This is a genomic window from Streptomyces violens (assembly GCF_000717745.1).
GTDB classification, from domain to species: domain Bacteria; phylum Actinomycetota; class Actinomycetes; order Streptomycetales; family Streptomycetaceae; genus Streptomyces; species Streptomyces violens.
The window spans coordinates 57,205-169,902 of the sequence record NZ_JOBH01000017.1 but is presented as its reverse complement, the minus strand read 5'-3'; the positions used below and the strand labels follow the sequence as shown (position 1 = coordinate 169,902).

Here is a 112,698-nt window from a genome sequence, read left to right as displayed (position 1 = left end):
GGTGACCATGGGCCAGCCGAGGAACACTGCGGTGACGGCGAGCGCGGGCAGCAGCAGGAGGTACGGCCCGTATGCGCGGCGCCGCACCTCCTTGGCGGGCCGCGGCGCCTCCTTCACGGGCCGTACCGCCTTGCGGGGCCGTACGTCGGTGGTGCTCGCGCTCACTGCTGCTGACCGAGGCGCTTGTTGAATTCGCCCTCGACCTGCCGGGCGGCGTCCATCGGCGTCTTACCGCTCAGGACGGCGGTCATGTACGTCTTGATGGGGTTGGGCGGGTTCTCCACCGCGCCCCATTCGGGAATCAGCGGGGTGGTGCCGCCGCCGGCGACGGCGGGCGCTGCCGCCTCGGCCGCCGGGTTGCCCTTCAGGGCGTTCTGCAGCGACTCCTTGTTGGGGATGACGCCGCCTTCTTCGGCGAGCTGTGCCTCGTACTTGTCGGAGAGCGCGATCTTCAGGAACTTCTTGGCCAGGTCCTGCTTCTGGCTGCCGGCGGCGACGGCGAGGTTGGAGCCGCCGAGGAAGACGCCCTCCGGTGTCCCGGCGGTCTCACCGGGGATGGTGAAGTAACCGATGTCCTTCTCGATCTTCGGGTTGGCCTTGATGGCGATCCCGGACTCCCAGCCCATGCCGATGAACGCGCCGGTCTTCCCCTTGGCGAAGACCTCGCCCTGCTGCGGGGTGGCCTCGTCCTTGTCCTTCGGTGCCTTGCTGAAGGACTGGTACTGCTTGTAGATGTCCATGGCCTTGGCGACCTTGGGGTCGGCGAGGTTGGAGACCCACTTGCCGCCCTGCTTCTTGACCAGGTTCGCCTTGGTACCGATGGTCAGGCCGTCGAAGAAGTACCAGTTCTGGCCGGGCAGATAGAGCGGCTCGGCGTCCGTCTTCTTCTCGATCAGGTCGAGGTCCTTGAAGAACTCGGTGCGGGTCTTCGGCGTGCCCTTGACGCCGGCCTCGGCCCAGATCTTCTTGTTGTAGACGACGACGCGGTTGGCGGCGTACCAGGGGGCGGCGTACTGCTTGCCCTCGTAGACGGCCGACTTGTTCAGGGACGGCGTCCAGTCGGCGCCGATCTCCTTCTTCAGGTCGTCCAGTTCGGCGAGGCCGGAGGTCTTGGCGTAGGCGGGGGTCTGGGTGTTGCCGACCTCGATGACGTCCGGCGGGTTCTCCTCGGAGAGCGCGGTGGTGATCTTCTGCTGAATGCCGTTCCACTTCTGGATCTCGATGTTCAGCTTCGCGCCGGTCTTCTTCTCGAAGGCGGCCGTGACGTCCTTCGTCCAGCCCGGTGGGGTGGAGCCGTCCATGACCCATACGGTGAGGCTCGCCTCGTCCGCCCCCGCCGACTCGCCGGACCCGCAGGCCGCGACACTTACCAGCATTCCCGCGACTGCCGTCGCCGCGATCAGCCCACGCTTCACAGCACACTCCCCTAATGGCTGGGTGGTGGTCTTTAATGGTTTAGACCAGTGCCCGCAGCTTGGCCTAGACCTTTAGGGGTGTCAAGAGGTGTATAAGAGTCGCAGTCGGCTCCGTTACCGGACCGACATCCGGCAGGCGCGGACCTGCGAGGGAGCATCGGCGCCCCACCCGTGCCACGATGTGAGCCGCTACGTACGGAGGAGCCGGTGACGACAGCACGAGTGGAGTCGGAAGGGCGGGTCATGGAGACCGACGAGGCCGGCGCGGAGTCCGGCAGCGGAGCCGCGCGCACCGCGCGGGTGCCCAAGTACTACCGGCTCAAGCGGCACTTGCTGGAGATCACCGAGACGCTGCCGCCGGGCACCCCCGTACCACCCGAGCGCACCCTGGCCTCGGAGTTCGACACCTCACGGACGACCGTGCGGCAGGCCCTGCAGGAACTGGTCGTCGAGGGACGGCTGGAACGCATCCAGGGCAAGGGCACCTTCGTCGCCAAGCCCAAGGTCTCCCAGGCGCTGCAACTGACCTCCTACACCGAGGACATGCGCGCCCAGGGCCTGGAGCCCACCTCGCAGCTGCTGGACATCGGGTACGTCACCGCCGACGACCGGCTGGCGGGGCTGCTGGACATCGCGGCGGGCGGTCGGGTGCTGCGCATCGAACGGCTGCGGCTGGCCAGCGGCGAGCCGATGGCCATCGAGACCACGCACCTGTCGGCCAAGCGCTTCCCGGCCCTGCGCCGCAATCTGGTCAAGTACACCTCCCTGTACACCGCGCTGGCCGAGGTCTACGACGTCCGCCCGGCGGAGGCCGAGGAGACCATCGAGACGTCCCTCGCCACCCCGCGCGAGGCCACGCTGCTGGGTACGGACGTGGGCCTGCCGATGCTGATGCTCTCCCGGCACTCCCTGGACCCCCAGGGCGAACCGGTCGAGTGGGTGCGCTCGGTGTACCGCGGCGACCGGTACAAGTTCGTGGCCCGGCTGCAGCGGCCGAACGACTAGCGGCGGCCGGACGACTGGCAGTACGGGGCCGGGCCCGGCCGCATGGGCCGGGAGGTGTGGAAGTGCACATCCTCGTCACCCTGGTTGTCCACAGGGTGTAGCGCACGTCACATTCCCTGCTTTACGGTCCTTCCGTCACCGTCAGGACGGGAGGACGGCCAGTGCGTACGACATCGCCCCGAACGATCGCCATCTGGACAGCCGTTGCGCTCATCGGCGCCGCCGGCTGGACCCTGCTCGCACTGGGCCGCGGCGAGGAGGTGTCGGCGGCCTGGATGGTGGCCGCCGCCCTCGGCACGTACGCCATCGCGTACCGCTTCTACTCGCGGTTCATCGCCACGCGCGTGCTGCGGGTGGACAAGAACCGCGCCACCCCGGCCGAGCGGCTGAACAACGGCATCGACTTCCACCCCACCGACCGCCGCGTCCTGCTCGGCCACCACTTCGCGGCCATCGCGGGCGCGGGACCGCTGGTCGGGCCGGTGCTCGCGGCGCAGATGGGGTATCTCCCCGGCACGATCTGGATCATCGCCGGAGTGGTGTTCGCGGGCGCCGTGCAGGACATGGTGGTGCTCTTCTTCTCGACCCGGCGGGACGGGAAGTCGCTGGGCCAGATGGCGCGCGAGGAGATCGGCCCGTTCGGCGGGGCCGCCGCGCTGCTCGCCGCCTTCGCCATCATGATCATCCTGCTGGGCGTGCTGGCCCTGGTGATCGTCAACGCGCTGGCCGCGTCCCCCTGGGGCACGTTCTCCATCGGCATGACGATCCCCATCGCCCTCATCATGGGCGTCTACCTGCGCTTCCTCCGCCCCGGCCGGATCACCGAGGTCTCCCTCCTCGGCATCGCGCTGCTGCTCCTCGCCCTCGTCGGCGGCCGCTGGGTCGCGGAGTCCTCCTGGGCCGACACCTTCACCCTCCAGCCGAAGACCCTGGTCATCTGGCTGGTGGCATACGGCTTCATCGCCTCTGTGCTCCCCGTCTGGACCCTGCTCGCGCCCCGCGACTACCTCTCCACGTTCATGAAGATCGGCACGATCGCCCTGCTGGCGCTGGGCGTGGTGATCGCCCTGCCGACGCTGAAGATGGACGCGGTGACGGACTTCGCGAGCCGCGGCGACGGCCCGGTCTTCGCCGGCTCCCTCTTCCCCTTCGCCTTCATCACCATCGCCTGTGGCGCGCTGTCGGGCTTCCACGCGCTGATCTCCTCGGGCACCACGCCGAAGATGGTGCAGAAGGAGACCCAGATCCGGATGATCGGGTACGGCTCGATGCTGATGGAGTCGTTCGTCGCGGTGATGGCGCTGGTGGCCGCGTCCATCATCGACCCCGGCCTGTACTTCGCGATGAACGCCCCGGCGGGCGTCATCGGCGACTCCGTCCAGTCCGCCTCCCAGGCGGTCGCCCAGTTCGGTTACTCGATCTCCCCCGACCAACTGGCGGCCGCGGCCAGGTCCGTGGAGGAACAGACACTGCTGTCCCGGACGGGCGGCGCGCCCACCCTGGCCGTCGGCGTCTCGGAGATCTTCTCGCAAGTGGTGGGCGGCGGCGGGATGAAGGCGTTCTGGTACCACTTCGCGATCATGTTCGAGGCGCTGTTCATCCTGACGGCGCTGGACGCGGGCACGCGGGTGGGCCGCTTCATGCTCCAGGACATGCTGGGCAACGCCTACAAGCCGTTCCGGGACATCAGTTGGAAGCCGGGGCTGATCCTGTGCAGCGCGGCCGTGGTGGGCCTGTGGGGGTACTTCCTGTGGGTGGGCGTCCATGAGCCGCTGGGCGGCATCAACCAGCTCTTCCCGATCTTCGGAATCTCCAACCAGCTCCTGGCGGCGGTCGCGCTGGCGGTGTGCACGACGCTGCTGGTGAAGTCCGGCCGGCTGAAGTGGGCCTGGATCACGGGCATACCGCTGGCCTGGGACGCGGTGGTCACCCTGACCGCGAGCTGGCAGAAGGTCTTCTCCGGCGACCCGAAGGTGGGCTTCTTCACGCAACGGGCCGTCTACCAGGACGCCATCGACGCGGGGAAGGTACTCCCACCCGCGAAGTCGATGGACGACATGCACACGGTGGTCACCAACTCCACGGTGGACGGCGTGCTGTCGGCAGTACTGGCCCTGCTGATCGTCGTAGTGATCGCCGACGCGACCCGCGTATGCATCCGCCACCTCCGCACCCCGGACGCGACTCCGCTGAAGGAGGCCCCGTACGTCACCTCCCGCATCGTGGCCCCGGCCGGCCTGATAGCCACGCGTGAGGAGAAGGGGGAACTGGCGGCGGCTGGGGAGGAAGGGGCTCGCAGGTGAACGACTCGGCAAGCCCGGGGCGTCGGGCGGACGGCCGCCGCGCGGACGGTACGCGGGGCGTCCCGGTGAAGGCGGTCGTGGCGCGGTGGGCGCGGGGCGTGCGGTGGTATGTGCGGGAGTTGACCGGGGAGTCGGCGTACGACCGGTATGTCGAGCATCTCCGTCGGCACGACCCTGACGCCCCGGTCCCCACCCGCGGGGAGTTCGAGCGCCGCAGGACGGATGCGAGGGAGGGTGACCCCCGCTCGGGGTTCCGCTGCTGCTGAGAGGCGCGGGGTGGCGGAGGAGGCAGGAGGAGGAGGGGGTGGGGGCGGGGGGGAGGCCCCCGGAGTGCGGCTTTGGCCCAAACCCTGGCCGTACCCCGCGCCCTCCCCCAAACCGTGTCCGTACCGATATGCGGACAGCTGGTGACGTCAGCCGCTTCAGGCGCTTAGATTTCCTGGCCTTACCTAGATGATCGCCAGGGATGGAGCAGCGGATATGTCAGAGCCAGCCGAAACACCCCGTTCCGGGCCGATCGTCACGCCCACACGTGTGGTGGCCGGCCTGTGCCTGTTCGCTCCGTTCGTGGCGATGCTCTGGGTGAGTTCGTACGCGAAGGTCGAGCCGACGCTGATCGGCATCCCGTTCTTCTACTGGTACCAGATGCTGTGGGTGCTGATCTCGACGGCGCTGACGATGATCGCGTACAAGCTCGTGCAGCGTGAGCAGCGTCAGCTTCGCGCCCGTAAGGACGGTGCGTCGAAGTGATGACGATGACCATGGCAACGAATCTCCCGGCCACCGCGGTCACCCCGGCCGTCCCGGGCGGAAATGCGATCGCGGCGGACGCGACCGGCGGCGTGAACGGCATCGCGCTGGCCGTCTTCATCTTCTTCTTCATAGCCGTCACGGTCATGGGCTTCCTGGCCGCGCGCTGGCGCAAGGCCGAGCAGTCCGACAACCTCGACGAGTGGGGCCTGGGCGGCCGCAGCTTCGGTACGTGGGTGACGTGGTTCCTGCTGGGCGGCGACCTGTACACCGCGTACACGTTCGTCGCCGTGCCCGCGGCGATCTACGCGGCGGGCGCGGCCGGTTTCTTCGCCGTGCCGTACACGATCCTCGTCTACCCCCTGATCTTCACCTTCCTGCCGCGTCTGTGGTCGGTGTCGCACAAGCACGGGTACGTCACCACCTCGGACTTCGTGCGCGGCCGCTTCGGCTCCAAGGCCCTGTCGCTGGCCGTCGCGCTCACCGGCATCCTCGCCACGATGCCGTACATCGCGCTGCAACTCGTGGGCATCCAGGCCGTGCTGGACGTGATGGGCGTCGGCGGCGGGGAGAGCACGCACTGGTTCATCAAGGACCTGCCGCTGCTGATTGCCTTCGGCGTGCTGGCCGCGTACACCTACTCCTCCGGGCTGCGCGCGCCCGCGCTGATCGCGTTCGTCAAGGACGGCCTGATCTACCTCGTCATCGCGGTGGCGATCATCTACATCCCGATCAAGCTGGGCGGCTTCGAGCACATCTTCCACGCAGCGGGTGACGCCTTCGCGGAGACCAACCCGGCCACGGGCAAGCCGCGCGGGGAGCTCGCGAGCGGTCCGAACGCGCAGTGGGCGTACGCGACGCTGGCGCTCGGTTCGGCGCTGGCGCTGTTCATGTATCCGCACTCGATCACGGCCACGCTCTCCTCGCGGAGCCGTAACGTGATCCGCCGCAACACCACCATCCTGCCGCTGTACTCGCTGATGCTCGGCTTCCTGGCGCTGCTCGGCTTCATGGCGATCGCGTCCGGGATCAAGGTGCAGAACGGTCAGTTGGCGATCCCGCAGCTGTTCGAGAACATGTTCCCGGACTGGTTCACGGGCGTGGCGTTCGCCGCGATCGGCATCGGCGCGCTGGTGCCCGCCGCGATCATGTCGATCGCCGCGGCGAACCTCTTCACCCGCAACATCTACAAGGACTTCCTCAAGCCGGGTGCCACGCCCGCGCAGGAGCACAAGGTCGCCAAGCTGGTGTCGCTGCTGGTGAAGGTCGGTGCGCTGGCGTTCGTCCTGACGATGGACAAGACGGTGGCGATCAACTTCCAGCTGCTGGGCGGCATCTGGATCCTGCAGACCATGCCGGCGCTGGTGGGCGGCCTGTTCACCCGCTGGTTCCACCGCTGGGCGCTGCTCGCCGGCTGGGCGGTCGGCATGCTGTACGGCACGGTCGCGGCGTACGGCGTGGCGAGCCCCACCCAGAAGCACTTCGGCGGCTCGAACGCGGAGATCCCCGGCATCGGGGAGATCGGCTACATCGGTCTGACCGCGTTCGTGCTGAACGTCCTGGTGACGGTGGTCCTGACGGTCGTCCTGCGAGCCACGAAGACGCCTGACGGCATCGACGAGACCTCGCCCGAGGACTACACGGCGGACGTCGGCGACAAGGGCGTCCAGGCCGAGCTGCCTCCGGCGACGGCGGGGGCGGCGCACTGACGCCACTCCCCTCCGCACGACAACGGGCCGCCGGGAAATCCGGCGGCCCGTTGTCGTATCCGGCCGTTGTCGCATCCGGATCGGCTCACCGATTCCGAACGTAGCGGACGGCACTGACAACAGCACTGACAGTCGCACCGCGACACAAGATATGGGGACGCTCGCGCAACCCGACACAAGATGTATGCTCGTCCTCGCTGTCGCCGCAGGGGAATCCGGTGCGAATCCGGAACTGTCCCGCAACGGTGTGCTGAGTGGGCATTTGCGCGCTCGCCAAGTCCGAGGACCTGCCGACGGTACGCCCGTTCCGTTCCGGTGCGGGCGTCGAGACGTCCGGGCTCCGTGGGTTGGGCCGGTGGACGCTGCGTGGTGTGCCCGCGTGCCCGGCAGGGCTCCGGCGCGGCTGCCCGTACGCCTCCGTCGTGCCCTCCCCCGGCCCCAGCCGAGTGAGGAGAGCACAAGGTGACCATCGCGCCAGCGGAGTCAGCACGAGAGGCGCAGACGGTGCAGCCGGCACAGGAGGCGCGGCCGGCGACCGGGCAGGCCCAGGACGGCCCCGGTACGGCCCTGCTGCGCACCCTGACCGACCTCACCGCCGACCTGCCGGCCACCGACCCGGGCAAGGTCGCCGCGGCCGCGCTGCGCGGCCGGCACGCCGGCTCGGACGAGGCTGAGCTGCGCGAGCTGGCGATGGAGGCCGCCGCCGGGCTGATCGGCGACGAGCCGCAGTACTCCAAGCTGGCCGCGCGGCTGCTGACCGCCGCGATCGCCGAGGAGGCCGCCGGCCAGGGCGCGACGGGCTTCGCCGCCTCGGTCGCCACCGGTCACCACGAGGGCCTGATCGCCGACGGCACCGCGGAGTTCGTCCGCACCCACGCCGACCGGCTGGACGCCCTGGTCGAGGAGGCCCTCGCGGACGGCGCCGACGACCGCTTCGGCTACTTCGGCCTGCGTACGGTCTACTCGCGCTACCTCCTCCGCCACCCGCTCACCCGCAAGGTCATCGAGACGCCGCAGCACTTCCTGCTGCGGGTGGCGTGCGGGCTGGCCGAGGACCACTCGGACCGCGCCGTCCAGGACGTCGCCGCGCTCTACGCGCTGACCAGCACGCTCTCCTACCTGCCCTCCTCCCCCACGCTCTTCAACTCCGGCACCCGCCACCCGCAGATGTCCTCCTGCTACCTGCTGGACTCGCCGCTGGACGAGCTGGACTCGATCTACGACCGCTACCACCAGGTCGCACGCCTCTCGAAGCACGCCGGCGGCATCGGCCTCTCGTACTCCCGCGTGCGCGCCCGCGGTTCGCTGATCCGCGGCACCAACGGGCACTCCAACGGCATCGTCCCGTTCCTGCGCACCCTCGACGCGAGTGTCGCCGCGGTGAACCAGGGCGGCCGCCGCAAGGGCGCGGCCTGCGTGTACCTGGAGACCTGGCACGCGGACATCGAAGAGTTCCTGGAGCTGCGCGACAACACCGGTGAGGAGGCGCGGCGTACGCACAACCTGAACATCGCGCACTGGATCCCGGACGAGTTCATGCGCCGGGTCGAGTCGGACGGGGACTGGTCGCTGTTCTCGCCGGTGGACGCGCCGGAGCTGGTGGACCTGTGGGGCGCGGAGTTCGACGCCGCGTACCGCAAGGCCGAGGCCGAGGGGAAGGCCGTCAAGGCGGTCCCGGCCCGAACGCTGTACGCGCGGATGATGCGTACCCTCGCGCAGACCGGCAACGGCTGGATGACCTTCAAGGACGCCGCCAACCGCACCGCGAACCAGACCGCCGAGCCCGGCCGCGTCGTCCACTCCTCCAACCTCTGCACGGAGATCCTGGAGGTCACCGACGACAGCGAGACGGCCGTCTGCAACCTCGGCTCGGTCAACCTCGCCGCGCACCTGGGTACCAACGGCGAGATGGACTGGGAGCGGCTGGACGCCACCGTCCGTACGGCCGTCACCTTCCTCGACCGCGTCGTCGACATCAACTTCTACCCGACCGAGCAGGCCGGCGCCTCCAACTCCCGCTGGCGCCCGGTCGGTCTGGGCCTGATGGGCCTCCAGGACGTCTTCTTCCGGCTCCGCCTGCCGTTCGACTCCCCCGAGGCGCGCGAGCTGTCCACCCGTATCTCCGAGCGGATCATGCTCGCCGCGTACGAGGCCTCCGCCGACCTCGCCGAGCGGCACGGCCCGCACCCGAACTGGACGGCGACCCGCACCGCCCGCGGCGTCCTGCACCCCGACCACTACCCCAATGCCGAGCCCCGCTGGGCCGACCGCTGGGCCGCGCTGCGCACCCGTATCGCGGCGACCGGCATGCGAAACTCACTCCTTCTGGCGATCGCCCCCACCGCGACCATCGCCTCCATCGCGGGCGTGTACGAGTGCATCGAGCCGCAGGTCTCCAACCTCTTCAAGCGCGAGACGCTGAGCGGGGAGTTCCTCCAGGTCAACGCGTACCTCATCGAGGAACTCAAGGCTCTCGGCCTGTGGGACGCGCGCACCCGTGACGCGCTGCGCGAGGCCAACGGCTCGGTCCAGGACGTCCCCTGGATCCCCGAGGAGATCCGCGCGCTGTACCGCACCGCCTGGGAGATCCCGCAGCGTGCGCTGATCGACATGGCCGCCGACCGCACGCCGTACCTGGACCAGAGCCAGTCCCTGAACCTCTTCATGGCGGCGCCGACCATCGGCAAGCTCAGCTCGATGTACGCGTACGCCTGGAAGCGCGGCATCAAGACCACGTACTACCTGCGGTCGCGCCCCGCGACCCGGATCGCGCAGTCCGCACGCGGTACGAGCGCCGCCGCCACCGCCCCCGTACCCCAGCAGGCCACCGACCCCGAAGCGATCGCCTGCTCCCTGGAAAACCCCGAGTCCTGCGAGGCCTGCCAGTAATGTCCACCGACAGCAACAAGACGAAGAACCTGCTCGACCCGGGCTTCGAACTGACCCTGCGCCCCATGCGCTACCCGGACTTCTACGACCGGTACCGCGACGCGATCAAGAACACCTGGACCGTGGAGGAGGTCGACCTCCACTCCGACGTGGCCGACCTCGCCAAGCTCTCACCGGGCGAGCAGCACCTGATCGGCCGCCTGGTCGCCTTCTTCGCGACCGGCGACTCGATCGTCGCGAACAACCTGGTCCTCACGCTGTACAAGCACATCAACTCCCCCGAGGCGCGCCTCTACCTCTCGCGGCAGCTCTTCGAGGAAGCCGTGCACGTCCAGTTCTACTTGACACTGCTGGACACGTACCTGCCCGACCCGGACGACCGCGCCGACGCGTTCGCCGCCGTCGAGAACATCCCGTCCATCCGCGAGAAGGCGCAGTTCTGCTTCCGCTGGATGGACTCCGTCGAGAAGATCGACCGCCTGGAGACCAAGGCCGACCGCCGCCGTTTCCTGCTGAACCTGATCTGCTTCGCGGCCTGCATCGAGGGGCTGTTCTTCTACGGCGCGTTCGCATACGTGTACTGGTTCCGCTCGCGGGGCCTGCTGCACGGCCTGGCTACGGGGACGAACTGGGTCTTTCGCGACGAAACGATGCACATGGAGTTCGCGTTCTCGGTCGTGGACACGGTCCGTGAGGAGGAGCCCGACCTCTTCGACGCGGAGCTGGAACAGCAGGTCATCGACATGTTGAAGGAGGCCGTCGAGGCGGAGCTGCAGTTCGCGCGCGACCTGTGCGGCGAGGGCCTGCCGGGCATGAACACCGCGTCCATGCGCGAGTACCTGCAGTGCGTGGCCGACCAGCGGCTGCAGCGGCTCGGCTTTGCACCCGTGTACGGCTCGGAGAACCCCTTCTCCTTCATGGAGCTGCAGAACGTCCAGGAGCTGACCAACTTCTTCGAGCGCCGCGCCTCCGCGTACCAGGTCGCGGTCGAGGGCTCGGTCTCCTTCGACGACGACTTCTAGAGAGCCGCGCACAGGCGGCGTCGTCATCAGCGGCCCCGCGCCCCGTCAGGGGCGCGGGGCCTGCGCGACCTCAGTCGTTCGCCACCACCGGATACCGCGGCGTCCCCTCCGCCATCTGCTTCAGTACGTCCTTGCGGTCGCGCTTCGAGAGGCGGTCGATGTAGAGGTAGCCGTACAGGTGGTCCGTTTCGTGCTGGAGGCAGCGGGCGAAGTAGCCGGTGCCTTCGACGGCGATGTCGTTGCCCTTGAGGTCCTGGCCGCGCACGACCGCGTAGTCGGGGCGCGCGAGCTCGGCGTATGCGCCGGGGACCGACAGGCAGCCCTCGTTGGAGTCGTCCAGGACGCGGCGGGCGGCCGGGAGCTCGTCCAGGACCGGGTTGCAGACCGCGCCGACGTGGCGTACGCCCTGGTCGTCCATGCAGTCGTAGACGAAGACCTTCAGGTCGACGCCGATCTGGTTGGCGGCCAGGCCCACGCCCTCGGCGGTGCGCTGGGAGGCGAACATGTCGTCGACGAGCTTCGCGAGCTCGTCGTCGAACTCGGTGACGTTCTTGCACTCCTTGTGGAGCACCGGATTGCCGACCACGGTGATCGGGCGGGAGGTGCCGCGCTCGCGGTACGCCTTCTCCCGCGCGTCCGCGTCGGTCACGTCATCGATGAACTCGGTGTCCACCTGCTGGTCGCCATCCTGATCAATCTGCTGCGCCATGTCCGCCGCACGCCTTCCGCGATGTTCCGCAAAGATTCTTCTTAGCTGCCAGTACAGCAACCCGTACAGGGTACGGGGGCCCGCCGTGCACCCGCCGACGCAGGGAACTCAGCAGACCTCTTCGAGGTCCCGCCACTCGCGGGTGTCCGGGCTGTCGGCCACCCAGCCGTCCAGCAGGCCGCGTACCAGCCCGGCGGGCGCGGCGATGCCGCACTCGCGCTCGGGCACCCACAGGGAGCCGGAGCCGGCCGTGCGGTGTCCGAGCGGGCCCGGATGGCCGGGCTCGCTGTGGTCGTGCGGGTCCAGCTGCGCGCCCTCGCCCTCGTCGCTGGGCATCCGGCTCTCGGAGCAGGTGCGGCACAGCAGGCGGACGGAGGAGGACCAGTCCTCGGCGGCGTACCCGGCGTCCGCGGCCAGCCGCTCCAGGGCGTCCCGGTCGGCCTCGCCGGCCGCCTCCAGGAGGACGACCCAGGTGGGCACCGGCGAGGGCGCCCACAGCTCGATCTCGTCGAAGACGGGGTAGGAGGGCCCGGCCGTGGTCGTGCGCTCGCCGTGCGGGACGCCGTCGTGCAGGACGACCTCGCCCCAGCGGCGCCCGGAGGACGGCAGCGGGATGGAGAGCACCTCGATGCGGGCGGGGTCCAGCCGGCGGCCCCAGACGACCTCGGCCTCGCCCTCGGGCGAGAGGCGGACCGCGGCGCTGCCGAGCTGCATGCCGCGCGGCTCCCCGGAGGGCGCGCCCTCGCCGGGCACGTGCAGGCCGTACGCCTGCCAGGCGCGGCGGGCCAGCGGCCAGTCCTGCAGGGCGGTGGCCGCGATGCCCACGTTCCACCAGTCGGGGGCCCCGGCCTCGCGCTCCAGCAGGGCGACGGCGCGCAGTCCGGCGGTGCGGGCCTGCTCCCAGTCGTGCCGGAATTTGTGCAGCAGGGCGAGGTTGAACCAGGACTCCGACAGCCACGGCTCCATGTCGGCGGCGCGGGTGAGCAGCGCGCCCGCGTCCTCGTAACGGCCGTCGCCGATCAGCGTGAAAGCGCGGTCGGTCGCCTGCCGCCACGAGGCGGAGGGCCGGTGCCGTACCTTGCCGAAGATCTTCACGATTCCCGCCTGCCGATTGCTTCCTTGGTGCCGTCCGGCGGACGGCCGAGGGCTCACTCGACAACCTGCCACAGTTTGCCGCCGGGCTCAGCCCGATGACCGGCGCCCCCTGCTGCTCCTTGCCTCGCGCAGCCCCCTCGGCCCCGCTCCCCGGGGCCTCCTTCGCATCCAACCATGCCCATATCCGAGGCCGCTCATTACCCATCGGTTTCCGTGACCTTGAACCGGTACCCCGATACGTGACGGCTACCCCTGTGGGCACCGTGTGCACCGCGGAAGGGCCGGTCAGGCCGCGGCGAGCGGCCGGGAGAGCACTCGGGCGAGGGCCTCCACCACACGGGGTTCGAAGTCCTGTGCGGTCGAGAGGCGGAGCCGTTCCAGGGCGCGCAGCGTGCCCCCGGGGCCGCCGTCGCCGCCCGCGAGGTCGTCGTAGGCGTTCACGGTGCGCACGATGCGGGCGGGCAGCGGCTGCTCCCGGAAGGGATCGGCCTGCCGCTCGACGATCACGGCGACCTCCGCGGGCGCCCCGGTCTGGCGGACGACGGCCCCGCCGAGCAGGGCGATCCTGCGCTGTTCGGCGGCGGGCAGCCCGGCGGTGGCGCCGCCGGTCACGGGGTCCACCAGGGAGAGCTGTCCGATGTCGTGCATCAGGGCCGCGTATTCCAGGACGTTCAAGTCGGCCTCGCCGAGGCCCAGTTCCCGGCCGACGGCGCGGCTGAGGACGGCGACCCGGCGGGCGTGGCCCGGCGGGGTGTAGCCGGCGATCTCGGTGGCGCGGGCGAGGGAGGCGATGGTCTGCCGGTAGGTGGCGCGGACGGCGGCGTAGCGGCGGAAGGAGAACTGGGTGAGGAGGAGCGGCAGACAGAAGACGGGCAGTGCCCAGAGCCCGGCGACGGCCGTGGCCAGCGCGATGACCAGGCCCGTCGCGCAGATCGCCGAGCCGATGCCGAGCAGGGAGCGCAGTTCGTCGCGGAGGAGGGGGCCGTACGGCCAGCCGGTACGGGCCCTGGCCAGGGCCGCGGCGAGCACGGCGTCGCACAGGGCGGTGAGCACGAGGATGCCGAGGAGGTAGCAGGTGTAGTACGTGCCGTCGCCGATCCAGGCGGCCAGCCGGCCGGTGTTGTACAGGGGCTGGAAGCAGGTCGCGGCGAAGCCGACGGTCAAGACGCGGCGGGCGATGTGGTCCAGGGCCGGGCCCCGGCCGAGCGCCACGTGCGGGACGAGGCCGATGAGCCCTGCGGCGACCACGACGGCGACGGTCTGCAGGACGCCGTGGGCGGTGGGACGCCCGGCGACCTCGCCGAGCAGGGCGTAGGCCAGGGCTCCGGCGACGCCGAGCGGGGCGCTCTCGCGGTCGCCGGGCAGCGCGGCGGCGCCGCCGCGCGCGGGCGGCCCCGCGCCCCAGCGGGCCAGCTCGCCGACCGCTATCAGGGCGCCGAACGCGAGGGCGATGCCGGGGTCGGTGAGGCCGTGCCAGAGGGTGTGGCCGAGCGCGAGGCAGGCGAGGGCGCCGGCCGCGGCGTGGACGAGGGCGACGGCACGGGGGGTGCCGGTGCGGTGCGGGACGGCGGGCGGGTCGGCGTGGCCCGCGGCGGCGGTCCGCGGCGCGGCGCCGCTCACCGCTCCCCCTTGGCGGCGCCGGGGTGCGGCCTCGCGGCGGCGCCGGGCAGCGCTGGAGTACCCGGTACCGCCGCCGGGGCCGGGCGCCTGCGGAGGGGGACGCCCGCACGCCGGGGCGGCGGCAGGGCGGGCCCGTCGGCGCCCGCGGTGACGACCTCGGGCTGCCAGCCGTGCCGGGCGAGCGCGGCGACCAGGGCGCGGACCATGCGCGGGTCGAGCTGGGCGCCCGCGCTGCGGCGCAGCTCGGCGACGGCGGCGGCGACCGGGCGGGCGCGGCGGTAGGAGCGGGTGGAGGTCATCGCGTCGAAGGCGTCGGCGACGGCGACCACCCGGGCGAATTCGGGGATCTCGCGCCCCCGGAGGCCGTAGGGGTAGCCCTTGCCGTCCATGCGTTCGTGGTGGTGCAGGATCGCGGCCCTGGCCTCGCCGAGGAAGCCGATGCCGCGGACGATCTCATGGCCGTACTCCGGGTGCAGCTCGATGACCCGCCGCTCTTCGGCGGTGAGCGGGCCGTCCTTCTGGAGGAGCCGGGTGGGCACGCCGAGCTTGCCGACGTCGTGCAGGATGCCGGCGAAGCGCAGTACTTCGAGGCGGTCCTCGGCCATGCCCAGCTCGCGGGCGATCATCACCGAGGCGCGGCCGACGCGTTCGCTGTGGCCGCGGGTGTAGCGGTCCTTGAGGTCGACGGCCTGGACGAGGGCGCGGATGGTGGCCTGGTGCGCGGCGCGCTCACGGTGGTACTGCGCGAAGACCCAGCAGGAGATGTACATGGGCAGCAGGACGAGCAGGGCCGCGGCGGGCCCGTAGGAGCTGCGCCAGAGGACGGCCATCATCAGTCCGGCCAGGCCGTGCACCAGGTGCGGGGCGAGCGAGCGGAGCAGCAGGCCGCGCCAGGCGGTGCGCGGCGGGTGCCGCTCGGCGGCGATGAGGATGCCGCCGTCCAGGACGGCCAGGACGGCGCAGAAGGCGGTGGTGGCGGCCGCGGCGGGCAGCAGCGCGTAGGGGAATTCGGGGGTGAGGACGGCGTGGCTGCCGCCCGCGCCGAAGACCTGGGCGGCGGCCCAGGCGGCCAGGGCCAGTTCCGCCGCGTGCCAGAGGCGGCGTGCCACGGGCGAACGTTCCGCGGTACCTGAGAGGAGCGCGCCGGGCAGGGCGGCCAGGGCGGCTGCGGCGGGCGGCAGCAGGAAGACCCCGGCGAGCAGCACGGGGCAGCCCCATCGGGACGGCACGGCGTCGCCGTGCCCCGGTGCGCCGCCTGCGTGTGCGCGGGTCCGGGCCCGGATCAGCGGGCAGTCGCGCATCCGCTCGCAGGCGGCGTAGAGCACGGCGAGCAGGGCCACGGTGGGCCAGGGGGTGCCCGCGGCGGGCAGGGCGGCGGGGGCGGCACAGCCGGCCGCCGCCAGGACGGCACATCCGATGTACGCGTACGCGCCCATGGGCAGCTGCCGCATGGCGCCCTCCTCCCCGTACCGAGCGATGACGCTTCAGGTCCGGTGAGCTTAGAAGGCGCGGGCGGCGCGTGCGGGCGCATCCGGGGATTGGGTGGGGCACATCAGCCACCCCTCACCCGATGGAGTGACCCGGCGCGTTATTCGGCGCGCGCCGCCTCGGTGCGTGCATCGGTTTCGGTCGGTCCGGCCTGGTGTCCGGGGCCCTCGGCAGCGGCCGATTCCTGCGCCTGTTCGAGCACGCTCTTCTCGGGCACGGCCTCGCCGGACCGGATCAGCTCGATCCGTCCCATGACCTTCGAGCGCAGGTCGGTGGGGACGTCGTCGTGGCCGCAGCAGCGCTTGACGAGCTTCTTGACGGCCTGTTCGAGGCCGTACTTCTCCAGGCAGGGCGAGCACTCGTCGAAGTGCTCCTCGAACTTCGTGCACTCCCCGTCCGGCATCTCGCGGTCGAGATACTCGTACAGGTGGTCAAGGACCTCGGAGCAGTCCGTCTCGTGCGGGTCTCCGCAGCTCATGATGTGGAGCCTTTCCGATCGTGCGACTGCTTCCCCGAAGTAGCCGCAGCGCCCGCTCCGGCCGGGACCAGCCCGCGGTCACGGGCGTAGTCCTCGAGCATGCCGCGCAGCTGTCGGCGGCCACGGTGCAGGCGGGACATCACCGTGCCGATGGGGGTTCCCATGATGTCGGCGATCTCCTTGTACGCAAACCCCTCCACGTCCGCGAGGTACACCGCTATGCGGAATTCCTCGGGAATGGCCTGGAGGGCTTCCTTCACGTCCGAATCGGGCAGGTGGTCCAGCGCCTGCGACTCGGCCGAGCGCAGGCCCGTGGACATGTGCGACTCGGCACGCGCGAGCTGCCAGTCCTCGATCTCCTCGGCCGCGCTGCGCTGCGGCTCCCGCTGCTTCTTGCGGTAGGAGTTGATGAAGGTGTTGGTCAGGATGCGGTACAGCCATGCCTTGAGGTTCGTGCCCTCGCGGAACTGGTGGAAGGACGCGTATGCCTTGGCATACGTCTCCTGTACCAGGTCCTCCGCGTCCGCCGGATTGCGCGTCATACGCAGCGCGGCGGAGTACATCTGGTCCAGGAAAGTGAGCGCGTCACGCTCGAAACGCGCATTGCGCTCGGCCTCCGACTCGCCCTTCGTCTCCGAGCGGGCAGCCTCCGCCTGGCCCTCGTTATGTGCTTGTGCCGCGCCGTCGGTCCCTGCGTCGGTACCGCTGACCGGACCCACCTCCTCCAACACCGTGCCGGATCCGGATGCGGATCCGCTCGAATCGGAGAATAGACGACGATCCGGTACCACCGCCGCTCCAGCCGTGACGTGGCGTCCCGCCTGGAGCTGTGCCGGCTGCGGCACCGTCCAGCCGGTTCCCTGCGGTCGGGCCGGGCATGCGATCCCCATGCGGTGGACTCCCATTCCTCGTGCGTACCAGTACGTACCTGCCTACGACCCGGACAACAGAGCGGGGGCGCCGTGCATTCCCGCACTTCTCCGGAAGCGCCGCGACCGGCCGCTCCGAGGCGCCGCGGAGGTCAGTCGGGCAGCCCGACGAGCCACTCGGCGGCCGCCTCCACGATCAGCATGAGCGCCTCGTCCTGGCCGATGGGTGCCTTCTTCGGTACGGCGAAGCCGTGATCGGCGTGCGGTACCTCGACGATCTCGGTGCCCTCGGGGAACTCCTCGGGGCGCCCGAAGGGGTCGCGGCCGCCCTGGATCACCAGGGTGGGCACGCCGGCGCCGGTGAGCTCGTCGGCGCGGGACTTCTCCGGCTTGCCCGGCGGGTGCAGCGGGAAGCTGAGGGCGAGCACGGCGTGCGCGCCGAGCTCACGCGCTGTACGGCAGGCCACCCGCGCCCCCGCACTCCGCCCGCCCGCGACGACCGGCAGCCCGGGCTTCCGCAGCGCGGGCCACAGCGCCGTCCAGGCCGCGTCCAGGGTCTTCGGCGCGGGCGCCAGCTTCTTGCCCGCCACCCGCCAGGGCTGCTCGACGAGCGCGACCGTGACGCCGCGCTCCGGGAGCGCCGCGGCCAGTGCCGCCAGGTCCCGCGCCTCGATGCCGCCGCCCGCGCCGTGGCTCACGGCGAGCACCGTGCGCGCCGTGCCCTCGGCGTGGTGCCAGGTGATCCGGGCCTCGCCCGCCGGTGTGCCGACCGTCTCGCTCTCACTCATGGAGCCATCCTGCCCCGGGCGGCCGCGCCCACCGGGACGGGGCACGGTCAGAAGAGCGTTTCCTCCTCCGGCGCCGCCAGCTCCTTCACCAGCTCGGGGCTGTTGTTGCGGACGTTGCTGACCTCCGTGGAGACGGGGTAGGCACGCATCATCCCGGCGGGCGGCGGGGCGAGCAGCGCGCGCAGCTCCTCGATGTCGGTGGTGGCCGGGTTCAGCCAGGCGTCCCAGCGGTCGGGCGGCAGGACCAGCGGCATCCGGGGGTGGATGTCGGCGAGGGACTGCGGGCCCGCGTCACCGGAGGCGCCGGCCAGCGGCGTGGTCTCGGCGGCCGTGGTGACCACCGAGCAGGTCGTCCACCACGCCTGTGGGTGGTCCGGCGGCAGCGTCGGGTCGCGCCAGAACTCGTACAGCCCGGCCATCGCCATCACCGCGCCGTCGGCCGGCGTGACGAAGTACGGCTGCTTGCGGGGGCGCTTCTTCCGGCCCTGCTCCTCCAGCTGCCGCTCCCCCACGCCGGTCACCCACTCGAAATAGCCGTCGCCGGGGAGCAGGCAGCGGCGGGCCGCGAAGGGCTTCTTGAAGGACGGCTTCTCGTGGACCGTCTCCGCCCTGGCGTTGATCATCTTCACGCCGACGTCGGGTGATTTGGCCCACGACGGGACCAGGCCCCACTTCAAAGGCCGCAGCTGGCGAACCGGCCGCCGGTCCTGGGCGTCTTTGACGGGGCGTTCGAGCACCGCGTAGACGTTCTTGGTGGGGGCGACATTCCAGTCGGGTGCCAGGGTCTCCTCGGGCTCCCACTTCTCGACCTCGAAGATCCCCACCAGATCCTCGGGCCGCCTGCTCGCCGCATACCGTCCGCACATGTATGCCACAGTGCCATGGCACAGCAAGGGGAGAGATGGACACCGAGCACATCACCGACGTATGGGATCGAGTTTTCGCCACACAGCCCGATCCGTCGTTCTGGCTGGTCGTGGCTACGGCCGTGGTCGCACTGGCGGTGGTGCTCCCCTACAGCGCCTGGCGGATATCCCGTAATGCCATCACCATCGCGCACGAGGGCGGGCACGGCCTCGTGGCCCTGCTGACCGGCCGGAAGCTGGACGGCATCCGTCTGCACTCGGACACCTCCGGGCTGACCGTCAGCCGCGGCAAGCCGACCGGCCTCGGCATGATCCTGACCGCCGCGGCCGGCTACACCGCGCCCTCACTGCTCGGTCTGGCCGGTGCCGCGCTGCTCGCCGCCGGCCACATCACGGCCCTGCTGTGGGGCGCGACGGCCCTGCTGCTGGCGATGCTGATCATGACGCGGAACGCATACGGCATTCTCACGGTGGTACTCGCCGGTGCGGCGTTCTTCCTGGTCTCCTGGCTGACCACCGCGGAGGTACAGGCGGCGTTCGCGTACGCGGTGGTGTGGTTCCTGCTGCTGGGCGGGGTGCGGCCGCCGTTCGAGATCCAGGGGAAGCGCAGACGCTCCGGAGGCACCGTGGACTCCGACCCGGACCAGCTCGCCCGCCTGACGAACGTGCCGGCCGCGGTCTGGCTCGGTTTCTTCCACCTGGTGGCGCTCTGCTCGCTGTTCGGCGGCGGCCGGTGGCTGCTGCGGCTGTGAGACATACGCGGCGCCGCCTTAGCAGTGCCATGTTTCGTACAGGTTGCACCCCATTTGATCAAGATCCGCACCCCTGGTGAGCCATTAAAGTGAGCTACATGACCGAGAGCCCCGCACACTCCGCCCTCTGGCCGGCCCCCACCGCTTCCGGAGCGGTCGACGCGACCGTCACCGTGCCCGGCTCCAAGTCGGTCACCAACCGTGGCCTGGTCCTGGCCGCCCTCTCCTCCGAGCCCGGCTGGCTGCGCCGCCCGCTGCGCTCCCGCGACACCCTCCTGATGGCCCAGGCACTGCGCACGATGGGCGTGGGCATCGAGGAGACCATCTCCTCCAACTCCTCCCCCGCCGGCGAGCCCGACGGCACCGGCGAGGCGTGGCGCGTGATCCCCGCCGGGCTGCACGGCCCCACCACCGTCGACGTCGGCAACGCCGGTACGGTCATGCGCTTCCTGCCGCCGGTCGCGGCGCTGGCCGACGGCCCGGTCCGGTTCGACGGCGACCCGCGGTCGTACGAGCGTCCGCTGGGCGGCGTCATCGAAGGGCTGCGCGCCCTCGGCGCCCGTATCGACGACGACAACCGCGGCGCCCTCCCGATGACGGTGCACGGCAAGGGCGGCCTGGACGGCGGCCGGGTCGAGATCGACGCGTCCTCCTCCTCGCAGTTCGTCAGCGCCCTGCTGCTGTCCGCGCCGCGCTTCAACCAGGGCGTGGAGGTACGGCACGTGGGCAGCACGCTGCCGTCCATGCCGCACATCCGGATGACCGTGGACATGCTGCGAGCGGTCGGCGCCCAGGTGGACACTCCCGAGTCCGGCGGCGAGCCGAACGTCTGGCGGGTCACCCCGGGCGCGCTGCTCGGCCGCGACCTGGTCGTCGAGCCGGACCTGTCCAACGCCCAGCCGTTCCTGGCCGCCGCGCTGGTCACCGGCGGCCGGGTCACCATCCCGGACTGGCCCGAGCACACCACTCAGCCGGGCGACGCGCTGCGCGAGATCTTCACCGAAATGGGCGGTTCCTGCGAGCTGACCGAGCAGGGCCTGACCTTCAAGGGCAGCGGCCGCATCCACGGCATCGACATCGACCTGAGCGAGGTCGGCGAGCTGACCCCGGGCATCGCGGCGGTCGCGGCCCTCGCGGACTCCGAGTCCGTGCTGCGCGGCGTCGCCCACCTGCGGCTCCACGAGACCGACCGGCTCGCGGCGCTCACCAAGGAGATCAACGGCCTCGGCGGCGACGTCACCGAGACCGCCGACGGGCTGCACATCCGGCCGCGCCCGCTGCACGGCGGCGTCTTCCACACGTACGACGACCACCGCATGGCCACCGCCGGCGCGCTGCTCGGCCTGGTCGTCAAGGGCGTCGAGGTGGAGAACGTGGCGACCACGGCCAAGACCCTGCCCGACTTCCCCGAGATGTGGACGGACATGCTCAGCCCGGCGACGGCCCCCGCCCGGAGAGCTTGAGAGTCCGCCCCGATGCGCCGCTACGGCAAGAACCCCGACGAGGACGACGTCCGGATCCGCCCGAACCGCAAGGGCAACCGTCCGCGGACGAACATCCGCCCGAAGCACGAGGACGCCAGCGAGGGCCTGGTCCTCACGGTCGACCGGGGCCGCATCACGTGCCTGATCGAGGACCGCACGGTCACCGCGATGAAGGCGCGTGAGCTGGGCCGCAAGAGCGTGGTGGTCGGCGACCGGGTCATGGTCGTCGGCGACCTCACCGGTGCCAAGGACACGCTCGCGCGCATCGTGCGGGTCCAGCCGCGCACGTCCGTGCTGCGCCGCACGGCCGACGACGACGATCCGTTCGAGCGGGTGGTGGTCGCCAACGCCGACCAGCTGGCGATCGTCACCGCGCTCGCCGACCCGGAGCCGCGGCCCCGGCTGATCGACCGCTGCCTGGTCGCGGCGTACGACGCGGGCCTGGAACCGCTGCTCGTCCTCACCAAGTCCGACCTGGCGTCGCCGGACACGCTGCTGGAGTCCTACGGCGCGCTGGGCGTCCCGTACATCGTCACCAACCGCGACGAGCTGACCGACGGCGCCGCTGCCGACCGGGTGCGCGAGCGGCTGGCCGGCCGGATCACGGCCTTCGTCGGCCACTCCGGCGTGGGCAAGACCACGCTGGTCAACTCCCTTGTGCCGCTGCGGAAGCGGGCCACCGGGCACGTCAACGCGGTCACCGGGCGCGGCCGGCACACGACGACGTCGGCGCTGGCCCTGCCGCTGCCGGACGACCGGGGCTGGGTGATCGACACGCCCGGCGTGCGGTCGTTCGGGCTGCACCACGTCGATCCCTCGCGGGTGATCCAGGCCTTCCCCGACCTGGTACCGGGCACGGAAGGGTGCCCGCGCGCGTGCAGCCACGACGAGCCGGAGTGTGCGCTGGACCAATGGGTGGCCGACGGGCACGCCGACCCGGCCCGGCTCTACTCGCTGCGCCGGCTGCTGGCCACCCGGGAGCGGCGCGAGGGCGACTGACGGATCGCCAGAGCGTTGGCGACCGATGCGCAAAGGTAGCTGCCGCGAGGCCGTGGTAACTGCATAATCACATCAGGACTGGGCGAAGCGGTCACCGAACCGACGGAGGCAAACTGATGGCGTGGCTGCTCGTCGTGGTCGCGGGACTTCTGGAGACGGGCTTCGCGGTGTGCCTGAAGCTCTCGCACGGCTTCACGCGACTCTGGCCCACGATCGCCTTCTGCGTCTTCGCGCTCGGCAGCTTCGGACTGCTGACCCTCTCGCTGAAGAAGCTGGACGTGGGTCCGGCGTACGCGGTGTGGACCGGGCTCGGCGCGGCCGGCACGGCGGTGTACGGCATGGTCTTCCTCGGCGACGTGGTGTCGACCGTGAAGATCGTCTCGATCACGCTGGTCATCGCGGGCGCGATCGGACTGCAGTTCTCGGGCTCGGCGCACTGATGCCCGGCCCGGCGCACCGACCGGGTCACGCGCCGGGAGCCCGGCACCGACCGGGTCGCGCGCCGGGAGCCCGGTACCGGCCCGCGCGCCCCGCATTCAGTGCGCGGCCTGATGGCGCGGCAGGCCCGCGAACGCGCTGCGGACGAGCCGCCCGACCTCCTCGGGATCGGCGGGTGCGACCACGCAGGACAGGGTGAGCCGGACCGCCGTCGTGCACGCCGTGCCCAGCTCGGTCAGCTCCTCCTTGGGCCAGTCCGCCTCCAGCGCGGCCACCGCCCGGTCGCTGAACCGGCCGACCAGCTCGCTCGGCCCGGGCAGCGGCGCCTCGACGGGCGGCGGCACCACGGGGAAGCCCGTGCGGGGTCCGGGCACCGGCAACGGGAGCGACTGGTCGGCGGGCGAGGGCAGCCGCTCGTTCCAGCAGCCGGTGAGCACGGCCCGTACGAGGGGGTTGGCGCGGGCGGTACGCAGCGTCCAGTCGGCCGCCGCGGCCAGCCTGGCCTGGGCTTCTTCGGGCAGGGACGACGGGCGCGCGGCCCCCTCGGCGGGCGGACCGGCCGTGGGCGGACCGGCGGCGGGCCGGGCCAGGATGCGCTCCACTCCCGACAGATAGCCCTCGGTCTCACGGCGCACCAGGGCGCGCGCGAGCCCCTGTTTGCTGCCGAACTCGTTGTAGAGGGTCTGCCGGGAGACCCCCGCCGCGGCCGCGACATCGACCATCCGGACGCCTGCCCAGGGCCGTACTTCGAGCGCCGCATAGGCGGCGTCCAGTAAGGAATCACGCGCTGCGGGCATCGTTGCCTCCCAGGCCGTAGTGCCCATATGGCCGGTGTGCGCACAGAATTGACGCCCCACCAGGTGGTGTCAAGGGTCCGGACCAAAGGACTGCCGACAGGTGCGGAGGGGGTTTCCGGAAACCGCCACGCTCCGCGGCGAACGCGGGATTTTCCGTGCTCAGGTACCGGGAAAGATAGTGTTCGCACATGGCCGACTACCACGATGATCTCCGTCTCGCCCACGTCCTCGCGGACGCCGCGGACGCCGCGACCATGGAACGGTTCAAGGCACTCGACCTGAAGGTCGAGACCAAACCGGACATGACCCCGGTGAGCGAGGCCGACAAGGCGGCCGAAGAGCTCATCCGCGGCCAGCTCGCACGCGCCCGGCCGCGGGACGCGGTGCTCGGCGAGGAGTTCGGCTCCGAGGGGTCCGGGCCGCGCCGCTGGATCATCGACCCGATCGACGGCACGAAGAACTACGTGCGCGGGGTGCCCGTGTGGGCCACCCTGATCGCCCTCATGGAGCGCGGCGAGGGCGGGGACCGTCCGGTCGTCGGCGTGGTCTCCGCACCCGCGCTGCACCGCCGCTGGTGGGCCGCCGAGGGGCTGGGCGCCTACACCGGCCGCAGCCTGACCTCAGCCCAGCGTCTCCAGGTGTCGAGCGTCGGGCGCATCCAGGACGCGTCGTTCGCCTACTCCTCGCTCACCGGCTGGGAGGAGCGCGGCACTCTGGGCGGCTTCCTGGACCTGTCGCGGGAGGTCTGGCGGACCCGCGCGTACGGCGACTTCTGGCCCTACATGATGGTGGCCGAGGGCTCCGTGGACATCTGCGCCGAGCCGGAGCTGTCGCTGTGGGACATGGCGGCCTGCTCCGTCGTCGTACAGGAGGCCGGCGGACGCTTCACGGGCCTGGACGGGGCCCCGGGCCCGCACAGCGGCAACGCGGCGGCCTCCAACGGCCTGCTGCACGAGGACCTGCTGAGCTACCTGCGGGACTGAGCCTCCGCCCCGTGGTCACTCCCGGGGATTTTCAAACGGCGCCTTGGGGCGCGTGACCGGGAGACCGGCCCTCACGCGCCCCTTGTCGCACGCCATGGAGCATGTGAACATGAGAATCCCCCCGCTTGTGCGTTTGTGAAATTTTTCTCCAGGCGCTTCCGGCGCCGGGAATGTCCTCCGCGGGGTCTCACCAAGGAGGTGGCTCCACTCCATGCCCATGTACGTCCGCGACGCCATGAGCACGGTGGTCCTCACCATCGGGCCCGCACACACTCTCCGGCAGGCAGCACATCTGATGGCGGCACGGCGCGTCGGCGCGGCCGTCGTCCTGGACGCCGACGCCGGCGGACTCGGCATCCTCACCGAGCGCGACATCCTCAATTCCCTCGGCGCCGGGGAGAACCCCGACCGCGAGACCGCACAGAGCCACACCACCACGGACGTGGTCTTCGCCGCTCCGGAGTGGACCCTGGACGAGGCCGCCATCGCGATGGTGCACGGCGGCTTCCGTCACTTGATCGTCCTGGACGACCGGGAGCCGGTCGGCGTGGTGTCCGTACGCGACATCATGCGCTGCCGCTCGGGCGCCCGGGAGCGGGCCACGGCGGTACCTGCCTGACCCGCTTTGGCCCGGCCTGTTCGCTGCGGCCGGGTCGGAAACGCCGAGGAGGCCGGCCGCCCGAGGGCAGCCGGCCTCCTCTGTCCGGGGTGAAGGGGCCCCGGACGACGCGGTCCGTACAGTGTGACCGGTCAGCCGCGCAGGGCCTGGACCGCGGCCTCCAGTCGCTTGCCGTAGTCCGCGTCCGCCTTGCGGAAGTTCTCGATGGCGCGCTGCGCGATGTCATCGCGCGAGACCTTCGAGATGAAGCCCGCGAGGTTGTTGATCAGACGGTCCTTCTCGTCCTCCGACATCAGGCGGTAGAGGTTGCCCGCCTGCACGAAGTCGTCGTCCTCGGCGTGCGAGGGCGCCGCGGTCTCACCGCTCGTACCGTTCACCGGCAGCGGCTGCCACAGCGCACGGCCGGTCTCGGCCGGGCCGCCGAAGCTGTTCGGCTCGTAGTTCTTCTGGCCGCCGTGCCGGCCGTCGTACAGCGCGCCGTCCCGGCCGTGGCTGCGCGCCTCGGTGGCGTGCGGGCGGTTCACCGGCAGGTGGTCGGCGTTGATGCCGACGCGGTAGCGGTGCGCGTCGCCGTACGCGAAGAGGCGGCCCTGCAGCATCTTGTCGGGCGAGGGGCCGATGCCCGGCACGAAGTGGTGCGGGGAGAAGATCGACTGCTCGACCTCGGCGAAGATGTTCTGCGGGTTGCGGTTCAGCTCCAGCTTGCCGATCTCGATGACCGGGTAGTCCGCCTTCGGCCAGACCTTGGTCAGGTCGAACGGGTTGAAGCGGTAGTTGGCGGCCTCGGCGGCGGGCATGATCTGCACACCGACGGTCCAGCTCGGGAAGTCGCCGCGCTCGATGGACTCGCGCAGGTCCCGCTGGTGGCTGTCGGGGTCCTCACCGGCGAGCTTGTTGGCCTCGTCCGTGGTGAGGCACTTGATGCCCTGGTCGGTCTTGAAGTGGTACTTGACCCAGAAGACCTCGCCCGCCTCGTTGTTCCACTGGAACGTGTGCGAGCCGAAACCGTCCATGTGGCGGTAGGACGCGGGGATGCCGCGGTCACCGAACAGCCAGGTCACCTGGTGGGTCGACTCCGGGCTCAGCCCCCAGAAGTCCCAGACGTTGTCCGCCTCCTGCGAGCCGGTGTACGGGTCGCGCTTCTGGGTGTGGATGAAGTCCGGGAACTTGATGGCGTCCTTGATGAAGAACACCGGGGTGTTGTTGCCGACGAGGTCGTAGTTGCCCTCTTCGGTGTAGAACTTCAGCGCGAAGCCGCGGGGGTCACGCACCGCGTCCGCCGCACCGAGGTTGCCCGCGACGGTCGAGAAGCGCAGGAACGTCTCGGTCTGCTTGCCGACCTCGGAGAGGAACTTCGCGCGGGTGTACTTCGTCACGTCCGCGGTCACAGTGAACGTGCCGTACGCACCGGCGCCACGGGCGTGCACGATGCGCTCCGGGATGCGCTCGCGGTTGAAGTGCGCCAGCTTCTCGATCAGGAGCTGGTCCTGGATCAGGCCGGGGCCGCCGATGCCGGCCGTCTCGCTGTTCTGGTTGTCCGCGACCGGAGCACCGGTCTCCGTGGTCAGCGGTCCGGTGGTGCTTTCTACCGACACGTGCGCCTCCTGAGTAAATACCTGCCCTTGGCTTGCGCCGAGCCCGATCCTACATTGGACAATGTCTAAGTCAAGAAGGATGAGAAATCCGTACCCGATCCGGTCATGGACCACCACTGGTACCCTGGCTCATATCTGACTGATGGGTGATTGGCATGAGTGACCTGCTCGAACGACTCCGGGGACGCGGCTGGCGGCTGACCGCGCAGCGCCGCGTCGTCGCCGAGGTCCTGGACGGGGACCACGTCCACTACACCGCCGACGAGGTGCACGCGCGGGCGTCCGAGCGCCTGCCGGAGATCTCCCGCGCCACGGTCTACAACACGCTCGGTGAGCTCGTCCTGCTCGGCGAGGTGCTGGAGGTCAGCACGGACGGCCGGGCGAAGCGGTACGACCCCAACGCCCACCACGACCATCACCACCTCGTCTGCTCGCAGTGCGGCACGATCCGTGACGTGCACATCGAGAGCGACCCGATGAGCGCCCTGCCCGAGCCGGAACGATTCGGCTTCGAGGTCTCGGAGGTATCGGTGACCTTCCGCGGCACGTGCCCGAACTGCGCTCGCGCCTGATCCGTACGTCGCCACCGCACCTCCCCGCCCCTCCGCTCAGCTCTCGCCGATCATTGCAGCCCGCCGCGTTCCGCGGCGGGCTTTTCGGCAGCCAGGCGCATCGGCGTGCGCTACTTCGGCATGTCGCGCACGCCTCTTCGGTACACGCCCCTTCGGTACACGGCTCTTCGGTACACGGCGCGCGCCTCTCCGGTGCGCCGCGCACGCCTCTTCCAGTTTCTGACGGCCCGTCATATCGTGCCTCGCGCCACGCCCCACGGCTGCCCGGGACCGCCGCGGCAGCCGGCCCGCACTCCGCGAGGAGCACACCGTGGGAGAGCCGCACCCGCCGTCCCCGTCCGCCGTCCCGCGTTCGCCCGAAGCGCGGCCACCGGCCCTGCGCGCCCGGGCGCTCGGCCGTTCCTTCGGCCGCGGCCGCAAGGCGCTGACCGCGCTCGGCCCGCTCGACCTCGACATCGCCGCGGGCGAGTTCGTCTGCCTCGTGGGCCCCTCGGGCTGCGGCAAGTCCACGCTGCTGCGGATCGCCGCGGGGCTGCTCCGGCCCGGCACGGGCGAGCTGGAGATCCGCGCCACGAGTGCGCGCCCGGCCGCGATGATCTTCCAGGACTACGGCATCTACGACTGGAAGTCCGTGCTGGCCAACGTCCGCTTCGGCCTGGACGTGCAGCGCGTGCCCCGTAAGGAGGCCGACGCACGCGCCCGTTCCTGGCTGGCCCGCATGGGGCTCACGGAGTTCGCGGACGCCTACCCGGCGGCGCTCTCCGGCGGCATGCGCCAGCGCGTGGCCATCGCCCGCGCGCTCGCCGTGGAGCCCGAGCTGCTGCTCATGGACGAGCCCTTCGCCGCCCTGGATGCCCAGCTCCGCACGATCCTGCAGGACGAGCTGCTGGACCTCACCCAGCACACCCGTACGACCACCCTCTTCATCACGCACAGCCTCGAAGAGGCGCTCGTCCTCGGCGACCGGGTCCTGGTGATGTCCGCACGCCCCGGCCGCATCATCGCCGAGCGCCGCCCGCCGTTCGGCCGCCCCCGTAGTGGCGCGGTGCGCAGCGCCCCGGAGTTCACCGCGCTCAAGACCGAGCTGTGGGACCTGCTGCGCGGCGAGGTCGACGCCCGCTCCGATACGGGCACGGACGCACGCCCCGGTAACGGCACGGAGGCGGTACCCGTATGACGCTCACCGACCACTCTCCGCCGCGCGAGACGGTCCTCGTGCGCCGTCCCGGCCCTCAGGAGCTGCGTCCGCAGCGTACGTACAGGCGGCGCCGCGCCCTTGAAGCGGCGCTCGCCCTCGCCGTCCCGGCCGCCCTGATCCTGCTGTGGCAGCTCGCCGCCGTACAGGGGTGGATCGACGCCCGCATCTATCCGGCACCCGGCACCATCCTGGCCGACGGCTGGGACCGGGCACTGGCCGGCGAGCTGTGGCCGGACGTATGGGCCACCCTGCGACGGGTCCTCGCGGGCTATGCCGTCGGGGCCGTGGCGGGCTACGCGCTGGGCCTCCTCATGGGTTCGCTCGCCCTCGTACGCGCCGCCCTGGAGCCGCTGCTGGACGCGCTGTACGTCGTGCCGAAGCTGGCCCTGCTGCCGGTCTTCCTGAACATGTTCGGACTCGGCGAGGGACCGCAGATCGCGCTGGTCGCGGCCACCGTCTTCTTCTTCGTGTGGATCTCCACCATGGCGGCGGTACTGGCCGTACCGGCCGGGCACCGCGACGCGGGCCGGGTCTTCGGCGCGAGCCCCTGGCAGATGTTCCGGCACGTCCTGCTGCCCGCCTCCCTGCCCGCGGTGCTGGTCGGGGCCCGGATAGCGGCGGGGGTCGCGGTCCTGGTGATCGTCGCCTCGGAACAGATCGCCGCCGCCGACGGGCTCGGCCACCTGATCTTCGACTCGCGGGCGCTGTTCCAGAACGACGTGATGTTCGTCGGGATCGTCTGCGTCGCCGTCCTGGGCGTGCTCTTCTCCGAACTGGTGCGCCTGGCCGGCCGGTTCCTCACTCCCTGGGCCCCACGCGACCGCGGCCGCTCCCGGAGCTGACCCGGCCCGCCCCTCCCCTACTCGGTACCCGGAGGCCCCATGCGCCGTCGTCTCACCGCGCTCGCCGCCGCCCTGGCCCTGCTCACCGGATGCGCCGCCCAGGAGGCCGGTGGCAGGCCGGCGAAGCCCCGTACGATCGAGCCCGTCGCCGGCTGTGCCGCCCGCGCCTGGACCGACCCCGCCGACCTGGCGAAGGACCGCCGGCCGGCCCGCTGCGACAAGGGAGCCCCGGCTGCCCGGCCCCTGAAGAAGAAGCGTTCGCTCACGATCGCCACCGGCACGCTCAACGCCGAGTACGTCGCGCCCCTCCGAATGGCGCTCGCCAACGGCGAGTTCGCGAAGGAGGGCCTGGACGTCCACCTGAAGGTGCTGCCCACGCCCGAGGCGCTGCCGCTGCTGGCCAAGGGCGACCTGGACGTCCTGTGGGCGGCGCCGGAGGCCGCCGTCCTCAACGGCATCGCCGGCGGCTTCGACATCCGCTGGGTGGCCGGCAATTTCTCGCCCGACCCGCGCTCGAAGAGCGGCCTGTGGGTCCGGCTCGGCAAGGGAGAGACGGCGCGGTCGGCGTCCCTGAAGGGCGCGACCCTCGGGACCATGATCGGCAAGGGCTCGGTGATCATGTACCCGATGGACCGTTCCTTCGCCCGGCACGGCGCCCGTATGGACTCCGTCACCTTCCAGCAGCTCGGCTCCTCGGACGTGCTGACCGCGCTGACCGGCGGCGGCGTGGACGCCGCCTGGCTGCTGGACCCGGTATGGCGCACGGTCGACGGCAACAAGAAGTACGCGTTCCTCGGCGGCCAGCCACAGGGCGAACCGCTCGGCGGCGCCCTGTACGGCCCGAACCTCCTGCAGCGGGACCCGGACGCCGGCGTCGCCTTCCTGCGCGCGTACATCCGTACGGTCAACACGTACTTCCGCGGCGACTACAAGGCCGACCGGGCGTTCGCCGCGGAACTGGCGAGGCTGCTGAAGGTGGATGCCGACGTGCTGACGGCCGTGCCGTCGCTGCGGATGGACTGGGAGATCCGGAAGGGCACCGCCGAGCGGCTGCAGCGCGCCTACCGGGACGCGCGGGTCACCAAGGGCCCGCCGGTCCCGGAGAGCAGGCTCGTGGACCGCTCCTTCTACGCGGAGGCGGTCGGCCACCGGCCGTGAACAGAAGCGCACACATGACGAAGGCCCGGATCCTTGAGGATCCGGGCCTTCGTCTTCAGTAGCGGGGACAGGATTTGAACCTGCGACCTCTGGGTTATGAGCCCAGCGAGCTACCGAGCTGCTCCACCCCGCGCCGTTGTGTTCACAACTCTAACCCCAAGCCGACGACCAGCGCAAATCCGTGCCCGCGGCCCTCGCGCACCCGGCGTCCGGCCGGCCCCGAAGGGCCGGCCGGGCCTCATGCGCTCAGCTCCTCCTTGAGGGCGTCCCGCAGCCGGGCGGCACGCTGGGTGACCTCCGGCGGGCCCAGCTCCACGGCCCGCGCGCACCACCGCTCACTCTCCGCGAGCGCACCCCGGCGGGCCGCCAGCAGCGCGAGGCGCAGCGCCGCGCGCCCGTGCCCGGCCTCGGCAGCGCGGGTCCACCACAGGGCTGCCTCCGGGAGGCTGCCCTCGCGGGCCAGCAGCAGCCCGAGGTTGAAGGCCGCGTTGCGGCTGCCGGCCTCGGCCGCCGCGCGGTACCAGTCGGCGGCCGCCACGGCGTCGCCCCGGGACGCGGCGAGCATTCCCATCCGCACCTGGGCGCCGCGATGCCCCTGCTCGGCGGCGCGCTCGTACCACTCCTCGCTCTCGCCGCCGGACTCCTCCGGGCCGCTGGCCTCGCGGTCCAGCAGCGCGGCGAGCCGGTAGGCCGCCTCCGCGCTGCCCGCGCCCGCCGCCCCGCGCAGATGCCGCTCGGCGTCCTGCCACTCGCCGTCCCGCAACAGGGACAGGGCCGCCTGCAGCGCGGCCTCCGTGTGCCCGGCCTCGGCGGCCCGCTCGTACCACCTGCGGGAGGTGCGCTCGGCGCCCCGGCCCGCGTGCAGGATGCCGAGGTTGAACGCGGCGTCCACGCTGCCGGCCTCGGCCGCCTTGGAGAACCACGGCTCGGCACCGGACGCGTCGCCGCGCTGCAGCAGCAGTACGGCCAGCGCGTTGGACGCCTCCCGGTGGCCCGCGTAGGCGGCCCGGCGGTACCACTGCTCGCTGCGGCCGTCGCGGCCCTGCTGGGCGCAGAGCAGGCCGATGTTGTACGCGCCGTTGACGTCGCCGGCCTCCAGGGCGGCGCGGTACCAGCGCTCGGCGGTCTGCAGCTCGCCCCGGTCGGCGTGCAGCGCCCCGAGGGCGTTGGCGGCGTTGCCGTCGCCGTCCTGGGCCGCCCGGCGCCACCACTCCGCCGCGCTCTCCTCGTCGCCCGCGTCCTTCAGGAGGAAGCCGAGCGCGCACGCGGCGCGCGGCTCGCCGTCCTTGGCCGCGATGAGGTACCAGCGCCCGGCCTCCTTGAGCTCGCCGCGCTCCTCCAGGAGCGTGCCGAGGTGCAGCGCGGCCCTGCGGTGCCCGCGGGCCGCGGCCTGGCGGTACCACTGCTCGGCCGCGGCGCGCGGCTCCGCGTGCTCGCCGTACGCGGTGCCGTCGGCCTCCCGCTCGTCCAGGATGCGCGCGAGGCGGTACGCCGCCTCGCGGTGGCCGCGCTCGGCGGCGGCCACGAACCACTGCTCCGCACCCTCCTCGCCCCGGTGGTCGAGCAGGTCGGCCAGCGCGTAGGCGCCCAGGCAGTGGCCGGATTCGGCGGCCTGGCGCAGCCAGTACTCGGCGGCGGGCTCGTCGCCGCGCTCGCGGTAGTGCCGGCCCAGCGCGTGCGCCGCGGCGGCGGAGCCGGCGACGGCGGCGATGCGCCACCAGCCGGCCGCCTCGTCGGCGTACCCGCGCTGGTGCAGCAGGACTCCGAGGTTGTTGGCGGCGGCCCGGTCGCCCGCGACGGTGGCGGCGCGCAGGCACGGTTCGGCGCCGTCCAGATCACCGCGGCGCAGCAGCATCGCGCCGAGCATGCTCGCTGCCGCGGGGTCGCCCGCGGCGGCGGCCTGCCGGTGGCCCACCTCGTCCATGGCCTCGGTCGCCTCGGGCGACTCCGTGGCGTCGACGGTTTCGGCCATATCTGCCGCGTCCCTCGCGGGCGGCGGCAGCTCGGATTCGCGCCCGTCGTCGGGCGCATGCACAAATGGTCCTGTCTCCAACAACCTTGCCTTGTCCCCCATAAGGGCCATCGTCGCACCACCCGAAGCCCGGGTACACCTGGTATACCGCAGCCAGTGAGGTCACTTCAGCGTTTTGTCGACTTCCCGACACGACGACATGCCAAACGCTCAGGACACCAGTCTCCCCAATGCGGGTGGTTTAACGCGCACATATGTGACGGCACACACGACGAAGGCCCGGATCCAAGAGGATCCGGGCCTTCGCCTTGCAGTAGCGGGGACAGGATTTGAACCTGCGACCTCTGGGTTATGAGCCCAGCGAGCTACCGAGCTGCTCCACCCCGCGCCGTTGTGTATTTAAGGTACCACGGCGCGGAGGCGGAGCCATAATCCGCGGTCAGCCGCCCTGCTTGTCCCCTTCGCCGGCACCGCCCCGGTCCGACGAACCGGCCTTCTCCCCCGCCTTCTTCTCCGCGGCGGCGGCCCGGTCCAGCGCGGCCTTCAGCTTCTCCTGCGCCTCGCCGTAGCCGGCCCAGTCGCCGGACTCGCGGGCCTTCTCACCCTCCTCGTACGCCTGCTGGGCGTCGTCCAGCGCCTCCTGGACGCTCTGGTCCGTGGGCGGTGTCGTACTGCCCTCGTCCGGCGGCGTGGTGGTGTCCTCCTCGCCGTCGTCACCGACGTTGGGCGCCTTCTTGCCGAACACCACGTCCAGCGCTTCACCGAGGCTGTTCTCGAAGGCCGCCTTGTTGCCGTAGGAGACGAGCACCTTCTTCAGCAGCGGATAGTTGGTGCCCGCGCCCCGCAGATAGACCGGCTCGACGTACAGCAGGCCGCCGTCCAGGGGGACGGTGAGCAGATTGCCGTACTCGATCTCCGAGTCGCCCTTCTTGAGGATGTTGAGCGTCTTGGCGACCGTGTCGTCGGAGTTGAACTTCGACTGCACCTGCTGCGGTCCGGGGACCGTGGTCTCGGACGGTAGCTTGAGGATTCTGATCTTCCCGTAGTCCGGACTCTTGGCGTTGGCGTCGACCGCCATGAACGCCCCGAGGTTGTCCCGCTTGTTCGGCGTGAACGTCGTCGTCAGCGAGAACGTCTGCTTCTTCTGGTCCGGCATCTTCATGCTGAGGTAGTACGGCGGAACCGCGGTCGCCGACTTGGTCGTCGGGTCGTTCGGGATCTGCCAGCGCTCGCTGCCGGTGTAGAAGGTGTTCGCTTCGGTGACGTGGTACGTGGTCAGCAGCTGGCGCTGCACCTTGAAGAGGTCCTGCGGGTACCGCAGGTGCTCCATCATGCCGTCGCTGATCTTCGACTTGGGCTCGACCGTGCCGGGGAACGCCTTCATCCAGGTCTTCAGGACCGGGTCGTTCTTGTCCCACTGGTAGAGCTTGACCGAGCCGTCGTACGCGTCGACCGTCGCCTTGACGGAGTTACGGATGTAGTTGACCTGGTTCTGCTGGGCCACCACCGCGCGCTGGCCGTCGGTCAGCGAGTCCGCCGTGGTGTCCCCGAGCGTGGTCCGCGAGGAGTACGGATAGCCGTTGCTCGTGGTGTACGCATCGACGATCCACTTGATGCGGCCGTCGACCACCGCCGGGTACGCGTCGCCGTCGATGGTGAGCCACGGCGCGACCGACTCCACGCGCTCCTTGGGCGTGCGGTTGTACAGGATGCGCGAGCCGTCGCCGATGGCGCCCGAGTACAGGATTTGTGGCTCGCCGAAGGCCACGGCGTACGCCGCGCGGTTCACCGGGTTGGCGAGGTTCACCCCGCTCTTGCCCTTGTAGCTGTAGCTCTTCTCACCGCTGTCGTCGGAGTAGTCCAGCTCCTGCTGCGGCCCGCCGACGATCGAGTACTGCGTGGTCTTCTCGCCGTAGTAGATGCGCTGCTCGTGCTTGGGGAGGTTCCCCTTGGCGGGCAGGTTCTTCTGGGTGTAGTCCGGCTCGCCCTCATTGACCGTGCCGGTCCCCTTGGCGGTGACCGCGCCGTACCCGTGGGTGTACTTGAAGTGGTCGTTGATCCAGTTGCGCTCGGGGATGCCCGCGATGTTCAGCTCGCGCAGGCCGATGACGGTGTCCTGCTCCTTGCCGTCGCTGTCCTTGTAGCGGTCGACGTCGAGCGTGGCGGGGAACTGGTAGTACCCGCGGACCTGTTGCTGCTGCTGGAAGGTGGGCGAGACGACGTTCGGATCCAGCAGGCGCATGCTCGCCGTGGTGTCCGCGGCGGACCGCAGCCGCTCGTTGTCCGCCTTGTCCTTGGGCTTGTAGTCGCCCTTGTAACCGGTGACCTTGGAGCCGTCGATGCCGTACGCGTCCCGCGTGGCCTTGATGTTCTCCTTGATGAACGGCGCTTCCTTGGCCTGCTCATTGGGCTGGACCTGGAACTTCTGCACGATCGCCGGGTACAGACCGCCGATGAGGACGGCCGAGAGCACCATCAGGCCGAAGCCGATGACCGGCAGCTGCCAGGTCCGCCGCCACAGGGTGGCGAAGAAGAGCACGGCACAGATGGCGGCGATGAAGAACAGGATCGTCTTCGCCGGCAGATAGGCGTGCGCGTCGACGTACCGCAGGCCCGTCCATCCCTCCGCGGACTTCAGGCCGCTGGACTTCACCGCGAGGCCGTACCGGTCGAGCCAGTACGCCATCGCCTTGAGCGACACGAAGATGCCCAGCAGCACCGACAGGTGGCCGGTGGCCGCGGCGGTGGCACGGGAGCCGGGGCTCGTGACGCGGAGGCCGCCGTACAGGTAGTGCGTGAGCGCCGCGGCGATCAGGCACAGCACCACGCAGGCGAAGCCGAAGCTCAGCAGGAAGCGGAACCACGGCAGGTCGAAGGCGTAGAAGGAAATGTCCTGGTGGAACTGCGGGTCCTTCTGGCCGAACGGCACGCCGTTGACCCACTGGAGCCACGTGCGCCACTGGCTGGAGGCGGACGCGCCGGCGATCAGGCCGACCAGCGCGGTGACCGCGACCAGCACCCACTTCTTGTAGGGCGCGATGCTCATCCGGTAGCGGTCCAGGCTCTGCTGCTCCAGCGACATGGCGCTGAGCGGCGGGCGGAGCCGGTGGGCCAGCCAGACGTTGACCCCGATGGCGGCCGCCATCAGCACGCCGAAGAAGAAGAACAGGCCGACCTTGGTCCACAGGGTCGTGGTGAAGACCGAGGAGTACCTCACCGAGCGGTACCACAGCCAGTCGGTCCAGAACCCGGAGAACATCACGAAGAGCATGGCCAGCACAGCCAGCACGCCCAGGGTCAGGAGCCCGGTCCGCATCCGCCGGGACGGGCGGCCCACTCTCGTCCGTGGCCCGGCGGGGCCTGAGCCGCGGTCCGGCATCTGGAAAGCCAAGGTGCGCACCTCGAAGTTCGCTGTCGTATGAAGCGGGCCCGGTGATAGTAGGACCCACTCTTGCAACTTACTAAGGCTTTACCCGGTTCCCGTTTTCCGGGAAGTTCAGGGCACGATATTCCACATGACCAACCTCCCCGTTGACGGCACCCCTCTCGCCGCCGACCCACTGACCCGCGCCGTACTCGAAATCGACGAGTACGCCGCCGGGATCGGCTGGGACCAGCCCGCCCGACTGTTCGCCCTTGTAGACACCGCGCGCCTGCGCGACGAAGAGCCCGCGCTCGCCGCCCAGCTGGGCATCGACGAGAACGCCGACGCCTCCCTGACCCCCGTGGAGCAGGACGAGGTCCCCCCGACCGTCCCGCTCGACGAGTTCCTCGGCACCATCGCCTGGCCCGACGCGGTGGCCGGCTGCGCCATGACCGTGGAGCGGCTGATGCTGCCGCCGTCCGCCGAGGAGTCCGTGCCGGCCGGCATGGACGAGGACGCGCTGGCCAAGTGGGTCGCCGAACACCCCGACCGGCAGGAGGTCCGGATGACCGTGGCGGTGCTGCGCGACGGCCGGCGCGAGTCGGCGCTGCGGCTGCGCGAGAAGGACTCCACCGCCGAGGTGCTCACCGGCGCCGACCTCGTACCGGGCCTGGCGGAGGCCCTGACGGCGACGTTCGAGGAGTAGGCGGTCCGGAAGCAGCCGGTCCGGCGCCGGGGGGGGGCTTGGCGGTTCGGGGCGCGCTCACGGGGGCTCGGGGGCTTCGTGGGCGCGCACAGGGGGGCTTGGTGGCTCGGGACGGCGCTCGCCGGGGCTTGGCGGCTCGGGCGCGCGCGAGCCGACTCGGGGCGCTCGGCAGGAGCGCCCGTGCGGCCCCGAGCTGCCGTCAGGAGTGCGCGGCAGGCGTGCAGCTCGGCAAGTGCGCCGTGTCGCCCTTGCGGATCTTCGTCAGGGCCTGCGTCGCGTCGTGAATGGTGTTCACCTTGACGAGCTTGAGCCCGTCCGGGGTGTCCTTGGCCGCGGTCGCGCAGTTGTCCTTCGGAGTGAGGAAGTACTCGGCGCCCTTGTCCCGGGCCGCGACGATCTTCATGGAGATGCCGCCGATCGGCCCGACCTTGCCCTTGTCGTCGATCGTTCCCGTACCGGCGACGAAGTTCCCGCCGGTCAGGTCCTCGGGCGTGAGCTTGTCGACGATCCCGAGTGCGAACATCAGGCCCGCGCTCGGGCCACCCACATCGGCGAGCTTGATGTCGATCTCGAACGGGAACGTGTGATCGAGGCCGGCCTGGATGCCGACGATGGCCCGGCCGTCCGTGGCCTTCTTGGTCGTCAGCGAGACCTGGCGGCCGCCGGAGGGCTTCTCGCCCTTCTTCTCCGCCGCGGCCGCTTCCTTGGCCGGGACCAGCGTGAAGGTGACCTTCTCGCCCGCCTTGTGCTTCGTGACCAGCCCGGCGACGTCCGCGGGCCGCTTCACCGCCGTACCGTCCACCGCCTTGATGACGTCACCGGCGTGCAGCGTGCCGTCGGCCGGGGTGTCCTTCATGACCGAGGCGACCACGACCTGTGAGTCCACCGGGATGTCCAGCTCGTTCAGGGCCGCCACCTTGGCGCTCTCCTGGGACTGGCTGAACTCCTCGGCGTTCTCCTGGTCGGCCTGCTCGGCCGTCTGGTTGTCCGGGTACAGCGTCTTGTGCGGCACCACGGCGCTGTCGTGCGCCAGCCAGCCGTACGCCGCCTCGAAGAGGTTCATGCGGTAGTCCGGGCCGGTGACACGGACCGTCGTCATGTTCAGATGACCGGACGTCGGATACGACTTGCGGCCGTCGATCTGCAGCACCGGCTCGCCCGCGTGGTCGCCGAGGGTGTTGACCGTGGGCCCCGGCGTCATCTGCGCGTACGGCACGGGAATCAGCACCCCGGCGCACAGCAGCGCGATCAGCATGAGGGTCGAAGCGAGGAGCGTCGCGGTCCGGCGTGGCATGGAACGACAGTACGGGACGGGTATGACAAGCGGCCCGCGGGGCCGTCCGTACGGGGCTCAGGCCGCGTCGGAACGGACCTCCGCGGGCGGTGCGTCAACCTCCGCGGGCGGCGCGTCCTCGCGCTCCATGGCCTCCCGGAAACGGGCGTACCCGGCGAGCTCAGCAACGTCCCCGGCCTTGCGGTACCTCGTGGTCCACGTACTCCACACGACAGCGCCCAGTGCGGCGAGAACCGGAATCAGCAACCAGAGAAGCGCACCCATAGCGGCCTCCCGACCCCTTGTACACAACCGCAACGACGAATAAGCAGATTAACCATCCGACAGCTCAACGCTCAGGCCCGGGGGCGGGTTACGCAACCGGAGGACGATGTCGGCTGTCCGGCTGATCACCGGGCGTCTGCGGCGGGGCGCCCGTAAAGGGCGCGTACCCAGTTACGGGCAGCTCACCGCTCCCGTGCGCCCCATGAATGCGCCCTGCACGCTTTCTTTACGCCATGGGGGCGAACCGACCACGAAGGCACTGCGACGTGCTGCCCTCTGTTACGCCCCTACCCGCCCTCCCGTCGCCCGACCTCCACCCCCAGAAGACGGCGCTACGCACCGACCCATTCTTCGGTCCCGTCCGAAAACGTCTGGTGCTTCCAGATCGGGACCTCGTGCTTGAGGTCGTCGATGAGCCGTCTGCACGCCTCGAAGGCCTCCCCCCGGTGCGCGCAGGACACCGCCACGACGACCGCGAGGTCACCGATGCGCAGATCCCCCACCCGGTGGACCGCGGCCAGCGCCCGAACGGGGAAGTCCGCGGCCACCTTCTCCGCGACCCGGCGGAGCTCCGCCTCGGCCGTCGGGTGTGCGGAGTAGCCGAGCCCGTCGACGTCCGAGCCGCCGTCGTGCGAGCGGACGGTGCCGACGAACAGGGCGGTCCCGCCGGACGCGGCGTCCCCGACGGCTGTGAACACCTCGTCCACGGACAGCGGCGTGTCCCGGATGCCCAGCAGCCGGATCGGATCCGCTGTCCCCTGCTCACCGGGGTAGTCGGGGCGCGGCGACGGGTGGTGGTTCGTACCAGACATGTGCCCATCGTGCCCCACGGACGCGGCGCGGGGGAATGGCTGTTTCACCTGGTGTACGGACCGCCTTATGGAGGGTCGTACCAGACCGTAGGGGGACTGCTGCCGCGTACGGACGACGCATTCCCGCCGTCCGGAGGGAGCCACCGCTTCCGTACGGTTCCCGGCGCTCCTGTGGCGCGCGTGCTTCGGGGGGCGCCGCCGCGCTGCCTCAGAGGCGGCGCCGGGCCTTACGGGCGCGGCGTACGAGCGCGGCGGTACCCAGCAGCGCGACGGTCGCGCCCGCCGCACCTGCGGCGGTGGCGTCCTTGCGGCCCAGCCGGCGCCCGGCCACCGTGTGCCGCCCCGCGACCTCCTCCAGGAGCTCGGCGAGCACCTCCTCGTTGGTCCAGCGGGGCCGCCAGCCCGCGTCGTGCAGCCGGCTGCCGCTGACCACCCACGGGTGCATCGTGTACGCCAGGTCGCCGGCGGGCGAGGGCGTGAGCCCGATGCGGTGCAGCCGCGCCGCGGCGCCGAGCGCCACCGAGGAGGGCAGCTCCATCCTGCGGATACCGGTGAGCTCCTCGACCTCCTCCTGCTCCAGCCAGCCGTCGCAGCCCACCGCGAGCTCGCCCTCGACCTTCTCCAGGGCGGCGTACTCCAGGGCGCTGACCAGGTCCTCCACGTGGCAGAACTGCCACGTGGGACGGGAGCCCGCGACGACCAGGAGGCGCGGCGACTCGAAGTACCGGGTCAGCGCGGTGTCGGTGCCGCCCACGAGGACGGTGGGGCGCAGCACGGTGACGTTCAGTCCGGGGTGGGCGCGCGGCGCCCGGTGCGCCAGCCGTTCGATCTCCATGAGGTCGCCGACCCCGGTGGCGTCCGCGGTCGCGCGCAGCTCGGCGTCCTCGGAGAGTGGAACATCGTTGTCGGGCAGCGCCCCGTAGACCATCGCGGAGGTGCACAGGACGACCCGGTGCACGCCGGCCGCGGCGGCCGCGGTCAGGACGGTCTGGGTGCCGCGCACGTTGTACGCGGTGCGGGCGGCCGGGTCGGTCTCCAGGTCGAGGTCGAGCGCCAGGTGGACGACGACGTCGGCGCCCCGGAGCTTCTCGGCGATGGCGGGGTCGCGGACATCCAGTACGTGCCAGTCGGCGTCCTCCTCGTCCCCGCGCCGCTCATCGATGGCCACGACCCGCTTGACCTCGTCGGACTCCAGCAGGGCACGGGTCAGCAGCGCCCCGATACCGGCGGCGGCGCCGGTAACCGCCACGACGGGGCGGTGCTGTGGCGCGGCTGCCCCGGGGAGGGTCGTATCGGACGTCTTCTCGGGCCTGGCAGCACTGTTTCGCGCTGCGCGAACGGTCGGATCTGGGGAACTCACCGGGCGTCTCCAGCGGTTGTCTTCAGTACGTATGCGCACCGGCGCGTACGGACCAGCGTGCGTCCATCCTGCCGCAGGCGCCCCGACAGCCAAGCACCGAGCCCCGGAGCGGCGCGGGGTGTCAGGAGGTGTCCGGCCGACCTGCTCCGCGGCCGCGGAGAACGGCCGGGCACCCTCTAGGCTGGAAGGGAATGTCGGGCAGCCGCCGTCGGCCCGGGGCCGGCGGCCCTACGAGCCGAGGAAACCCGTGAGTGACAACCCATTCGGATTCGGCCTTCCGCCGGAGGAGCCGGAGGACGGCGACAACGGCAAGCAGAAGGGCGGCCAGGGAGGTAACCAGGGCCCCGCGAATCCGTTCGGGTTCGGCGGCGGGAGCGGCGGCGCGGACAATCCGTTCGCGGCGCTCTTCGGCGGCATGGGCGGGCCCGGGGGCGAGATGAACCCTGGCGACCTCGGAGCCGCCTTCCAGAAGCTCGGCCAGATGCTCTCGTACGAGGGCGGCCCGGTGAACTGGGAGATGGCCAAGGACATCGCGCGCCAGACGGTGGCACAGGGTGCCCCGGACGGCAGCAAGGACGCCAGCGTGGCGCCCGGGGAGCGGGCCGCGGTCGAGGAGGCCGTGCGCCTCGCCGACCTGTGGCTGGACGGCGTGACGTCGCTGCCGTCGGGCGCGGGCAGCGTGGTCGCCTGGAGCCGCGCCGAGTGGGTCGAGGAGACCCTCCCGGTGTGGCAGGAGCTGGTCGACCCGGTCGCCGAGCGTGTCGGCGCCGCGATGGGCGACGTGCTCCCCGAGGAGATGCAGGCCATGGCGGGCCCGCTGCTCGGGATGATGCGCTCCATGGGCGGCGCGATGTTCGGTACCCAGATCGGGCAGGCGCTCGGCACGCTGGCCGGCGAGGTCGTCGGCTCCACGGACGTCGGACTGCCGCTGGGCCCGGCCGGCAAGGCCGCCCTGCTGCCGGGCAACGTCGAGGCGCTCGGCTCCGGCCTGGGCGTGCCTCCGGAGGAGGTGCGGCTGTACCTGGCGCTGCGCGAGGCCGCCCACCAGCGTCTCTTCGCGCATGTCCCGTGGCTGCGCTCGCACCTCTTCGGTGCGGTCGAGGGCTACGCCCGCGGCATCAAGGTCGACACCAGCAAGCTGGAGGACGCGGTCGGCCAGCTCGACCCGGCCCATCCGGAGCAGCTGCAGGACGCGCTCCAGCAGGGCATGTTCCAGCCCGAGGACACCCCGGAGCAGAAGGCCGCGCTGGCCCGTCTGGAGACGGCGCTGGCGCTCGTCGAGGGCTGGGTGGACGCGGTGGTGCACGCCGCTGCGGCTCCGCACCTGCCGTCGGCCGACGCGCTGCGCGAAACGTTGCGGCGGCGCCGGGCGACCGGCGGTCCGGCCGAGCAGACCTTCGCCACGCTCATCGGCCTGGAGCTGCGCCCGCGGCGCCTGCGGGACGCCTCGCGGCTGTGGGCCTCGCTCACGGACGCGCGCGGCCTGGAGGGCCGGGACGCGCTGTGGTCGCACCCGGACATGCTGCCCACGGCGCAGGACCTGGACGACCCGGACGGCTTCGTGCACCGCGAGCAGCTGGACTTCTCCGAGCTGGACAAGATGCTCGGCGAGGCGGCGAAGGGCACGGCCGAGGGCGGCAAGCCCGACCTGACCAAGCGCGAGGGCGCCGAGGGCGAGCGCTCCGAGGGCGACGGTCCCGAGGGCAAGGACGGCGGCGAGGGCGATGGCACCAAGTGACCGTGAGCCTTCATGAGAACGCGGCGCGGGTCCTCAAGGAGTGGCCCGCGCCCGCTCCCGACCAGGAGCAGCTGCGGCTGGCCTACCTGGACCATCTGGCCGCTCACCCGGACGGCATGTGGAAGCCCTGCGGCGACGGGCACCTCACGGCGAGCGCCCTGGTGATCGATCCGTCGCGCGGCCGGGTGCTGCTCACGCTGCACAAGAAGCTGCGGATGTGGCTGCAGATGGGCGGCCACTGCGAGCCCGAGGACGCCACGCTGGCGGACGCGGCGCTGCGCGAGGCGCGCGAGGAGTCCGGCATCGCCCGGGGGCTGACGCTGCTGCCGGGCGGTCCGGTGCGCCTGGACCGCCATCACACGCCCTGCGCGTGGCACTTGGACGTGCAGTACGCCGCGCTGGCCCCGGAGGGCGCCACGGAGGCGATCAGCGATGAGTCACTGGATCTGCGCTGGTTCCCGTACGACGAGGTGCCGGACGTGGCCGACGAGTCGGTGGTACGGCTCGTGGAGCGGACGAGGGCGCTGCTCTAGGACGCACGGCGAGCGGGCCCGGCACAGTGAGTGCCGGGCCCGCTCGCGTGTCTCTGAGGCGCGCCTGAAGGCGCCCTCCTCAGTTCGTGAAGATGTTGCCCTGGTTCTGCCCGTGGGCGCCGCGCTGTCCCATCCCGTACTGGGCGGCGAGGCCCTGTCCGATGACGGCGTTCTGCGGCGGCAGCAGCTCGCTGGGCTGGACGAGCGCGTAGCCCTGTCCGAGGAAGCTGAGCTCCCAGCCCTCGCCCGTGCTGCCGCGGCGCCGCCACACGCCCGAGGAATGCGTCTGCGCCTGCATCTGGACGCGCAGCGAGGTCGACCAGGCGACCACCGCGTCCGCGTCGGCGTTGACGTACTTGTCGGGCGTCACCGGCATCATCAGGGGCTGGCCCGAGGTCATCAGCGCGACCTTGCCCCGCCCCGAGATGTTGAGCTGGTACTTGCCGGTGCCCGAGATGCCGTACTGGCTGTCCACGGAGATGACCTCCCAGTGGAGCGTGGAGTCCAGCGCGAGCACGTAGTTGCTGTCGACGGTCAGCCCGTCGTGGTCGACGTCCACGAGGTGGACGTGCTGGGCGAGGTTGGCCAGGTAGACCGTGCCCTGTCCGGAGACGCGCATCAGGTCCAGGCCCTCGCCGGCCCGGGCGCGCCGCCGCTGCTGGTTCGGGGTCTGGTACTCCCCGTCGAATTCGAGCAGCCCCTGATAGGCGACCATCGTGCCCTTACGGGCGAGCAGGTCCTCGTGGCCGGTCAGCGCGACGCGCAGCAACTGCGGGTTCTGCAGCGCGTACCGGTCCTGAGTCTGCGCCTCTGTGTAGGCGAAAAGCGGGCTCTGCATGGTTACGGAAGTCCTCCCCCTCAGCCCCGGGCCCGGAGCCGGTCGGCGCTGTCCTCGCTGGGCTGTACGACCACGAAGCCCTGGCCGGAGAAGCCGAGCTGGTACGCCTCGCCGCTGCCGCGCCCGATCATCGAGGACGCCTTGAAGCTGCGCTTGCCCTTCACGTTCAGGTTCGTCGACCAGGCCACGAGCGCGTCCGGGTCCACGTACGTCTCGTCCTCGCCGCGGCCGCAGTCGACGACGATCGGAGTGCCGCGCGAGGTCAGTGCGACCCATCCGGTGCCCGCGATCCCCACGTTGAACAATCCCTGTCCCGCGAACTTCGCCATCCCCTTGACGCGCTGCACGCCCCACTGGAGGTGCGCGTCGAAGGCGAGCAGGTTGGTGCCGTTCACGGAGATCGCGTCGTCGTTGAGGTTCAGGCACACGACGTCCGCGCCGTAGTCGGCGAGGTAGAGCAGGCCGTCGCCACTGGCCTTCATCAGGGGCGCGCCCTCCCCGGTCAGCCACTGGGAGGCCGCCTGGCGCACGGCCGGCGGGTTCGGCTCGTACTGGACGAAGCCTTCATAGGCGACCATCGAGCCGGTGCGGCAGAACACGTCCTGGCCGCTCTGCATGGCGATCTTCACCATCGCACTGCCGTGGTTCTCCATACGGACCGCGGGTGCGGTCGGGGCGTAGCCCGAAAGCTGCTGCTGAGTCATGACGGGCTCCCTCAGGCCTCGTAGGGCTGGACGACGATGAAGTTGCCGGGAGCGCCCCGGAACTGGAGGTTCACGGTCTCGCCGGAGTGGCCGGGGTACGCGCTGCGGCGCAGCCGCACCTGGCTGGAAATGATCACCTGGGAGGCGGCGGACCACGCGACGATGGCGTTGGCGTCCGCGAAGGTGGTCGGCGTGACGGGCAGGACGACGGGCGTTCCCGCGGTCTTCACGACCACCGTGCCGGTGCCCTGGAACTGCATGGTGAACAGCGCGCCTCCGGGGATGCCGTGCCCTTCGATACGGCGCACCTCGTGCTGCAGCGACTCGTCGAAGGCCAGCACGCTCTCGGCGTTGACGCAGATCGCGTCGCCCTGCAGCTCGATGGGGTGCACATGGGCGCTGTTCTCCGCGAAGAAGACCTGGCCCTGGCCGGAGCAGCGCATCAACTGCATCTCCTGGCCGGTGGCGTTGCCCACGATGCGGCCGCGGAAGCCGGCGCCCTTGTAGCTGAAGTCGACCTTGCCCTGGTAGAGCACCATGCTGCCCTGACGGGCCAGCACCGGTTGTCCGTCGACGCCGAGGTCGACGCGGATCAGCTTCTCGCTCTGGGGCGTCCAGCGCTGCCCTGTGGGGGCCTCCCGGTACTTCTGCAGCGAGGCCTCCAGCCCCGGGCCGCCCTGCTGCGGCACGGCGTACTGCCCGCTGTCCTGCGGCGCGGGCTGCCCGTAGGCGGGCGGCTGCTGGCCGTACGGACCGGGCTGGGCGGGCGGTGGCACGGGCTGGCCCGGATAGGGCGCGGGCGCCGGCGGCCCCATGGGGGCGGCGATGGTCGGCGCCGCGTGCATCTGGGCCTGCTGGGGAGGCATCGGCTGCTGGGGGAAGCCGGGCTGCTCGGCCGGCTGCTGGGCGTGGGCGGGCTCGGGCGGTGTGGCGTACGGCTGCGCGGGCTCCGGGACCGTGGGCTGCTGCGGGGCACCGAAGCCGGGCGCCGGGGCGGGGGCGGGTGCTGCCGGGGCCGGCTCGGCGGCCGCGGGCGGCGCAAAGCCGGGCGCGGGCTCCGCGGCGGCGGGCGGCGCGAACCCGGGCACGGCGTCCGGCTGCGGCGCGGTCTCCGCCTCCTCGGCGACCTCGCCGCCGAAGTTCTTCAACAGCGCCTCGAGTCCGCCGTCGAACCCCTGCCCGACAGCCGCGAAGCGCCACACGTCCTTCATGTAGAAGTCGCCGAGCATGACAGCACGCTCGGTACTGAACTCGGCCCCCGTGAAGGAGTACCGCGCGACTTCCTCTCCCCCGGCGACGATCCGGATGTACCCGGGACCGATCTGCGACATCTGGCCCGCACCGTCGATCGCCGCCGTGAAGGACAGCTTCTGGATGTGCTGCGGGATGCGGTCGAGCGTGACCCGGAAGGACTCGGTGTCACCGGCCTGCGCGCCGAGCTGCTGGAGGGACTCCTCGGGCGACTTCGGCTGATTGAAGAAGATGAAGTACCGGTCGTCGGACAGCTTTTCGTCGGCGTCGAGGCCGAAACAGCTGATGTCGAAGGTCAGACCGGGACCGGCGATCTGTACGCCCACGTACAGATCCGTCCCTGCGGTCAGGTCACTGATCCTGGCCTTGTGGCCCCGTTGGAATTCCCTGGCCATACGTAACGACCGTCCCCCATCCGAGCTTGATTGCGTTGCGCGTCAGGCTAACGGCTGGTCCGGATGCGGCACGATGCCGGGGCTCGACGGTTCTGTCACGAAAGTGGCGGCCGTGACCGCCCCGCCGTCACTCGCTGCGCGCTGCGGGCAGGTGCGGCAGCCGGTCGGCGGCGACCACTCCTTCGAGGTAACCACGCGCCCGCTCCGTCCGTGGATACGCCGTCAACAGCTCCCAGAAGCTGGGACCGTGCCCGGGCACGAGCAGATGGGCCAGCTCGTGCACGAGTACGTAGTCGATGACGTACTCCGGCATGCCCTGCAGCCGGTGCGAGAGCCGGATGCTGCCCTCGGCCGGCGTGCACGATCCCCAACGGGTGTTCTGGTTGGTGACCCAGCGCACGGACGCGGGGCGGGCCCGGCCGCCCAGATACTGCGCCGACAGCCGCTCGGCGCGCTCGGCCAGCTCGTCGTCGCCCAGCATCCGCTTGCTCTCCTGGGCGGCCAGCTTGTCCAGCATGACCGTGACCCAGCGGCGCTCCTCGGCCTCGGACATCCGGGCCGGGATCAGGACGACGGTCCGGTCGCCCTCCCTGTACGCGGAGACCGTGCGCCGCCGCCGCGAGCTTCTGCGCACCTCGACCGCGCTGGTCGCGGACGCGCGGCTCTGCGGGCTCGCTACTGTCCTGCGCTGCGGGTCGGCGGCACGGTGCGGTGGGTCGGCGGGCACGCCCCGACGTTACCTTCTGGCGCCGGGCGAAGTCCCGTCCCCGAGCCGGGTTGCGGGCGAAACCCTCCATGACGGGTACAGAGACGCTCAGCGCTTGTACGACTAATCGCGCCTTCTGTGGATAACTTCAGGCACCGATCCGGCCTTTGCCGCATGCTCGTGCCGTACGCCAGAACCGGACCTCCGCGGACGGCCGGAAGACCACCGCGAGTCCCTGCTCACTGCCCAGAAATTCGCGACCATCCGCCTGCCCAACGGCACCACCGACCAGCACCGCAGCAACGGGGGACGACATGCCGCACCCACACCCGACCATCTCACCACCCACGCCGCCCTCACCACCCGAATCGTCGAAAACCACCTCCCACCCCCAGCCCTCTCCTCTCCCCTCTCCCCCGTCGGCTCCCCTCCCTTCCCCGCATCCGATGCTCAAGCCGGCTCTGCGGCGCGGCTGGCCGGACAGGGCCACCGTGCGCTTCGGCGTCGCGCCGGCCCACGCCGTGGTGGTGGGCCCGGTGGACAGCGCGACCGGCAGTCTGCTGAGCCTGATCGACGGCACCCGCAGCGTGGAGCGGCTGGAGCGCGAGGCCAAGGCGCTGCAGCTGCCGTCGGGCCACGCCCGTGAGCTCGTCGGCCGCCTGGACGCTGCCGGGCTGCTGGACACTCCGGCCGGCGGCAGTCCAGCGACCGAAGCGCTCCAGACCGACCTCCCCGCCTTCGACCGGTTACGCCCCGACCTCGCCGCCCTGTCGGTACGCCATCGCGACTCGGCGGGCGCGGACGAACGGATGTGGGCGCGCCGCTCCTCACGGGTACTGGTGCGCGGCACGGGCCGGGTGGGCTCGGCGATCGCGGCACTGCTCTCCGCGGCGGGCGTCGGGCAGGTGGACGTGCACGACGGCGGCCGGGTCGAGCCCTGGGACGTGCTGCCCGCCGGCTTCACCGCCGATCGCGTCGGCGAGCGGCGGGACGTGACCGCCCGCCGCCTGGTCAGCGCCTCCTCTCCATGGACACGACGAACCGGCCGACCCACCCGGGCCGGCGGCGGCGCGTCCGCCCCGTCCGAAGAGCCCCCTCGCGCCCTGACGGTGCTCGCCCCACGGGACGGCCTGGCCGCCTATGCCCCCGACCCCCGGCTCGCCGAGCCGTTCCTCACCTCCGGCATGCCCCATCTGTTCGTGGGCGTGATCGAGGCCACGGGAGTGGTGGGGCCGCTGGTGCTTCCCGGCACCTCGGCCTGCGCCGGCTGCTGGGAACTGCGCCGTACGGACGCCGAGCCGGCCTGGCCCCAGCTGCTGGCCCAGTGGCGTTCGGGCCGCGCCGCGCCGGTCGTGCCCGCGTGCGACGCGGCGCTGGCCACGACGGTGGCGGGACTCGCCGCGACGCAGGTCCTGACGTTCCTCGACGGGCATCTGCCACCCTGTACGGGCGCACGGACAGAGCTTGCGCTCCCCTGTATGAGCTGGGACACCGATCAGATCGAGGCTCACCCCGAGTGCCCTTGTGGCGCGGCGCGCTCCCCTGTCACCGCAGCCGCCTCGGATCCTCGTCCCCGACACGCAACAATGACGGAGTAACCCCACCCGGGGCCAGCGCGAGTTGGAGGGGCGCATGCCGGCACAACCTCACCCAGCGGTCACCGACCCCGCGGCCACCGCCCGCGCCGTCCCGGCGGCCCTCACCGTCCCGGCCGTTCCAAGTGGACCGGCTGTTCCAGCCGACCCACCCGCTCTGATCGATCCGACCGCTCTGACTCACCTGACCTGTGGGAACAACGCTCCCGGCCGAGTCGGGACCTTGGGAGGACGCGCACATGTCTGATCTGCCGCGCAAGGCCGTCGTCCGGACCGCCAAGCTCGCCGCCCTCCCCCTGGGCTTCGCCGGACGCACCGCGCTCGGACTCGGCAAGCGCATCGGCGGGCGGCCGGCGGAGATGATCGCCACGGAGCTCCAGCAGCGCACGGCCGAGCAACTGTTCGCGACGCTGGGCCAGCTCAAGGGCGGGGCGATGAAGTTCGGGCAGGCGCTGTCCGTCTTCGAGTCGGCGCTGCCGGAAGAGATCGCCGGACCGTACCGCGCCGCGCTGACCAAGTTGCAGGAGGCGGCGCCGCCGCTGCCCTCCGCCACCGTCCATACGGTGCTCGCCCAGCGGCTGGGCGAGGACTGGCGGGAGCTGTTCGCGGAGTTCGACGACAAGCCGTCGGCCGCGGCTTCGATCGGGCAGGTGCACCGGGCGGTGTGGCACGACGGCCGCGAGGTCGCGGTGAAGGTGCAGTACCCGGGTGCGGGCGAGGCGCTGCTCTCCGACCTCGCCCAACTGGGCCGGTTCGCACGTCTGCTGGGCCCGCTCATCCCCGGGATGGACGTCAAGCCGCTGATCACCGAGCTGCGTGACCGGGTCTCTGAGGAGCTGGACTACGGCCTGGAGGCGGCGGCTCAGCGCACGTTCGCCGCGGAGTTCGCCGACGACCCGGACGTCGTGGTGCCGGCCGTCGTCCACCAGGGCGACGAGGTGCTGGTCACGGAATGGATGGACGGGGTACCGCTCTCCGAGGTGATCTCGGACGGCAGCCCCGAGGAGCGGGACCGCGCCGGACAGCTGCTGGCCCGCTTCCTCTTCTCCGGCACCGCCCGTACAGGCCTGCTGCACGCCGACCCGCACCCGGGCAACTTCCGCCTGCTGACCGGGCATGCCCCCGACGGCCCGCCGGAGGAATGGCGGCTGGGCGTAATGGACTTCGGCACGGTCGACCGGCTGCCGGACGGGCTGCCGCCCACGATCGGCACCTCGCTGCGAATGACGCTGGACGGCCAGGCGGATGCGGTCTATGAGCTGCTGTGCGAGGAGGGCTTCATCAAGGACTCCATCGACCTGGAGCCCGACGCGGTACTGGACTACCTCCTGCCGATCATCGAGCCCGCGCAGGCCGAGGAGTTCACCTTCACCCGGGGCTGGATGCGCACCCAGGCCACCCGGATCGCGGATCCCCGCTCCCCCGCCCACCAGCTGGGCAAGCAGCTGAACCTGCCGCCGGCGTATCTCCTGATACACCGCGTGACGCTGAGCACGATCGGTGTCCTGTGCCAACTGGGCGCGACGGTCCGCCTCCGGGACGAACTCACCACATGGCTACCGGGCTTCGTTCAGCCCGCCCCCGCCACCGAGCCCGCCCCCATCCCCGCCCAGTCCATCCGCGACACCTGTTCCGACGTGGAGACCGGCACCGGCGCGGGTCCCCTGGGCAGCGCGACCGCAGACGAGGAGGACGCCGAAGAAACCTCCGCCTGACCTGCTCCGCAGCGATCACCGCACCACCGCGACCACAGGACCTCCGCTGCGCTCCCCTGTGAATCGGCGATCACCACCAGGCCGAGTCCAGGCGGGATTCAATGGCGCGGAGGTGGGTGCGGGCGCAGGTTTCGCAGAAGTAGTGGCGGGTGCCGTTCTCGATGGAACAGGTCCAGGTCGCGGGTGTGCCGTCGGCCACCGCGCCGCACCGGGCACACACCGTGCCCTCGCCGGTCCCGGCGGGCCCGCCGGCCGGGGCGGACCAGTCGGTCCGGTCGGTTTCGTCGGTCAACTCCGCCCGTTCATGCGTCTCATGGTCCACTGCCCGACGATATCCCCGCCGAAGCCGGCAATACGTGCACAACGCACCAGTAAGGCTGTGCGTGTCGGAGCACGACTTCGGCATCCGGCGCACGGCTCCGTAGCACCGGCGCACGGTTCACTCACCGGGTGCACGCTCGATCACAACGGCGCACGACTTGGTCGAGATATTGCAACGCACGATCAGGATTCGGATCCGGATGTCGGCATGCGCGATCCAGTCCGGACATCGCCGCTCACGGCCCGACCCGGACGTCACAGGCCCGCTCGGGCACCGCACTCACCATCCACCCCCGCCCCGCCTCTCCCCGCACCGCCCCGGACAGCGCATAGCGCGCCGCACTGCCCGGGAAGGGCGTGGGGCGCGCTACGGGTGGGACCGGTGACGGGCGGGCGTCACCGGTGTCACTGCATGACGGCCATGGCCAGGGCGCGGCGGGCGCGGAGGGAGACGCGTTCGGCGCGGCGCTGCATGCGCCGGGCCGCGGCGAGCCGGAGGGCTCTGCGTTCGCTCTCGGCCTCGCTCAGGCGCTGATGGATATGGGCCCTCGCCAGGGCTTCTGGGATGAGTTGCATTTCACGGGTCCTGTTCTGACGACGCTCGTTCGCGCCGGAGTTCGCGGGGGCGGGGGTGTCGGTGAGGGAGGGGTTCATCGTGGGGTCCTGCTTCTGGGGGTCCCGGGTGGCGGGACGGTCGATCGTTCCTGTGCCAGTGGTGTTCATGCCGCGACCGGGTTCTTGCGCGGACGGCCACGCGGGCGCTTCCGGGGGACGACGACGCCCTGGACGAAGAGCTCGCCGCCCCAGACACCCCAGGGCTCGCGGCGGTCCTTGGCGCCGGCCAGGCACGCTTCGCGCACGGGGCAGGTCTGACAGAGCGACTTGGCGTACTCGACGTCGGCCGGCGACTCGGCGAAGAAGACCTCCGGGTCGTAGGTGCGGCACGGGACGGCGGCGCCGAGGCGGTCGATCTCGTCGTCGAGCTCGGTGAGGGGCAGCAAGGGGTTCTCCTGGAGGTCGGGCGGGGGAATCAGGTCGGTGGCGACGGACGGGGTGTGCGTCTGGAGTTGCACGGTGGTGTGTTCCTCGTCTGTTCGGCCCGGCTGGTGGCTGGGCTGTCGTGTGGCGCCCTCCGCCGGCTGCGGAGGGGCAAACAAAAGGGCCGCGGATCCCGGTGTGGGTTCCGCGGCCCTGGAAGGTGCCGACCTGATCTCGCCGATCAGGCTGGATCACTCCAGGGTTCGAGCCCGCGGAAGGCCCACATGCTGTTCTGCTGCGTGACGTACTGAGTCGTGGCGTACTGAGTCCGGGATTCGGCACCATTGGCCGCCGCAAAGGCAAAGGCGTGGGCGTTTGCCGCTGCTGCTACCTCAGGTGCCTTGGTCGGTCGCTCGCTGCGCTCACGAATCGGAAGAATCGCGAGGGACGCGGGACGCACTGCCGCGACGCCGGACGGACGGACGGAACCGGACAGGCCGGCTCCGGACAGACCGGTGCCATGGAGCGAAGAGCCGAGCGGGCAGGGGGCGACGACCGAGAGATCGGTCATTTTCTGGGTCTCGATGAAGCTGATCACTGGTCTCGCCTCCTTTCGGCGTCTTCGGGGACCGATGCGAACCGGTCCGGGTTGTTCAGTACAGCACGAATCCAACGGTTCTCGGAAGGCCCGTTGTCTCCGTGCTTCCGAAGGCTATGGGGATGCGCTCCGCGCGCGCAAACTATTTTTCCGACGACTTTTGCGCGTCGCAGAAACCGTTCCCCGGAAGCCCTCATTCCGTAGCGTCCTCGTCACCTCCGGCCTGGTCCGTCGCGAGTTCTCCACCAGGGAGTTCCTCCCCCGCGCACAGGGCCAGTACGTCGGCGCCGAATCTGCCGAGCTTGCGCCTCACTACTCCAGGGATGCTCGCCAGCTCCTGCTCGGTTCCCGGAACGGCCTCGGCTATCGCCATGAGTGTCTTGTCGGTGAAGACGCAGAATGCCGGCTGACCCAGCGCGGCGGCCTGCGCCGCGCGCCAGTCCCGCAGCCGCTCGTACAGCCCCTCGTCGAGGTCGGAGGGGCAGTCCTCGCAGCGCATCAGCTTCATCTCGCCGCCGTCGGTGAGCACCCGGCCGCACACCCGGCAGCGGATCGGCCCGCGGCGCTTGCGGCGGACCGTGTCCCGCTCCTCGCCCGGACCGGCCGCTCCCCCGCCGCCCACGCCGCGCTCGATGCCACCGCCCCCGCCGGGCGAGCGGTGTCCCGCGCCCCCGGCGCCCGGGCGCAGCCCTTTCAGGAACCGGCTGGGACTCCGGTGGGCCCGGCCGCCGGGAGACCGCGAGAGGGCCCACGAGAGGCTCAGGTGGCGCCGGGCGCGCGTGATGCCGACGTACAGCAGGCGGCGCTCCTCCTCCAACTGCTCGTCCGTCTTGGCGTACGTGATCGGCAGCATGCCGTCGGTGAGGCCGACCAGGAAGACCGCGTCCCACTCCAGGCCCTTGGCAGCGTGCAACGAGGCGAGCGTCACACCGTCGACGGTCGGGGCGTGCTGCGCGTTCGCCCGCTCGTCGAGCTCGGCGACCAGGTCGGCGAGGGTGGCGCCGGAGCGGGCCCGCGCGAAGTCCTCGGCGAGCCGGACCAGCGCTGCCAGCGACTCCCAGCGGTCCCGCACGGCACCGGAGCCGGCCGGCGGCCGGTCGTCCCAGCCCATCTCGCTGAGCACGGCCCGGACCTCGGAGGGCAGGTCCATGGCGTCGTCCAGCAGGGCATCGTTCCCGCCGAAGCGGGCCGCGGCGCGCAGCTTGTGCCCGGCCTCGCGGACCTCCGGACGCTCGAAGAACCGCTCGGCCCCGCGGAGCTGGTACGGCACGCCCGCGTCGGCCAGCGCCTGTTCGTACACCTCGGACTGGGCGTTGATGCGGAACAGGACGGCTATCTCGCCCGCGGGCACGCCCGAGGCGATGAGGTCCCGGATCCGGCGGGCTGTGCCCTCCGCCTCGGCGGGCTCGTCGCCGTACTCCGTGTGCACCGGCTCCGGGCCCGCCTCGCGCTGGGAGATCAGCTCCAGGCGGTGCTCGGCGGCGCGGCCGCGGGCCTGGGCGAGGAGGCCGTTGGCGAGATGGACGATCTGGGGGCTGGAGCGGTAGTCGCGGACCAGCTTGACGACGGTCGCGCCGGGGTGGCGGGTGCGGAAGTTCAGCAGGTGATCGGGGGTGGCGCCGGTGAAGCTGTAGATCGTCTGGCTGGCGTCGCCGACCACGCAGAGGCTGTCGCGGTCGCCGAGCCACAGCTCCAGGAGGCGCTGCTGGAGGGGGCTGACGTCCTGGTACTCGTCGACGACGAAGTGCTGGTACTGGGCGCGGACCTGCTCCGCGATGTCCGGGCGCTCCTGGAGCACGCCGACCGTGAGCAGCAGCACGTCCTCGAAGTCGATGACGCCGCGGTCCCGCTTGAGGTCCTCGTACGTGCGGTAGATCTGGGCGATCTCGGCGGGGTCGCGGGGGGCCTCGCGGGTCGTCTTGGCCACGGCGGCGGGATAGTCGGCGGGCACGGTCTGGGTGACCTTGGACCACTCGATCTCGCTCGTGACGTCGCGCAGCTCCGTGCGGTCCAGCCGGATGCCGGAGCGGGCTCCGGCCTCGGCGACCAGCTGGACCTTGCGGTCCAGCAGCCGGGGGACCTCGCCGCCGACGGCCTTGGGCCAGAAGTACTGGAGCTGGCGCAGCGCGGCGGAGTGGAACGTCCGCGCCTGGACGCCACCGGCGCCGAGCTGGCGCAGCCGGCCGCGCATCTCGCCCGCCGCGCGGTTGGTGAACGTGACGGCCAGGACGGTGGTCGGCTGGAGGATGCCCGCGCGGACGCCGTAGGCGATGCGGTGGGTGATCGCGCGGGTCTTGCCCGTGCCCGCACCGGCCAGCACGCAGACGGGGCCGTGCAGCGCGGTGGCGACCTCGCGCTGCTCGGGGTCGAGCCCTTCCAGCACCGCGTCGGCGTCCGCCGGGGCGGCGGGGAAGTTCGTCGCCTGCGGTGCCTGCGGGAAGAGGGTGGGATCCGTTGCTGCTGTCACCCCGCCATGCTGCCAGGTCCACGGCGGCGGCCGGGAATGTTGTCCACAGCCGCGCTCTGCGGTCATATGAATACGCGCGTCCCGTAGACGGCCGGGAATGGTCGGCAGTGGTGGCGCGTTAAACCTTCCGGCTGCGGCAGTCGCCGCGGTCCCCAGCAGCACAGCTGATCACAGCACACAGCTGACCAGCACGAAGGAGTACGGGACTCATGGCGGGCACTGTCACGATGTACAGCACCACGTGGTGCGGTTACTGCCGTCGGCTCAAGGGCCAGATGGACCGCGAGGGCATCGCGTACACCGAGGTCAACATCGAGCAGGACCCGGAGTCGGCGAAGTACGTCGAGGCCGTGAACGGCGGCAACCAGCTCGTGCCGACGGTCGTCGTGGTCCCCGAGAGCGGCGAGCAGCACGCGATGGGTAACCCGCCGCTGGCGTGGATCAAGGAGAAGCTCGGCGTCTGAGGCCCGCGGCCGGACGCGCGGAGGGCCGGAACCCACGGGGTTCCGGCCCTCACGCATGTCCGCGGCGGCTACGGCTTCGGCAGCGGCTTGCCGTACCAGAGCTCGATCAGGCGGGCGGCGATGGAGATGCCGTACGGCGGCAGCACCTCGCCCGATTCGAACGCCTCGCGCAGGTCCTCACGGGAGAACCAGCGGGCCTCCTCGATCTCCTCGCCGTCCACCTGGATCTCGGGCGAGGTGGCGCGGGCCATGAAGCCGAGCATCAGGCTGGAGGGGAAGGGCCAGGGCTGGCTGGCGACGTACTCGACGTCCCCGACGACCACGCCGGCCTCTTCGAAGACCTCGCGCCGCACCGACTGCTCGATGGACTCGCCGGGCTCGACGAAACCGGCGAGCGTGGAGAACCGGCCTTCGGGCCAGTGCACCTGGCGGCCCAGGAGTGCGCGGTCCTCCTCGTCGGTGACGAGCATGATCACGGCCGGGTCGGTACGCGGGTAGTGCTCGGCCCCGCAGGCCGGGCAGCGGCGGATGTGGCCGGCGGCCGCGATGACCGTGCGCTCGCCGCAGCGCGAGCAGAAGCGGTGCAGCCGCTGCCAGTTCTCCAGGGCGACGGCGTGCACAAGAAGGCCGGCGTCGCGCTCGGACAGCAGCAGCCCGGCTTCCCGCAGCCCCGCGGGGCGTGCGGACTGGTCCATGCGCCCCGGCAGCGAGTCCTTCTGCAGCGCGAAGTACCGGACGCCGTCCTCATCCTGGCCGAGGTAGTAACGGTGGGTCTCGGTCATCGGCGCCTCGAAGGAGGGCGTCATGACCAGTTCCGTGCGGCCGTCCGGGGTGTCGTCCACCAGCGCCTGACCGCCGGAGACCACGAAGACGCGCGTCGTCGGGTGGCTCCACGCCGCGGCGAGCCATGCCTCGTCGAGTCGGTGATGCGCGCTGCGGTCGATGCCGCTGTCGGCGCTGAAGGTGATGGGCCGGTCTGCGTGGTGATCGATCCGGGTGGTCACTGGTGTTTCCAACTCCCCCTATGCGAGAAGTGCGGGCTGCGTACGGATGTGCGGCGGCGCTACGAGGGGCCGCGGTGGGCGGGTCACGCCGGCCGCCAGTTCTCCGCCAGGTCGCCCCACAGGTACGCCGTGGTCTCGACGCCCTTCATGAGCAGATCCAGCTCGACCTTCTCGTTGGGCGCGTGCCAGCCGTCGGACGGGACGGAGATGCCGAGGAAGAGCACGGGGGCGCCGAGCGCGTCCTGGAGGTCGGCGGCGGGTCCGGAGCCGCCCTCCCGGGTGAAGCGGATCTGCTGCCCGAAGGCGCGGCCCATCGCGCGGGCGACCGACTGCAGGGCGGGGTGGTCCAGTGGGGTCAGACAGGGCCGGGTGGCGCCCCAGAAGGTGATGTCGTGCCGGATGCCGGCGGGCAGCCGCTCGGCTACCCAGGTGCGCACGGCCTTCTGGACGGCGTCCGCGTCCTGGCCGGCGACCAGCCGGAAGGAGAGCTTCAGCTGCGCACTGGACGGCACGATGGTCTTGCCGCCGGGGCCCTGGTAGCCGCCGCCGATGCCGTTGACCTCGGCGGTGGGGCGGGCCCAGATGCGCTCCAGTACCGAGTAGCCCGCCTCGCCGAGGGCCGCGTGGGAGTGCGCCGTACGCAGCCACGCGTCCTCGTCGAAGGGCAGCTCGGCGAAGAGCTCCCGCTCGCGCTCCGTGAGCTCGATCACGCCGTCGTAGAAGCCGGGGATCGCGACCCTGCGGTTCTCGTCGTGCAGCGCCGCGGCCAGCCGGGCCGCCTCGGTGGCCGGGTTCGGCACGGCGCCGCCGAAGGAGCCGGAATGGATGTCCTGGTCGGGGCCGTACAGGTCGATCTGGCAGTCGGTGAGGCCGCGCATGCCCGTGCACACCGTCGGGGTGTCCTTCGCCCACATGCCGGTGTCGGAGACGATCACCGCGTCGCACGCGAGGCGGTGCGCGTGCTTCGTGATCAGCGCGGGGAAGTTCGGCGAGCCGGACTCCTCCTCGCCCTCGATGAGCAGCTTGAGGTTGACGGCGGGAGCGGTGCGGCCGGTCGCTTCTAGGTGCGCGCGCACTCCGAGGGTGTGGAAGAACACCTGGCCCTTGTCGTCGGCGGCGCCGCGCGCGTACAGCTTGCCGTCGGCGGTGTGCGGCTCGAAGGGCTCCGTGTGCCAGCCGTCCTCAAGGGCGGCGGGCTGCACATCATGGTGGCCGTAGACCAGCACGGTCGGCGCCTCGGGGTCGCCGGACGGCCACTCGGCGAACACCGCGGGCAGGCCCTCGGTCTCCCAGACCTCGGCGGTCGGGAAGCCGGTCTCGGTGAGCTTCGCTGCGAGCCATTCGGCGCTGCGGCGTACATCGGGGGCGTGGCCGGGGTCGGCCGACACGGAGGGGATGCGCAGCCAGGCGCCGAGGTCGTCGAGGAAGGCGTCACGTCGGCTGCTGATGTACGTGCGGACAGCGCTGTCCGGGGTGCTGCTCATACCCCTGAGCCTATCGGCCCGCCTGGGACGCACGGTCGCCGGTCTCACCCCCGTGACCGGCCGGGTACGCCCGGTCGCCGCCGTACGGCTCCGCTGCGCCCTCCGGGTCCTCGCCAAGCAGGATGCGCTCCAGCTCGCGGCGGCCGGGGAGCCGGGCGGGGCGGACGACCTCGCCGCTGCGTACGTACACGAAGGCGGCGCGCACGGCGGACAGCGGGACGCCGCGCTGCTCGGCCCATCCGAGGCGGTACAGGGCCAGCTGGAGCGGATCGGCGTCCTGGCCGCGGCCGGTCTTCCAGTCGACGATCTCGTAGGTGGGGCCGGGGTGGCCGTCCGGTGCCTCCGGATCGGGGTCCAGGCGGTACACCGCGTCGATGCGGCCGCGGATGAGCCGGCCCGCGAGGGTGAGCTGGACCGGTGCCTCCACACGGTACGGCGTGCGCTGCGCATACGGAGTGCGCGCGAACGCCTCCTTCAGTACGGCGAGGTCCCGCTCGTCGGCGATGCCGTCCCCGTCCGGCTCGTCGTCGGCCGCGCCGGGCAGCTCCTCGGGGCCGAGCATGGGCAGCGTCAGCTCCTCGAAGCGGGACTCGACCCAGGCGTGGAAGCGGGTGCCGCGGCGCGCGGCGGGCTGCGGGGGGCGCGGCATCGGGCGGGCCAGCTCCCGCGCGAAGCCGTCCGGGTCGGCGGCCAGCCGCATCATCTGCGAGGCGCTGAGCGAGGCCGGCAGCGGCACGTCCTGGACGCGCGCCCTGGACCTGCGCAGCTCGCCCGCCAGCGCGTCGAGGTCCCGGTCCCAGGAAGCGATCGTCCGCCGCTCCTCGGGGACGAGCGTGACCGCGGCGTCGGCCGCGTCGCCGTCCCGGGCCGCGGGGACGGTGGGGACGACCGCAGCCCCACCGGAGTGCTCGGGAGAGCCCGGGTGTGCGGGGTCGGGCGCGGGCACGGGGATCTCGGCCCCGATCTCTTCAGAGGCACCGTCGGCGGGGGCGTCCGCGGCCGCTTCGAGGTGCCGCAGGTGCTCCAGTACCGCTTCCGCCGCCCCTCGGCGCCGGGTCATCGCCTCCGGGTCCAGCGGGAGCGGCCACTCCCCTGTGCCGTCGTCGGCCGCCGCCACGAGGGCCGGGTTCTCCGCGTCCTCCTCGGGAGGCTCGGCCCACTCCTCGACCTCGCCGTGGCCCGCCTCGCAGTGCGCGCGCAGCGCCTCCAGGAAGGCGGACGGGCCGCGCGGCTTCTTCTGGTCGGGGCCCCACCAGTGGCCGGAGCCGAGCAGCAGGGAGCGCGGGCGGGTGAACGTGACGTACCCGAGGCGCAGCTCCTCGGTGGACTGGTGGTCCTTCATCGCCTCCTTGAACGCCTTCATGCCGCGGCTGTCCCACTGCTGCACATCGGGGAGGGTGTCGGCGTCGCCCCGCAGGCCGTGCGGCAGCACCTTGGCCTGGCTGGTCCAGGACTCGCGGGCCCGGCTGCTGGGGAACTGCTTGTCGACCAGCCCGGGGACCGCGACCACGTCCCACTCCAGGCCCTTGGACTTGTGCGCGGTCAGGACCTTGACAGTGTTCTCGCCGCCCGGGAGAGAGCTGTCGAGGCCCTTTTCGTGCTGCACGGCCGTACGGAGGAAGCCCAGGAAGGCGAGCAGCGTGGCCTCGCCGTCCAGGGCCGCGAAGCCGGCGGCGATGTCCAGGAAGGAGCCCAGGGTCTCCCGGCGGCGGGCGGCCAGGGCGTGCGGGGAGGCGGACAGCTCGACGTCGAGCCCCGTGGTGGCCAGGACGCGGTGCAGAACGTCCATCAGGGGGTCGCCGAGGGAGCGGCGCAGGTCCCGCAGTTCGGCGGCGAGGTGGGCGAAGCGGACCCTGGCGTCGGCCGAGAAGGGCAGCCCGGCTCCCGGCCCGTCGCCCTCGGGAGCGGCGCCGTCCGTCCCGAGGAACGTGTCCAGCGCGTCGGCGAGGGAGATCACCTCGGCAGGGTCGGTGCCCTCGACGGCCTCGGCGAGGCGCCGCTCGGGGTCGTCGGAGGGCCCGTCGCGGTGCACGAGCGTACGGGCGAGGCGGCCGAGCAGGGCGAGATCCCGGGGGCCGATGCGCCAGCGCGGCCCGACGAGGAGGCGGACCAGGGCGGCGTTGGCCGTGGGGTCCTGCAACACCTCGCAGACCGCGACCAGATCGGCGACCTCGGGGAGGTGCAGCAGCCCGGAGAGGCCGACGACCTCCACCGGGATGTCGCGGGCGACCAGCTCGCCCTGGATGCGGGCGAAATCGCCGGCCGTGCGGCACAGGACGGCGATCTCGCCGGGCGGTGTGCCCGTACGGACGAGGTGCGCGAGGGAGTCGGCGAGCCAGCGCATCTCGTCGGCGTGGGTGGGCAGCAGGGCGCAGCGCACGATGCCGTCGCGCTCCGCGCCGGGTGCCGGGCGCAGCGCCTCGACGCCTTCGTGGCGCTCGCGCAACGGCGCTGCGAGGCCGTTGGCGAGGTCCAGGAGGCGGCCGCCGCTGCGGCGGTTCTCGCTGAGCGCGAAGCGGCTCGCGGGGCTGCCGTCGGCGAACGGGAAGTGCCGGGGGAAGTCGTCGAGGTTGGCCACGGAGGCGCCGCGCCAGCCGTAGATGGCCTGGCAGGGGTCGCCGACGGCGGTGACGGCGTGGCCGGTGCCCCCGCCGAAGAGCCCGGAGAGCAGCAGGCGCTGGGCGACCGAGGTGTCCTGGTACTCGTCCAGGAGGACGACGGCGAACTCCTCGCGCAGCAGGCGGCCCACCTCGGGGCGCGTGGTGGCCAGCGTGGCGGAGAGGGCGATCTGGTCGCCGAAGTCCAGGAGGTCGCGGCGGCGCTTCTCGCTGCGGTACGCGCCGACCAGTTCGAGCAGCTCCAGGCGGCCGCGCACCGCCTCGGGGACCTGGCGCAGCTCGGCGTTGCTGAGCTTGGCGGCGCCCAGCTCGGCCAGCAGCCGGGTGTCGTGCGCGCGCAGCTCCTCAGGGGTGACGAGGTGCTCGGCGAGCTCGCCGTCGAGGGCGAGGAGGTCCTCGACGAGGGTGGGCAGCGACGTGGTGAGCGCGGGATACGGACCCGGCGCCGCGCGCAGCACTCGGGCGGCGAGCTGGAAGCGGGTGGCGTCGGCGAGCAGCCGGGCGCTGGGCTCGACACCGATGCGCAGGCCGTGGTCCTTCAGGAGCTGCCCGGCGAAGGCGTGGTACGTGGAGATGCGCGGCTCTCCGGGGGCGTCGTCGGCGCCGCCACGGCCGGCCGGCAGCGGATCGGGGTCGGTCACGCCGGCCGCGAGCAGAGCCGTGCGGACGCGCTCGGCCAGCTCGCCCGCCGCCTTGTTCGTGAACGTCAGGCCGAGGACCTGCTCGGGGGCGACCTGCCCCGTGCCCACCAGCCACACCACCCGGGCAGCCATGACCGTCGTCTTGCCGGAACCGGCGCCGGCCACGATGACCTGCGGGGCGGGCGGCGCCGTGATGCAGGCCGTCTGCTCCGGGGTGAACGGGATGCCCAGCAGCTCTTTGAGCTGCTCGGGGTCGGTGATGCGTGCGGACACGTCCGAGACGGTAACGGGCGGCACTGACAACGGAGCAAAAGAGCCGGTCAGTGGGGTGGACCGTCACTCGACGACGTGCTGTCCCTCGGGCCGGGCCGAGCAGGAGCTCTTGAACGCGCAGTGGGCGCAGTGCTTGCCGGTCGAGGGGACGAAGCGCTCCTCCAGGACCCGCCCGGCGGCGGTGGCCAGCAGGTCGCCCACCCAGTCGCCGTCCAGCGGCTGCTGGGCCTGCACCACGGGGAGCGCGTCGCCGCCGTCCTTCTTGGGCGCGCCCTGGCGCAGGTGTACGAGCTCGGCGCCGCCGGCTTCCGGGGTGCGTCCCTCGAAGGCCTCGTCGACCGCGCCCTCGCGCACCGCGAGCTGGTACACGGCGAGCTGCGGGTGCCGGGCCACCTCGGGCCCTGTCGGCTTGCTCTTGCCCGTCTTGAAGTCCACGACGTACGCACGGCCGTCCGCGTCGGCCTCGACACGGTCCATGCTGCCGCGGATGCGGACCGCGTACTCCCCCGCCTCCCCGGCCTGCAGCGTGACGTCGAAGCCGTGCTCGGTGGCGACCGTGGTGCGGCCGAGCGTCTCGCGCTCCATCACGTGCCAGCGCAGGAAGCGCTCCAGGGCGGCGCGCGCGCTGTCCTTCTCCTGGCGCGACTTCCACGGCGCATCGAAGGCGAGCGCGTCCCATACGGAGTCCAGCCGCTCCATCAGGACGGCGAGGTCGGCGGGCGTGCGCCCGGAGGCGACCTCGTCGGCCAGGACGTGGACCACGTTGCCGAAGCCCTGCGCGGCGGTCGCGGGCGCGTCCGCCCTGACCTCCCGGCCCAGGAACCACTGGAGCGCGCAGGCGTTCGCGAGCTGGTCGAGCGCGCTGCCCGAGAGCGCCACAGGGGTGTCGCGGTCGCGCAGCGGTACGGAGCTGTGCGTCGGCTCGTACAGGCCCCACCAGCGATACGGGTGCGCGGCGGGCACCAGGGGGCGGCCCTCGTCGTCCCGGAGCGCGGCCAGCCTGGCGAGCCGCTCGGTGGCGGCCGTGCGCAGCGCTTCGGAGGCCGCGGGGTCGACGACGGTGGCGCGCAGCTCGGCGACGAGTGCCGCCACCGAGAGCGGGCGGCGCGGGCGTCCGGTGACGTCCACCGGGTCGACGCCGAGCTCGGTGAGGAAGCGGGAGGGCTGGTCACCGTCGTCGGCCGCGGCCTTCACGGCGGTGACGACCAGGCGCTCGCGGGCGCGGGTCGCCGCCACGTAGAACAGCCGGCGTTCCTCGGCGAGCAGCGCGCCCGGGGTGAGCGGTTCGGCGAGGCCGTCCCGGCCGATCCGGTCGGCCTCCAGGAGGGAGCCGCGGCGGCGCAGGTCGGGCCAGAGCCCTTCCTGTACGCCGGCGACCACCACGAGGCGCCACTCCAGGCCCTTCGCACGGTGCGCCGTCATCAGGCGGACCGCGTCGGGCCGTACCGTGCGGCGGGTCAGCGTGTCCGCCGCGATGTCCTGGTTGTCCAGCTCCTCCAGGAAGTTCAGGGCGCCGCGGCCGCCGGTGCGTTCCTCGGCGCGGGCCGCGGTCTCGAAGAGCGCGACGACGGCGTCCAGGTCGCGGTCGGCGTTGCGGCCCGCCGCGCCGCCGCGCCGGGCAGTCCGCTCCAGCCGTCCCGGCCACGGTGTGCCGTCCCACAGCTCCCACAGCGCCTGCTCGGCGGTGCCGCCCCCGGCGAGCAGCTCGCGCGCCTTGCGCAGCAGCAGGCCGAGCCGCTGGGCGCCTCGCGCGTACGCCGGGTCGTGCGCCACGAGGCGCTCCGGCTCGTCCAGCGCCTCGGCGATGAGCACGTCCGAGGGGCGCGGCACGCTCCGCCCGGCGGCCCGCTCCTCCTCCCGGAGCGCGCGCCCGAGCCGCCGCAGGTCGGCGGCGTCCATCCCACCGAGCGGGGACGTGAGCAGCTCCATGGCCACCTCGGGCGCGATGCGCGTGGCCTCCGCGGCCGCCGCGACGGCTCCGTCCGGCTCTCCCTCCAGCGCCTCCACGGCCCCGTCAAGCTCCCCGGCGGCCTCCTCGCCGTCCGCCGGCTCCGCCGACGGCTCCTCGCCGCTCTCCGGCGCCTCCAGCGGCTCCTCGGGCCCCTCCGGCCCGCCGGCCGGCTTCCCGTCCAGCTCCTCGCGCAGCTCCCCGTCCAGTGCCTCGTCCCCGTCCGGTACCGCTTCCCCGTCCACCCCCGGTGCGTCCGTCGCCGCCACCCGCAGGGCCAGCAGCAGCGGCGCGACCGCGGGCTCGTGGCGCAGCGGGAGGTCGTCGCCGTCGATGTCGAGGGGGACGCCGGCGGAGGTGAGCGCACGGCGTACGGACGGGATCGAACGGCCGCCGGCACGTACGAGGACGGCCATGTCCTGCCACGGGACGCCGTCCTCCAGGTGCGCCCGGCGCAGGATGTCGGCGATGTTGTCCAGCTCGGCGCCTGCCGTGGGGTACGTGTACGCCTCGACCCGCCCGCCGTCCCGTACGGGGGTCGGCTCGCGGTGCTCCCGGACCTGACGGGCGGGCAGCCGGTTGAGCGGCATCCGGCGGGTGAGCACCCGGGTGGCCGCGACCAGCGCGGCCCCGGAGCGCCGGGCGGTGCGCAGCACCTGTACGGGCGCCGGCGCGCCGTCCGCGCGCCGGAAGGTCTCCGGGAAGTCGAGGATGCCGTTGACGTCGGCGCCACGGAAGGCGTAGATCGACTGGTCCGGGTCGCCGAAGGCGACCAGGGTGCGGCCGCCGCCCGCCCCGGTGACCGCGGGCCCGCGGTTCCCCGCCAGCGCGTGTAGCAGCCGGACCTGTGCGGCGTCGGTGTCCTGGTACTCGTCGACGAACACCGCGTCGTAGCGGCGCGCCAGCTCGGCCGCCACCTCGGGGCGCTCGGCGAGCAGCACCGCACGGTGCACCAGCTCGGCGTAGTCCAGCACCCCCTGGGCGTCCAGGACGTCGAGGTACTCGGCGAGGAAGCCGGCGGCGGCGCCCCAGTCGGGCCGTCCCGTGCGGCGCGCGAAGTCGCCCAGCGCGTCCGGGCCGAGCCCCAGCTCCCTGCTGCGCGCGAGCACGGCCCGCACCTCATCGGCGAAGCCGCGGGTGGTCAGGCACGCCCGCAGCTCGTCCGGCCAGCCGACCGGCGCGCGGTGCTCACGGGCCAGCTCGGCCTGGCCGGCCAGCAGCTCGCGGACCACGAGGTCCTGCTCGGGACCGGACAACAGGCGCAGCGGGTCGGCGAAGAGGTCGGCGTCCTGGTGGGCGCGGACCAGCGCGTAACAGAAGGAGTGGAAGGTGGTGGCCTGTGGGCTGCCCGCCCGTCGCACGGGCTCGCGCACCGGCGCCCCGTCAGCACCACGCGCCGCCTCCCCCTCGTCAGGCCCCGTCTCATGGCTCAGCCGTGCCGCCATCCGGTCGCGCAGCTGCACGGCGGCCTTGCGGCTGAAGGTGAGGACGAGGATCCGCTCGGGGTCGGTGCCCTGCCGCACCCGCCGGGTGACCGCCTCGACGAGCGTCGTGGTCTTGCCCGTACCGGGACCGGCGAGCACGAGCAGCGGGCCGTCCTCGTGGTCAACCACACCGCGCTGACGTGCGTCCAAGGCAGGAAGGCGCACCGCGTCCGGCCGGGTGCGCACCAGGCGGTACGCGCCGGGGGCATCCCGCCGCGCCGGCTGCGGATGCGGCCGGGCCTGCGGAATCGCCGAGGGGGAGGAACTCACGTGGATCGCCTGTGCCGGGGTCTGAGGTGCGGTTGCGGTGGTACTGGGGGCCTGGTGTGCGGATGCGGTGGAGACGGGGAGCCGGTGGATGATGCCGGACGTTCCGTCTGCGGTGATGCTGGTGTGACGAGGTAAGGCTGTCGATGCGTGTGGTGTGGGAGTGCGGGATGGTTCGGGTGTTGATGTCCGCCGTGAGGGCTGCGCCCGACGCTACGCCAGGCTGCGCACGAGCCGCAGCGCGTCTCAGAACGACGTACCGGAAGCCGTCTGTCCCCTCAGTCGTCCGTGGCCCGTTCCGGCCCCTCCCGGCCGTCCCAGCGCGCCCGCCGCATGTCCACGCGCGGCATCGCCCGGTCCCCGCGGGCGCCCTCCGTACGTCGTGCCTCGCGCAGCGGCGTGCCCTCGGCGCGGTACTGCTGCAGCGCGTGCCGCTCCTTGCCGGGCAGGAACACGCCGTCCGCGCGCACCACGCGCCACCACGGCACGGCGCCGCCGTACAGCGACATCACCCGGCCCACCTGCCGCGGGCCGCCCTCGCCCAAGTACTCGGCGACGTCTCCGTACGTCATCACGCGGCCCGGCGGAATCCGCTCGGCCACCCCGAGGACGAGGTCCGCGTACTCCGGGAGCTCGCCGTCAGGGGCGTCACTCCCGCGCTCTTCAGTACCACTCATTCGTCCCATCCTGCCGCATGCCACCGACAGCGCCCCGCGTTCCCCGCCACGGCGGTGGCGACGCGTGCGCGCAGGGCTGCCGCGGCGTACGCTGCGCATCCCGCGCCCCCGAAATGCACCCTGATGCCCCCCTCCGCACCGGGGCCGTGCCACCATCTTCCGGGCGGTGACTGGTGATACGAGATCAAGAAGAGAAGGCCGAACAGGCTCAGGGCGCGGCGCCTCCGGAGGAGGCGGGCGCCTCTGAGGCGTCGGCCGGATCCGACCGCAGCACTGCCGATCACCGCACCACCGACGACCACCGCTCCACGGACACCGACGGCACGACCACGAGGAAGCCGGAGCAGCCGGACCAGCCGGAGAAAGAACCGGGACAGCCGCTACAACGGGGAAGGGCTTCCACCACCGACATGGCACGTACCACCGAGCAGGCCGGGCGGACCGACGCACCCGAAGGGGCGGGCGCAACCGCCGGCCGCGCCCCTGAGGACGAGCGTCCGCCACCGGGTGCGTCGCGCGACGACGCCCCGGGGCAGGACGCCGACAGACCCGGCGCCGACCGGCCGCGCCTCATGAAGGCGCCCCGTACGGACCGCGCCGACCGCCCCGCCGAAGGCGTCGGCAGCGAGTTCCACGTGGACCACGTCTCCGGCGACGAGCCGCTGCTGCCCGCACGTGTGCACCGCCCCTTCGACCTGATGCGTTTCCTGCTCGGTGTGGTGGGGATCGGGCTGGTCCTGGCGCTGGCGACGTTCGCGCACGGCACCACGCAGGGCCTGGAGAACGACATCGGCAAGGGCGCGGGACAGGCGCCCCAGTTCCTGATCACCTTCGCCGGGCTGACCGCGAGCATCGCCGTACTGATCGTTCCGGTCGCCTTCGCGATCGAACGGCTGATCAAACGGGACGGGCTGCGGATCGCGGACGGCGTGCTCGCGGCCGTGCTCGCCCACGGGGTGTCGCTCGCGACGGACCTCTGGGTGGCCGAGGCCGCTCCGCAGTCGATCCGGGACGCGCTCACCCAGCCGCTCGCCAACGGGGCGATCACCGCCCCCGTGCACAGCTATCTGGCGCCGGTCATCGCCTACATGACGGCCGTCGGCATGTCCCGTAGGCCGCGCTGGCGCGTGGCCATGTGGTGCGTGCTGCTCCTGGACGCCTTCGCGGTGTTGGTCGGCCGGTACACCACGCCGTTCGCCATCGTCACGACCGTGCTGATCGGCTACACGGTCGCCTTCGGCACGCTGTACGCGGTCGGCTCCCCGAACGTCCGGCCCACCGGCCAGAACCTCCTCGCGGGCCTGCGCCGGGTCGGCTTCCACCCGGTCAGCGCGCTCCGCGCGGAGGACACCGCGTACCCGGAGCACTCCGACCGCGGCCGCCGGTACATCGTCACCCTGGAGGACGGCCCGCCCATCGACGTCACCGTCGTGGACCGCGAGCAGCAGGCGCAGGGCTTCTTCTACCGCGTGTGGCGGCGACTGTCGCTGCGCGGCATCAACCAGCGCCGCAGCCTGCAGTCGCTGCGCCAGGCGCTGGAGCAGGAGGCGCTCCTGGCATACGCGGCGATCGCCGCCGGCGCCAACGCGCCCAAGCTGATCGCCACCTCCGAGCTGGGCCCGGACGCCGTGATGCTCGTGTACGAGCACGTCGCGGGCCGCACCCTGGACGCGCTCGCGGACGACGAGATCACCGACGAGCTGATGCACAACGCCTGGCAGCAGGTCGACGCGCTGCAGTCGCGGCGCATCGCGCATCGGCGACTGGTCGGTGAAGCGCTCCTGGTGGATCGTTCCGGCACGGTCGTCCTCACGGATCTGCGCGGCGGGGAGATCGCCTCCGGCGACGTGGTGCTGCGGATGGACGTCGCCCAGCTGCTGACCACGCTCGGCCTGCGCGTCGGCGCCGAGCGCAGCGTGCAGGCGGCGGTCGAGGTGCTCGGCCCGGACGCGGTGGCGGACAGCCTGCCGCTGCTCCAGCCGATCGCGCTCAGCCGGACCACCAGGGCGACCCTGCGCCACCTGGCGAGGGAACGGGCCAAGCGGGAGCGCGAGGCCGTGCTGGCGGCCTCCAGGGCCGCCAAGACGGCCAAGGCCGCGGAGGGCCGCACCGACCGCAAGACGCTGCGCGCCGAGAAGAACGCCGAGAAGCGGGCGCTGGAAGAGGCGATGGAGGAGGCCCGCGAGGAGGACCTGCTCACCCAGATCCGCCGCCAGGTGCTGCTGATCCGCCCGACCGCGCCGGTCGAACCGGCCAAGCTGGAGCGGATCAGCCCGCGCACGCTGGTGAGCTGGATCGCGGGCGCGTTCGCCGCGTACTTCCTGCTCTCGCAGCTCACGCACGTGAAGTTCGACCAGGTGATCGGGGAGGCGAACTGGGGCTGGGTGGCGGCCGCGATGTTCTTCTCCGCGCTGACCTACATTGCGGCGGCGCTCAGCCTGCTGGGCTTCGTGCCCGAGAAGGTCGCCTTCGTGCGGACCGTGATCGCGCAGATCGCGGGCAACTTCGTGAAGCTGGTCGCGCCGGCCGCGGTCGGCGGCGTGGCGCTCAACGCCCGCTTCCTGCAGCGGGCCGGCATCCGGCCCGGCCTCGCGGTGGCGAGCGTCGGCGCGTCCCAGCTGTTCGGCCTCGGCAGCCACATCCTGTTGCTGCTGACCTTCGGCTATCTGACCGGCACCGAGCGCACGCCCTCGCTCTCGCCCTCCCGCACGGTCATCGCGGGGCTGCTGACGGCGGCGGTGCTGGCCCTGGTGGTCACGGCGATCCCGGCGCTGCGCAAGTTCGTCGTCACACGGGTGCGGTCGCTGTTCGCCGGCGTCGTGCCGCGCATGCTGGACGTGCTGCAGCGGCCGAAGAAGCTGGTCGCCGGCATCGGCGGGATGCTGCTGCTGACCGCGGCGAACGTGATGTGCCTCGACGCCTCGATCCGCGCCTTCGGGGGCGGCGACCAGATCTCGTACGCGAGCATCGCCGTCGTCTTCCTCGCGGGCAACGCGCTGGGCTCCGCGGCCCCCACGCCGGGCGGTGTCGGCGCCGTCGAGCTGGCCCTGACCGGTCTGCTGACCGCGGCGGGGCTGGGCAGTGACACGGCCCTGTCGGCGGTGCTGCTGTTCCGGCTGATGACGTTCTGGCTGCCGGTCCTGCCGGGCTGGCTGTCGTTCACGTTCCTGACGCGCAAGGGGGCGCTGTAAGACGCGGCGTACGGAGGTGACGCGGCCCGCGCCTCCTCCGTACGCCGCGCGCCGCGCGCCTCGTAGTACTCAGTCGTCCCAGAAGGGCCGCGCCCGGGCCGCGGCCGCCGCGATCTCCGCGCCGTCCAGCGGCGTGAAGGTGAGCCCCACATTCAGCAGCGGCCATTCCACCGCCAGTTCGAAGAGCTGCGGCGGTGGCAGTGGCCAGAGCCAGAGCGCGTACTCGCTGTCGATGTTCTCGCCGGAGCTGCCGCCGCCCTCCTCGTTCAGGGTCAGCACCGGCAGCTCCGGGCGCGGTCCGGGCCACTCGTCCTCGTCCTCGCGCTCGTCGACGGTGGTGACCACGCAGCCGTCCGCGAAGCGCACACCGAAGCGCAGCAGCCCGTCCGGATGCCGGCCCTCCGCGGCCGCCGCCTCCGCCGCCGCCAGCTGCCACGGGTCGTCGTCGTAGCCCCACACGCCGCGGGAGACCCGCGCCCAGTCCTCGCGGCTCATGCCGGGACGGCGCCGGGCGCGCATCCGCAGCCGGATCTCCACGCCGTCCTCGTAGGCCACGGCCTGGGTCGCCACTATCGCCAGATGGTCATTGCGGGCCAGCACCCGCTCCAGGGGCACGACGCCGCCGATGACGTCCTCGGGCGCGCCCTCCCAGGGCACCCGCGCGAACTCCGGCTCGTCGCCGGGCTCTTCGTCCCTCGGCCGGGGCGGCGGAAAGAAGTCCATACGGCAACGGTACGGCGGCGCCGTCCGGCGGCGGTACCGGTTTTGCACCGGGCCACACGCAGGGCGTCCGACATGCGGAAGGCCCGTCCGCATCGCGGACGGGCCTTCCTGCAAGCGCTGTGTGCGGCGCGGACGGCCAGGAGGCCGTCAGTACCGTCAGTAGACCGGCTTCTCCGGCTCGATCTGGTTGACCCAGCCGATGACGCCGCCGCCGACGTGCACCGCGTCCGAGAAGCCCGCGGACTTCAGGACCGCGAGGACCTCGGCGGAGCGGACGCCCGTCTTGCAGTGCAGGACGATCTTCTTGTCCTGCGGCAGGTCCTGGAGGGCGTTGCCCATCAGGAACTCGTTCTTCGGGATCAGCTTGGCGCCGGGGATCGAGACGATCTCGTACTCGTTCGGCTCGCGGACGTCGATGATCTCGATCTTCTCGTCGCCGTCGATCATCTCCTTGAGCTGCTTCGGAGTGATCGTCGCGCCGAGCGCCGCCTCCTGGGCCTCGTCCGACACGACGCCGCAGAAGGCTTCGTAGTCGATGAGCTCGGTGACGGTCGCGTTGGGGCCGCAGACCGCGCAGTTCGGGTCCTTGCGGACCTTGACCTGGCGGTACGTCATCTCCAGCGCGTCGTAGATCATCAGACGGCCGACCAGCGGGTCACCGATGCCGGCGAGCAGCTTGATGGCCTCGTTGACCTGGATGGAGCCGATCGAGGCGCACAGCACACCGAGGACGCCGCCCTCGGCGCAGGAGGGCACCATGCCGGGCGGCGGGGGCTCCGGGTACAGGCAGCGGTAGCAGGGGCCGTGCTCGGACCAGAACACCGACGCCTGGCCGTCGAAGCGGTAGATCGAACCCCACACGTACGGCTTGTTCAGCAGCACGCAGGCGTCGTTGACCAGGTAACGGGTGGCGAAGTTGTCCGTACCGTCGACGATCAGGTCGTACTCGGCGAAGAGCTCCATGACGTTGGAGGAGTCGAGGCGCTCTTTGTGCAGGTTGACCGTGGTGTACGGGTTGATGCCGAGGACGGTGTCCTTCGCGGACTCCGCCTTCGAGCGGCCGATGTCCGCCTGGCTGTGGATGATCTGGCGCTGCAGGTTCGACTCGTCGACCTCGTCGAACTCCACGATGCCGAGCGTGCCCACGCCCGCCGCGGCCAGGTACATCAGCGCGGGCGAGCCCAGGCCACCGGCGCCGACACACAGCACCTTGGCGTTCTTCAGCCGCTTCTGCCCGTCCATCCCGACATCCGGGATGATCAGGTGGCGGGAGTACCTGCGGACCTCATCGACGGTGAGCTCCGAAGCGGGCTCGACCAGGGGTGGCAGCGACACGGGGACTCCGTTGGTCGGTAATTCATTACGTTGGTTCTCCCCGTAACACTGCCACGCCCTTCTTCATTCCGAGACACCCGGTCCGATGTGCGAGACGGATTCGTCCCAGTAGCCGGGCAGGGCCTCCCGGGCGTCCCCGGAGCCCGCTCTGTGGGACGGCGGTCCAGAATGACGGCGTCGCCGCCCTACGGAGCGGTCAGATGCGACACGCGGCCTCCATCCAGATGTCCGCGAGCGACTCCTCCAGCCCGATGCGCGGGCGCCAGCCGAGCCGGTCGCGGGCGGTACGGACGTCGGCCTGCTGCCAGCTGCCGCAGCCGTCCGGGTACGGGTACGCGGGCAGCCCTCCTCCGGGGTGCTCGCCGGCCGGTCCCGGGATCGCGACCCGGCCGGGCGCGTGGCCGCCCGGCGCGTACCCGGGCGGCGCGTCCAGCTCGTGCAGCGCGCCGCCGAACCCGGCGACTCTGGCGAGCACGGCGGCGGCCTCACGCAGTCGTACGGCTCTGCCGGTGCCGATGTTCACCACCCCTTGTGCGGCGGACAGCGAAGCGGCGTGCACGGCGCGCGCCACGTCTCGTACGTCCACGAAGTCGCGCTGCACGCCGAGCCCGCCGAGCTTCAGCTCACCCTCGCCGGACTGGAGGGCGCGGCGCATCGCCTCGGCGAGCCGGCCCAGCGGGGACCCGGCGGGCGTGCCCGGACCGACCGGCGAGAAGACCCGCAGGACCACCGCGTCCAGGCCGGAGCCCAGCACCAGCTCGGTCGCGGCGAGCTTGCTGACGCCGTACGGGCCTCCGGGGCGCGGCACGGCGTCCTCGGCGGTGGACGAGCCGGGCTGCGAGGGCCCGTACTCGGAAGCGCAGCCGAGGTGCACCAGGCGGGCGCCGCAGCCGCTGCGGCGCAGCGACTCGCAGATCGTGGCGACCGCGACGGTGTTGTGCCGGGTCAGATCGCGGGCGCCGCCACGGGTCGCGCCCGCGCAGTTGATCACGACACCTGGGTGCACCGCGTCCAGGAACCGGGTCAGCGCACCGGGGCTGCCCGAGGCCAGGTCGAAGCGGACGTCGGCGTCGTCGCCGCGGCCGAGCGCGGTGAGCTGGACGGCGGGGTCGGCGAGCAGCCGGTCGGCGACGTGCCGGCCGAGGTACCCATTGGCACCGACGAGCAGAACCCTCATCGCGCGGCCCCCAGTTCTCGGACGGCCGGAACGACCGGCAGCACCGGAACGGCCGGAGCGGCGGCGGCCTGCTCCCGTACGACCTGCTCCCGTACGGCCGGTTCACGTACGAGCGGCTCTCGTACGAGCGGTTCTCGTACGGCGTGGTGGACGGTCATGTGCGAGGGCTCCTCAGAGGGGTCGAAAAGGGTCGAGGGGGTACGGAGCGGGGGGTGACGGCTGTGGGGCCGCGCTGTTCCTTACGGAGCGGCGGCCGCAGGCGGGCCGGGCGGCGGAGCGTCGGCGGCGCCGGACCGGGGCGTGGTGGTACCGGACCAGGGCGTGGCGGTGCCGGGCGCCGGGGAGTGCGCCGCCGCGCCGGTCAACGCCCGCAGCCCGTACGCGAACAGGCCGAGCGCGGCGGCCGCGCAGGCGAGGGCCGGTACGACGGCGGGGCCGAACAAGCCGGCCGCCGCCTCCACGGGGCGGGCCACCGCGGCGGCACCCGGCAGCCGCCCCAGGGGCAGCGTGGCCAGGGCGACGGCCTCCAGCACCACCGCCGCGGCCAGGCCGCGGCCCGCCGCCACCGGGAAGCCGTGGACGGCCAGGAGGCGGGCGAGGAAGAGCAGCACGGCGAGAGCCAGCGCGGCGGCGAACGGGGTCAGCGCGCGGAGCGGCGGAAGCGCTCCCGCACTATCTGTGCCGAACCGGCCTGCCAGGAGTCCCGCGACGGCCAGCAGCGCGACGGTCGCGGCCATGAAGAGCAGCGCCGCGCCCGACAGTAGGGGCCGCATTCCGGCGGCGAACTCCCCGAGGCCGCGGCTGGCCGCGAGCCGCCGCCGCCCCCGTACCGCGAACCACCGCGCGCACCAGGCGGCGGGCGCGACCGCGCAGCACAGCGCGACGGTGATCGCGGCGGCGGCCGGCAGCGGGCCGGACGGGAACGGCGCGTGCGCCGCGGCGGACGCCGGCCCGGTGACCGGCGGGAAGGCGCCGAACAGCAACGGGAGGGCGGCCGACAGGCGGGCGAGGGACAACTCGGGGCCGTCGGCCCGCAGCGCGCCGAGCAACCGGTCGGCGCACAGCGCGTACCCGGTGAGCCAGCAGGTCCACAGGGCGGCCGCGCGGCCGACGCCCTGCCCGGTGCGCAGCGGCCCGCTCCGTAGGCACAGCCGCAGCGCCAGGAGTACGAACACCGCACCTACGAAGGCCAGTGCCGGGCGAAGGACGGACGGCGCCGCGCCCTGTACCGCGGCGACGGCGGTGACAGTCGTGGCGGCCAGCGCGCCGGGCAGCATGTGCAGCGCAGCGCGGACCCGGGCGGACGGCAGCGGTGCCGGGTCGGCGGGGCGCGGCGCGGTCGCGGGCGCTTCGGCGCGCGGCACGCGGGCGTAGAGCTCCTCGGCGAGCGAGAAGACGTCACGGTGCCGGAAGCGGGCGGCCGTACGGTCGGTCACGCCGTGCGCCTCCAGCCCCGCGGCGATCTCCAGCGGGTCGACGGCCCGTTCGCACAGCTCACGGTGGCGGTGCATCAGCTCGCGCACGGGGTCGGCGGGGCCGCGCCTGGGCGGGGCCTTCCGGGCGGGGGCCGCACCGGGGCCGGTGGCCGCCCCAGGAACGGGGGCGGCTGCTCCTCCGGGGTCACCAGAGCTCTCCCGAGAGCCTCCCCCGAGCATCGCGCTGGAGCGGGGGTCCCAGCCTCCGGGGCTCTGCGGCGTCACAGGGGCATCGGGCCGTTGCCCGGCCCGCGTCCGGTACGCGGTCATGCGTCGCCTCCTCCTCTGCTCCGGGCGAGTCCGGCCGGCACCCGCGCTCCGGAGTCGTGCGGTACGGCGGGCGGCCGGGCCCAACTGGGGGTGTGGCCGCGGTCCTTCGGGGCGGACGACGGGGCGGTGGCGGCCCACGGGTCCGGCAGGCGCGACTCGGCGGGGCGCGCGAAGGGGCGCGGCGCGCCGTCCACGTCCCGCTCCGCGTGCCGGACCGGGGCGCGGGACATCAGCTCCAGGTAGATGCCACGAAATGCCGCGATGTTCTGCTCGACGGTGAACAGTTCGAGTGCCCGGGCGCGGGCCGCGGCGCCCAGCCGGGCCCGCCGCTCCGGGTCGCCCAGCAGGGCGGTGCACGCGTCGGCCAGCGCCCGTGGGTTGCGCGGCGGTACGACCAGGCCCGTGCCGCCGATGACCTCGCAGACGGCCCCCACGTCCGTGGACACCGTGGCCCGGCCGCAGAACATCGCCTCCACCAGCGTCCTCGGGAAGCCCCCGACGACGCTGGAGAGCACCAGCACCGCACCCGCTTCGTACGCGTCGGCCGGCCGCGCCACCCCGGGGTCGCCGATCATCTCGAACGAGACAGGGTTCTCCCCGACCGTGACCGCGTCGGCGGCCTCGTCCGGGAAGAGCTGCGCGGCCAGCGCGCGGCAGTGCGCCAGATAGGCGGGCGCCTCCGGGCCGGCGCCGGGCGCGCCGATGATGCGCAGCGTCGCGTCCGGCTCGGCCGCGCGGATCTGCGCGAAGGCGTGCAGCAGCCCGATGAGGTCCTTGTCGGGCTCGACCGTGCCGACCCACACCAGGGTCTTGGAGTCGTCGGCCGCGGCGTCCGGGACGCGGGCGAACGGCCCGGCGTCCATGCCCGGATAGACCGTACGGAGCCGGTCACGGGGCGCGCCGCACCGCTCCTGCCAGCGGCGGATGCGGGTGTTGCCGGGGGTGATCAGGTCGGCCGTGCGGTACGTCTCGGCGGCCAGCGCGCCCTCGAAGGCGGCCAGCAGCGCGTGCACGGGGGAGCTGAGCGCTGCCGTGGCGCGCGCGAGATGGTGCTCACGCAGCCGTACGCCGTACTCCGTGACCAGGAGCGGAGTGCCGCAGAAGCGTTTGGCCAGCAGTCCGGCCAGCGCCGCCGGGCCGCCGCACGTCGCATGGCAGAGGTCGACCCCGCCGAGCCCCTGCCCCTCGGCTCCCCCGGGCGGCGCGCCGTGCCCGACCCCGTACGGACCGCCCGCGCCGTCGCCGTACCAGTCCAGCGACAGCGGGCGCAGGGCGCCGTCGAGCGCCTCGGTGACAGCCAGCAGGTCGGTGACCTGGGCAGCGCGCGCGGCGGGCAGCGCACCGGGGGCGCGGCAGGCGGCTTCGAGGACGCGGACGGCCGTTTCGGAGCGGAGCAGCTCGGGCAGCGCGCCCGTGCCGCGGGCCAGATCGGCGAGGCCGTACAGACCGGCGGCGAAACGGTCCGCCTCGTGCCCGGCCTCCCCCGGCGGGCCGCAGAACGCCGCCGCGAGATCGGCGAAGTGCCCGGCGAAGCGCTGCCGTTCGCGGCGGCCCACGCCGGCTGCCCGGCCGCGCCGGGCCCCGCGCCTCCGGGGCCGTGCGACGTCCCGGCCCGGCGCGTGTGCCGCGGAGCCGTCGCCGACCGCGTACACCTCGAAGTCATGGCCGGTGAGCCCGCGCACGAGGCGGTCGCACCAGGCACGCGTTTCACCGGACGCGTACGGATAGCCACCCTCGGTGAGCAGTCCAATGCGCACGAGCGCACCCCCGTCCTCGGATCGGCGTCCTTCCGGGCGGTGGCCGGATCGTCACCGCCTGCGACACGACGCTACGCAGAAGCACCGGTGGCGCGACGGACGGTTGTCCATCGCGCCACCAAAAGGGGTGAAGAGGCGTAACTTTCCACCAGGCTGGGCGTTCTGACGCGGTAGCGGAACGGGCCGCTCAGCCGGTCGGGAACGGCCAGGCGTTCGGGCGGCAGGTGGCGCCGTCCGTGGTCAGGAACTTGGTCTGCTGCATCATCACGGGCGCGAGCGCGCCCTGCCGGCGGCAGCCCTCGTGATCGTGGCCGAGCCGGTGCCCCACCTCATGATTGATCAGCATCTGCCGGTACGCGTACATCTTGTCGGGGCCGTACGTCGCCGCGCCGCGCGCCCACCGGTACGCGTTGATCATCACGCGCTCGGTCGCGGCGGAGTCGCAGGAGACCCGGTCCACGCTGGTGTCCAGGCCGGACTTGGCGCACCACTCGTCGGTGGTGCCGGGGCTCGCCAGGGTGATGACGAAGTCGGCCTTGCCCGAGGCGACGCGGGCGAACGAGCGCTGTCCTCCGTGTGCCCAACTGCGCTCGTCGTTCAGCGTCTTGTGCACCGCCTCGGCGAAGAGCTCGCCGTCCAGCGGCAGTCCGTCCTCCACGTCGACGCGGTAGCGCACCACGTGGCCGCGGCCCGGCGCGGGGGCTGCGCCGCCGGCCGGCGTGAACGTCCCGCTGCCCTTCAAGTCGGCGGCGAGCGGATACACCTTGGCCATCTTCGCGGCGTACGTGGCGGGCGCGGCCGTGGGCCCGCCGTGCGGCCGGCCGGCGTCCGGGTCCGGCGTCGCGTCCCCACCGCTCGGCGACGGCCCGTCGACGCCGTTCTTGCGGGCGTCGGCGACCTGCCCGGCGACCACCACCGCGAGCACGGTGGTCACCGCGGCGGCGGCCACGCCGGTGAACGTACGGCCCTTGGCACCCTTGCGCCGCCGGGCGTCACCGGACGCGTCGTCGTCCAGCGCCCCTTGCGCGCCGAACTCCGCTTCGTAGGCGGCGATCTCTTCGTCCGCCCCTGCCGCGTACGGGTGCGGCGCAGCGGATGGGGAGAGCCCCTGCGGCGCGTCCGAGACGGGCGAGGACGAGGCGGCCACCGGGGGCCGCGCGGCCTTCGGGGGGCGCGATCCCGCGGAGGAAGGGGTGCCCGCCGCGAAGTGGGCGTCGTTGGCGAAGGCGTCCAGGTACTCCTGCTTCGGCCCCGGCCGGCCGCCGCCCGGGTCGACCGGCGTACCCAGTACGCCGGGCCGCGCGCCACCGGTACCGCGCTGGTGCGGCAGTACGGGGACGCCCTGCCCCGGCACGGCACCGGGCTCCGGCTGCTCGGGGTGCCCGCCGCGCACCGGAGGGCCGGCCTCGGGGCCGGGCTCGCCGCGCCGCCGCCGGCGGCCCGTACGGGACGCGGAGGCGGCCTGGGGACCCGCGACGGCACCCTGGTCCGGCGACGGCGCGTCGGCGGCGTCCACCGGCCTCCGGGAGGCCGCGGCGCGCTCGCCCCACTGGGCGGCGGTACCGGTCACCCCCGTAACAGCGCCGCTCTCCGTGGTGTCGGTCGTCCCCTCCGGGGTCCGGCGGCTATGGCGTCCCACTGGGCCCGTCAGCTCCTGCTCGCATCGGCGGTCGTGTCACCCGTCGCGCGGCGGGCGGTACGGCCCTCCCGGCCGCCGGCCGCTTCTCCCGCGGCCTCGCGCTCCGTGTCGTCCAGCAGCTCCCGGACGGCGCGGGCGACGGTCGAGGGGTACTCCATCATCGCCACATGGCCCGCCTCGGGCAGCGTGAGCAGGCGCGAACCGCGGAACGCGGCGGCGGCCCTGCGGGCCATCCGGAAGGAGACCAGCCGGTCCCGGCCGCCGTAGATGAGCAGGGTCGGCGCGAGGACGCGCTCCGCCTGCCGCCACAGGTTGTGCTGGCCGCCGAGCGTGTAGGCGTTCACGATGCCGCGCGAGGCGCGCTCCATGACCTCCCAGAAGTACGGCAGCTCCAGCCGGCGCGCGGTCTCCTCGACCGCCGCCGCCACCTCCTCGGGCGTGGCCATCGCGGGGTCGCCGTAGCAGAGGGCGAGCACCTCACGGGTGCGGCGCTCGGCCGTCCAGTCCCGCGTCAGACGGCTGAAGAGGGTGGTGATGCCGGGGACCGCCAGCAGCCCCGTGGGCAGCGCGCTGAGCTGCGGGCGCAGCTCGGGCAGCGCGGGCGAGACCAGCGTCAGGGTCCGCACGAGGTCGGGGCGGACCGCGGCGACCCGGGTCGAGACCGCGCCGCCCATGGAGTTCCCGATGAGGTGGACGGGGCCGCGGCCGCGCTGGTCGAGGTACCGGATGACCGTGCGGGCCTGGCCGCTGATGGAGTAGTTGCCGTCGTCCGGGGGCGGGGAGTCGCCGAATCCGGGGAGGTCCAGCGCCTCGCCGTCCACCCGGTCGGCGAGCAGCACCATCAGGGCGGACCAGTTCTGCGACGAGCCGCCGAGGCCGTGCACGTACAGAGCGGGCGGCAGGCCCTCACGCACTCGGGCGGGCGCGCGGACGCTGAGCGTCGCGCCCGGCACGCTCACGCTGCGCAGCGTCTCCTCGGCGCCGACGCGCGGGCCCGGGCCCCCGGGCGGCACCGGGAGCGCGGTTCGGGTGTCCGGCGGCTCCGTGGAAGACATGCGTCGATGTTACGAGACGATCACACCCGTTCCGATGTGTTCGCCATCACACGTCTCTTGCGTCACGGGCACGCCCCGAAGCGCCGCCGTCACTTCATGGGCAGCGACGCGTGCCCCTAGTAGACGCGCGCCCCGCTTCGTAGCCGCGCGGTCGCGCGTCCCGGTACCGCCACCCGTTCGCGGCGCGTACCACGTCGCGCCGGGCAATCCCCTCTCCTAGGCTCGTGTAAAGGGCGCTCGCCCAGGAAAGGGGAGCCACCATGCCTGTCGACCCAACAGATCCGGATACCTTCAACGAGGACGAGGCGGCCGAAATCGACGCGGAAGCACCCGAGGCGGACGCCCAGGAACAGCTCGCGGACATCGCTCCACGCGAGGACGACCCACTGACCGGGGGCGATCCCGATGCGGCGAACGAAGCGGACCGTGCAGAACAGGCCCGCGTGGTCGAGCTGGACGAAGACGATTACCGGTGACCTGAACCGGTATGTCGGCTTCCCGCGGCCCCTGGGCGGATAAATTCTCGCTCCTGACCGCGCACAGCCTCGTTACCCAAAAGTACGATGGCGGGCGCGGTGCACCGTGCTGTGTGCATCTCGTACGGAACGACACTGGGAGGCGGCGTGAGCGCCATCGAGCAGACAGAGGCCGCGCGCCCTCGAGGCACGCGCCTGCCGCGCCGAGCGCGGCGCAACCAGCTCCTGGGCGCTGCACAGGAAGTCTTCGTGGCGCAGGGGTACCACGCTGCGGCGATGGACGACATCGCCGAGCGGGCCGGCGTCAGCAAGCCGGTGCTCTACCAGCACTTCCCCGGCAAGCTCGACCTCTACCTCGCCCTGCTGGACCAGCACTGCGAGGCGCTGCTGCAGTCGGTACGGACGGCCCTGGCCTCCACCACCGACAACAAGCAGCGGGTCGCGGCGACCATGGACGCGTACTTCGCGTACGTGGAGGACCCGGGCGGCGCGTTCCGCCTGGTGTTCGAGTCGGACCTGACCAACGAGACGGCCGTCCGCGAGCGCGTGGACAAGGTCTCGCTGCAGTGCGCCGAGGCGATCAGTGACGTGATCGCGGAGGACACCGGGCTGTCCAAGGAGGAGTCCATGCTGCTCGCGGTGGGCCTGGGCGGTGTGTCCCAGGTCGTCGCGCGGTACTGGCTCTCCAGCGAGCGCACGGTCACCCGCGACACGGCCGTGCAGCTGCTCACCTCGCTGGCCTGGAAGGGCATCGCGGGCTTCCCGCTGCACGGCACCGAGGGCCACTGACGCCCGCCGCGGCACACGGGGCACCCAGGGCGCGCCCTGGCCCCGTGTTCGCTGCGGGCGTGCTCCATAGCGGCCTGTCCGTCCCCGTACCGGGCTAATGTGTGCTGCGTACGGCGCGGATCGTCGCGCACACCGCCCCCCTGGTCAGACCGGGGGGACCGAGACCGTCGGAGGGACATAAGCCGTGGAGGTCAAGATCGGCGTGCAGCACGCGCCCCGCGAGATCGTCCTGGAGAGCTCGCAGCCTGCCGAGGAGGTCGAGAGTGCGGTAGCCGCCGCGCTGGCCGGCAAGTCGCAGCTGCTGAGCCTGGAGGACGAACACGGCCGCAAGGTCCTCGTACCGGCGGACCGGCTGGCGTACGTCGAGATCGGCGAGCCCGCCGGGCGCAAGGTGGGCTTCGGCGCTCTGTAGACGCCTGCCGCGCACAGCACGTATGACGGGCGGCGCCCCGGGGAGACGATCCCCGGGGCGCCGCCCGTACGTATGCGCCCGCTCTCCGCACTGTAGGGCGCTTTTTCCCTGCTCAGAGCAGTGATCGCACCTTTGTCCGGCCCGGCACGATTGCCCGTGGCGCCCCTTGGGTACGACGGCCCCGAATGGCCATGACACCGCCGCTGCACGGCGGCGTCATCCGCGTGCGGGAGGGGAAACATGATCTTGGAAGTGCTCGGCGCTGCCGTCCTGGGCCTCGCGCTCGCCCTCGCCGCCCTCCGGCGGCTGCCCGGCCGCTTCCCGAAGCGCAGCCTGACGCTGTCCACGGGCCCCGCGGCGGCCGTCTTCGGCGCGCTGCTGGCGCACACGATCCTGGGGGCGGGGCGGGCACCGGTCGTCCTTGTCGTGGCCGTGGGCCTGTCCGCGGCGCTGCTCTCGCTGCTGCTGCGCCCCGAGCCCCGGCCCGCCCGTCGGCTGCGCCGATCAGCGACGGCGGCCTGAGGTGCCCCGCCCCGGGCCCTGACGGACAGCTCCGGAAGGCGGCGCCGGGACGGACCGTTTCCGGCCGATGTCCGGACGGAGAAACGGCGCGTTCGCGTCTGTACGCCCCGCCTGCCGGTGCAGTGCGGGGCGCACAGAGGTGTGAGTGATCGCACGCCCGCCGGGCGCGCCGTCCGGAGTCCGCTCACGCAGCCCGGGCCGGGGCCCGCTTACGCGGCCAGCCCCAGCGCCGCCATCCGCTTGGTGTGCGCCTCAGTAATGCGCGAGAACATCCGGCCGACCTCCGCCAGGTCGAAGCCGTCGGCCACCCCGCCGACCAGCATCGTCGACAGCGCGTCCCGGTCCGCGACCACCCGCTGCGCCTGGGAGAGGGCCTCGCCCATCAGGCGGCGCGCCCACAGCGCGAGCCGGCCGCCGACCCGGGGATCGGCCTCGATGGCCGCGCGGACCTTCTCGACGGCGAAGGAGGCGTGCCCTGTGTCATCCAGCACACCGAGCACGAGCTCCTTGGTGTCGGAGTCCAGCCGGGCCGCCACCTCGCGGTAGAAGTCGCTGGCGATGGAGTCGCCGACGTACGCCTTGACCAGGCCTTCCAGCCAGTCCGACGGGGCGGTCTGGCGGTGGAACTCGTCCAGCGCGGCGGCGAACGGCTCCATGGCCGCGTTGGGCTCCGCGTCGATCTGCGCGAGTCGCTCACGCAGCCGCTCGAAGTGGTGGAACTCCGCCGTCGCCATCTTCGCCAGCTCCGCCTTGTCGTCCGTCGTGGACGCCAGCTTGGCGTCCTCGGCCAGCCGCTCGAAGGCGGCCAGCTCGCCGTACGCAAGGGCGCCCAGCAGGTCGATCACCGCGGCCCGGTACTGCGGGTCGGCGGCCGCCTCCTCCCAGTTCTGGGCAGCGATCCCGGTGGGCTCGTCGGGCGTGGCGGGGGCGTCGGCGGTGGCGTTGTCAGGCGTCTCCATGGAGCGCACAATAGCCCGCTCCGCAACCCGGGGAAGGGCCTGGTCAGCCACTCGGGTCCCACCCGACCGAACGATTGCCCGGACACACATGCGCTCATCCGGGGTATGGTGGTAAAGAGCCCGCCGAAGTTTCGGTGGGTGTTTCACGAATGCGGATGCCCGGTCGGTGGCCCGATCGGCTCCACCCCGACCGCCCTCTGCCCCGACGCGTACAGACAGCGCACGGCAGAGGAACACCGCTCGCGGCACGAGCGCCTGAGCGAAGGCAGTGGTCCCGCGCCATCCGGCCCTAGGAGGCCGGGCCGAGCCGAGTACGACCCCGTACGACGGCAGGCAAGGCACGGTCGATCCCCTTCGTCGCCTCGCGCCGCGACTCACAGAAGAGGCAAGCATCCTGTCTACGTTCCGAGACCTCGGGATCCTCCCCGAGACCGCCGAAGCCCTCGAGGCCGTCGGCATCATGACTCCGTTCCCCATCCAGGCCCTGACCCTCCCGGTGGCCCTCTCCGGCTCCGACGTCATCGGCCAGGCCAAGACCGGCACCGGCAAGACCCTCGGCTTCGGCCTCCCGCTCCTGGAGCGCGTCACCGTCCCCGCCGACGTCGAGGCGGGCCGGGCCAAGCCCGAGAAGCTCACCGACGCGCCGCAGGCGCTGGTCGTCGTCCCCACCCGCGAGCTGTGCCAGCAGGTCACCAACGACCTGCTGACCGCCGGCAAGGTCCGTAACGTCCGCGTGCTCGCCATCTACGGCGGCCGGGCGTACGAGCCCCAGGTCGAGGCGCTCCAGAAGGGCGTCGACGTCGTCGTCGGCACCCCGGGCCGGCTGCTGGACCTGGCGGGCCAGAAGAAGCTGGACCTCTCGCAGGTCCGCGCCCTCGTCCTGGACGAGGCCGACGAGATGCTCGACCTGGGCTTCCTGCCGGACGTCGAGAAGATCATCCAGTACCTCCCGGCCAAGCGGCAGACCATGCTGTTCTCCGCGACCATGCCCGGCCAGGTCATCTCGCTGGCGCGGCGCTACATGTCGCAGCCGACCCACATCCGCGCCACCTCGCCCGACGACGAGGGCGCGACGGTCGCCAACACCACCCAGCACGTCTTCCGCGCGCACTCCATGGACAAGCCGGAGATGGTCTCGCGCATCCTGCAGGCCGAGGGCCGCGGGCTCGCGATGATCTTCTGCCGCACCAAGCGCACCGCGGCCGACATCGCCGACCAGCTCGCGCGCCGCGGCTTCGCCTCCGGCGCGGTCCACGGCGACCTCGGCCAGGGCGCCCGCGAGCAGGCGCTGCGCGCCTTCCGCAACGGCAAGGTCGACGTCCTGGTGTGCACCGATGTCGCGGCGCGCGGCATCGACGTCAGCGGTGTGACGCACGTCATCAACTACCAGACGCCCGAGGACGAGAAGACCTACCTGCACCGCATCGGCCGTACGGGCCGCGCGGGCGCCAAGGGCACCGCCGTCACGCTGGTCGACTGGGACGACATCCCGCGCTGGCAGCTGATCAACAAGGCGCTGGACCTCTCGTTCAACGATCCGGAGGAGACGTACTCCACCTCCGCGCACCTCTACGAGCTGCTGAACATCCCGCAGGGCGTCACCGGCGTGCTGCCGCGCTCGGAGCGCACTCGTGCGGGCCTGGCGGCCGAGCAGGTCGAGGACCTCGGCGAGACCGGCGGCCGCGGCCGCGGGCCGCGCAAGGCCGACCGTGAGCGCGAGGAGGAGCGCCCGGAGCGTACGCGTACGCCGCGCAAGCGCCGCCGTATGCGCAACGGCGCCCCGATCGAGGACGAGCCCGCTGCCACCGGTACGCAGGGCGGCGAGGCGGCCGAGGCCGCGGCGGACACCGCCGAGGGCACGACCGCGCCCCGCCAGCCGCGCCGCCGTCGCCGTACGCGCGCCGGCGCGTCCGGTAACGCGGTCACGTCCGGTACCGCCACGTCCGCCGCCGCCACGCAGCGGACCGCCACCGCGCACGCCGTGGCCGAGCCCGCGCCGGCCGTCGCGCCGGCCGAGCCGGTGACCGCCGAGCCGGCGGCGCCCGAGGCCGCGACCGTTCCGGTGCAGAGCACCGGTCCGGACGCCGCGCAGGAGGCGCCGGCCAAGCCGCGCCGCCGCCGTGCGCGCGGCTCCCGCGCGCCCCAGGCCGCCGATGCCGCGGTCGCCACCGCCGAGGGCCGGGCGCCCGTCGCCAAGGCTCCGGCGCCCCGGCGCCCGGTGATCGTCAGGGAGGACACCTCGGTGGGCTTCCAGACGGTCGAGGTCGCCGCGCAGCGGCTGGCCGCCGAGCGCCGCGCCGCCGAGGAGGCCGCCGCCAAGAAGGCCGCCGAGCGCGCCGCCGCCAAGGCCACCGTCACGGAGAACGCCCCCGAGGAGCCCGCCGCCGACGCGCCGGCCGCCAAGCCGCGCCGTACGCGCAAGGCCGCCGCCAAGAAGGCGGAGGCCGCGGTGGACACCGCCGAGGGCACCGAGGTGACGGCCGAGGCCACCGAGGCCCCGGCCAAGCCGCGCCGGACCCGCAAGACGGCCGCCAAGAAGGCCGAGGCCGCCGTCGAGGCCGCCGAGGGCACGGACGCGACCGCCGAGGTCACCGAGGCGCCCGCCAAGCCGCGCCGCACGCGCAAGACCGCGGCCAAGAAGGCCGAGGTCGCGGTGGACACCGCGGAAGGCACCGAGGCCACCGCCACGGCGGCGGACGAGGCCCCGGCCAAGCCGCGCCGCACGCGCAAGACGGCCGCCAAGAAGGCCGTGGCCGCCGAGGGCACGGACGCGACTGCGGAGGCCGCCGAGGCTCCCGCCAAGCCGCGCCGGACCCGCAAGACCGCGGCCAAGAAGACGGCCGCAGCGCCCGAAGCGACGCCCGAGGGCTGATCCCGCAGGCCATCGACGGCCCCGTACCGCTCAGGCGGTACGGGGCCGTCGTCGTAGGGACGGGCGGCCGTGCGCAGAGCGTCCGCTGCCGCACGCCCGAGGACCGTACGCCCTACGTCGTACGCCGTATGGCGGAGCAGGCGGACGTCATCTTTCCGGCACCCGCCGGACATCCGTCCCGGATAGCCTCTGGTCCATGAGTAGGCCCCCGTTCCTCGATCTGCCCGTATGTGCCCGTGCGTACCGACTCGCCACCGGGCGGGGTGAGTTCGCGGTGCACGATGCGCGTCCCGACGGTCCCGTGCGCGGCACCGCCCTGCTGGTGCCGGGCTTCACCGGCAGCAAGGAGGACTTCCTCCCGCTGCTCGCGCCGCTGGCGGCGGCCGGGTACCGCGCCGTGGCCGTGGACGGCAGAGGCCAGCACGAGTCGCCCGGGCCGCGTGAGGAACAGGCGTACACCCAGGGCGAGTTGGCGCGCGACATCGCCGCGCAGGCCGCCGCGCTCGACGGGGGTCCGGTCCATCTGGTGGGGCACTCGCTCGGCGGGCTGCTGGCGCGGGCCGCGGTGCTCGAGGACGCCTCGCCGTACCGCTCGCTGACGCTGATGAGTTCGGGGCCGGCGGCGGTCGCCCCCGAACAGCAGGCCCGCGCCAAAATGCTCATCGACGCGCTGACGACGCTGACGATGGAGGCCGTCTGGCAGGCGATGCGGGACCTGGACCCTCCGGAGGCGGCGGGCGAGACCACCCCGCCGGAGGTCGCCGAGTTCCTGCACCGGCGCTGGCTGAACACCGTACCGGAGCAGCTCATCGGCACCGCCCGGCAGATAGCGGGCGAGCCCGACCGGGTGGCCGCGCTGGCCGCCGTACCGCTGCCCAAGCACGTGCTGTCCGGCGCCGTCGACTATGCCTGGCCGGTGCCGCAGCTCGACGAGATGGCCGAGCGGCTCGGCGCGCGCCGCACCGTCGTGGCGAGCGCCGAGCACTCCCCCAACGTCGACCGGCCCGAGGAGACGGCGGCGGCCCTGGCCTCCTTCTGGGACGAGGCGGACGGCCGGTAACGGCCCCCTTCCGTCGCGCTCCCTCGCACGTCTTCCCGGAATGGCCGGAACGGCACTCCTCCGGCCGCTCCCGGGAGCCGGCCGCGCCCGCCCGGGCGACCATCTACCCATGACGGACGACAGCGGCATTTCGATCATTCGCCTCTTCGATGCCCCGCGGGACCGGGTGTTCCAGGCGTGGACGACGCCGGAGGCGTTCGCGTACTGGTACGGGGGCGAGCTGGAGGTCCCGGTCGATGGGGTGGCCATGGACGTCCGGCCGGGCGGCGCGTGGCACCTGGTCGTGCGCACCGAGGACGGCGGCGAGCTGCCGTTCGGCGGCGTCTACCGGGAGATCGTGCCGCCCGAGCGGCTGGTCTTCACCCTGAAGGACGCCTCGGCGCCGGAGGGCTCCGAGGGCGAGCTGGTCACTGTCGCGCTCAACGGCCTCGGTGACAAGACCGAGATGGACTTCCAGCAGACCGGTGGCACCCTGTCCGCCGGGCAGTACGCGCAGGCCAAGGCGGGCTGGACGGGCTTCTTCGCGCGCCTCGCGGAGTACGTGGCGCACTGACGCGCCGGGCAGCGTACGCGCTCAGAACTGCGCCCGTACGTGCTCCCAGAAGCCGTCCCGCAGCACCCGCCGCAGATCCGCGTACGGACGCAGGGAGTGGCGCAGCAGGCCCTCGGCGGTGGTCAGCAGGTCCTGGTCGACGGCTCCCGGGAGGTACGGGTGGCCGGGCAGCAGGTCGGCGGTCCAGTCCCGGCCGCGCGAGGCCAGCCACTGGGCGGCGACCTGCGCGCCGACGAAGCGGACGTCCTCGCGGCTGGGGGCCGGGCCGTCGTCTGCCGTGCCCGCGGGGCCGCCGTCGTGGGCCGTGCGCTCGGTGACGTACGGCCTGCAGAACTCCAGGTCGAAGGTGCGCTGGCTGTCGACCTCCCAGAGCAGCGGCTCGGCCTGGTTGCGCCCGTCGCCGGCGTCGATGCCCCACAGGTGCACCCGCGCGCCGTACCCCTGCGCCGCCTCGACGGCCGAGACCAGGTCCTCGTCGCCGCCGATGAGCACCGCGTCGCTGATGGCGCGGTGCCGGGCGAGCGACTCCAGGTCGGAGCGGATCAGGGAATCGACACCCTTCTGCTGGTTGTTGGCATTGAGGTTGCCGAGGCGGACCTTGACGTCGGGGAGCTCGGCGATGGACTGCTGCTCCAGGGTGTGGATGCGGCGGCGCGCGCCGTCGTACCAGTACACCCGCAGCAGCCGGCTGTCGGGGAAGACCGTGCGGGCCATCTCGATGAACGCGTCGATGATCCCCTCGGCGTCGAGGTCGAAGGAGCGGCGGTCCTCCGTACCGGTGACCAGCCGGCCGGCCGCGGCGTAGAGATAGCCGGCGTCGACGAAGACCGCGTGCGTCGAGGGAGTGGTGGCGACCTCGGCCAGGACGCGGTTGAGCAGCTCGTTGGTGCGCTCGATGCCCGCCACGACAGCGGTGAGGTCGGTGGGGCCCGCGGGCCGGAGGTCGTCGTTCATACCGGTCCGATTCTCCTGGCGCGGGCGGGGGAGACACAACCGGCCGGGTGGCGTGCGACGGCCGAACTTACTTGTGAGTAATTAGACTGGCGAAAATTTTCTTTAGCGTAGGGAATTATTGCTCTGGGCACTTCGTTGTCCCCTATGGCACGCCTGACACCGATGACAGGCACTCGTGCCGTTCGAGCAGTTCTCCTCAGGAGGATCAGACGAAGGGAGAAGCCCTTTATGCGCTTCGAGATCATGCACCTTGACGATGTCAACGGCACTGCCGTGGACAGCACCGTCGTGGACGCCGCCTCCGTCAACCGGATCGTGCAGCAGGCCGCCGCAATCGGCCAGCGCATCTACATCCGCCCCGCCGATTCCGCGGCGGCCGCTTCGTAACGCGGCCCCCGGCTTCCAGCTGCGCCCCCGTACGGACGATCCGTACGGGGGCGGCGTGTTTCCGGGCGTCTGCGCCCCGCCCGGGCGCGGCAGCCCCGCCCGGGCGCGGCAGCCCCGCCCGGGCGCCTCAGGCGCCGCTGACCACCTGGGTCACGCCGTTGATGATCTGCTGGACGGCCAGCGCGGAGAGCATCATGCCGGCCAGCCGGGTCACCAGTACCACCCCGCCGTCCTTGATCACCCGGATGATCACCAACGAGAAGCGCATCACCAGCCACAGCACCACATGGATCGCGGCGATCGCCGCCCAGACCGAGATCTGACCGGTGAACCCCTGCGCGTGCTGCACGGCGAGGATCACCGACACGATCGCGCCGGGCCCGGCCAGCAGTGGCATGCCCAGCGGCACGAGCGCCGCGTTGACGTCCTTGGTCTGCGTCGGCTCCTCGGTCTTGCCGGTCAGCAGGTCGAGCGCGACGAGCAGGAGCAGCAGCCCACCCGCGATCATCAGCGCGGGCGTGGAAATGTGCAGGTACGCCAGGATCTGCCGGCCGCAGAGGCCGAAGACGGTGATGACGCCGAACGCGACGGCCGCCGCCTGCCAGGCCATCCGGCGCTGCACCTTGGCCGGGCGGCCGGAGGTCAGGGCGAGGAAGATCGGGGTGATTCCAGGGGGGTCCATAATCACGAAAAGCGTGAGAAAGAGGGATCCGAAGACAGCGAGGTCGAGCACGGTGGTGGCCTTGCGAGAGGTGGTACGGACGTACGCGCGTCAGGGCGCGCGTACGGAGGAGGAAGACGGCGCGGGGCGCCGGAAAGCCGCTGGGGCGGAGAGGTGACGGGCCGAGCGGGGCCCGGATCAGCCGCCGGCGCCCGGGACGGGGAACGCGCCGGTCGCGCGGCGCACGATCTCCCCGTAGATCTCGGGGTCGGTGGTGTACTCGCCGAGCCGGCAGGTCTTGCGGCTGCCGTGGTAGTCGCTGGAGCCGGTGGTGAGCACGCCGAGGTCGGCGGCGATGCCGCGCAGCCGGTCGCGCGTCGGCGCGTCGTGGTCCATGTGGTCGACCTCGATGCCGTCCAGGCCGGCGGCGGCCAGCTCGGCTATCGCGCTCTCGGGGACGCACACGCCGCGCTTGAGGGCCAGCGGGTGCGCGAAGACGGTGACCCCGCCCGCGGCCTTGACCAGCCGGACCGCGTCGAAGGGGTCCAGCTCGTGCTTCTCGACGTACGCCCGTCCGTCGTTGGCCAGCCACTCGGAGGTGAAGGCGTCCGAGACGGTGGGCACGATGCCCAGCTCGACCATGGCGGTCGCGATGTGCGGCCGCCCGACGGCGCCGTCCCCGGCGATCCGCGCCACCTGCTCCCAGGTCACGGGCACGCCGAGCTCCTGGAGCTTGGCCACCATGCCGCGGGCGCGCGGCACTCGGTCGTCCCGTACCAGCTCCCGCTCGCGGGCGAGCTCCGGCTCCTCGGGGTCGAAGAGGTACGCCAGCATGTGCAGGCTGATGCCGTCGCCGCTGCCGTCGCGCGCGGGCAGCCGGCAGGACAGCTCGGCGCCGGTCACGAGCGTGAGGCCGGGCGGCAGCGCGGCCTTGGCCGCGGCATGTCCGCCGACGGTGTCGTGGTCGGTGAGCGCGACGACGTCCAGACCGGCCTCGGCGGCGTTGCGTACCAGTTCGGCGGGGGTGTCCGTGCCGTCGGACGCGGTGGAGTGGGTGTGCAGGTCGATACGCACGACGCGGACTCCAGACACGGACGGGACGGCGCCGGGCAACGGCCGGACAGGGCGCCGGACAACAGGGGACGCCCCAAAGGGTAACCGGTGGCCCGACGGCCGAACGATCGCCGCTCAGGACAGGATGCGCGGCGACAGCGCCCCGCACGGCAGCAGGTCGACCTCGGCGCCCGCGTCCCGCAGGTCGGTCAGGACCAGCTCGTCGTACATCAGCAGCCCCGACTGCTCGGGCCAGACGACCGCCCACAGCCACAGCCCGCGCGCCTCGCCCGCGAAGACCGCGCGGTCATCGGGGACGCCCTCGACGTGCCACATCGGGGTCGGCCGGCCGGCGGCCAGCACCTTGGCGTGCGGCGATCGCTCCACCTTCATGCGCGGGCCCGGGTCCGGACCGTCGATGCCCGCATACCGCGCGCCGAGGCCGACGCCCAGCTCCTCGGCGACCAGCACCAGCTCGCCCGGCCCGCCCAGCGGTCCGGGTCCCGAGCAGGCCACCGCCGTGGCCCGGCCGCCGCTGCGGTCGTCCCCCGCGCAGGCCACACCGGTGAACAGCCAGCCCACCGGCAGCGGCCACGGCATCCACACAGGAACGCGCGCGCGATTGACTACGACGGCCAGCGCTTCGACGCTCGGCGGCACGACCGGCTGGAGCGGGTGCACTGTGCCGTGCACGTCGCACTGCCAGGAGTCGGCAAAGAGACCGGGCGCCCGCACCCGGCCACCGCACTTCGGGCAACTGGGTTCGCCCCTCATAAAGCTCAACGGTCCTCCAGGGCCGCCCGCGCGTCAAGGACGATCACCCGTCCGGGCCGCGCCGCGCCGCCCTGCCGCTGTCACCTTCAGGCCAATCAGCCACTCGGTTCACGCCATCTTCGTACGGTGACGTTTCGATCTCGGTGCGTCAGGCCAGAGGAGTGCGTCAGTCCAGAGGTACGCCGCTCCGCAGCGGATCCCGCAGGTCGGTGCCGTGCTGCAGCCAGCGCTCCTCCAGGGCGGCCGCGCCGTGCACCCGCTTCCAGGCCGCCTCGTTCGGCGTCATCGGGAGCAGCGGCAGAAAGCGCACCGGATCCATCGGGTCGTCGAGCTCCAGATCCTCCACCAGTCCCCCGCCCTCGGTGACCAGCACCGAGGTGAAGGGGGCGCCCGGCCACAGCGGCTCGCCCACGTCCAGGGACGCACCCGGGGCCACGATGACGCCCTCGACCTGCGGGGACGCGGCCAGTACGGCGAGCGACCTGAGCACCTTGTCGGTGTCGGCGCGGCCGTTCCGGACCGTGAGGACCAGCTCCGCACGAGGACCGCGCAGAGGGTCGGCGAGTACCGCGGAGGGGTCGGTCATGGGGTTCGCGGACATGCCGAGGGTGACGTATCGCACCAGCTCGGCGTCGGCGTAGCGCAGTACTTCGATGCGGTCCGTACCGAGGAACGTCACCGCCGCGCGCGCGTCCGGCTTCCCCAGGGCCATCAGCAGCCGGGCCTCGACCAGCTCAAGAACGTCAGACATGCGGCGAGCATAGGCCCGGCCGGGCGCCCGGTATGGAACAGGCAAAGCGGCGGTGGAGCGGGGCCGTAACGGTTCAGGCGGCTGATAGCCTTGCCATCTGGTCAGCGAAAGACGTCGTCCCCCAGCAGGGACCGGCCGGAGGAGGTGGGACTGGCATGGATCCTAGTCGACCGTGCAGTACCGGCAGTTCTCCCGTCCTCCCGCTGATGATGCGACTCTCCTGATTCCGAGAGCTTCCGTACCCCACCGCTTCGCGGTGAAACTCGTGAAGACCCTTCGCACCCGCAGCTTTTGACGGAAGAACGCCTGCACCTCGGTTTCTCCAGTTCTTTCCGCACTGCGAACTGCCGTCAGCACCACCGCACGGAGCGCCGCCCGCTTTGCGGACGTACGGCCGACGATGCCGCGTACGTCCACGTTCCGGGTTGCGCTACGCCCCGCGCCCACGGCTGACGGCCGGCCCGTGAAGGAGCCCGCCATGTCGATGATCCGCGACCTGCGCGCCGCCGTCCGCCCCTCCCGGCGTCGCGGCGACTCCCCGTACGAGTACGACACCACCCGCGCCGCCACGACCAACAGCGCCATCGTCGACTGCGGCGTCTACCGCGACGGACGCCGCGTCAGCGGCCACGTCAGCCCCTCCGAAGCCATCGCCGACGTCCACGAGAACGGCGGCTTCACCTGGATCGGCCTGCACGAGCCGAACGAGCGCGAGTTCGCCGGTATCGCCAAGGAGTTCGGGCTGCACCCGCTGGCCGTCGAGGACGCCGTCCACGCCCACCAGCGGCCCAAGCTGGAGCGGTACGACGACACGCTCTTCACCGTCTTCAAGACGATCCACTACGTCGAGCACACCGAGCTGACCGCCACCAGCGAGGTCGTGGAGACCGGCGAGGTGATGTGCTTCACCGGCCGGGACTTCATCGTGACCGTCCGGCACGGCGGCCAGGGCTCGCTGCGCGCGCTGCGGCACCGCCTCCAGGACGACCCCGAGCTGCTCGCCAAGGGCCCCTCGGCGGTACTGCACGCCATCGCCGACCAGGTCGTGGACGGCTACATCGCGGTCGCCGACGCGGTGCAGGACGACATCGACGAGGTCGAGATCGACGTCTTCAGCTCCGGCACGAACGGCAAGGCGCAGGGCCGGGGCGGCAGCGCGTCCAAGGGCGACGCCGGACGGATCTACCAGCTCAAGCGTGAGGTACTGGAGTTCAAGCGGGCCGTCTCGCCGCTGCTGCGGCCGATGCAGCAGCTCAGCGAGCGGCCGATGCGGCTGGTCGACTCCGACATCCAGAAGTACTTCCGGGACGTCGCCGACCACTTGGCGCGCGTCAACGAGCAGGTGGTCGGCTTCGACGACCTGCTGAACTCCATCCTGCAGGCCAATCTGGCGCAGGCGACGGTGGCGCAGAACGAGGACATGCGCAAGATCACGTCGTGGGCGGCGATCTTCGCCGTGCCGACGATGATCGCGGGCATCTACGGCATGAACTTCAAGTACATGCCCGAACTGCAGTGGAAGTACGGGTACCCGGCGGTGCTGATCGTCACGGTCGCCATCTGCTTCGGCATCCACCGCGGTTTCAAGCGCAACGGCTGGCTGTAGCGGGCGGGGGCGCGCACAGCAGCACGAGCGCTCGGCGCGGGGCGGCGGCACGGTCCGTGTGCGGGCCTGGCTAGGCTGGCCCGCATGACGGAGACCGTGCCTCAGCCGCTGCTCGACCAGGCCCTCATCGAGGAGGCCACCAAGAAGTCCGGCCTCATCTGGGTCCAGGGGACCGAGGGCCCGGCCCGCGCGCTGTGGCACGTCTGGCACGACGGCGCCGCGTGCCTGGTCGGCGACGGCCCCCTGGAGCAGCCGCTCGCGGACCTCGGCCTCACCGACGGCGGCACCGCCACCGTCACCGTCCGCAGCAAGGACAAAGGCGGCCGGCTGGTCGCCTGGACGGCCCGGGTCACCGAGGCCGCGCCGCACAGCGAGCCCTGGGAGGCCGCCGTCGGCGAGCTGAAGGGCAAGCGGCTGAACGCGCCGGACGCGGACACCATGCCGGAGCGCTGGGCCCGCGAGTGCCGGGTACTGCGGCTGGCCCCGCTCACCGGGGACGGGGCGTCCGCCGCCCGTACGGAGTTCGGCGCGGACGCGCAGGCGGCCCGTCCGCTGCCGACCGACGCCACGACCCGTGGGCCGATCCCCGCGGCGCTGCCGAAGCTGCTGCGCCGGAAGAAGCGCCGCTGAGCGCTGTACGGGAAGCAGCGCCGCTGTGCCTCAAGAGGCGCGGCCGAGCGCCGCTTCCGTAATGCCGGCCGGCCCGGTCAGTTCCCGCTGCCGAGGCTCTCCCCGTAGTCCACGACCTTGTCGTCGTCCGGGCGCTCCAGCTCGATGTGCTCGCCCCAGTCCTCGAACGTGACCACGCCCGCGCCGCCGGCCCGCTGCAGCCGCAGCGGGTAGGGCTCGCCCTCCAGGGAGACGTCCAGCGTGCCCCCGTTGCCCCGCGCGGCCGCGACGCGGATCGTGCGGGTCCCGTCCAGGCTGCCGTGCGCGCCGCGGGAGAGGCTGCCGTGCAGCGTGAGCAGCGTGTCCAGCAGCGGCTCCTTCTCGGTGAAGCCGCTGAACTGCCGGTAGGTGCGGTCCTCGTAGGGCACCTTCACGTACTTGCCGTCCAGCTTGGCGGCGGCGGCAGTGTCGGATTTGCTCGGCGAGGAGCCCTTCTGGTGCGCCCAGAAGTCGGCGTCGGCCTTCACCCACAGGGACCGGTCGATGCGCAGCAGGGAGAAGGTGGTGTCCTTCGTGCTGACCGTGCCCTTGCCGCCGTTCTGGGCCAGCTGCATGTCCAGTTCGTACGTGCTGCGACCGCTGACGAGCTTGCCGGAGACGTGCACGCTCCCCGCGCTCCCGGCGGCGGCGAGCGTCTTCTTCCGGATCTTGGCGGGGGTCAGCTTGCCGACGCCGTTGGTGCCCGCGTCCGGGTCCTCCTGCGCGCCACCGCAGGCCGCCAGTACCAGGGCCAGGCCCGTGCACACCGCCGCGACGGCCGTCGCCCGGCCCGCGCGGCGGCGGGCGGTGCGGGACCGGCGGCTCGTTCCTGGCGAACCTGGCGAAATAGCGGTCACGGCTGCCTGCCTCCTGGTGCACTGGGTCGGTCGCGGTGGCCTCGACGGCGTACGGCAGCGTACCGGTGCCCCGCACACCTTCCGACGCGGAGGGCCGGGGCGCGGAAGGGGACAGCCGTACGGTGGTGCCTGTCGGGGCACCCGCCCGGTGAGCGCGCTAGCCTGAAGTCCGGCCGAAGCGCGATTTCAGCCGTTTTATCGGGAGTCGGGCGGCCCCGGTCCGCCGGGAGCCGGAGGAGAAGGAGCGGAGGCGCGCGGCATGGCGGTGGTCACCCCCCGAGTGTTCGTATCGCACCTCTCCGGCATCGCCGTCTTCGACCCCAATGGCGACCAGGTCGGCCGGGTGCGGGACCTGGTGGCCGTGTTGCGCGTGGGCGGCCGGCCGCCGCGGCTGCTGGGACTGGTCGTCGAGGTGATCAGCCGGCGCCGGATCTTCCTGCCGATGACGCGGGTGACGGGCGTGGAGTCGGGCCAGGTGATCACGACCGGCGTGGTCAACATGCGGCGCTTCGAGCAGCGCGCCTCCGAGACCCTCGTCCTCGGTGAGCTGCTGGACCGCCGGGTCAGCATTGTGGAGACCGGTGAAGAGGTCACCGTCCTGGACATCGGCATCACCCAGCTGCCGGCCCGCCGCGACTGGGAGATCGACAAGGTCTTCGTACGGAAGGGGAAGGGCGGCACGCTCAGGCGCCGCGGAGAAACGTTGACCCTGGAGTGGTCGCAGGTCACCGGGTTCTCTCTGGAGGAGCACGGGCAGGGCGCGGAGAGCCTGCTCGCGACGTTCGAGCAGCTCCACCCCGCCGACCTGGCGAGCGTGCTGCACCACCTCAACCCGAAGCGGCGCGCCGAGGTGGCCGCCGCGCTGGACGACGACCGGCTCGCCGACGTCCTGGAGGAGCTGCCGGAGGACGACCAGATCGAGATCCTCGGCAAGCTGCAGGACGAGCGGGCCGCCGACGTCCTGGAGGCGATGGACCCCGACGACGCCGCCGACCTGCTCTCCGAGCTCCCCGAGGACGAGAAGGAGCGGCTGCTGACGCTGATGAAGCCGAGCGACGCGGCCGACGTACGGCGCCTGATGTCGTACGAGGAGCGGACCGCGGGCGGCCTGATGACCACCGAGCCGATCGTGCTGGGCGCGGACGCCACGGTCGCCGACGCGCTCGCCCGGGTGCGCGACCCCGACCTCTCCCCCGCGCTCGCCGCCCAGGTGTACGTCTGCCGGCCGCCGGACCAGACGCCGACCGGCAAGTACCTCGGCGTGGTCCACTTCCAGCGGCTGCTGCGCGACCCGCCCTTCACCCTCGTCGGCGCGATCGTGGAGAGCGATCTGCCGCCGCTGCCGCCGGACACCCCGCTGCCCGCCGTGACCAGCTACCTCGCCACGTACAACATGGTCGCGGCGCCGGTCGTGGACGAGAGCGGGTCGCTGCTGGGCGCGGTGACCGTCGACGACGTACTGGATCATCTGCTGCCCGAGGACTGGCGCGAGACGGACCTGCACGGCGCGCCCGGGGTGGACCCCGGCGCTCGCGTGGCCGAGGACGGCGACGACCGCGCCGAGGAGCGCGTGAACGGGCACTCGGGCGGCGCTCAGGGCAGCAGCGCCGCCGGGACGGCCGGCGGGGGCGCACATGGGCGTTGAGGAGCGCGAGAGCGCGAAGGAGCGGGCACGGGCCGCGGCGGTCACCGGAGAGCGCGCGCGGGTGCGGCTGGACATGCCGCGCGCGCCGCGCCGCAGCCTGCTGCCGGAGTACGACCCGGAGGCGTTCGGGCGGCTCTCGGAGAAGATCGCGCGCTTCCTGGGCACCGGCCGGTTCATCGTCTGGATGACCGTCCTGATCATCGTGTGGGTCACCTGGAACGTCACGGCGCCCGCGCCGCTGCGCTTCGACGAGTACCCCTTCATCTTCCTGACCCTGGCCCTGTCACTGCAGGCGTCGTACGCCGCGCCGCTGATCCTGCTCGCGCAGAACCGGCAGGACGACCGGGACCGGGTCACCCACGAGCAGGACCGCAAGCAGAACGAGCGGTCGATCGCCGACACCGAGTACCTGACCCGCGAGATCGCGGCGCTCCGGCTCGGCCTCGGCGAGGTCGCCACCCGCGACTGGATCCGCTCGGAGCTGGAGGACCGCTTCAAGGAGCTGGAGGAGCGGCGGGACGCGGACGGCGAGTACGAGGAACGCACGTCGGGGCGTCGCCACCGAGAGTGACGAACGCGACCGTGTGCGGCCCTTTCCGGAGGCCACCTACTGAGCCGTACCATGCAGTACATGGCTACCGACACGCCCACGACGGCCGCTCCGAGCGAGGACGCGATCCGCGATGCGCTCGCGACGGTGAACGACCCCGAGATCCACCGCCCCATCACCGAGCTGGGGATGGTCAAATCGGTGGACATCGCGGCCGACGGCGCGGTGTCGGTCGTGGTCTACCTCACCGTCTCCGGCTGCCCGATGCGCGAGACGATCACCAGCAATGTGCGCGACGCGGTCGCCGGGGTCGAGGGCGTCACCAGCGTCGCCGTCGAGCTGGACGTGATGAGCGACGAGCAGCGCAAGGAGCTGGCCGCGGCGCTGCGCGGCGGCACCGCCGAGCGCGAGGTCCCCTTCGCCCAGCCCGGCTCACTGACCCGGGTCTACGCGGTCGCCTCCGGCAAGGGCGGCGTCGGCAAGTCCTCGGTGACGGTGAACCTCGCCGCGGCGATGGCGGCCGACGGCCTGAAGGTCGGCGTCGTGGACGCGGACATCTACGGCCACTCCGTGCCGCGGATGCTGGGCGCCGAGGGCCGCCCCACCCAGGTCGAGAACATGATCATGCCGCCGGCCGCGAACGGCGTGAAGGTCATCTCGATCGGCATGTTCACCCCGGGCAACGCGCCGGTCGTCTGGCGCGGCCCGATGCTGCACCGCGCGCTCCAGCAGTTCCTCGCGGACGTGTACTGGGGCGACCTGGACGTCCTGCTGCTCGACCTGCCCCCGGGCACGGGCGACATCGCGATCTCCGTGGCCCAGCTGGTGCCGAACGCCGAGATCCTCGTCGTGACCACCCCGCAGCAGGCCGCCGCCGAGGTCGCCGAGCGGGCCGGCTCCATCGCCGTACAGACCCACCAGAAGATCGTCGGCGTGGTCGAGAACATGGCGGGCCTGGAGCTGCCCAGCGGCGAGATCGTCGACGTCTTCGGTACGGGCGGCGGCGAGCGGGTCGCCGAGGGCCTCACGAAGACGACCGGCACGCAGGTGCCGGTGCTCGGCTCCATCCCGATCGACGTACGGCTGCGCGAGGGCGGCGACGAGGGCAGGCCGGTCGTGCTCACCGACCCGGACTCCGGCGCGGGCGCGGCGATCCGCGCGATCGCCGGCAAGCTGGGCGGCCGCCAGCGCGGCCTGTCGGGCATGTCGCTGGGGATCACCCCGCGCAACAAGTTCTGAGCGGTACCGGGGCGATTCCCGGGCTGCACGAGGGGCGGGCCGCCGAGCGGTCCGCCCCTTCGTTGCTCAGCCCTCGTACGTCTTGATGTCCTTGACGACCGCGAAGCCCAGGCCGTAGGCGCTCATGCCGCGTCCGTACGCGCCGATGTGCGCGCCGTCCGGGCCGTCGCCCGCCGAGCCCGCGAGCACCCAGCCGTACTCCGACTCGCGGTAGTGGAAGGGCGTCGGCACGCCGTCCACCGGGAGCGTCAGCTCGCTCCACGCCTCGCCGGTCAGGTCGTCCGCCAGCTCCCACGCGAGCATGGTCTGCTGGTCCAGCCAGTCCTGCCGCAGCGCCCGCTCCATCTGCACCGGCCAGGTGCAGTTCAGCAGGCCCGAGCCGGCCAGCCAGGCGGCCGAGGAGACCGAGGTGGCTTCCAGGACGCCCGTGCCGTCCGCGCTGCGCCGCACGGGGCGACAGGGGACGGTGACCACGACGGTGAAGCGGTCGGCGTCCGGCACGGTCTCCACCCGAATGGTGGGCTCCTCGCCGTGCGCGAGCGAACCGTGCTCGACCGTGCCTTGGGGGGTGACGCCGGCATGCATCAGCCGGCGCGGGCCCGTGAACGCCTCGTCCAGGCCGTACCACGGGAAATCGGCCATCAGATAGCCGTCGACCTTCTCCCCGGTGTCAACGGACACCGGGTGTGCGCCGGCCGGACTCTTCGTCTCCATCTGCGCGGAGCCTCCTCGTTGCCCTGCGTCGTGGGCGGCCCGCCCCCCTCAGGCGACCTCACCCCGGACACGGGGAGCATAGCCATACGCGTCAACACAGCCGGACATACGGACGTATCAGGTGGCGTCGGCGTCGAAAGGCGGACGGTCCTGGGCGGCGGGGGTTTCGCGCTTGGTCAGCCGGTCGGACGTGCCGCTCGCGGCGTCCGGGGTGTCCTTGGTCAGGCTGTGGCGGACGCCGCCGGCGTTGCTGCCGTTGCCCCGGACGGCCTCCGTGACCTCGGCCATCTCCTGCTTCATGTCGAAGCCGTTGCGGAGGTCCTGGAGGCCGTACTCGTCCTTCTCCAGGACGTGCTTGCGTACGAAGTTCTTCGGGTTCAGGTCGTCGAACTCGAAGTCCTTGAATTCGGGGCCCAGCTCCGAACGAATGTCTTCCTTGGCGCTGTCGGAGAACTGCCGCACCTTGCGGATGAATCCCGTCACGTCCTGGATCACCTTCGGCAGCTTGTCCGGGCCGAAGATCAGTACCGCGAGGATCACGAGCGCGACCAGCTCGAGGGGTCCTATGTCGAAGAACACCTGGCAGCTCCTTGATCCGTCCGCGGCCCATCCTGACGGCCTTCCGGCCAGGCCGACTATCACGGTACCTGGCCCCGGTCGTCCAGCGGGAGTCACCCGCCCCAACACCGTGCAAACGATCGAGACAGCCGGGGTGCCGGTGAGGGTCGGGTACCGGTCAGTTCCGGTCGGTGGCGGTCGGGTACTGGTCAGCCCTGGTCGGTGCCGGTCAGCTCTGGTCGGTGGACGAGCCGAGGGTGATCTCGACCGTGCGCGGACTGCCGTCCCGCTCGACCGTGAGCTTCAACCGGTCCCCGGGGCGGTGGCTGCGGATCTTGACGATCAGCTCCTCGCCGCTGTGTACGGGACCGCCGTCGAGCTCCGTGATCAGGTCGCCCGCCTTGATGCCGGCCCGCGCGCCCGGCCCGCCGGGCGTGACCGCCGCACCGCCGCCCCGGCCCTTCGCGCTGACCCGGGCGCCGTCGCCCGAGTACCCCATGTCCAGCGTCACGCCGATCACCGGATGCGTCGCCCGGCCGGTGTTGATCAGCTCTTCGGCGACACGTTTGCCCTGGTTGATCGGTATCGCGAAGCCCAGCCCTATGCTGCCGCCCTGCTCGGCGCCGAGGCTGTCGCCGCTGCCGGCCGCGCGGATGGCGCTGTTGATGCCGATCACATGCGCCTGGCCGTCGACCAGCGGGCCGCCGGAGTTCCCCGGGTTGATCGGCGCGTCGGTCTGCAGCGCGTCGACGTAGCTGACGTCGCCGCCGTCGCCGCTCTCGCCGCCCGCGGTGATGGGGCGCTGCTTGGCGCTGATGATGCCGGCGGTGACGGTGTTGGCGAGGTCGAAGGGTGCGCCTATGGCCACGACGGGGTCGCCGACACGCACGTCGTCGGAGTTGCCGAGGGTGAGCGGCTTCAGGTCGCTCACGCCGTCGACCTTGACCACGGCGAGGTCGTAGCCGCTGTCCCGGCCCACGACCCGGCCGGTGGCGGTGGAGCCGCCGCTGAACGTGACGGATATCTCGCCGTCCGCGCCGCCCGCCTCGACGACGTGGTTGTTCGTCAGGAGGTGGCCTCTGCGGTCCAGTACGAAGCCGGTGCCGGTGCCTTCCTCGCCGCCGCCGCGCACGTGCAGCGTGACGACGCCGGGGAGCGCGGTCCGCGCGATGCCCGCCACGCTGTCCGGGGCGCGGCCGGTCTGCTCCCCGGAGACCTGCGGCAGCCGGACGTCACCGACGCCGCCGTCGCGCTCGATGTACGCGCCGACGACGCCGCCCATGCCGCCCGCCACCAGGGCGAGCGCGACGGCGCCCAGGACGATCCGCCCGCGCCCGCGCCGGCGCTGCCCCTCCTCCGGCACCGGCACGCCCGCACCGGGCGGCGCGGCCCAGGGGTCGTACCGCTCCCACGGGCCACCGGCTCCGGGGCGCGGGGCGGAAGCTGTGGGGGCGGGCGGCTGAGGGTACGGCTGCGGGGCTGCCGGTGGGGGCGGGGCCGGGACCGTGACGCCCTGGGGCGGTGTCGGTACCGGGCGCTGCACCGGCGGCGCCGGGGCCCACGGACCGGGGCCGCCGTACGGAGGCGTGGCGTACGGATCCTCGGAGTGCAGCGGCCGCGCGGAGTCGCGCGGGGGCTCCGCCCCGGATTCCGGCGGCGGAGATGCCGACGGCGGCGGCGACGCTTCGGCCTCGCGGCCGGTGGTCGCGTCGGAACGGTCCTCGTGGTGGGGCCCGGAGGCCGTGCCCTCGTTCATGTTCTCCCCACAGTTCGCCCGCGTACGGGGCCGCGCCCCCCTGGGCGTGCTCATGACGCGATATGCGGCCCTCCGGCGATTCAACCAGGTTCGCGGCGAGCGCGTGCAGGGCCCGGTGGCTGTCGGGCCCTGGTGACGGCGGAGGCCGGCGCGGCGGCCTGACGCTATGTCAGGGCGCCGCCGGAGCGCTACGGGTCAGCAGCGGTCGCTTCGGCTCCAGCGGGGGCAGTGGCGCTGCCGGGTACGACGTGGCCGGGGAGGCCGGGGAGGCGAGCGCCGAGGGCAGCGGGCCGCCGCCGGACGGGCCCGCCGAGTCCTCCGTACCGTCGCCGGTTCCCGGCACCGCGCCGGGGAGCCGCGAGGAGCCCGCCGATGTCCCCGCGACGGCGCCCGTGCCCACGTCCGAGCCGGGCCCGGAGGCCGTACGCGCCCCGGACGGGCCGGGGGCTATCAGGGGGCTCAGGTGCGCGCTGCCGCCGCCGGCCGAGGGAGAGGCGTAGTTCACCGGGAGGGAGGCCGCCGCGGGGTAGAACTCCGCCGACGCCGCGGCCGGCGTGGCCCTGCCCTGCAACACTCCGAGCAGCTCGTCCCGGTCCCCGGAGCCGCGCCCCGCGCCCGGCCGCTCACGCCCCACGGCACTGCTCGCATCCGCCGACGAGGCCGTCAGCGGGCTGTTCGCGCCCTCGCCGCGCCCCGAAGCCGTGTCGACCGCCGCCTCCAGCGGCAGCGCGCCGCTGAGCGCGAAGGCCGCCAGGGAGACCGCGCCCGCCGCGGCGAACGCGAACCGCCGCCGGGGCGAACCCATGGCGGGGGCCGCACCGGCACCCGCGCCCGCGGCCGGCCGCGCGCCGGCGCGTCCGTGCACCGGAAAGCCGCGCTCGGCAGCCCGCTGCGGGAGCATTCCCGGGACCGCGTGCGCGCCCGAAGGTGCGTACGTGAAGGACATGCCGCCGCGGCCGAAGCCGCCACCGTCCAGGCCGCCCCGGCCGAACGCACCGCGCCCGAGGCCGCCCTCACCGAGCCGGGCCGCGGGCGCGCCGGGATCACCCCCGGGCAGCCCCTGGAGCCGGGCCAGCAGCCCGTCCGAGGGCCCGGGCGGCGCCATTCCGGCGAAGACATTCTTCAGTTCCCGCTGGGCGTCCGCCTCGGCCTTGCACTTCCCGCACGTGGCGAGGTGCGCGAGCACCCGCTCACGCTGATCGTGCCCCAACTCCCCGTCGACCAGAGCCGCGAGGCGGTCGCCGAGATGCTGCTCAGCGGGGGACTGACCGCCGCTACCGCTCACGCGATTCCGACCTCCCCTGTCGTCAGGGGCGCGAACGCGCGCTGGTGCTGCTCGCGCTCCCGCTCCTCGGCGCGCGCCGCCGGGGAGCGGTGCTTGAGCGCCTTGCGGAGGTGGGAGCGGCCGCGGTGGATACGGCTGCGGACCGTGCCGAGCTTCACGCCGAGGGTCGCGGCGATCTCCTCGTACGACAGGCCCTCGATGTCGCACAGGACGACGGCGGCGCGGAACTCGGGCGCGAGGGTGTCCAGCGCCTGCTGCACGTCGGCGTCGAAGTGGGTGTCGTTGAACTGCTGCTGCGGGCCGGCCTCGCGGCTGGGCAGCCGCTCGGCGGCGTCGTCGCCCAGCGCGTCGAAGCGGATCCGCTGCCGTCGGCGGACCATGTCCAGGAAGAGGTTGGTCGTGATGCGGTGCAGCCAGCCCTCGAACGTACCGGGGGTGTACGTCGAGAGCGAACGGAAGACGCGGACGAAGACCTCCTGAGTGAGGTCCTCGGCATCGTGCTGGTTTCCCGTCAGGCGGTAGGCGAGGCGGTACACACGAGCACTGTGGGTGCTGACGATCTCCTCCCAGCTGGGCGGAGTCCACGCCTGGGATTCCGCATCGGCGGCAAAGGTCGCGGTAGGTGCGGAGTCGTTCGCGCGGGCACGGTCAGCATTGTTGGTCACGGATTTCGGCTCGCCGGCCGACCTTCGAAAACGCAGCAGCGTTCTTCGGTCACCCGCCGCAGCCGCACCTCCCCTGGTGGCTCTGGTGGTGTCCAGTAGAGCCCCTACCATATCCACCTCACCCGTTAGCTCCGGATAAGCAGTTTTGACCTGCATTTGGTCCGGCTTGCGGTTCTCTTCCGACTTCACCTGCGCATCCCCCCTGTCCCCCTTCAACGCCCGGTCCCATCTGCGGGTTCCCGCACTCAGCGGATACAGTCACGGTTGCGTCAACTACGGGGACAGGAGAGGGCCATTACCGGCAACCGGCAGACGAGCTTGGCATTCGCCGAGGCATACGGCGCCGGGACCATCGACGACACGGCCGACGCCGCCCTGCACTGGTCCCGCGACCGGGCCCGGGAAGCCGGCATCCGCACGGTCTCGACCGGCACCGGATCGGCCCTCAGCCTGCTCGCCGCGACCGCGGACGCCAAGGCCGTCGCGGAGATCGGCACCGGTACCGGCGTCTCCGGCATCTACCTCCTGCACGGCATGCGCCCCGACGGCGTGCTGACCACCGTCGACCTGGAGCCGGAGCGGCAGCAGTTCGCCCGGCAGGCGTTCCGCGCCGCCGGTTTCGCCGGCAACCGCGCCCGCTTCATCCCGGGCGGCGCTCTGGAAGTACTGCCGCGGCTCGCCGACGGCGGCTATGACCTGGTCTTCTGCGACGGCGACCGGATGGAGTACGCCGAGTATCTCGCTGAATCGTTGCGCCTGCTGCGCCCCGGCGGGGTGGTCTGTTTCGAGGGCGTCTTCGCCGACGGCCGGACCGTCGACTCCGGCGAGCAGCCTGCGGAAATACAGCGGCTGCGGGAGCTGCTGCGGTCCATCCGCGAGAGCGTGCACCTGGTGCCGTCGCTGCTGCCGGTGGGCGACGGCCTGCTCTGCGCGGTCAAGCGCGGCTGAGGATACGCGCGCCGGGGGCCCCTGCGCAGCGGGTGAGTAGGGGTGCGTAGGGTGCCCGGGGCGAGAACGCGTACGCCGGGTCCGAGCCCCCGTACGTCCACACATGTACACAGGGACGCGTATTTCCGGGTCCGGCCACTACGCCGGGGGTACGACACGGCCCCGGGGCCGGGCGCGTATCGCGTACGCGCCGCCCACCGGGGCCGGACATTCAGTGAGGCTCCGCCTGCGTCAGACGCTGACCTTGTCGAGAGCCTCGCCGAGAGCCTTGGCTTCGTCCGGAGTCAGCTCGACGACGAGCCGACCGCCGCCTTCGAGCGGAACGCGCATGACGATGCCCCGCCCCTCCTTGGTCACCTCGAGCGGGCCGTCGCCCGTCCGCGGCTTCATGGCCGCCATGCTCGTTCCCCTTCCTGAAACCAGCTCATCGTCAGCCGACGGCCCTCTGGAGAGGGGCACGCGTCACCGGCATCGAACACATTGCTTCCATGTCATTATCCCGCATCGCAGGACCCGATGACCAACATCAGCGGGCATCCCTTCGGCAACGTACATTCGCAAAACCACTCAATTCGGGGAGTCACCTGCGATACTGCGCCACCTGCCACTACGCGGTGCGCTGTCTTTCTTTGATGTACGTCACACGACAGCGCCGATGATCTCCGGCATTCTGATCGCCGGGCTGCACTCGTTCCCGCAGTCCGAGCCGCGACGGAGGGGATCCCACCATGGCCGACACCGTGCTCTATGACGTCACCGAGGGCGTTGCCACGATCACGCTCAACCGCCCCGATGCGATGAACGCGCTCGACACGGAGACCAAGGTCGCCCTCCGGGACGCCGTGCGCGAGGCCGCCGCCGACTCCGCGGTACGGGCAGTCCTGCTGACCGCCACCGGGCGCGCCTTCTGCGTCGGGCAGGACCTCAAGGAGCACATCGGCTCCCTGGAGAAGGACCGCGCGAGCGGCGAGGGCACCACGATGAGCACCGTGCGCGAGCACTACAACCCCATCGTCGAGGCGCTCACCGGCATGGCGAAGCCGGTGGTCGCGGCGGTGAACGGGGTCGCGGCCGGGGCCGGCGCGGGCTTCGCGATGGCCGCCGACTACCGTCTCGTCGCCGACTCCGCCTCCTTCAACACCTCCTTCGCCGGAGTCGCGCTGACCGCCGACTCCGGCATGTCCTGGACGCTGCCGCGGCTGATCGGCCACGGCCGCGCCGCCGACCTGCTGCTCTTCCCGCGCAGCGTCAGCGCCCAGGAGGCGTACGAGCTGGGCATCGCGAACAAGGTCGTACCGGCGGCGGAGCTGGCCTCGGAGGCCCGCGCGCTCGCGCTGCGGCTGGCGCAGGGGCCGACCGCCGCCTACGCCGCGATCAAGGAGTCGCTGGCGTACGGCACCGATCACTCGCTGACCGAGACGCTCGCCAAGGAGGACGAGCTGCAGACGCGGGCCGGTGCCTCGGAGGACCATGTGATCGCGGTGGAGGCGTTCGTGAAGAAGGAGAAGCCGAAGTTCGTCGGGCGGTGACGCGCGCGGCGCGGGGCCCGACGGGCCCCGCACGGGGGCCTACGCCGCCGTCTGCGCCGCCTCCGTCTCCGCGCGGACATGGCAGTCGGCCAGGTGGTCGTTGACCAGCCCGCACGCCTGCATCATCGCGTACGCCGTCGTCGGGCCGACGAAGCGGAAGCCGCGCTTCTTGAGGTCCTTGGCGAGCGCGGTCGACTCGGGGGTGATCGGCGGGACGTCCGCGGCGCTGCGGGGCGCCGGACGGGACGCGCGGTCCGGGGCGTACGACCAGATCAGGGCGTCCAGCTCGCCGGGCGCGAGCTGCGCGGCGACCCGGGCGTTGGCGAGCGTGGCGGAGATCTTGAGGCGGTTGCGGATGATGCCCGGGTCGGCGAGCAGCCGCTCGGCGTCCGCCTCCGTGAACCGCGCGACCTCGGCGATCCGGAAGCCCGCGAAGGCCGCGCGGAAGCCCTCGCGGCGGCGCAGGATCGTGATCCAGGACAGGCCCGACTGGAACGCCTCCAGGGACATCCGCTCGAACAGCGCGTCGTCCCCGTGGACCGGGCGGCCCCACTCCGTGTCGTGGTACGTGCGGTAGTCCGCCATCGACTCGGCCGCCATGCCCCAGGGGCAGCGCGGCACGCCGTCCGGCTCGGTCAGGACGCCGCTCATGCGCTCGCACCGCCCTCGGGGGTCTCGCGCGGCTTCTCTATGCCGTCCGCCTCCTGTATCCCAGGGGGCTTGCGCAGGTCGGCGCCCTCCCCCGGCGTCGTCGGGCGCGCGTCCGCGACCGGCCCCCGCTCGCCCATCGCCGATGCGTGCGCCCCCGCCAGGGCCGCCTCCAGCTCGGCGATCCGGGCGTCCCGCTCGGCCAGCTCGGCGCCGAGGCGGTCCAGTACGTCGTCCACGTCCGTCATCCGATACCCGCGCAGCGCGGGCGGCAGCCGTACCTCCTCCACGTCCGCCCGGGTGCAGGGGCGGTCGGCGGGCAGCGGATCGTGCAGCCGCTCGGGCTCGGCCTCCCGCAGCGCGCCGCCGTCTCCGCCACCGATCACGGCGAGCGTGACCACGGCGACCACCGCGACCAACGCGATGAGCAAGAACCAGAACACGACCATCTCCCCACGCTGTCCGTCGTCCATTGATCGTGCCATGTGCCTCTGACAGTTAGGGTCACTGGCGGACGACCATGAGGGAGTAGGGAAAATGCTGCGGCTGGGGAATCGCGAGTTCGGCGCGCACGAGCCGGTGATCATGGCGATCGTGAACCGTACGCCGGACTCCTTCTACGACCAGGGCGCCACGTTCCGGGACGAGCCCGCGCTCGCCCGCGTGGAGCAGGCGGTCGCGGAGGGCGCGGCGATCATCGACATCGGCGGGGTCAAGGCCGGCCCGGGCGAGGAGGTCACCGCCGAGGAGGAGGCGCGGCGCACGGTCGGCTTCGTGGCCGAGGTCCGCAAGCGCCACCCCGACGTGGTGATCAGCGTGGACACCTGGCGGCACGAGGTCGGCGAGGCGGTCTGCGAGGCCGGGGCCGACCTGCTCAACGACGCCTGGGGCGGCGTGGACCCGAAGCTCGCCGAGGTCGCGGCCCGGTACGGCGCGGGCCTGGTGTGCACGCACGCGGGCGGCGTCGAGCCGCGTACCCGGCCGCACCGGACCACGTACAAGGACGTCATGGCCGACATCCTGGACGTCACCCTCGGGCTCGCGGAGCGCGCCGTGGAGCTGGGCGTACGGCGCGACGGGATCATGATCGACCCGGGGCACGACTTCGGGAAGAACACCCGGCACAGCCTGGAGGCGACCCGTCGGCTCGGCGAGATGACGGACACCGGATGGCCCGTGCTGGTCTCGCTGTCCAACAAGGACTTCGTCGGCGAGACGCTGGACAAGCCGGTCAAGGAGCGGGTGCTGGGCACCCTGGCCACGACCGCGGTCTCGGCGTGGCTGGGCGCCCAGGTGTACCGCGTCCACGAGGTCGCCGAGACCCGGGAGGTACTGGACATGGTCGCCTCCATCGCGGGCCACAGGGCCCCGGCGGCGACCCGCCGCGGCCTGGCCTGAGACGCGCCGCGGACTGCCTGAGACGGGCCGCGGCCCCCGGACCTCCGGGGGCCGCGCCGTGCTCACCGGGAGTGCCCGCCCGGCCCCACTTCCTTCGTGACCAGCGCGACCGCCTCGTCCACGTCGTCGCTGAGGTGGAAGAGGTCCAGGTCGCGCAGGGACGCCTTGCCCTGGTCGATGAGGGTGCCCCGCAGCCAGTCCACCAGGCCGCTCCAGTACTCGGTGCCGAAGAGCACGATGGGGAAGCGCGTGACCTTACGGGTCTGCACGAGGGTGAGCGCTTCGAAGAGCTCGTCGAGCGTGCCGAGGCCGCCGGGCAGGACCACGAATCCGCGCGCGTACTTCACGAAGCAGGTCTTGCGCACGAAGAAGTACCGGAAGTCCACGCCGAGATTGACGTACTCGTTCATGCCCTGCTCGAAGGGCAGCTCGATGCCGAGCCCGACGGACGTGCCGCCCGCCTCGTTCGCGCCCTTGTTGGCGGCCTCCATGGCACCGGGACCACCGCCGGTGATCACCGAGAAGCCGGCCTCGACCAGCGCCCGCCCCAGGCCGACGCCCGCTTCGTACTCGGGCGAGTCACGGGGCGTACGGGCCGAGCCGAAGACGCTGATCGCCGGGCCCAGTTCGGCGAGCGCGCCGAAGCCCTCGACGAACTCCGACTGGATGCGCATCACGCGCCAGGGGTCGGTGTGCACCCACTCGGAGGGACCTTCGGAGTCCAGCAGCCGCTGATCGGTGGTGCCCGCTCGCACCTGGTCGCGGCGGCGCAGTACCGGGCCGAGTCGCTGCTGATCGCGCTCGGCTGCCATGGTCTCGCGCTCGGCTGCCTCAGGATCGGCCATGGTGTGCTCCCTCCGCAGGGTCTCCCGCCTGCGGCGGAAGACAGATCGTTGCCGGTAAAGCGTATGTGCACAAAGGTGACGAGCAGCGGAATTCGGTCTGGCGGTGGCCCCGGACGCCGCGCAGCGCTCCGGTGAACCTCTACCCGCGCAGACCACCCGAGATCACCGGAACCCCGGTCACCACATTCCCGTGCCCGCCGGGCCGGGGCTCAGCCCTCCAGCCAGGCCCGCAGCCGCTCCTCGCAGCGGATCACGTCGGCGGCGACGACGTGCTCGTCGCGCTTGTGGGCCAACAGGGCGTTGCCCGGGCCGTAGTTGACCGCCGGGACGCCGAGCGCGGAGAAGCGGGAGACGTCCGTCCAGCCGAACTTGGGCATCGGGGTGCCGCCGACCGCCTCGATGAACGCCTTGGCGGCGGGGTGCGAGAGGCCGGGCAGCGCCGCGGTCGAGTGGTCGTCGATGATCCACTCGACGATGTCGCAGTCCGCGAAGACCTCGCGCACGTGGGCGAGCGCCTCCTCGCCGCTGCGGTCGGGCGCGTAACGGAAGTTGACCGTGACCGTGCACTCGTCCGGGATGACGTTGCCCGCGACGCCGCCCTCGATGCGCACGGCGTTCAGGCCCTCGCGGTACTCCAGGCCGTCGATGACGGCCCGGCGCGGCTCGTACGCGGCCAGCCGCTCCAGGATCGGGGCCGCGGCGTGGATGGCGTTGGACCCCATCCAGCTGCGCGCGGAGTGGGCCCGCTCGCCCTTGGTGCGCAGCAGGACCCGCAGAGTGCCCTGGCAGCCGCCCTCGACCTGGTTGCTCGACGGCTCCAGCAGGACCGCGAAGTCGCCCGCCAGCCAGTCCGGGTGCTGCTCGGCGATCCGCTTCAGGCCGTTGTGCTCGGCGGCGATCTCCTCGGCCTCGTAGAAGACGAAGGTGAGGTCGCGGTTGGGCGCGGGCACCGTGGCGGCGACGCGCAGCTGGACGGCGACGCCGGACTTCATGTCGGAGGTGCCGCAGCCCCACAGGACGCCGTTCTCGTCGAGCCTGGAGGGCACGTTGTCCGCGATCGGCACGGTGTCGAGGTGGCCGGCGAGCACGACCCGCTCGGCGCGGCCGAGGTTCGTGCGCGCCACGATGGTGTCGCCGTCGCGGTCCACGGTGAGGTGCGGGAGCGCGCGCAGAGCGGTCTCGACGGCGTCCGCGAGGACTTTCTCGTCCCGGCTGACGGACGGGACGTCCACCAGCGCCGCGGTGAGCTGCGCGGCGTCGAGCGAGAGATCGAGTACGGGGGTCTGCGCGGGGCGTTCCATGGTCCCGACCCTACCCGTCGCGGTTGCGCCACTGTTGCGCGCGGCCGTGCGTTCCCGGAGGTCCGCAGGGGGCCGCCGGAACGCTCCAGTACCGTATGGCCCGTGCTTCGCCGTCCCCAGCGTGCTCCCGTCCGCCGCAAGCGCCTCATACGCGTGTTCGCGGCTTTTGCCGTGCTCCTCGCGCTCGCTGCGTACCTCTTCGTGCAGTACGTGACCGGCGGCCCCGGTGTGCCGCGCTGCACGGTGCAGCCGGAGGGCGGCGGCGAGCCGTACGAGCTCTCCCCGGAGCAGGCGGCGAACGCCGCGACGATCTCCGCAGTGGGTGCCTCGCGCGGGCTTCCGGAGCGCGCGGTGACGATCGCGCTCGCGACGGCCATGCAGGAGTCGGGGCTGCGCAACATCGAGTACGGGGACCGCGACTCCGTCGGCCTCTTCCAGCAGCGGCCCTCGCAGGACTGGGGCACGGCCGAGGAGATCATGGACCCGGTCTACGCGGCCGGGGAGTTCTACAAGCACCTCGTGCAGGTCCCCGGGTACTCCCGGCTGCCGCTGACGGTCGCGGCCCAGAAGGTGCAGCGCAGCGGGTTCCCGCAGGCGTACGCCAAGCACGAGGCGAACGCGGCGCTGCTGACCGGCGCGCTGACCGGGCGCGCGCCCGCGGCGCTGAGCTGCGCGGAGAGCCGGCCCGCCGAGGACGCGCCGGGCGGCACGGCGCAGGTGCGCGAGAAGCTGGTGCGGGAGTTCGGGCCCGAGGTGCTGCCGCGGGCCGTCGTGGCCGACCGGGCGGTGGCCGGCCGGACGCTCACGGTGCCGGTGACGGACGGCGCGGGCACGTCGGCGCGGCAGCGCGGCTGGCAGCTCGCGGCCTGGGCGGTGGCGCACGCGTCGGAGTTGCGTATCGAACGCATCTCTTACGGCGATCGCCGGTGGACCGCGGCGGATTCCGGGAATGGCTGGCAGAAGGTGTCCGGTGATTCCGGCGGCACTGCGCCGACAGATGTTCGGATCACCACCGCGCAGTAGTCCGGGTATTCCCTCGGCAGTGGGAATGGCGTCAATCCAGGACGACAATTCCCGGCACTTTCCTCACCCCTGCCACTGACCCGTAACTCCCTTGGGACAGCAGAGGCGTGACGTTCTTTCACCTCCGCCGGACGTACGAATTTCGCCCACTTTCATCCGAAGCAGATAATGCGACGCGTTACCAATTCTTTACCGGGGCGCACCGCAACCTTCGGGGCTCTGGCGCGGTATTCACTGCGTCCGCCCGGCAGTCGACTGCCGCCGCCCGGCGGACACCGCACGTCTGCACAGAAGAACAAGTCCCTCTCCGTCAAAGGAGCACCATGTCCCTCCCCCTTACGCGTCGGATCGCCCGGGCCGCGCTGCTGGTCGCAGCGGGCGCAGCTCCCGTGGTCGGCGCCGCCGGCTCCGCGAGCGCCGTGGACCTGCCCAAGGCCGCCGACCTGGGTGGACTGACCAAGGTGGACCCGTCGAGCGTCACCGAGACCGCCGGCAACGCCCTGGAGAACACCAGTGCCGTGGCCGGGCCGGTCGCCGGTGAGGTCGTGAAGGAGGCAGTCCCGGAGGCCGGCCGGACCGGCAACGAGACGCTGCGCAAGCTCAGCCCCACCACCAAGAAGACCACCGGTCACGTCAAGGGCACCAAGGACGCCGTCGGCGACACCACCCGGTCGCTGCCCACCGACGACCTCACCAAGGGCCTGCCGCTCGCGGAGCAGCTCCCCGCGGGCGAGCTGCTCGGGCAGCTGCCGGTGACCAAGGGCCTGCCGACCGACAGCCTGGGCGGCCTGCCGGTCGGGAGCCTGCTCGGCGGTCTGGGCGGCCTGGGCGGCTGATACCCCCGCCGGACGCGAGAGGGCCCCGGGAGCAGCTGCTCCCGGGGCCCTCTCGCGCGTAAGGACGATGTCGCTACTCGGCGAGCCGGCGGACCGCCGCGTCCACCCGCTCGTCAGTGGCCGTGAACGCGATCCGCACGAACCGCTCCCCCGCCGGGCCGTAGAAGTCGCCCGGCGCGACGAGGATGCCGCGCTTGGAGAGGTCGCCGACGGTGTCCCAGCAGGGCTCGTCGCGAGTCGCCCAGAGGTACAGCGACGCCTCGCTGTGCTCGATGCGGAAGCCCGCGGCCTCGAAGGCGGCGCGCAGCGCGGTACGGCGGCGGGCATAGCGCTCGCGCTGCTCGGCGACGTGCTCGGTGTCGCCCAGCGCCGCGACCGTGGCGGCCTGCACGGGCGCCGCGACCATCATGCCGCCGTGCTTGCGGATCTGCAGCAGCTCACCGAGGACCGCGGCGTCGCCGGCCAGGAAGGCCGCGCGGTAGCCCGCGAGGTTGGAGCGCTTGGAGAGCGAGTGCACGGCGACGAGGCCGTCGTACGAACCGCCGTTGACCTCCGGGTGCAGCACGGAGACCGGGTCGGCCTCCCACCCCAGCTCCAGGTAGCACTCGTCGCTGAAGATCAGTACGCCGTGCTCGCGGGCCCAGGCGACCGTGCGGCGCAGCTCGTCGGCGCTCAGCACGCGTCCGGTGGGGTTGGACGGGGAGTTCAGCCAGAGCAGCTTCAGGCCGGTGGGGTCCAGCTCCGTGGGGTCGTCGTAGACGACCGGCTCGGCGCCCGCGAGCCGCGCGCCGACCTCGTACGTCGGGTACGCCAGGCGCGGGTAGGCGACCTTGTCACCGGCGCCCAGGCCGAGCTGGGTGGGCAGCCAGGCCACCAGCTCCTTGGAGCCGACGACCGGCAGGACGTTGGCGTGCTCCAGGCCCGTGGCGCCGAGGCGGCGGCCCGCCCAGCCGGTGAGCGCGTCCCGCAGCGCCGGCGTGCCCCACACGGTCGGATAGCCCGGGCTGTCCGAGGCGTCGGCGAGCGCCTTCTGGATCAGCGGCGGCACCGGGTCGACCGGGGTCCCCACGGACAGGTCCACGATGCCGTCGGCATGCGCGGCGGCCGTCGCCTTGTAGGGCTCCAGCCGGTCCCAGGGAAAGACGGGGAGGCGTGCGGATACTGCGCCCACGTTGCTCTTCTTTCGTACGTGTCGGGGAACGGCTCGGTCCCGTACGGCGGTACAGGCCGTACGGGACCGGAGCGGCGCTGTGGCCTGCCGTTACTGGTTCTGCGGCGGCAGCGCGGCGATGAAGGGGTGGTCCTTCTCGATCAGGCCCAGCTTCGACGCACCACCGGGCGAACCCAGCTCGTCGAAGAACTCGACGTTCGCCTTGTAGTAGTCCTTCCACTCCTCCGGGGTGTCATCCTCGTAGAAGATGGCCTCGACCGGGCAGACCGGCTCACAGGCGCCACAGTCGACGCATTCGTCCGGGTGGATGTACAAGGACCGGGAGCCCTCGTAGATGCAGTCGACCGGGCACTCCTCGATGCACGCCTTGTCCTTGACGTCGACACAAGGCTGCGCGATGACGTAGGTCACGCTGTCGTTCCTCCTCGTTAGGGCCGGCGGACCGTCTTTGGGGCGGCCGCCTCAGGGCGCGCGGGAGCGCGGCGTCGTCGATGCCCGCACCTAGTATCTCCGGTCCCGGGCACGAGACGAACAAGAGGGGCGGGCACAGCTGTGGAATTCACCACGGGCGGACGACTGGAGGTCGCCATCACCCCTGCTGACGTGGGGAAAAGGGTATCGGTACGCAGGCTCGCCGAGCCCGGCACGTCCACGGAGCGATTCACCGACACGGTCGGCGTTCTCACATCGTGGGACGATGGTGTGCTGAGCATCACACGGCGGACCGGTGAGGAGGTTCGGATCATGGAGAGCACGCTGGTCGCGGGCAAGGTGGTCCCCGCCGCACCGGCCCGCCGGAGAGGCCCCGCGACGAGCGCGCGGGAGCTCACGGAGGTCGCCGCGCGCGGCTGGCCGGCTGTCGAGACGGAGCGACTCGGGGAGTGGACGCTCAGAGCTGCCGCCGGGTTCACCAAGCGGGCGAATTCCGCGCTGCCGGTCGGCGACCCCGGCGTCCCGCTGGACGCCGCGCTGGACCGCGTCCGCGCCTGGTACGCAGCCCGCGGCCTGCCCCCGTACGTCGTCGTGTCCACCGGCGCGGCCGGCAGTGACGAGCTGCTCGCCGCCGAGCTGGAGCGGCGCGGCTGGACGGCCGAACGGCACACGATCGTGCGCGTCGGAGCGCTCGCCCCGCTGGCCGACACCGACGCGGACACCGGCCGGGTACGGCTGTCCCGGGAGCCGGACGAGGGCTGGATCTCGATGTACAACCGGAGCGCCGACGCGCCGCCCGAGGCGGTGAAGGTGCTGACCGGCGGGCCTTCGGTGTGGTTCGCGACGGTGCCGGGCGAGGACGGGCCCGCCGCCATCGGGCGGGTCGTCGTCGACGGCCGCTGGGCGGGCTTCGCCGCCGTGGAGGTCGCCCCGGCGCACCGCCGGCAGGGGCTGGCCACGCTGGTGATGGCCGCGCTCGCCGAGCGGGCGCTCCAGGAGGGCGCATCGGCGGCGTATCTGCAGGTCGAGGCGGACAATGCCGGGGCCCGGGCGCTGTACGACGGCCTCGGCTTCACCGATCATCACCACTACCACTACCGGCGCGCCCCGCAGGACGGCCCCCGCTGAACGGGTACGGACCTGACATGCACCCCGAGCCCGAGCCCGGACGCGACGCCGCCGCACGGCGGGAACGGTTCGCCGCGGCCGCGCGCGAGCAGCGCCCCGACCTGTCACTGCTGTGCCTGCTGCTGGCCGCGGAGGCCGACCCGGGGCTGGACGAGCA

At 72.3% G+C, this 112,698-nt stretch carries 103 protein-coding genes, 2 tRNA genes and 1 riboswitch (2 of these 106 cut by a window edge); of the genes, 44 read left to right on the top strand and 61 right to left on the bottom strand.

Features of this window, described 5'->3' with window-relative positions; translation table 11 throughout:
• Together IF04_RS0128995 and IF04_RS0128990 are read right to left on the bottom strand one after the other, a co-directional pair.
• Positions 1-117: the beginning of a carbohydrate ABC transporter permease gene (locus IF04_RS0128995; protein WP_245654550.1), read on the bottom strand. It extends 807 nt beyond the left edge of the window; only the first 117 of its 924 coding nucleotides appear in the window; the start codon lies at positions 115-117; its stop codon lies beyond the left edge, outside the window.
• A gap of 44 nt (positions 118-161) precedes the next feature.
• On the bottom strand, positions 162-1,415 hold the full coding sequence (locus IF04_RS0128990; protein ID WP_030264293.1) for an extracellular solute-binding protein: 1,254 nt from the start codon (positions 1,413-1,415) through the stop codon (positions 162-164).
• A gap of 243 nt (positions 1,416-1,658) precedes the next feature.
• Here IF04_RS0128990 and IF04_RS0128985 point away from each other — a divergent pair, with 243 nt between their 5' ends.
• From IF04_RS0128985 to IF04_RS0128950, 7 genes are all read left to right on the top strand, one after another.
• Complete coding sequence (locus tag IF04_RS0128985) at positions 1,659-2,420, top strand: GntR family transcriptional regulator (protein WP_030264290.1); 762 nt, start codon at positions 1,659-1,661, stop codon at positions 2,418-2,420.
• Positions 2,421-2,581: 161 nt separating this feature from the next.
• Complete coding sequence (locus IF04_RS0128975) at positions 2,582-4,723, top strand: carbon starvation CstA family protein (RefSeq protein ID WP_030264286.1); 2,142 nt, start codon at positions 2,582-2,584, stop codon at positions 4,721-4,723.
• A 65-nt stretch (positions 4,724-4,788) separates the two neighbouring features.
• Positions 4,789-4,989: a YbdD/YjiX family protein gene (locus IF04_RS0128970; protein WP_030264284.1), complete on the top strand. Its 201-nt coding sequence runs from the start codon at positions 4,789-4,791 to the stop codon at positions 4,987-4,989.
• A gap of 214 nt (positions 4,990-5,203) precedes the next feature.
• On the top strand, positions 5,204-5,473 hold the full coding sequence (locus IF04_RS0128965) for a DUF3311 domain-containing protein (RefSeq protein WP_078600923.1): 270 nt from the start codon (positions 5,204-5,206) through the stop codon (positions 5,471-5,473).
• Positions 5,474-5,565: 92 nt separating this feature from the next.
• The gene (gene mctP / locus IF04_RS0128960) at positions 5,566-7,182 is read left to right on the top strand and encodes a monocarboxylate uptake permease MctP (protein WP_030264278.1); all 1,617 of its coding nucleotides are present in this window, start codon (positions 5,566-5,568) and stop codon (positions 7,180-7,182) included.
• A 178-nt stretch (positions 7,183-7,360) separates the two neighbouring features.
• Positions 7,361-7,491, top strand: a riboswitch (cobalamin riboswitch).
• 153 nt (positions 7,492-7,644) lie between these two features.
• Positions 7,645-10,071, top strand: a complete 2,427-nt coding sequence (locus IF04_RS0128955) for a ribonucleoside-diphosphate reductase subunit alpha (protein ID WP_030264275.1) — start codon at positions 7,645-7,647, stop codon at positions 10,069-10,071.
• Positions 10,071-11,093: a ribonucleotide-diphosphate reductase subunit beta gene (locus IF04_RS0128950; protein ID WP_030264272.1), complete on the top strand. Its 1,023-nt coding sequence runs from the start codon at positions 10,071-10,073 to the stop codon at positions 11,091-11,093. The genes IF04_RS0128955 and IF04_RS0128950 overlap by 1 nt, the downstream gene beginning before the upstream one ends.
• 70 nt (positions 11,094-11,163) lie before the next feature.
• On the opposite strand, the gene def is transcribed toward IF04_RS0128950, so the two are convergent.
• The 8 genes from def to IF04_RS0128910 form a co-directional block, all read right to left on the bottom strand.
• The gene (gene def, locus IF04_RS0128945; protein WP_030264269.1) at positions 11,164-11,802 is read right to left on the bottom strand and encodes a peptide deformylase; all 639 of its coding nucleotides are present in this window, start codon (positions 11,800-11,802) and stop codon (positions 11,164-11,166) included.
• 108 nt (positions 11,803-11,910) lie between these two features.
• The gene (locus IF04_RS0128940) at positions 11,911-12,897 is read right to left on the bottom strand and encodes a tetratricopeptide repeat protein (RefSeq protein ID WP_030264266.1); all 987 of its coding nucleotides are present in this window, start codon (positions 12,895-12,897) and stop codon (positions 11,911-11,913) included.
• A gap of 285 nt (positions 12,898-13,182) precedes the next feature.
• Positions 13,183-14,517 carry an HD-GYP domain-containing protein gene (locus tag IF04_RS0128935; protein WP_051831646.1) on the bottom strand — a complete coding sequence of 445 codons (1,335 nt, stop codon included), beginning with the start codon at positions 14,515-14,517 and terminating at the stop codon, positions 13,183-13,185.
• Positions 14,514-15,968, bottom strand: a complete 1,455-nt coding sequence (locus tag IF04_RS0128930) for an HD-GYP domain-containing protein (RefSeq protein WP_051831645.1) — start codon at positions 15,966-15,968, stop codon at positions 14,514-14,516. Before IF04_RS0128930 ends, IF04_RS0128935 begins: the two co-directional genes overlap by 4 nt.
• A gap of 137 nt (positions 15,969-16,105) precedes the next feature.
• The gene (rsrA, locus tag IF04_RS0128925; RefSeq protein WP_030264255.1) at positions 16,106-16,483 is read right to left on the bottom strand and encodes a mycothiol system anti-sigma-R factor; all 378 of its coding nucleotides are present in this window, start codon (positions 16,481-16,483) and stop codon (positions 16,106-16,108) included.
• Positions 16,480-17,202 (bottom strand): sigma-70 family RNA polymerase sigma factor, encoded by a 723-nt coding sequence (locus tag IF04_RS0128920; protein ID WP_030264253.1) that lies wholly within the window; start codon positions 17,200-17,202, stop codon positions 16,480-16,482. The genes rsrA and IF04_RS0128920 overlap by 4 nt, the downstream gene beginning before the upstream one ends.
• A gap of 302 nt (positions 17,203-17,504) precedes the next feature.
• Positions 17,505-18,140 carry an alpha/beta hydrolase family protein gene (locus IF04_RS0128915; RefSeq protein WP_030264249.1) on the bottom strand — a complete coding sequence of 212 codons (636 nt, stop codon included), beginning with the start codon at positions 18,138-18,140 and terminating at the stop codon, positions 17,505-17,507.
• Positions 18,141-18,187: 47 nt separating this feature from the next.
• Entirely contained in the window at positions 18,188-19,006 is an 819-nt protein-coding gene (locus IF04_RS0128910) for an SOS response-associated peptidase (protein WP_030264247.1), read from the bottom strand.
• Positions 19,007-19,041: 35 nt separating this feature from the next.
• Here IF04_RS0128910 and IF04_RS0128905 point away from each other — a divergent pair, with 35 nt between their 5' ends.
• The 4 genes from IF04_RS0128905 to IF04_RS0128890 all read left to right on the top strand — a co-directional run bounded on the left by IF04_RS0128905 (position 19,042) and on the right by IF04_RS0128890 (position 22,681).
• The gene (locus IF04_RS0128905; RefSeq protein ID WP_030264246.1) at positions 19,042-19,758 is read left to right on the top strand and encodes a M50 family metallopeptidase; all 717 of its coding nucleotides are present in this window, start codon (positions 19,042-19,044) and stop codon (positions 19,756-19,758) included.
• A 98-nt stretch (positions 19,759-19,856) separates the two neighbouring features.
• Positions 19,857-21,221, top strand: a complete 1,365-nt coding sequence (gene aroA, locus IF04_RS0128900) for a 3-phosphoshikimate 1-carboxyvinyltransferase (RefSeq protein WP_030264245.1) — start codon at positions 19,857-19,859, stop codon at positions 21,219-21,221.
• Between the two features lie 12 nt (positions 21,222-21,233).
• The gene (gene rsgA / locus IF04_RS0128895; RefSeq protein ID WP_030264244.1) at positions 21,234-22,241 is read left to right on the top strand and encodes a ribosome small subunit-dependent GTPase A; all 1,008 of its coding nucleotides are present in this window, start codon (positions 21,234-21,236) and stop codon (positions 22,239-22,241) included.
• A gap of 116 nt (positions 22,242-22,357) precedes the next feature.
• Positions 22,358-22,681 (top strand): DMT family transporter, encoded by a 324-nt coding sequence (locus IF04_RS0128890; RefSeq protein ID WP_030264243.1) that lies wholly within the window; start codon positions 22,358-22,360, stop codon positions 22,679-22,681.
• Between the two features lie 96 nt (positions 22,682-22,777).
• Here IF04_RS0128890 and IF04_RS0128885 read toward each other — a convergent pair whose 3' ends face one another.
• Entirely contained in the window at positions 22,778-23,476 is a 699-nt protein-coding gene (locus tag IF04_RS0128885) for a TetR/AcrR family transcriptional regulator (protein WP_037961063.1), read from the bottom strand.
• Between the two features lie 188 nt (positions 23,477-23,664).
• Here IF04_RS0128885 and hisN point away from each other — a divergent pair, with 188 nt between their 5' ends.
• Positions 23,665-24,459, top strand: a complete 795-nt coding sequence (hisN, locus tag IF04_RS0128880; protein WP_030264239.1) for a histidinol-phosphatase — start codon at positions 23,665-23,667, stop codon at positions 24,457-24,459.
• A 217-nt stretch (positions 24,460-24,676) separates the two neighbouring features.
• Positions 24,677-25,078 (top strand): CBS domain-containing protein, encoded by a 402-nt coding sequence (locus IF04_RS0128875; RefSeq protein ID WP_030264238.1) that lies wholly within the window; start codon positions 24,677-24,679, stop codon positions 25,076-25,078.
• A 131-nt stretch (positions 25,079-25,209) separates the two neighbouring features.
• On the opposite strand, the gene IF04_RS0128870 is transcribed toward IF04_RS0128875, so the two are convergent.
• Positions 25,210-26,673: a catalase gene (locus IF04_RS0128870; RefSeq protein WP_030264237.1), complete on the bottom strand. Its 1,464-nt coding sequence runs from the start codon at positions 26,671-26,673 to the stop codon at positions 25,210-25,212.
• A gap of 155 nt (positions 26,674-26,828) precedes the next feature.
• On the opposite strand from IF04_RS0128870, the gene IF04_RS0128865 reads away from it, so the two are divergent.
• The 4 genes from IF04_RS0128865 (at position 26,829) to IF04_RS0128850 (ending at position 30,443) form a co-directional block, all read left to right on the top strand.
• Positions 26,829-27,245, top strand: a complete 417-nt coding sequence (locus IF04_RS0128865) for a Fur family transcriptional regulator (protein WP_030264236.1) — start codon at positions 26,829-26,831, stop codon at positions 27,243-27,245.
• A gap of 310 nt (positions 27,246-27,555) precedes the next feature.
• Positions 27,556-28,422: an ABC transporter ATP-binding protein gene (locus IF04_RS0128860; protein ID WP_051831644.1), complete on the top strand. Its 867-nt coding sequence runs from the start codon at positions 27,556-27,558 to the stop codon at positions 28,420-28,422.
• Positions 28,419-29,285 carry an ABC transporter permease gene (locus IF04_RS0128855; protein ID WP_030264232.1) on the top strand — a complete coding sequence of 289 codons (867 nt, stop codon included), beginning with the start codon at positions 28,419-28,421 and terminating at the stop codon, positions 29,283-29,285. The genes IF04_RS0128860 and IF04_RS0128855 overlap by 4 nt, the downstream gene beginning before the upstream one ends.
• Positions 29,286-29,324: 39 nt before the next feature.
• Entirely contained in the window at positions 29,325-30,443 is a 1,119-nt protein-coding gene (locus IF04_RS0128850) for an ABC transporter substrate-binding protein (protein WP_030264230.1), read from the top strand.
• A 59-nt stretch (positions 30,444-30,502) separates the two neighbouring features.
• Here the strand turns inward: IF04_RS0128850 and IF04_RS0128845 are convergent.
• The 4 genes from IF04_RS0128845 to IF04_RS0128830 form a co-directional block, all read right to left on the bottom strand.
• A tRNA-Met gene (locus tag IF04_RS0128845) sits at positions 30,503-30,576 on the bottom strand.
• A gap of 105 nt (positions 30,577-30,681) precedes the next feature.
• Positions 30,682-32,526 carry a tetratricopeptide repeat protein gene (locus IF04_RS0128840; protein WP_211259870.1) on the bottom strand — a complete coding sequence of 615 codons (1,845 nt, stop codon included), beginning with the start codon at positions 32,524-32,526 and terminating at the stop codon, positions 30,682-30,684.
• Positions 32,527-32,729: 203 nt separating this feature from the next.
• Positions 32,730-32,803 (bottom strand) — tRNA-Met (locus IF04_RS0128835).
• A gap of 51 nt (positions 32,804-32,854) precedes the next feature.
• On the bottom strand, positions 32,855-35,794 hold the full coding sequence (locus IF04_RS0128830; protein ID WP_078600919.1) for a UPF0182 family membrane protein: 2,940 nt from the start codon (positions 35,792-35,794) through the stop codon (positions 32,855-32,857).
• Between the two features lie 136 nt (positions 35,795-35,930).
• Here IF04_RS0128830 and IF04_RS0128825 point away from each other — a divergent pair, with 136 nt between their 5' ends.
• Positions 35,931-36,485, top strand: a complete 555-nt coding sequence (locus tag IF04_RS0128825) for a PPA1309 family protein (RefSeq protein ID WP_030264223.1) — start codon at positions 35,931-35,933, stop codon at positions 36,483-36,485.
• Positions 36,486-36,684: 199 nt separating this feature from the next.
• Here IF04_RS0128825 and IF04_RS0128820 read toward each other — a convergent pair whose 3' ends face one another.
• From IF04_RS0128820 to IF04_RS0128805, 4 genes are all read right to left on the bottom strand, one after another.
• Positions 36,685-37,779: a YlbL family protein gene (locus tag IF04_RS0128820; protein ID WP_030264222.1), complete on the bottom strand. Its 1,095-nt coding sequence runs from the start codon at positions 37,777-37,779 to the stop codon at positions 36,685-36,687.
• Between the two features lie 57 nt (positions 37,780-37,836).
• Positions 37,837-38,043: a hypothetical protein gene (locus tag IF04_RS0128815; protein WP_030264221.1), complete on the bottom strand. Its 207-nt coding sequence runs from the start codon at positions 38,041-38,043 to the stop codon at positions 37,837-37,839.
• A 332-nt stretch (positions 38,044-38,375) separates the two neighbouring features.
• On the bottom strand, positions 38,376-38,855 hold the full coding sequence (locus IF04_RS0128810) for a molybdenum cofactor biosynthesis protein MoaE (protein WP_030264218.1): 480 nt from the start codon (positions 38,853-38,855) through the stop codon (positions 38,376-38,378).
• 208 nt (positions 38,856-39,063) lie between these two features.
• Complete coding sequence (locus IF04_RS0128805) at positions 39,064-40,215, bottom strand: NAD-dependent epimerase/dehydratase family protein (protein WP_030264215.1); 1,152 nt, start codon at positions 40,213-40,215, stop codon at positions 39,064-39,066.
• A 247-nt stretch (positions 40,216-40,462) separates the two neighbouring features.
• On the opposite strand from IF04_RS0128805, the gene IF04_RS0128800 reads away from it, so the two are divergent.
• Together IF04_RS0128800 and IF04_RS0128795 are read left to right on the top strand one after the other, a co-directional pair.
• Positions 40,463-41,953 (top strand): zinc-dependent metalloprotease, encoded by a 1,491-nt coding sequence (locus IF04_RS0128800; protein ID WP_030264213.1) that lies wholly within the window; start codon positions 40,463-40,465, stop codon positions 41,951-41,953.
• A 2-nt stretch (positions 41,954-41,955) separates the two neighbouring features.
• Positions 41,956-42,486 carry an NUDIX hydrolase gene (locus IF04_RS0128795; protein WP_030264209.1) on the top strand — a complete coding sequence of 177 codons (531 nt, stop codon included), beginning with the start codon at positions 41,956-41,958 and terminating at the stop codon, positions 42,484-42,486.
• 79 nt (positions 42,487-42,565) lie between these two features.
• On the opposite strand, the gene IF04_RS0128790 is transcribed toward IF04_RS0128795, so the two are convergent.
• The 4 genes from IF04_RS0128790 to IF04_RS0128775 all read right to left on the bottom strand — a co-directional run bounded on the left by IF04_RS0128790 (position 42,566) and on the right by IF04_RS0128775 (position 46,401).
• Complete coding sequence (locus IF04_RS0128790) at positions 42,566-43,324, bottom strand: AIM24 family protein (protein ID WP_030264205.1); 759 nt, start codon at positions 43,322-43,324, stop codon at positions 42,566-42,568.
• Positions 43,325-43,344: 20 nt separating this feature from the next.
• Positions 43,345-44,028 carry an AIM24 family protein gene (locus IF04_RS0128785; protein WP_030264202.1) on the bottom strand — a complete coding sequence of 228 codons (684 nt, stop codon included), beginning with the start codon at positions 44,026-44,028 and terminating at the stop codon, positions 43,345-43,347.
• 11 nt (positions 44,029-44,039) lie between these two features.
• A complete protein-coding gene (locus IF04_RS0128780; protein ID WP_030264199.1) occupies positions 44,040-45,674 on the bottom strand; it encodes a TerD family protein in 1,635 nt (544 codons plus the stop codon).
• Positions 45,675-45,801: 127 nt separating this feature from the next.
• Complete coding sequence (locus tag IF04_RS0128775; RefSeq protein ID WP_031067354.1) at positions 45,802-46,401, bottom strand: M48 metallopeptidase family protein; 600 nt, start codon at positions 46,399-46,401, stop codon at positions 45,802-45,804.
• 425 nt (positions 46,402-46,826) lie between these two features.
• On the opposite strand from IF04_RS0128775, the gene IF04_RS0128765 reads away from it, so the two are divergent.
• On the top strand, positions 46,827-47,978 hold the full coding sequence (locus tag IF04_RS0128765; protein ID WP_030264195.1) for a TOMM precursor leader peptide-binding protein: 1,152 nt from the start codon (positions 46,827-46,829) through the stop codon (positions 47,976-47,978).
• A gap of 236 nt (positions 47,979-48,214) precedes the next feature.
• Positions 48,215-49,690 (top strand): ABC1 kinase family protein, encoded by a 1,476-nt coding sequence (locus IF04_RS0128760; protein ID WP_030264192.1) that lies wholly within the window; start codon positions 48,215-48,217, stop codon positions 49,688-49,690.
• A 70-nt stretch (positions 49,691-49,760) separates the two neighbouring features.
• Here the strand turns inward: IF04_RS0128760 and IF04_RS40285 are convergent, their stop codons facing one another.
• From IF04_RS40285 to IF04_RS0128740, 5 genes are all read right to left on the bottom strand, one after another.
• Positions 49,761-50,012 (bottom strand): hypothetical protein, encoded by a 252-nt coding sequence (locus IF04_RS40285; RefSeq protein ID WP_157847723.1) that lies wholly within the window; start codon positions 50,010-50,012, stop codon positions 49,761-49,763.
• Positions 50,013-50,416: 404 nt separating this feature from the next.
• The gene (locus IF04_RS0128750) at positions 50,417-50,734 is read right to left on the bottom strand and encodes a hypothetical protein (RefSeq protein ID WP_030264190.1); all 318 of its coding nucleotides are present in this window, start codon (positions 50,732-50,734) and stop codon (positions 50,417-50,419) included.
• Positions 50,731-51,084: a WhiB family transcriptional regulator gene (locus IF04_RS0128745; protein ID WP_030264188.1), complete on the bottom strand. Its 354-nt coding sequence runs from the start codon at positions 51,082-51,084 to the stop codon at positions 50,731-50,733. The genes IF04_RS0128750 and IF04_RS0128745 overlap by 4 nt, the downstream gene beginning before the upstream one ends.
• A gap of 146 nt (positions 51,085-51,230) precedes the next feature.
• A complete protein-coding gene (locus IF04_RS37825) occupies positions 51,231-51,587 on the bottom strand; it encodes a hypothetical protein (RefSeq protein ID WP_078600917.1) in 357 nt (118 codons plus the stop codon).
• Positions 51,588-51,780: 193 nt separating this feature from the next.
• On the bottom strand, positions 51,781-54,120 hold the full coding sequence (locus IF04_RS0128740) for an ATP-dependent DNA helicase UvrD2 (protein ID WP_051831643.1): 2,340 nt from the start codon (positions 54,118-54,120) through the stop codon (positions 51,781-51,783).
• A 143-nt stretch (positions 54,121-54,263) separates the two neighbouring features.
• Between IF04_RS0128740 and IF04_RS0128735 the strand changes: the two genes are divergently transcribed.
• Positions 54,264-54,518 (top strand): glutaredoxin domain-containing protein, encoded by a 255-nt coding sequence (locus IF04_RS0128735; RefSeq protein ID WP_030264184.1) that lies wholly within the window; start codon positions 54,264-54,266, stop codon positions 54,516-54,518.
• Positions 54,519-54,586: 68 nt separating this feature from the next.
• On the opposite strand, the gene nudC is transcribed toward IF04_RS0128735, so the two are convergent.
• The 5 genes from nudC to IF04_RS0128710 form a co-directional block, all read right to left on the bottom strand.
• The gene (gene nudC, locus IF04_RS0128730) at positions 54,587-55,522 is read right to left on the bottom strand and encodes an NAD(+) diphosphatase (RefSeq protein ID WP_030264181.1); all 936 of its coding nucleotides are present in this window, start codon (positions 55,520-55,522) and stop codon (positions 54,587-54,589) included.
• 83 nt (positions 55,523-55,605) lie between these two features.
• Positions 55,606-57,006, bottom strand: a complete 1,401-nt coding sequence (locus tag IF04_RS0128725) for a dipeptidase (RefSeq protein ID WP_030264179.1) — start codon at positions 57,004-57,006, stop codon at positions 55,606-55,608.
• Between the two features lie 10 nt (positions 57,007-57,016).
• Positions 57,017-60,538: an ATP-dependent helicase gene (locus IF04_RS0128720; RefSeq protein WP_063829540.1), complete on the bottom strand. Its 3,522-nt coding sequence runs from the start codon at positions 60,536-60,538 to the stop codon at positions 57,017-57,019.
• A gap of 63 nt (positions 60,539-60,601) precedes the next feature.
• On the bottom strand, positions 60,602-64,240 hold the full coding sequence (locus IF04_RS0128715) for an ATP-dependent helicase (protein ID WP_078600915.1): 3,639 nt from the start codon (positions 64,238-64,240) through the stop codon (positions 60,602-60,604).
• Positions 64,241-64,515: 275 nt separating this feature from the next.
• Positions 64,516-64,914: an MGMT family protein gene (locus IF04_RS0128710; RefSeq protein ID WP_030264169.1), complete on the bottom strand. Its 399-nt coding sequence runs from the start codon at positions 64,912-64,914 to the stop codon at positions 64,516-64,518.
• 173 nt (positions 64,915-65,087) lie between these two features.
• Between IF04_RS0128710 and IF04_RS0128705 the strand changes: the two genes are divergently transcribed.
• Positions 65,088-68,105 (top strand): lysylphosphatidylglycerol synthase domain-containing protein, encoded by a 3,018-nt coding sequence (locus IF04_RS0128705; RefSeq protein ID WP_030264167.1) that lies wholly within the window; start codon positions 65,088-65,090, stop codon positions 68,103-68,105.
• A 69-nt stretch (positions 68,106-68,174) separates the two neighbouring features.
• Here IF04_RS0128705 and IF04_RS36790 read toward each other — a convergent pair whose 3' ends face one another.
• From IF04_RS36790 to IF04_RS0128665, 8 genes are all read right to left on the bottom strand, one after another.
• Positions 68,175-68,828, bottom strand: coding sequence for a hypothetical protein (locus IF04_RS36790; RefSeq protein ID WP_051831642.1), 654 nt, complete (start codon positions 68,826-68,828; stop codon positions 68,175-68,177).
• Between the two features lie 156 nt (positions 68,829-68,984).
• Positions 68,985-70,163 carry an adenylyltransferase/sulfurtransferase MoeZ gene (moeZ, locus tag IF04_RS0128695; RefSeq protein WP_030264162.1) on the bottom strand — a complete coding sequence of 393 codons (1,179 nt, stop codon included), beginning with the start codon at positions 70,161-70,163 and terminating at the stop codon, positions 68,985-68,987.
• A 196-nt stretch (positions 70,164-70,359) separates the two neighbouring features.
• A complete protein-coding gene (locus IF04_RS0128690) occupies positions 70,360-71,340 on the bottom strand; it encodes an NAD-dependent epimerase/dehydratase family protein (protein ID WP_030264161.1) in 981 nt (326 codons plus the stop codon).
• Complete coding sequence (locus tag IF04_RS38900) at positions 71,337-71,498, bottom strand: hypothetical protein (protein ID WP_157847722.1); 162 nt, start codon at positions 71,496-71,498, stop codon at positions 71,337-71,339. Before IF04_RS38900 ends, IF04_RS0128690 begins: the two co-directional genes overlap by 4 nt.
• An 81-nt stretch (positions 71,499-71,579) precedes the next feature.
• Entirely contained in the window at positions 71,580-72,863 is a 1,284-nt protein-coding gene (locus tag IF04_RS36130) for a hypothetical protein (protein WP_063829539.1), read from the bottom strand.
• Between the two features lie 218 nt (positions 72,864-73,081).
• A complete protein-coding gene (locus tag IF04_RS0128675; protein ID WP_051831641.1) occupies positions 73,082-74,842 on the bottom strand; it encodes a glycosyltransferase in 1,761 nt (586 codons plus the stop codon).
• A gap of 187 nt (positions 74,843-75,029) precedes the next feature.
• Complete coding sequence (locus IF04_RS0128670) at positions 75,030-76,481, bottom strand: DUF3152 domain-containing protein (RefSeq protein WP_078600909.1); 1,452 nt, start codon at positions 76,479-76,481, stop codon at positions 75,030-75,032.
• Between the two features lie 8 nt (positions 76,482-76,489).
• The gene (locus IF04_RS0128665) at positions 76,490-77,536 is read right to left on the bottom strand and encodes an alpha/beta fold hydrolase (protein WP_078600907.1); all 1,047 of its coding nucleotides are present in this window, start codon (positions 77,534-77,536) and stop codon (positions 76,490-76,492) included.
• Positions 77,537-77,796: 260 nt separating this feature from the next.
• Here IF04_RS0128665 and IF04_RS0128660 point away from each other — a divergent pair, with 260 nt between their 5' ends.
• The 4 genes from IF04_RS0128660 to IF04_RS0128645 all read left to right on the top strand — a co-directional run bounded on the left by IF04_RS0128660 (position 77,797) and on the right by IF04_RS0128645 (position 79,735).
• Positions 77,797-78,012, top strand: a complete 216-nt coding sequence (locus tag IF04_RS0128660; protein ID WP_030264154.1) for a hypothetical protein — start codon at positions 77,797-77,799, stop codon at positions 78,010-78,012.
• Positions 78,013-78,159: 147 nt separating this feature from the next.
• On the top strand, positions 78,160-78,801 hold the full coding sequence (locus IF04_RS0128655) for a TetR/AcrR family transcriptional regulator (protein ID WP_030264153.1): 642 nt from the start codon (positions 78,160-78,162) through the stop codon (positions 78,799-78,801).
• A 184-nt stretch (positions 78,802-78,985) separates the two neighbouring features.
• Positions 78,986-79,213: a DUF3107 domain-containing protein gene (locus IF04_RS0128650; RefSeq protein WP_030264152.1), complete on the top strand. Its 228-nt coding sequence runs from the start codon at positions 78,986-78,988 to the stop codon at positions 79,211-79,213.
• Between the two features lie 240 nt (positions 79,214-79,453).
• Positions 79,454-79,735, top strand: a complete 282-nt coding sequence (locus tag IF04_RS0128645) for a hypothetical protein (protein WP_030264150.1) — start codon at positions 79,454-79,456, stop codon at positions 79,733-79,735.
• Positions 79,736-79,944: 209 nt separating this feature from the next.
• On the opposite strand, the gene IF04_RS0128640 is transcribed toward IF04_RS0128645, so the two are convergent.
• The gene (locus IF04_RS0128640) at positions 79,945-80,694 is read right to left on the bottom strand and encodes a ferritin-like fold-containing protein (RefSeq protein WP_030264148.1); all 750 of its coding nucleotides are present in this window, start codon (positions 80,692-80,694) and stop codon (positions 79,945-79,947) included.
• Positions 80,695-81,154: 460 nt separating this feature from the next.
• On the opposite strand from IF04_RS0128640, the gene IF04_RS0128635 reads away from it, so the two are divergent.
• The 3 genes from IF04_RS0128635 to IF04_RS0128625 all read left to right on the top strand — a co-directional run bounded on the left by IF04_RS0128635 (position 81,155) and on the right by IF04_RS0128625 (position 85,179).
• A complete protein-coding gene (locus tag IF04_RS0128635) occupies positions 81,155-83,566 on the top strand; it encodes a DEAD/DEAH box helicase (RefSeq protein WP_106975686.1) in 2,412 nt (803 codons plus the stop codon).
• A gap of 196 nt (positions 83,567-83,762) precedes the next feature.
• Positions 83,763-84,626 carry an alpha/beta fold hydrolase gene (locus IF04_RS0128630; RefSeq protein ID WP_030264141.1) on the top strand — a complete coding sequence of 288 codons (864 nt, stop codon included), beginning with the start codon at positions 83,763-83,765 and terminating at the stop codon, positions 84,624-84,626.
• A 109-nt stretch (positions 84,627-84,735) separates the two neighbouring features.
• Positions 84,736-85,179: an SRPBCC family protein gene (locus tag IF04_RS0128625; protein ID WP_030264138.1), complete on the top strand. Its 444-nt coding sequence runs from the start codon at positions 84,736-84,738 to the stop codon at positions 85,177-85,179.
• 21 nt (positions 85,180-85,200) lie between these two features.
• On the opposite strand, the gene IF04_RS0128620 is transcribed toward IF04_RS0128625, so the two are convergent.
• Positions 85,201-86,133 carry an NYN domain-containing protein gene (locus IF04_RS0128620; RefSeq protein WP_030264135.1) on the bottom strand — a complete coding sequence of 311 codons (933 nt, stop codon included), beginning with the start codon at positions 86,131-86,133 and terminating at the stop codon, positions 85,201-85,203.
• 228 nt (positions 86,134-86,361) lie between these two features.
• Between IF04_RS0128620 and IF04_RS39170 the strand changes: the two genes are divergently transcribed.
• Positions 86,362-86,520 carry a hypothetical protein gene (locus IF04_RS39170; protein ID WP_169746159.1) on the top strand — a complete coding sequence of 53 codons (159 nt, stop codon included), beginning with the start codon at positions 86,362-86,364 and terminating at the stop codon, positions 86,518-86,520.
• A gap of 127 nt (positions 86,521-86,647) precedes the next feature.
• Here the strand turns inward: IF04_RS39170 and IF04_RS0128610 are convergent, their stop codons facing one another.
• From IF04_RS0128610 to IF04_RS0128595, 4 genes are all read right to left on the bottom strand, one after another.
• The gene (locus IF04_RS0128610) at positions 86,648-87,253 is read right to left on the bottom strand and encodes a MarC family protein (protein ID WP_030264133.1); all 606 of its coding nucleotides are present in this window, start codon (positions 87,251-87,253) and stop codon (positions 86,648-86,650) included.
• A gap of 126 nt (positions 87,254-87,379) precedes the next feature.
• Positions 87,380-88,255, bottom strand: coding sequence for a PHP domain-containing protein (locus tag IF04_RS0128605; RefSeq protein ID WP_030264131.1), 876 nt, complete (start codon positions 88,253-88,255; stop codon positions 87,380-87,382).
• A gap of 114 nt (positions 88,256-88,369) precedes the next feature.
• The gene (locus tag IF04_RS0128600; protein WP_030264128.1) at positions 88,370-89,008 is read right to left on the bottom strand and encodes a DUF6758 family protein; all 639 of its coding nucleotides are present in this window, start codon (positions 89,006-89,008) and stop codon (positions 88,370-88,372) included.
• Positions 89,009-89,174: 166 nt separating this feature from the next.
• Positions 89,175-89,759: a suppressor of fused domain protein gene (locus IF04_RS0128595; RefSeq protein ID WP_030264124.1), complete on the bottom strand. Its 585-nt coding sequence runs from the start codon at positions 89,757-89,759 to the stop codon at positions 89,175-89,177.
• A gap of 478 nt (positions 89,760-90,237) precedes the next feature.
• Here IF04_RS0128595 and IF04_RS0128590 point away from each other — a divergent pair, with 478 nt between their 5' ends.
• Complete coding sequence (locus tag IF04_RS0128590; protein WP_030264122.1) at positions 90,238-91,365, top strand: magnesium and cobalt transport protein CorA; 1,128 nt, start codon at positions 90,238-90,240, stop codon at positions 91,363-91,365.
• 84 nt (positions 91,366-91,449) lie between these two features.
• Positions 91,450-91,995, top strand: a complete 546-nt coding sequence (locus IF04_RS0128585) for a hypothetical protein (RefSeq protein ID WP_030264120.1) — start codon at positions 91,450-91,452, stop codon at positions 91,993-91,995.
• A 77-nt stretch (positions 91,996-92,072) separates the two neighbouring features.
• Here the strand turns inward: IF04_RS0128585 and IF04_RS0128580 are convergent, their stop codons facing one another.
• A complete protein-coding gene (locus IF04_RS0128580) occupies positions 92,073-92,870 on the bottom strand; it encodes a hypothetical protein (protein ID WP_157847721.1) in 798 nt (265 codons plus the stop codon).
• Between the two features lie 259 nt (positions 92,871-93,129).
• Between IF04_RS0128580 and IF04_RS0128575 the strand changes: the two genes are divergently transcribed.
• Genes IF04_RS0128575 through IF04_RS0128565 form a run of 3 tightly spaced genes read left to right on the top strand, consistent with a single transcriptional unit; the run spans position 93,130 to position 96,304 of the window.
• Entirely contained in the window at positions 93,130-94,515 is a 1,386-nt protein-coding gene (locus IF04_RS0128575) for a magnesium transporter MgtE N-terminal domain-containing protein (protein ID WP_078600905.1), read from the top strand.
• Positions 94,505-95,086 carry a DUF1003 domain-containing protein gene (locus tag IF04_RS0128570; RefSeq protein ID WP_030264114.1) on the top strand — a complete coding sequence of 194 codons (582 nt, stop codon included), beginning with the start codon at positions 94,505-94,507 and terminating at the stop codon, positions 95,084-95,086. The genes IF04_RS0128575 and IF04_RS0128570 overlap by 11 nt, the downstream gene beginning before the upstream one ends.
• A gap of 60 nt (positions 95,087-95,146) precedes the next feature.
• Positions 95,147-96,304: an Mrp/NBP35 family ATP-binding protein gene (locus tag IF04_RS0128565; RefSeq protein WP_030264112.1), complete on the top strand. Its 1,158-nt coding sequence runs from the start codon at positions 95,147-95,149 to the stop codon at positions 96,302-96,304.
• Positions 96,305-96,370: 66 nt separating this feature from the next.
• Here the strand turns inward: IF04_RS0128565 and IF04_RS0128560 are convergent, their stop codons facing one another.
• From IF04_RS0128560 to sigE, 5 genes are all read right to left on the bottom strand, one after another.
• A complete protein-coding gene (locus tag IF04_RS0128560) occupies positions 96,371-97,018 on the bottom strand; it encodes a hypothetical protein (RefSeq protein ID WP_030264109.1) in 648 nt (215 codons plus the stop codon).
• Between the two features lie 117 nt (positions 97,019-97,135).
• Positions 97,136-97,597: a sec-independent translocase gene (locus tag IF04_RS0128555; protein ID WP_030264106.1), complete on the bottom strand. Its 462-nt coding sequence runs from the start codon at positions 97,595-97,597 to the stop codon at positions 97,136-97,138.
• Positions 97,598-97,805: 208 nt separating this feature from the next.
• Positions 97,806-99,332 (bottom strand): trypsin-like peptidase domain-containing protein, encoded by a 1,527-nt coding sequence (locus tag IF04_RS0128550; RefSeq protein ID WP_051831640.1) that lies wholly within the window; start codon positions 99,330-99,332, stop codon positions 97,806-97,808.
• 169 nt (positions 99,333-99,501) lie between these two features.
• The gene (locus tag IF04_RS0128540; RefSeq protein ID WP_030264099.1) at positions 99,502-100,617 is read right to left on the bottom strand and encodes an anti-sigma factor family protein; all 1,116 of its coding nucleotides are present in this window, start codon (positions 100,615-100,617) and stop codon (positions 99,502-99,504) included.
• Positions 100,614-101,393 (bottom strand): RNA polymerase sigma factor SigE, encoded by a 780-nt coding sequence (sigE, locus tag IF04_RS0128535; RefSeq protein ID WP_245654539.1) that lies wholly within the window; start codon positions 101,391-101,393, stop codon positions 100,614-100,616. Before sigE ends, IF04_RS0128540 begins: the two co-directional genes overlap by 4 nt.
• 153 nt (positions 101,394-101,546) lie before the next feature.
• Here sigE and IF04_RS0128530 point away from each other — a divergent pair, with 153 nt between their 5' ends.
• Positions 101,547-102,230 (top strand): O-methyltransferase, encoded by a 684-nt coding sequence (locus tag IF04_RS0128530; RefSeq protein ID WP_030264093.1) that lies wholly within the window; start codon positions 101,547-101,549, stop codon positions 102,228-102,230.
• 231 nt (positions 102,231-102,461) lie between these two features.
• On the opposite strand, the gene IF04_RS37820 is transcribed toward IF04_RS0128530, so the two are convergent.
• On the bottom strand, positions 102,462-102,629 hold the full coding sequence (locus IF04_RS37820; protein ID WP_103832883.1) for a DUF3117 domain-containing protein: 168 nt from the start codon (positions 102,627-102,629) through the stop codon (positions 102,462-102,464).
• Positions 102,630-102,958: 329 nt separating this feature from the next.
• On the opposite strand from IF04_RS37820, the gene chcB reads away from it, so the two are divergent.
• The gene (chcB, locus tag IF04_RS0128520) at positions 102,959-103,759 is read left to right on the top strand and encodes a 2-cyclohexenylcarbonyl CoA isomerase (protein ID WP_030264091.1); all 801 of its coding nucleotides are present in this window, start codon (positions 102,959-102,961) and stop codon (positions 103,757-103,759) included.
• A 39-nt stretch (positions 103,760-103,798) separates the two neighbouring features.
• On the opposite strand, the gene IF04_RS0128515 is transcribed toward chcB, so the two are convergent.
• Both IF04_RS0128515 and IF04_RS0128510 read right to left on the bottom strand, forming a co-directional pair.
• Complete coding sequence (locus tag IF04_RS0128515; RefSeq protein ID WP_030264088.1) at positions 103,799-104,410, bottom strand: DNA-3-methyladenine glycosylase I; 612 nt, start codon at positions 104,408-104,410, stop codon at positions 103,799-103,801.
• A complete protein-coding gene (locus IF04_RS0128510) occupies positions 104,407-104,850 on the bottom strand; it encodes a DivIVA domain-containing protein (RefSeq protein ID WP_037961099.1) in 444 nt (147 codons plus the stop codon). The genes IF04_RS0128515 and IF04_RS0128510 overlap by 4 nt, the downstream gene beginning before the upstream one ends.
• Positions 104,851-104,944: 94 nt before the next feature.
• Between IF04_RS0128510 and folP the strand changes: the two genes are divergently transcribed.
• The gene (folP, locus tag IF04_RS0128505) at positions 104,945-105,805 is read left to right on the top strand and encodes a dihydropteroate synthase (RefSeq protein WP_030264083.1); all 861 of its coding nucleotides are present in this window, start codon (positions 104,945-104,947) and stop codon (positions 105,803-105,805) included.
• 62 nt (positions 105,806-105,867) lie between these two features.
• Here the strand turns inward: folP and IF04_RS0128500 are convergent, their stop codons facing one another.
• Both IF04_RS0128500 and dapE read right to left on the bottom strand, forming a co-directional pair.
• Positions 105,868-106,650, bottom strand: coding sequence for an LOG family protein (locus IF04_RS0128500; RefSeq protein ID WP_030264081.1), 783 nt, complete (start codon positions 106,648-106,650; stop codon positions 105,868-105,870).
• Between the two features lie 209 nt (positions 106,651-106,859).
• The gene (dapE, locus tag IF04_RS0128495; RefSeq protein WP_030264080.1) at positions 106,860-107,951 is read right to left on the bottom strand and encodes a succinyl-diaminopimelate desuccinylase; all 1,092 of its coding nucleotides are present in this window, start codon (positions 107,949-107,951) and stop codon (positions 106,860-106,862) included.
• A gap of 102 nt (positions 107,952-108,053) precedes the next feature.
• On the opposite strand from dapE, the gene IF04_RS0128490 reads away from it, so the two are divergent.
• Together IF04_RS0128490 and IF04_RS0128485 are read left to right on the top strand one after the other, a co-directional pair.
• On the top strand, positions 108,054-108,974 hold the full coding sequence (locus IF04_RS0128490) for a VldE C-terminal domain-containing protein (protein ID WP_030264078.1): 921 nt from the start codon (positions 108,054-108,056) through the stop codon (positions 108,972-108,974).
• A gap of 323 nt (positions 108,975-109,297) precedes the next feature.
• Complete coding sequence (locus IF04_RS0128485) at positions 109,298-109,810, top strand: hypothetical protein (RefSeq protein WP_030264076.1); 513 nt, start codon at positions 109,298-109,300, stop codon at positions 109,808-109,810.
• A gap of 73 nt (positions 109,811-109,883) precedes the next feature.
• Here IF04_RS0128485 and dapC read toward each other — a convergent pair whose 3' ends face one another.
• Both dapC and fdxA read right to left on the bottom strand, forming a co-directional pair.
• Positions 109,884-110,981 (bottom strand): succinyldiaminopimelate transaminase, encoded by a 1,098-nt coding sequence (gene dapC, locus IF04_RS0128480; protein ID WP_030264072.1) that lies wholly within the window; start codon positions 110,979-110,981, stop codon positions 109,884-109,886.
• Positions 110,982-111,071: 90 nt separating this feature from the next.
• Positions 111,072-111,392 (bottom strand): ferredoxin, encoded by a 321-nt coding sequence (fdxA, locus tag IF04_RS0128475; protein WP_030264070.1) that lies wholly within the window; start codon positions 111,390-111,392, stop codon positions 111,072-111,074.
• A 141-nt stretch (positions 111,393-111,533) separates the two neighbouring features.
• On the opposite strand from fdxA, the gene IF04_RS0128470 reads away from it, so the two are divergent.
• Positions 111,534-112,541 carry a GNAT family N-acetyltransferase gene (locus IF04_RS0128470; RefSeq protein ID WP_030264068.1) on the top strand — a complete coding sequence of 336 codons (1,008 nt, stop codon included), beginning with the start codon at positions 111,534-111,536 and terminating at the stop codon, positions 112,539-112,541.
• Positions 112,542-112,558: 17 nt separating this feature from the next.
• On the top strand, positions 112,559-112,698 hold the start of the coding sequence (locus tag IF04_RS0128465) for a transglutaminase-like and tetratricopeptide repeat-containing protein (RefSeq protein WP_030264065.1). Its footprint extends 715 nt past the window's final position; the window shows 140 of its 855 coding nt (coding positions 1-140); its start codon is at positions 112,559-112,561; its stop codon lies off the right edge, out of view.

What these genes read in the sequence shown, in the direction of transcription:
- IF04_RS0128985 (WP_030264290.1), top strand. Translation starts at nt 1,659, where the DNA reads ATGGAGACCGACGAGGCCGGCGCGGAGTCCGGCAGCGGAGCCGCGCGC.
- IF04_RS0128965 (WP_078600923.1), top strand. Translation starts at nt 5,204, where the DNA reads ATGTCAGAGCCAGCCGAAACACCCCGTTCCGGGCCGATCGTCACGCCC.
- IF04_RS0128950 (WP_030264272.1), top strand. Translation starts at nt 10,071, where the DNA reads ATGTCCACCGACAGCAACAAGACGAAGAACCTGCTCGACCCGGGCTTC.
- def (WP_030264269.1), bottom strand. Translation starts at nt 11,802, where the DNA reads ATGGCGCAGCAGATTGATCAGGATGGCGACCAGCAGGTGGACACCGAG.
- IF04_RS0128930 (WP_051831645.1), bottom strand. Translation starts at nt 15,968, where the DNA reads ATGCGGCAGCTGCCCATGGGCGCGTACGCGTACATCGGATGTGCCGTC.
- rsrA (WP_030264255.1), bottom strand. Translation starts at nt 16,483, where the DNA reads ATGAGCTGCGGAGACCCGCACGAGACGGACTGCTCCGAGGTCCTTGAC.
- IF04_RS0128915 (WP_030264249.1), bottom strand. Translation starts at nt 18,140, where the DNA reads ATGAGTGAGAGCGAGACGGTCGGCACACCGGCGGGCGAGGCCCGGATC.
- IF04_RS0128910 (WP_030264247.1), bottom strand. Translation starts at nt 19,006, where the DNA reads ATGTGCGGACGGTATGCGGCGAGCAGGCGGCCCGAGGATCTGGTGGGG.
- IF04_RS0128905 (WP_030264246.1), top strand. Translation starts at nt 19,042, where the DNA reads ATGGACACCGAGCACATCACCGACGTATGGGATCGAGTTTTCGCCACA.
- aroA (WP_030264245.1), top strand. Translation starts at nt 19,857, where the DNA reads ATGACCGAGAGCCCCGCACACTCCGCCCTCTGGCCGGCCCCCACCGCT.
- rsgA (WP_030264244.1), top strand. Translation starts at nt 21,234, where the DNA reads ATGCGCCGCTACGGCAAGAACCCCGACGAGGACGACGTCCGGATCCGC.
- IF04_RS0128890 (WP_030264243.1), top strand. Translation starts at nt 22,358, where the DNA reads ATGGCGTGGCTGCTCGTCGTGGTCGCGGGACTTCTGGAGACGGGCTTC.
- IF04_RS0128885 (WP_037961063.1), bottom strand. Translation starts at nt 23,476, where the DNA reads ATGCCCGCAGCGCGTGATTCCTTACTGGACGCCGCCTATGCGGCGCTC.
- hisN (WP_030264239.1), top strand. Translation starts at nt 23,665, where the DNA reads ATGGCCGACTACCACGATGATCTCCGTCTCGCCCACGTCCTCGCGGAC.
- IF04_RS0128875 (WP_030264238.1), top strand. Translation starts at nt 24,677, where the DNA reads ATGTACGTCCGCGACGCCATGAGCACGGTGGTCCTCACCATCGGGCCC.
- IF04_RS0128865 (WP_030264236.1), top strand. Translation starts at nt 26,829, where the DNA reads ATGAGTGACCTGCTCGAACGACTCCGGGGACGCGGCTGGCGGCTGACC.
- IF04_RS0128855 (WP_030264232.1), top strand. Translation starts at nt 28,419, where the DNA reads ATGACGCTCACCGACCACTCTCCGCCGCGCGAGACGGTCCTCGTGCGC.
- IF04_RS0128850 (WP_030264230.1), top strand. Translation starts at nt 29,325, where the DNA reads ATGCGCCGTCGTCTCACCGCGCTCGCCGCCGCCCTGGCCCTGCTCACC.
- IF04_RS0128840 (WP_211259870.1), bottom strand. Translation starts at nt 32,526, where the DNA reads ATGGCCCTTATGGGGGACAAGGCAAGGTTGTTGGAGACAGGACCATTT.
- IF04_RS0128830 (WP_078600919.1), bottom strand. Translation starts at nt 35,794, where the DNA reads ATGCCGGACCGCGGCTCAGGCCCCGCCGGGCCACGGACGAGAGTGGGC.
- IF04_RS0128825 (WP_030264223.1), top strand. Translation starts at nt 35,931, where the DNA reads ATGACCAACCTCCCCGTTGACGGCACCCCTCTCGCCGCCGACCCACTG.
- IF04_RS0128820 (WP_030264222.1), bottom strand. Translation starts at nt 37,779, where the DNA reads ATGCCACGCCGGACCGCGACGCTCCTCGCTTCGACCCTCATGCTGATC.
- IF04_RS0128815 (WP_030264221.1), bottom strand. Translation starts at nt 38,043, where the DNA reads ATGGGTGCGCTTCTCTGGTTGCTGATTCCGGTTCTCGCCGCACTGGGC.
- IF04_RS0128810 (WP_030264218.1), bottom strand. Translation starts at nt 38,855, where the DNA reads ATGTCTGGTACGAACCACCACCCGTCGCCGCGCCCCGACTACCCCGGT.
- IF04_RS0128790 (WP_030264205.1), bottom strand. Translation starts at nt 43,324, where the DNA reads ATGCAGAGCCCGCTTTTCGCCTACACAGAGGCGCAGACTCAGGACCGG.
- IF04_RS0128785 (WP_030264202.1), bottom strand. Translation starts at nt 44,028, where the DNA reads ATGACTCAGCAGCAGCTTTCGGGCTACGCCCCGACCGCACCCGCGGTC.
- IF04_RS0128780 (WP_030264199.1), bottom strand. Translation starts at nt 45,674, where the DNA reads ATGGCCAGGGAATTCCAACGGGGCCACAAGGCCAGGATCAGTGACCTG.
- IF04_RS0128765 (WP_030264195.1), top strand. Translation starts at nt 46,827, where the DNA reads ATGCTCAAGCCGGCTCTGCGGCGCGGCTGGCCGGACAGGGCCACCGTG.
- IF04_RS0128760 (WP_030264192.1), top strand. Translation starts at nt 48,215, where the DNA reads ATGTCTGATCTGCCGCGCAAGGCCGTCGTCCGGACCGCCAAGCTCGCC.
- IF04_RS0128750 (WP_030264190.1), bottom strand. Translation starts at nt 50,734, where the DNA reads ATGAACACCACTGGCACAGGAACGATCGACCGTCCCGCCACCCGGGAC.
- IF04_RS0128740 (WP_051831643.1), bottom strand. Translation starts at nt 54,120, where the DNA reads ATGACCGCAGAGCGCGGCTGTGGACAACATTCCCGGCCGCCGCCGTGG.
- IF04_RS0128735 (WP_030264184.1), top strand. Translation starts at nt 54,264, where the DNA reads ATGGCGGGCACTGTCACGATGTACAGCACCACGTGGTGCGGTTACTGC.
- IF04_RS0128725 (WP_030264179.1), bottom strand. Translation starts at nt 57,006, where the DNA reads ATGAGCAGCACCCCGGACAGCGCTGTCCGCACGTACATCAGCAGCCGA.
- IF04_RS0128710 (WP_030264169.1), bottom strand. Translation starts at nt 64,914, where the DNA reads ATGAGTGGTACTGAAGAGCGCGGGAGTGACGCCCCTGACGGCGAGCTC.
- IF04_RS36790 (WP_051831642.1), bottom strand. Translation starts at nt 68,828, where the DNA reads ATGGACTTCTTTCCGCCGCCCCGGCCGAGGGACGAAGAGCCCGGCGAC.
- IF04_RS0128690 (WP_030264161.1), bottom strand. Translation starts at nt 71,340, where the DNA reads ATGAGGGTTCTGCTCGTCGGTGCCAATGGGTACCTCGGCCGGCACGTC.
- IF04_RS38900 (WP_157847722.1), bottom strand. Translation starts at nt 71,498, where the DNA reads ATGACCGTCCACCACGCCGTACGAGAACCGCTCGTACGAGAGCCGCTC.
- IF04_RS0128665 (WP_078600907.1), bottom strand. Translation starts at nt 77,536, where the DNA reads ATGTCTTCCACGGAGCCGCCGGACACCCGAACCGCGCTCCCGGTGCCG.
- IF04_RS0128660 (WP_030264154.1), top strand. Translation starts at nt 77,797, where the DNA reads ATGCCTGTCGACCCAACAGATCCGGATACCTTCAACGAGGACGAGGCG.
- IF04_RS0128645 (WP_030264150.1), top strand. Translation starts at nt 79,454, where the DNA reads ATGATCTTGGAAGTGCTCGGCGCTGCCGTCCTGGGCCTCGCGCTCGCC.
- IF04_RS0128640 (WP_030264148.1), bottom strand. Translation starts at nt 80,694, where the DNA reads ATGGAGACGCCTGACAACGCCACCGCCGACGCCCCCGCCACGCCCGAC.
- IF04_RS0128635 (WP_106975686.1), top strand. Translation starts at nt 81,155, where the DNA reads ATGACTCCGTTCCCCATCCAGGCCCTGACCCTCCCGGTGGCCCTCTCC.
- IF04_RS0128630 (WP_030264141.1), top strand. Translation starts at nt 83,763, where the DNA reads ATGAGTAGGCCCCCGTTCCTCGATCTGCCCGTATGTGCCCGTGCGTAC.
- IF04_RS0128625 (WP_030264138.1), top strand. Translation starts at nt 84,736, where the DNA reads ATGACGGACGACAGCGGCATTTCGATCATTCGCCTCTTCGATGCCCCG.
- IF04_RS0128620 (WP_030264135.1), bottom strand. Translation starts at nt 86,133, where the DNA reads ATGAACGACGACCTCCGGCCCGCGGGCCCCACCGACCTCACCGCTGTC.
- IF04_RS39170 (WP_169746159.1), top strand. Translation starts at nt 86,362, where the DNA reads ATGCGCTTCGAGATCATGCACCTTGACGATGTCAACGGCACTGCCGTG.
- IF04_RS0128600 (WP_030264128.1), bottom strand. Translation starts at nt 89,008, where the DNA reads ATGAGGGGCGAACCCAGTTGCCCGAAGTGCGGTGGCCGGGTGCGGGCG.
- IF04_RS0128595 (WP_030264124.1), bottom strand. Translation starts at nt 89,759, where the DNA reads ATGTCTGACGTTCTTGAGCTGGTCGAGGCCCGGCTGCTGATGGCCCTG.
- IF04_RS0128590 (WP_030264122.1), top strand. Translation starts at nt 90,238, where the DNA reads ATGTCGATGATCCGCGACCTGCGCGCCGCCGTCCGCCCCTCCCGGCGT.
- IF04_RS0128585 (WP_030264120.1), top strand. Translation starts at nt 91,450, where the DNA reads ATGACGGAGACCGTGCCTCAGCCGCTGCTCGACCAGGCCCTCATCGAG.
- IF04_RS0128575 (WP_078600905.1), top strand. Translation starts at nt 93,130, where the DNA reads ATGGCGGTGGTCACCCCCCGAGTGTTCGTATCGCACCTCTCCGGCATC.
- IF04_RS0128570 (WP_030264114.1), top strand. Translation starts at nt 94,505, where the DNA reads ATGGGCGTTGAGGAGCGCGAGAGCGCGAAGGAGCGGGCACGGGCCGCG.
- IF04_RS0128565 (WP_030264112.1), top strand. Translation starts at nt 95,147, where the DNA reads ATGGCTACCGACACGCCCACGACGGCCGCTCCGAGCGAGGACGCGATC.
- IF04_RS0128560 (WP_030264109.1), bottom strand. Translation starts at nt 97,018, where the DNA reads ATGGAGACGAAGAGTCCGGCCGGCGCACACCCGGTGTCCGTTGACACC.
- IF04_RS0128550 (WP_051831640.1), bottom strand. Translation starts at nt 99,332, where the DNA reads ATGAACGAGGGCACGGCCTCCGGGCCCCACCACGAGGACCGTTCCGAC.
- sigE (WP_245654539.1), bottom strand. Translation starts at nt 101,393, where the DNA reads ATGGTAGGGGCTCTACTGGACACCACCAGAGCCACCAGGGGAGGTGCG.
- IF04_RS37820 (WP_103832883.1), bottom strand. Translation starts at nt 102,629, where the DNA reads ATGGCGGCCATGAAGCCGCGGACGGGCGACGGCCCGCTCGAGGTGACC.
- chcB (WP_030264091.1), top strand. Translation starts at nt 102,959, where the DNA reads ATGGCCGACACCGTGCTCTATGACGTCACCGAGGGCGTTGCCACGATC.
- IF04_RS0128515 (WP_030264088.1), bottom strand. Translation starts at nt 104,410, where the DNA reads ATGAGCGGCGTCCTGACCGAGCCGGACGGCGTGCCGCGCTGCCCCTGG.
- folP (WP_030264083.1), top strand. Translation starts at nt 104,945, where the DNA reads ATGCTGCGGCTGGGGAATCGCGAGTTCGGCGCGCACGAGCCGGTGATC.
- IF04_RS0128500 (WP_030264081.1), bottom strand. Translation starts at nt 106,650, where the DNA reads ATGGCCGATCCTGAGGCAGCCGAGCGCGAGACCATGGCAGCCGAGCGC.
- dapE (WP_030264080.1), bottom strand. Translation starts at nt 107,951, where the DNA reads ATGGAACGCCCCGCGCAGACCCCCGTACTCGATCTCTCGCTCGACGCC.
- IF04_RS0128485 (WP_030264076.1), top strand. Translation starts at nt 109,298, where the DNA reads ATGTCCCTCCCCCTTACGCGTCGGATCGCCCGGGCCGCGCTGCTGGTC.